106 protein-coding genes (1 of these 106 cut by a window edge) are annotated in these 115343 nt (G+C 35.7%); 71 read left to right on the top strand and 35 right to left on the bottom strand.

Translation table 11 applies throughout. The annotated features are described in order from the left end of the window. Positions 1-1618, top strand: the 3' portion of a protein-coding gene (locus tag AC1PU0_RS15360; protein WP_479998543.1) for a heavy metal translocating P-type ATPase. Its footprint begins 848 nt before the window's first position; only the last 1618 of its 2466 coding nucleotides appear in the window; its start codon lies off the left edge, out of view; it ends in the stop codon at positions 1616-1618. Positions 1619-1717: 99 nt separating this feature from the next. Here AC1PU0_RS15360 and AC1PU0_RS15355 read toward each other — a convergent pair whose 3' ends face one another. The 3 genes from AC1PU0_RS15355 to AC1PU0_RS15345 all read right to left on the bottom strand — a co-directional run bounded on the left by AC1PU0_RS15355 (position 1718) and on the right by AC1PU0_RS15345 (position 3880). Further along, the gene (locus AC1PU0_RS15355; protein ID WP_479998542.1) at positions 1718-2389 is read right to left on the bottom strand and encodes an NAD(P)H-dependent oxidoreductase; all 672 of its coding nucleotides are present in this window, start codon (positions 2387-2389) and stop codon (positions 1718-1720) included. Between the two features lie 107 nt (positions 2390-2496). Next, positions 2497-2850: a winged helix-turn-helix transcriptional regulator gene (locus AC1PU0_RS15350; protein WP_069654962.1), complete on the bottom strand. Its 354-nt coding sequence runs from the start codon at positions 2848-2850 to the stop codon at positions 2497-2499. A 46-nt stretch (positions 2851-2896) separates the two neighbouring features. Then, positions 2897-3880, bottom strand: a complete 984-nt coding sequence (locus tag AC1PU0_RS15345) for a serine hydrolase domain-containing protein (protein ID WP_206850049.1) — start codon at positions 3878-3880, stop codon at positions 2897-2899. A 438-nt stretch (positions 3881-4318) separates the two neighbouring features. On the opposite strand from AC1PU0_RS15345, the gene AC1PU0_RS15340 reads away from it, so the two are divergent. After that, complete coding sequence (locus tag AC1PU0_RS15340) at positions 4319-5227, top strand: AEC family transporter (protein ID WP_083241824.1); 909 nt, start codon at positions 4319-4321, stop codon at positions 5225-5227. A 58-nt stretch (positions 5228-5285) separates the two neighbouring features. On the opposite strand, the gene AC1PU0_RS15335 is transcribed toward AC1PU0_RS15340, so the two are convergent. After that, on the bottom strand, positions 5286-6803 hold the full coding sequence (locus AC1PU0_RS15335) for a UDP-N-acetylmuramoyl-L-alanyl-D-glutamate--L-lysine ligase (protein ID WP_206850047.1): 1518 nt from the start codon (positions 6801-6803) through the stop codon (positions 5286-5288). 463 nt (positions 6804-7266) lie between these two features. Between AC1PU0_RS15335 and AC1PU0_RS15330 the strand changes: the two genes are divergently transcribed. From AC1PU0_RS15330 to AC1PU0_RS15315, 4 genes are all read left to right on the top strand, one after another. After that, positions 7267-8916: a putative polysaccharide biosynthesis protein gene (locus AC1PU0_RS15330; RefSeq protein WP_069654965.1), complete on the top strand. Its 1650-nt coding sequence runs from the start codon at positions 7267-7269 to the stop codon at positions 8914-8916. A 130-nt stretch (positions 8917-9046) separates the two neighbouring features. Further along, positions 9047-9769: a pseudouridine synthase gene (locus AC1PU0_RS15325; RefSeq protein WP_206850045.1), complete on the top strand. Its 723-nt coding sequence runs from the start codon at positions 9047-9049 to the stop codon at positions 9767-9769. A gap of 124 nt (positions 9770-9893) precedes the next feature. After that, positions 9894-10781, top strand: a complete 888-nt coding sequence (locus tag AC1PU0_RS15320; protein WP_206850043.1) for an ABC transporter ATP-binding protein — start codon at positions 9894-9896, stop codon at positions 10779-10781. Then, positions 10778-11599 carry an ABC transporter permease subunit gene (locus AC1PU0_RS15315; RefSeq protein WP_206850041.1) on the top strand — a complete coding sequence of 274 codons (822 nt, stop codon included), beginning with the start codon at positions 10778-10780 and terminating at the stop codon, positions 11597-11599. Before AC1PU0_RS15320 ends, AC1PU0_RS15315 begins: the two co-directional genes overlap by 4 nt. A 170-nt stretch (positions 11600-11769) precedes the next feature. Here AC1PU0_RS15315 and AC1PU0_RS15310 read toward each other — a convergent pair whose 3' ends face one another. Continuing rightward, positions 11770-12612, bottom strand: coding sequence for an NAD(P)H-hydrate dehydratase (locus AC1PU0_RS15310; RefSeq protein WP_069654969.1), 843 nt, complete (start codon positions 12610-12612; stop codon positions 11770-11772). A gap of 150 nt (positions 12613-12762) precedes the next feature. On the opposite strand from AC1PU0_RS15310, the gene pepV reads away from it, so the two are divergent. The 8 genes from pepV (at position 12763) to AC1PU0_RS15270 (ending at position 24696) form a co-directional block, all read left to right on the top strand. Continuing rightward, positions 12763-14178 carry a dipeptidase PepV gene (gene pepV, locus AC1PU0_RS15305; RefSeq protein WP_206850040.1) on the top strand — a complete coding sequence of 472 codons (1416 nt, stop codon included), beginning with the start codon at positions 12763-12765 and terminating at the stop codon, positions 14176-14178. Between the two features lie 188 nt (positions 14179-14366). Then, positions 14367-15320, top strand: a complete 954-nt coding sequence (locus tag AC1PU0_RS15300; RefSeq protein WP_206850038.1) for an ABC transporter ATP-binding protein — start codon at positions 14367-14369, stop codon at positions 15318-15320. A 1-nt stretch (position 15321) separates the two neighbouring features. Next, the gene (locus AC1PU0_RS15295; protein ID WP_206850036.1) at positions 15322-16839 is read left to right on the top strand and encodes an ABC transporter permease/substrate-binding protein; all 1518 of its coding nucleotides are present in this window, start codon (positions 15322-15324) and stop codon (positions 16837-16839) included. A gap of 1768 nt (positions 16840-18607) precedes the next feature. Continuing rightward, positions 18608-20878 (top strand): AAA family ATPase, encoded by a 2271-nt coding sequence (locus AC1PU0_RS15290; protein WP_479998541.1) that lies wholly within the window; start codon positions 18608-18610, stop codon positions 20876-20878. Then, a complete protein-coding gene (locus tag AC1PU0_RS15285) occupies positions 20851-21093 on the top strand; it encodes a UvrD-helicase domain-containing protein (protein WP_479998540.1) in 243 nt (80 codons plus the stop codon). Before AC1PU0_RS15290 ends, AC1PU0_RS15285 begins: the two co-directional genes overlap by 28 nt. 71 nt (positions 21094-21164) lie before the next feature. Next, positions 21165-22820, top strand: coding sequence for a UvrD-helicase domain-containing protein (locus AC1PU0_RS15280; protein WP_479998539.1), 1656 nt, complete (start codon positions 21165-21167; stop codon positions 22818-22820). Positions 22821-22905: 85 nt separating this feature from the next. Continuing rightward, positions 22906-23745 carry a hypothetical protein gene (locus tag AC1PU0_RS15275; protein WP_206850028.1) on the top strand — a complete coding sequence of 280 codons (840 nt, stop codon included), beginning with the start codon at positions 22906-22908 and terminating at the stop codon, positions 23743-23745. Between the two features lie 114 nt (positions 23746-23859). Beyond that, a complete protein-coding gene (locus AC1PU0_RS15270) occupies positions 23860-24696 on the top strand; it encodes a hypothetical protein (RefSeq protein ID WP_479998538.1) in 837 nt (278 codons plus the stop codon). Between the two features lie 135 nt (positions 24697-24831). Here the strand turns inward: AC1PU0_RS15270 and AC1PU0_RS15265 are convergent, their stop codons facing one another. Beyond that, positions 24832-25815: a LacI family DNA-binding transcriptional regulator gene (locus tag AC1PU0_RS15265; protein ID WP_479998537.1), complete on the bottom strand. Its 984-nt coding sequence runs from the start codon at positions 25813-25815 to the stop codon at positions 24832-24834. Positions 25816-25828: 13 nt separating this feature from the next. Continuing rightward, complete coding sequence (locus tag AC1PU0_RS15260) at positions 25829-27310, bottom strand: sucrose-6-phosphate hydrolase (protein ID WP_479998536.1); 1482 nt, start codon at positions 27308-27310, stop codon at positions 25829-25831. Between the two features lie 248 nt (positions 27311-27558). On the opposite strand from AC1PU0_RS15260, the gene AC1PU0_RS15255 reads away from it, so the two are divergent. Together AC1PU0_RS15255 and AC1PU0_RS15250 are read left to right on the top strand one after the other, a co-directional pair. Then, entirely contained in the window at positions 27559-29520 is a 1962-nt protein-coding gene (locus tag AC1PU0_RS15255) for a sucrose-specific PTS transporter subunit IIBC (protein ID WP_479998535.1), read from the top strand. Then, positions 29510-31123, top strand: coding sequence for a glycoside hydrolase family 13 protein (locus tag AC1PU0_RS15250; RefSeq protein ID WP_479998534.1), 1614 nt, complete (start codon positions 29510-29512; stop codon positions 31121-31123). The genes AC1PU0_RS15255 and AC1PU0_RS15250 overlap by 11 nt, the downstream gene beginning before the upstream one ends. Before the next feature lie 135 nt (positions 31124-31258). Here AC1PU0_RS15250 and AC1PU0_RS15245 read toward each other — a convergent pair whose 3' ends face one another. Continuing rightward, positions 31259-33433, bottom strand: coding sequence for an alpha-galactosidase (locus AC1PU0_RS15245; protein ID WP_479998533.1), 2175 nt, complete (start codon positions 33431-33433; stop codon positions 31259-31261). 88 nt (positions 33434-33521) lie between these two features. On the opposite strand from AC1PU0_RS15245, the gene AC1PU0_RS15240 reads away from it, so the two are divergent. The 4 genes from AC1PU0_RS15240 (at position 33522) to AC1PU0_RS15225 (ending at position 38094) form a co-directional block, all read left to right on the top strand. Then, positions 33522-34337 carry a helix-turn-helix domain-containing protein gene (locus AC1PU0_RS15240; protein WP_479998532.1) on the top strand — a complete coding sequence of 272 codons (816 nt, stop codon included), beginning with the start codon at positions 33522-33524 and terminating at the stop codon, positions 34335-34337. Between the two features lie 144 nt (positions 34338-34481). Continuing rightward, positions 34482-34937, top strand: coding sequence for an arginine repressor (gene argR / locus AC1PU0_RS15235; RefSeq protein WP_069654982.1), 456 nt, complete (start codon positions 34482-34484; stop codon positions 34935-34937). A gap of 37 nt (positions 34938-34974) precedes the next feature. Next, positions 34975-36501 (top strand): phosphohexomutase domain-containing protein, encoded by a 1527-nt coding sequence (locus AC1PU0_RS15230; RefSeq protein WP_479998531.1) that lies wholly within the window; start codon positions 34975-34977, stop codon positions 36499-36501. 651 nt (positions 36502-37152) lie between these two features. Then, positions 37153-38094 (top strand): tyrosine-type recombinase/integrase, encoded by a 942-nt coding sequence (locus AC1PU0_RS15225; RefSeq protein ID WP_479998530.1) that lies wholly within the window; start codon positions 37153-37155, stop codon positions 38092-38094. A 161-nt stretch (positions 38095-38255) separates the two neighbouring features. Here the strand turns inward: AC1PU0_RS15225 and AC1PU0_RS15220 are convergent, their stop codons facing one another. Together AC1PU0_RS15220 and AC1PU0_RS15215 are read right to left on the bottom strand one after the other, a co-directional pair. After that, positions 38256-39116 carry an RluA family pseudouridine synthase gene (locus AC1PU0_RS15220; RefSeq protein ID WP_069654993.1) on the bottom strand — a complete coding sequence of 287 codons (861 nt, stop codon included), beginning with the start codon at positions 39114-39116 and terminating at the stop codon, positions 38256-38258. A 503-nt stretch (positions 39117-39619) separates the two neighbouring features. Beyond that, positions 39620-40576: an endo-beta-N-acetylglucosaminidase family protein gene (locus tag AC1PU0_RS15215; RefSeq protein WP_069654994.1), complete on the bottom strand. Its 957-nt coding sequence runs from the start codon at positions 40574-40576 to the stop codon at positions 39620-39622. A gap of 523 nt (positions 40577-41099) precedes the next feature. Between AC1PU0_RS15215 and AC1PU0_RS15210 the strand changes: the two genes are divergently transcribed. The 9 genes from AC1PU0_RS15210 to AC1PU0_RS15170 all read left to right on the top strand — a co-directional run bounded on the left by AC1PU0_RS15210 (position 41100) and on the right by AC1PU0_RS15170 (position 52045). Continuing rightward, positions 41100-43262: a PBP1A family penicillin-binding protein gene (locus AC1PU0_RS15210; RefSeq protein ID WP_069654995.1), complete on the top strand. Its 2163-nt coding sequence runs from the start codon at positions 41100-41102 to the stop codon at positions 43260-43262. Positions 43263-43330: 68 nt separating this feature from the next. Next, a complete protein-coding gene (locus AC1PU0_RS15205; protein ID WP_069654996.1) occupies positions 43331-43672 on the top strand; it encodes a YlbF/YmcA family competence regulator in 342 nt (113 codons plus the stop codon). Between the two features lie 206 nt (positions 43673-43878). Next, positions 43879-44484, top strand: coding sequence for a CDP-alcohol phosphatidyltransferase family protein (locus AC1PU0_RS15200; protein WP_069654997.1), 606 nt, complete (start codon positions 43879-43881; stop codon positions 44482-44484). Between the two features lie 21 nt (positions 44485-44505). Next, positions 44506-45372 carry a phosphatidylserine decarboxylase gene (locus AC1PU0_RS15195; protein WP_479998529.1) on the top strand — a complete coding sequence of 289 codons (867 nt, stop codon included), beginning with the start codon at positions 44506-44508 and terminating at the stop codon, positions 45370-45372. Continuing rightward, positions 45369-46499 carry a metallophosphoesterase gene (locus AC1PU0_RS15190; RefSeq protein WP_479998528.1) on the top strand — a complete coding sequence of 377 codons (1131 nt, stop codon included), beginning with the start codon at positions 45369-45371 and terminating at the stop codon, positions 46497-46499. The genes AC1PU0_RS15195 and AC1PU0_RS15190 overlap by 4 nt, the downstream gene beginning before the upstream one ends. Positions 46500-46670: 171 nt before the next feature. After that, positions 46671-47903, top strand: coding sequence for a metallophosphoesterase family protein (locus AC1PU0_RS15185; RefSeq protein WP_206850010.1), 1233 nt, complete (start codon positions 46671-46673; stop codon positions 47901-47903). Beyond that, entirely contained in the window at positions 47900-50596 is a 2697-nt protein-coding gene (locus tag AC1PU0_RS15180; protein WP_479998527.1) for an ATP-binding protein, read from the top strand. Before AC1PU0_RS15185 ends, AC1PU0_RS15180 begins: the two co-directional genes overlap by 4 nt. 2 nt (positions 50597-50598) lie before the next feature. Beyond that, a complete protein-coding gene (locus tag AC1PU0_RS15175) occupies positions 50599-51543 on the top strand; it encodes a 3'-5' exoribonuclease YhaM family protein (protein WP_069655002.1) in 945 nt (314 codons plus the stop codon). A 22-nt stretch (positions 51544-51565) separates the two neighbouring features. Next, complete coding sequence (locus tag AC1PU0_RS15170; RefSeq protein WP_479998526.1) at positions 51566-52045, top strand: ASCH domain-containing protein; 480 nt, start codon at positions 51566-51568, stop codon at positions 52043-52045. 23 nt (positions 52046-52068) lie between these two features. Here the strand turns inward: AC1PU0_RS15170 and AC1PU0_RS15165 are convergent, their stop codons facing one another. The 3 genes from AC1PU0_RS15165 to AC1PU0_RS15155 all read right to left on the bottom strand — a co-directional run bounded on the left by AC1PU0_RS15165 (position 52069) and on the right by AC1PU0_RS15155 (position 54167). Then, the gene (locus tag AC1PU0_RS15165; RefSeq protein WP_479998525.1) at positions 52069-53100 is read right to left on the bottom strand and encodes a peptidylprolyl isomerase; all 1032 of its coding nucleotides are present in this window, start codon (positions 53098-53100) and stop codon (positions 52069-52071) included. Positions 53101-53397: 297 nt separating this feature from the next. After that, positions 53398-53739: a YtxH domain-containing protein gene (locus AC1PU0_RS15160; RefSeq protein ID WP_111248165.1), complete on the bottom strand. Its 342-nt coding sequence runs from the start codon at positions 53737-53739 to the stop codon at positions 53398-53400. Beyond that, positions 53739-54167, bottom strand: coding sequence for an HIT family protein (locus AC1PU0_RS15155; RefSeq protein WP_111248166.1), 429 nt, complete (start codon positions 54165-54167; stop codon positions 53739-53741). The genes AC1PU0_RS15160 and AC1PU0_RS15155 overlap by 1 nt, the downstream gene beginning before the upstream one ends. A 135-nt stretch (positions 54168-54302) precedes the next feature. On the opposite strand from AC1PU0_RS15155, the gene AC1PU0_RS15150 reads away from it, so the two are divergent. The 5 genes from AC1PU0_RS15150 to trmB all read left to right on the top strand — a co-directional run bounded on the left by AC1PU0_RS15150 (position 54303) and on the right by trmB (position 58850). Further along, positions 54303-55040, top strand: a complete 738-nt coding sequence (locus AC1PU0_RS15150) for an ABC transporter ATP-binding protein (protein ID WP_479998524.1) — start codon at positions 54303-54305, stop codon at positions 55038-55040. A 1-nt stretch (position 55041) separates the two neighbouring features. Then, positions 55042-56259: an ABC transporter permease gene (locus AC1PU0_RS15145; RefSeq protein WP_206833866.1), complete on the top strand. Its 1218-nt coding sequence runs from the start codon at positions 55042-55044 to the stop codon at positions 56257-56259. 2 nt (positions 56260-56261) lie between these two features. Then, positions 56262-57137 (top strand): D-amino-acid transaminase, encoded by an 876-nt coding sequence (dat, locus tag AC1PU0_RS15140; RefSeq protein WP_479998523.1) that lies wholly within the window; start codon positions 56262-56264, stop codon positions 57135-57137. A gap of 98 nt (positions 57138-57235) precedes the next feature. Next, positions 57236-58015, top strand: coding sequence for a phosphotransferase family protein (locus AC1PU0_RS15135; RefSeq protein ID WP_206833864.1), 780 nt, complete (start codon positions 57236-57238; stop codon positions 58013-58015). 187 nt (positions 58016-58202) lie between these two features. Beyond that, entirely contained in the window at positions 58203-58850 is a 648-nt protein-coding gene (gene trmB, locus AC1PU0_RS15130) for a tRNA (guanosine(46)-N7)-methyltransferase TrmB (RefSeq protein ID WP_069655009.1), read from the top strand. 169 nt (positions 58851-59019) lie between these two features. On the opposite strand, the gene AC1PU0_RS15125 is transcribed toward trmB, so the two are convergent. Next, positions 59020-59361, bottom strand: a complete 342-nt coding sequence (locus AC1PU0_RS15125; RefSeq protein WP_069655010.1) for a PepSY domain-containing protein — start codon at positions 59359-59361, stop codon at positions 59020-59022. Positions 59362-59612: 251 nt separating this feature from the next. On the opposite strand from AC1PU0_RS15125, the gene pepA reads away from it, so the two are divergent. The 6 genes from pepA to AC1PU0_RS15095 all read left to right on the top strand — a co-directional run bounded on the left by pepA (position 59613) and on the right by AC1PU0_RS15095 (position 65122). Continuing rightward, positions 59613-60689 (top strand): glutamyl aminopeptidase, encoded by a 1077-nt coding sequence (gene pepA / locus AC1PU0_RS15120; RefSeq protein ID WP_430597707.1) that lies wholly within the window; start codon positions 59613-59615, stop codon positions 60687-60689. A gap of 10 nt (positions 60690-60699) precedes the next feature. After that, entirely contained in the window at positions 60700-61014 is a 315-nt protein-coding gene (locus AC1PU0_RS15115; RefSeq protein ID WP_206850002.1) for a thioredoxin family protein, read from the top strand. A gap of 62 nt (positions 61015-61076) precedes the next feature. After that, the gene (locus AC1PU0_RS15110) at positions 61077-61535 is read left to right on the top strand and encodes a universal stress protein (protein WP_111247939.1); all 459 of its coding nucleotides are present in this window, start codon (positions 61077-61079) and stop codon (positions 61533-61535) included. A gap of 194 nt (positions 61536-61729) precedes the next feature. Beyond that, the gene (gene ytpR, locus AC1PU0_RS15105; RefSeq protein ID WP_206850001.1) at positions 61730-62347 is read left to right on the top strand and encodes a YtpR family tRNA-binding protein; all 618 of its coding nucleotides are present in this window, start codon (positions 61730-61732) and stop codon (positions 62345-62347) included. Between the two features lie 236 nt (positions 62348-62583). Next, a complete protein-coding gene (locus AC1PU0_RS15100; RefSeq protein WP_479998522.1) occupies positions 62584-63705 on the top strand; it encodes a YncE family protein in 1122 nt (373 codons plus the stop codon). Between the two features lie 76 nt (positions 63706-63781). Next, a complete protein-coding gene (locus tag AC1PU0_RS15095) occupies positions 63782-65122 on the top strand; it encodes a dihydrolipoyl dehydrogenase family protein (RefSeq protein WP_206849998.1) in 1341 nt (446 codons plus the stop codon). 414 nt (positions 65123-65536) lie between these two features. Here the strand turns inward: AC1PU0_RS15095 and AC1PU0_RS15090 are convergent, their stop codons facing one another. Both AC1PU0_RS15090 and AC1PU0_RS15085 read right to left on the bottom strand, forming a co-directional pair. Continuing rightward, complete coding sequence (locus AC1PU0_RS15090) at positions 65537-65701, bottom strand: hypothetical protein (protein WP_479998521.1); 165 nt, start codon at positions 65699-65701, stop codon at positions 65537-65539. Positions 65702-65863: 162 nt separating this feature from the next. Further along, a complete protein-coding gene (locus AC1PU0_RS15085; protein ID WP_206849997.1) occupies positions 65864-66604 on the bottom strand; it encodes a tyrosine-protein phosphatase in 741 nt (246 codons plus the stop codon). A 588-nt stretch (positions 66605-67192) separates the two neighbouring features. Here AC1PU0_RS15085 and AC1PU0_RS15080 point away from each other — a divergent pair. From AC1PU0_RS15080 to AC1PU0_RS15070, 3 genes are all read left to right on the top strand, one after another. Then, positions 67193-69364: a Cna B-type domain-containing protein gene (locus AC1PU0_RS15080; protein WP_479998520.1), complete on the top strand. Its 2172-nt coding sequence runs from the start codon at positions 67193-67195 to the stop codon at positions 69362-69364. Continuing rightward, positions 69279-70055, top strand: a complete 777-nt coding sequence (locus AC1PU0_RS15075; protein ID WP_479998519.1) for a Cna B-type domain-containing protein — start codon at positions 69279-69281, stop codon at positions 70053-70055. The genes AC1PU0_RS15080 and AC1PU0_RS15075 overlap by 86 nt, the downstream gene beginning before the upstream one ends. Positions 70056-70187: 132 nt before the next feature. Next, complete coding sequence (locus AC1PU0_RS15070) at positions 70188-70640, top strand: universal stress protein (RefSeq protein ID WP_069640260.1); 453 nt, start codon at positions 70188-70190, stop codon at positions 70638-70640. Between the two features lie 198 nt (positions 70641-70838). Here the strand turns inward: AC1PU0_RS15070 and AC1PU0_RS15065 are convergent, their stop codons facing one another. Beyond that, positions 70839-71123, bottom strand: a complete 285-nt coding sequence (locus AC1PU0_RS15065) for a hypothetical protein (RefSeq protein ID WP_206849995.1) — start codon at positions 71121-71123, stop codon at positions 70839-70841. A gap of 153 nt (positions 71124-71276) precedes the next feature. Then, positions 71277-72593: a S1C family serine protease gene (locus tag AC1PU0_RS15060; protein ID WP_069655021.1), complete on the bottom strand. Its 1317-nt coding sequence runs from the start codon at positions 72591-72593 to the stop codon at positions 71277-71279. Positions 72594-73016: 423 nt separating this feature from the next. On the opposite strand from AC1PU0_RS15060, the gene rlmH reads away from it, so the two are divergent. From rlmH to AC1PU0_RS15020, 8 genes are all read left to right on the top strand, one after another. Continuing rightward, a complete protein-coding gene (rlmH, locus tag AC1PU0_RS15055) occupies positions 73017-73496 on the top strand; it encodes a 23S rRNA (pseudouridine(1915)-N(3))-methyltransferase RlmH (protein ID WP_069655105.1) in 480 nt (159 codons plus the stop codon). A 361-nt stretch (positions 73497-73857) separates the two neighbouring features. Further along, a complete protein-coding gene (locus AC1PU0_RS15050) occupies positions 73858-74109 on the top strand; it encodes a hypothetical protein (protein ID WP_479998518.1) in 252 nt (83 codons plus the stop codon). Positions 74110-74120: 11 nt separating this feature from the next. Next, positions 74121-74480: a hypothetical protein gene (locus AC1PU0_RS15045; protein ID WP_206849993.1), complete on the top strand. Its 360-nt coding sequence runs from the start codon at positions 74121-74123 to the stop codon at positions 74478-74480. Next, positions 74471-74929, top strand: coding sequence for a hypothetical protein (locus AC1PU0_RS15040; RefSeq protein ID WP_206849991.1), 459 nt, complete (start codon positions 74471-74473; stop codon positions 74927-74929). Before AC1PU0_RS15045 ends, AC1PU0_RS15040 begins: the two co-directional genes overlap by 10 nt. Next, positions 74872-75843, top strand: coding sequence for a hypothetical protein (locus AC1PU0_RS15035; RefSeq protein WP_206849989.1), 972 nt, complete (start codon positions 74872-74874; stop codon positions 75841-75843). Before AC1PU0_RS15040 ends, AC1PU0_RS15035 begins: the two co-directional genes overlap by 58 nt. 12 nt (positions 75844-75855) lie before the next feature. After that, the gene (locus AC1PU0_RS15030; RefSeq protein ID WP_206849987.1) at positions 75856-76248 is read left to right on the top strand and encodes a hypothetical protein; all 393 of its coding nucleotides are present in this window, start codon (positions 75856-75858) and stop codon (positions 76246-76248) included. 266 nt (positions 76249-76514) lie between these two features. Next, positions 76515-76706, top strand: coding sequence for a DUF960 family protein (locus AC1PU0_RS15025; protein WP_479998511.1), 192 nt, complete (start codon positions 76515-76517; stop codon positions 76704-76706). Positions 76707-76883: 177 nt separating this feature from the next. Beyond that, entirely contained in the window at positions 76884-77351 is a 468-nt protein-coding gene (locus tag AC1PU0_RS15020) for a JAB domain-containing protein (protein WP_479998517.1), read from the top strand. 2 nt (positions 77352-77353) lie between these two features. Here AC1PU0_RS15020 and AC1PU0_RS15015 read toward each other — a convergent pair whose 3' ends face one another. The 9 genes from AC1PU0_RS15015 to AC1PU0_RS14975 all read right to left on the bottom strand — a co-directional run bounded on the left by AC1PU0_RS15015 (position 77354) and on the right by AC1PU0_RS14975 (position 82570). Further along, positions 77354-77593, bottom strand: a complete 240-nt coding sequence (locus AC1PU0_RS15015) for an IS110 family transposase (protein ID WP_242596666.1) — start codon at positions 77591-77593, stop codon at positions 77354-77356. 26 nt (positions 77594-77619) lie between these two features. Then, positions 77620-77871 carry a hypothetical protein gene (locus AC1PU0_RS15010; protein WP_111248018.1) on the bottom strand — a complete coding sequence of 84 codons (252 nt, stop codon included), beginning with the start codon at positions 77869-77871 and terminating at the stop codon, positions 77620-77622. 273 nt (positions 77872-78144) lie between these two features. Next, positions 78145-78630, bottom strand: a complete 486-nt coding sequence (locus AC1PU0_RS15005) for a hypothetical protein (RefSeq protein ID WP_206850713.1) — start codon at positions 78628-78630, stop codon at positions 78145-78147. Between the two features lie 8 nt (positions 78631-78638). Then, positions 78639-79355, bottom strand: coding sequence for a hypothetical protein (locus AC1PU0_RS15000; RefSeq protein ID WP_479998516.1), 717 nt, complete (start codon positions 79353-79355; stop codon positions 78639-78641). A 451-nt stretch (positions 79356-79806) separates the two neighbouring features. Continuing rightward, positions 79807-80148, bottom strand: coding sequence for a hypothetical protein (locus tag AC1PU0_RS14995; protein ID WP_206850721.1), 342 nt, complete (start codon positions 80146-80148; stop codon positions 79807-79809). A gap of 15 nt (positions 80149-80163) precedes the next feature. Then, positions 80164-81951 carry a polymorphic toxin-type HINT domain-containing protein gene (locus AC1PU0_RS14990; protein WP_479998515.1) on the bottom strand — a complete coding sequence of 596 codons (1788 nt, stop codon included), beginning with the start codon at positions 81949-81951 and terminating at the stop codon, positions 80164-80166. Beyond that, complete coding sequence (locus tag AC1PU0_RS14985) at positions 81942-82142, bottom strand: hypothetical protein (protein WP_479998514.1); 201 nt, start codon at positions 82140-82142, stop codon at positions 81942-81944. The genes AC1PU0_RS14990 and AC1PU0_RS14985 overlap by 10 nt, the downstream gene beginning before the upstream one ends. Beyond that, a complete protein-coding gene (locus AC1PU0_RS14980) occupies positions 82129-82296 on the bottom strand; it encodes a hypothetical protein (protein WP_479998513.1) in 168 nt (55 codons plus the stop codon). The genes AC1PU0_RS14985 and AC1PU0_RS14980 overlap by 14 nt, the downstream gene beginning before the upstream one ends. Before the next feature lie 10 nt (positions 82297-82306). Next, a complete protein-coding gene (locus AC1PU0_RS14975) occupies positions 82307-82570 on the bottom strand; it encodes a hypothetical protein (protein WP_479998512.1) in 264 nt (87 codons plus the stop codon). A gap of 229 nt (positions 82571-82799) precedes the next feature. Here AC1PU0_RS14975 and AC1PU0_RS14970 point away from each other — a divergent pair, with 229 nt between their 5' ends. Next, positions 82800-82991, top strand: a complete 192-nt coding sequence (locus tag AC1PU0_RS14970) for a DUF960 family protein (RefSeq protein WP_479998511.1) — start codon at positions 82800-82802, stop codon at positions 82989-82991. Positions 82992-83168: 177 nt separating this feature from the next. Then, positions 83169-83639, top strand: a complete 471-nt coding sequence (locus AC1PU0_RS14965; protein WP_479998510.1) for a JAB domain-containing protein — start codon at positions 83169-83171, stop codon at positions 83637-83639. A 230-nt stretch (positions 83640-83869) separates the two neighbouring features. Here the strand turns inward: AC1PU0_RS14965 and AC1PU0_RS14960 are convergent, their stop codons facing one another. Continuing rightward, the gene (locus AC1PU0_RS14960) at positions 83870-84877 is read right to left on the bottom strand and encodes a LacI family DNA-binding transcriptional regulator (protein WP_206849257.1); all 1008 of its coding nucleotides are present in this window, start codon (positions 84875-84877) and stop codon (positions 83870-83872) included. Between the two features lie 211 nt (positions 84878-85088). Here AC1PU0_RS14960 and AC1PU0_RS14955 point away from each other — a divergent pair, with 211 nt between their 5' ends. The 5 genes from AC1PU0_RS14955 to AC1PU0_RS14935 all read left to right on the top strand — a co-directional run bounded on the left by AC1PU0_RS14955 (position 85089) and on the right by AC1PU0_RS14935 (position 89555). Beyond that, positions 85089-85736: a ribulose-phosphate 3-epimerase gene (locus AC1PU0_RS14955; protein WP_206849258.1), complete on the top strand. Its 648-nt coding sequence runs from the start codon at positions 85089-85091 to the stop codon at positions 85734-85736. Positions 85737-85776: 40 nt separating this feature from the next. Continuing rightward, positions 85777-86214, top strand: a complete 438-nt coding sequence (rpiB, locus tag AC1PU0_RS14950) for a ribose 5-phosphate isomerase B (RefSeq protein ID WP_069655031.1) — start codon at positions 85777-85779, stop codon at positions 86212-86214. Positions 86215-86342: 128 nt separating this feature from the next. Next, the gene (locus AC1PU0_RS14945) at positions 86343-87269 is read left to right on the top strand and encodes a sugar phosphate isomerase/epimerase family protein (RefSeq protein WP_206849259.1); all 927 of its coding nucleotides are present in this window, start codon (positions 86343-86345) and stop codon (positions 87267-87269) included. A 51-nt stretch (positions 87270-87320) separates the two neighbouring features. Then, a complete protein-coding gene (locus tag AC1PU0_RS14940) occupies positions 87321-88694 on the top strand; it encodes a PTS transporter subunit EIIC (RefSeq protein WP_206849260.1) in 1374 nt (457 codons plus the stop codon). 123 nt (positions 88695-88817) lie between these two features. After that, positions 88818-89555: a DeoR/GlpR family DNA-binding transcription regulator gene (locus tag AC1PU0_RS14935; protein WP_069655034.1), complete on the top strand. Its 738-nt coding sequence runs from the start codon at positions 88818-88820 to the stop codon at positions 89553-89555. Between the two features lie 90 nt (positions 89556-89645). Here AC1PU0_RS14935 and AC1PU0_RS14930 read toward each other — a convergent pair whose 3' ends face one another. The 3 genes from AC1PU0_RS14930 to AC1PU0_RS14920 form a co-directional block, all read right to left on the bottom strand. After that, a complete protein-coding gene (locus AC1PU0_RS14930) occupies positions 89646-90416 on the bottom strand; it encodes an ABC transporter permease (protein WP_206836718.1) in 771 nt (256 codons plus the stop codon). 85 nt (positions 90417-90501) lie between these two features. Continuing rightward, positions 90502-91434 (bottom strand): ABC transporter ATP-binding protein, encoded by a 933-nt coding sequence (locus AC1PU0_RS14925; RefSeq protein WP_069655036.1) that lies wholly within the window; start codon positions 91432-91434, stop codon positions 90502-90504. Next, the gene (locus AC1PU0_RS14920; RefSeq protein WP_111247566.1) at positions 91435-91761 is read right to left on the bottom strand and encodes an ArsR/SmtB family transcription factor; all 327 of its coding nucleotides are present in this window, start codon (positions 91759-91761) and stop codon (positions 91435-91437) included. A 173-nt stretch (positions 91762-91934) separates the two neighbouring features. On the opposite strand from AC1PU0_RS14920, the gene truA reads away from it, so the two are divergent. From truA to AC1PU0_RS14875, 9 genes are all read left to right on the top strand, one after another. Then, entirely contained in the window at positions 91935-92672 is a 738-nt protein-coding gene (truA, locus tag AC1PU0_RS14915; RefSeq protein ID WP_111247565.1) for a tRNA pseudouridine(38-40) synthase TruA, read from the top strand. 394 nt (positions 92673-93066) lie between these two features. Then, a complete protein-coding gene (locus AC1PU0_RS14910) occupies positions 93067-96066 on the top strand; it encodes a sulfatase-like hydrolase/transferase (RefSeq protein ID WP_111247564.1) in 3000 nt (999 codons plus the stop codon). Between the two features lie 609 nt (positions 96067-96675). Continuing rightward, positions 96676-97332: a DUF998 domain-containing protein gene (locus AC1PU0_RS14905; protein ID WP_206849261.1), complete on the top strand. Its 657-nt coding sequence runs from the start codon at positions 96676-96678 to the stop codon at positions 97330-97332. Positions 97333-97745: 413 nt separating this feature from the next. Then, positions 97746-98651, top strand: a complete 906-nt coding sequence (locus AC1PU0_RS14900; protein WP_111247562.1) for a phosphatase PAP2 family protein — start codon at positions 97746-97748, stop codon at positions 98649-98651. Positions 98652-98919: 268 nt separating this feature from the next. Next, a complete protein-coding gene (locus tag AC1PU0_RS14895; protein ID WP_206849262.1) occupies positions 98920-99840 on the top strand; it encodes a phosphatase PAP2 family protein in 921 nt (306 codons plus the stop codon). 262 nt (positions 99841-100102) lie between these two features. Continuing rightward, entirely contained in the window at positions 100103-101416 is a 1314-nt protein-coding gene (locus AC1PU0_RS14890) for an NCS2 family permease (RefSeq protein ID WP_069655042.1), read from the top strand. 144 nt (positions 101417-101560) lie between these two features. Further along, a complete protein-coding gene (locus AC1PU0_RS14885) occupies positions 101561-101929 on the top strand; it encodes a MarR family winged helix-turn-helix transcriptional regulator (RefSeq protein ID WP_069655043.1) in 369 nt (122 codons plus the stop codon). An 88-nt stretch (positions 101930-102017) separates the two neighbouring features. Further along, positions 102018-103121 (top strand): NADH-dependent flavin oxidoreductase, encoded by a 1104-nt coding sequence (locus AC1PU0_RS14880; protein ID WP_206849263.1) that lies wholly within the window; start codon positions 102018-102020, stop codon positions 103119-103121. A gap of 132 nt (positions 103122-103253) precedes the next feature. Beyond that, positions 103254-103709 (top strand): GNAT family N-acetyltransferase, encoded by a 456-nt coding sequence (locus AC1PU0_RS14875; RefSeq protein ID WP_206849265.1) that lies wholly within the window; start codon positions 103254-103256, stop codon positions 103707-103709. Between the two features lie 76 nt (positions 103710-103785). Here AC1PU0_RS14875 and AC1PU0_RS14870 read toward each other — a convergent pair whose 3' ends face one another. Both AC1PU0_RS14870 and AC1PU0_RS14865 read right to left on the bottom strand, forming a co-directional pair. Beyond that, positions 103786-104799, bottom strand: a complete 1014-nt coding sequence (locus AC1PU0_RS14870; protein WP_206849267.1) for a YdcF family protein — start codon at positions 104797-104799, stop codon at positions 103786-103788. Positions 104800-104916: 117 nt separating this feature from the next. Continuing rightward, complete coding sequence (locus AC1PU0_RS14865) at positions 104917-105513, bottom strand: lipoprotein BA_5634 family protein (RefSeq protein ID WP_206849269.1); 597 nt, start codon at positions 105511-105513, stop codon at positions 104917-104919. A gap of 209 nt (positions 105514-105722) precedes the next feature. Between AC1PU0_RS14865 and AC1PU0_RS14860 the strand changes: the two genes are divergently transcribed. Then, entirely contained in the window at positions 105723-106913 is a 1191-nt protein-coding gene (locus AC1PU0_RS14860; RefSeq protein WP_206849271.1) for an AbrB/MazE/SpoVT family DNA-binding domain-containing protein, read from the top strand. Positions 106914-107048: 135 nt separating this feature from the next. Here AC1PU0_RS14860 and AC1PU0_RS14855 read toward each other — a convergent pair whose 3' ends face one another. Both AC1PU0_RS14855 and AC1PU0_RS14850 read right to left on the bottom strand, forming a co-directional pair. After that, positions 107049-107912 (bottom strand): sce7725 family protein, encoded by an 864-nt coding sequence (locus tag AC1PU0_RS14855; protein ID WP_206849273.1) that lies wholly within the window; start codon positions 107910-107912, stop codon positions 107049-107051. After that, positions 107912-108583 (bottom strand): hypothetical protein, encoded by a 672-nt coding sequence (locus AC1PU0_RS14850; protein ID WP_069655050.1) that lies wholly within the window; start codon positions 108581-108583, stop codon positions 107912-107914. The genes AC1PU0_RS14855 and AC1PU0_RS14850 overlap by 1 nt, the downstream gene beginning before the upstream one ends. A 287-nt stretch (positions 108584-108870) precedes the next feature. Here AC1PU0_RS14850 and AC1PU0_RS14845 point away from each other — a divergent pair, with 287 nt between their 5' ends. The 3 genes from AC1PU0_RS14845 to AC1PU0_RS14835 all read left to right on the top strand — a co-directional run bounded on the left by AC1PU0_RS14845 (position 108871) and on the right by AC1PU0_RS14835 (position 115252). After that, positions 108871-113118 carry a bacterial Ig-like domain-containing protein gene (locus AC1PU0_RS14845; protein WP_206849274.1) on the top strand — a complete coding sequence of 1416 codons (4248 nt, stop codon included), beginning with the start codon at positions 108871-108873 and terminating at the stop codon, positions 113116-113118. 100 nt (positions 113119-113218) lie between these two features. Next, entirely contained in the window at positions 113219-113824 is a 606-nt protein-coding gene (locus tag AC1PU0_RS14840) for a bacterial Ig-like domain-containing protein (protein WP_206849277.1), read from the top strand. Continuing rightward, positions 113825-115252 carry a helix-turn-helix domain-containing protein gene (locus AC1PU0_RS14835; RefSeq protein WP_206849279.1) on the top strand — a complete coding sequence of 476 codons (1428 nt, stop codon included), beginning with the start codon at positions 113825-113827 and terminating at the stop codon, positions 115250-115252. It begins immediately after the preceding gene. Positions 115253-115343: the final 91 nt, after the last annotated feature.

Raw genomic sequence — 115343 nt, 5'->3', positions numbered from 1 at the left:
ATATTTTGAAGCTGTTTCAAAAGGAAAAACATCAGAAGCAATCAAAAAATTAATGGGCTTGGCACCAAAAAATGCTCGCGTTTTCCGTAATGGTCAAGAAATGGAAATTCCAGTAGACAGCGTTCAGTTAGATGATACGATCATTGTTCGTCCAGGAGAAAAAATTCCGGTAGACGGTGTGGTGATTGAAGGCTCATCAGCCATTGATGAATCAATGCTGACAGGCGAAAGTATGCCAGTTGAGAAAAAAGTCGGTGATAATGTTATCGGTGCAAGTATTAACAAGAATGGTAGCTTCCGTTTTAAAGCAACTAAAGTCGGCAAAGATACAGCATTGTCTCAAATCATCAAATTAGTAGAAGATGCGCAAGGCTCCAAAGCACCGATTGCCAAAATGGCGGATAAAATTTCTGGTGTCTTTGTACCGATCGTAATGGTTTTATCTATGTTAGCTGGCTTAGCTTGGTATTTCTTAGGACAAGAATCTTGGGTCTTTGCATTGACGATCACGATTTCTGTTTTAGTTATCGCTTGTCCATGTGCGTTAGGACTAGCAACACCGACAGCAATCATGGTTGGAACAGGAAAAGGCGCTGAAAATGGCGTACTGATCAAAAGTGGCGATGCTCTTGAAACAACGCATAAAATTCAAACAATCGTTTTCGATAAAACAGGAACCATCACTGAAGGGAAACCGAAAGTCACAGACATCATAACTACAAATGGCATGGAACAAGATGAGTTACTCCGTTTAGCGGCATCTGCTGAAAAAGGATCAGAACATCCGCTAGGTGAAGCAATCGTCAACGGGGCAGAGGAGAGCAACTTAGCTTTTGCTGCAACAGAAGAGTTTAATGCAATTCCAGGGCATGGGATCGAAGTGATGATCGAAGGTAGCCGTTTACTATTAGGAAATAAAAAATTGATGGATGACCGCAACATTTCTTTAGGAAATTTAAGCGTTACCTCCGATCAATTAGCAGAACAAGGAAAAACACCGATGTATATTGCAAAAGACGGTAGCATTGCAGGAATTATCGCAGTTGCAGATACAATCAAACCAAACAGTATCCCGGCAATCAAAAAACTACATCAAATGGGTATCGAAGTGGCGATGATTACAGGAGACAACAAACGAACAGCTCAAGCAATTGCGAAACAAGTCGGAATCAATCGTGTCTTAAGTGAAGTCTTACCAGAAGATAAAGCAAATGAAGTAATGAAACTTCAAAAAGAAGGTAGGAAAGTTGCCATGGTTGGTGATGGAATCAATGATGCACCAGCGTTAGCCCAAGCGGATATCGGAATCGCGATTGGGTCTGGGACAGATGTTGCAATGGAATCAGCTGATATCGTATTGATGCGCAGTGATTTGATGGATGTACCGACAGCGGTAGAGTTGAGTAAGGCGACAATTAAGAATATCAAAGAGAATCTATTCTGGGCATTCGCGTATAATACATTAGGCATTCCAGTAGCGATGGGTGTTTTGTACTTATTCGGTGGACCATTGTTGAATCCGATGATCGCAGGCGCTGCAATGAGTTTTAGTTCAGTTTCTGTATTGTTGAATGCATTGAGATTGAAAGGGTTTAAACCTTCAGTAGTGAAGAAGTAAGACTAAAAATCGACTACTACCTTAGTGATCAGTAAAAAGAGTACTGAATCTAAGAGGAATAGTCGATTTTTATTTATATAAACGTGTAAATAGGTCTTTTTAGACAACCGTTGTGAAAATGTCCTCTTTTGCTTGTCGTTTTTTTAGTGGTATTTTTCCACTGCGATAGCCTAATCCAAGCATATAAGAAACACCAAATTCGGAGCGATCTAATAGCCCTTTTTCACTTAAATAAGCTTCTAATTCAACTCGATCAAAGCCTTCAATTGGACAACTATCTATGTTCAACAACGCTGCAGTGGTCATCATATTGGCCAAAGGGATATAGGTTTGTTTCGATGCCCAGTCAAATAGTGAACGCTCACTATTTAAATCAAAATCTTTTGTCTGAAATTCCTTGAACATTCCAGTCTGTGGAGCATCGGCTGAAAACGGTAGACCAAACACGTCTTCTACCATGTGTTTGACATGTGCGCTTTCCGCTGTAACATTTTTACGTGCTAGCGCTATGATAAAATGACTGGCTCCGTTTAAACTGTTGATTGCGCCCCAAGCAAATTCTTTCAACTCTTCTTTTATCTGCGGGTTTTCAATTAGTAAAAATGCCCATGGTTCATACCCAAACGAACTAGGAGACAAACGAGCAGCTTCTAAAATTGTTTCCCAATCTTCTGTCGGGATTTTTTTAGCGGGGTCAAATCCTTTTGTAGCATGACGGTGTTCAAAAGCGGTTAAAATCTCTTGTCTTTTTTCTGGTGTATTTGTAGTCAATTGGTTTTCCTCCATTTACTTGAACGTTTATCGCATAAGCAATAAGTGACTTTAGTGTAAAGGAAGCATGCATCGTTGTAAATCGGGGAATTTTTTTATACCATCGTTTAATGTACTTGTGATTTTGACTGTTGCGTATTAAATGAATTGCCCCAATGATACAGTGCCTCAATAACAGGAGCTAAGGTTTGGCCATAATCCGTTATGGAATAACTCACAGCAATCGGTTTTTCCCGTAGTACGTTTCGTTGAATAAGGCCATCTATTTCTAACTCTTTTAACTGTAAGCTCAACATTCGTTTGGTAATGCCAGGGACAAAGCGTTGTAATTCACTGTAACGATAAGCACCTTCAAAAATCAAATGGTATAGTAGGACACATTTCCACTTGCCTGAAATGAATTGCAAGGTTGATTCTACAGAACAGCCATCTAAACAATTGTGAATTTTTCGTTGTTTCATGATCTCACGCCCTTTTATTCATATTATTAATGGAAGTACCTATTTTTTAAAGTAAAACGGCAGAAAGTTCTTTGTGCAATGCCCACACATCTTGTCCCAAATTACTCATAATTGTGATGGTTTTGTTCAAGGAGCGATCATACGAAGATATAAACGAAATACCTGGGTCTTGTCCCTGCATATAAGGGAAAGTCCGTTCATTCTTTTTTGCAATCCAAAAACCATAACCGTAATAATCAGAAGCTTGCATTGTTTGCATTAGATTGACTGCGTGGGTAGAAAGTATTTTTCCACTTAACAATGTCTGCCAAAAACGTTCAAGATCTTTTAAGGTAGTAAAACAACCACCAGCGCCAGTGCCTTTAACATCTATGCTATAAATATTGCTATAATATTCTTTTGATTCTTCATCATAGATGTACGCATTCGCGGTATTGGCAGGCAACCGATCTAAGGCAAAGTAACCTGTTGAAGTCATATCAGCAGGATCGAAAATCACTTGTTTCAAATAGGTATCAAAATTCTGACGAGTGAGTTCCTCGATGATCGTAGCTAAAAGAACATAGCCTGTATTATTATATTGAAATTTTTTCCCCGGTGTGTCGACCATTTTTTTATCAATAAAAAGTGGGAGAAGAGCGCTGTTTTTGCGTATTTTATAATTAGGATAATCTTCCCATAATTCAGCATAATCATTAAGTTCTTCTTCATCATAATAATCTCCAATCCCAGAAGTGTGATTGAGTAGTTGGTGCACAGTAACGCTAGGGTCGATATTCGGCATTTTTTTTGAGATAATTTGGTTGATAGGTTGATCGATCCCAATTTTCTTTTCTTCTATCAGTTTCATAATGGCAACTGCAACGAAAGTTTTACTGCCGGATGCTGTACCGAAAGCCGTATCAACAGTATTTTTTAGTTTGTTAGGAAGATCTCGGTACCCAAAAGCTTCGAATAGTAACGATTCATTATTTGATGTGACGTTAACAAAACCGCTGAAGTCTGATGGGATAGATTGTTTCAAGTTCATGAGTGAAGCTCCTTTATTTGCATATGTATTTGCCTAGTATATCGTTACGATTAGTTTATCATTAATTAGCTGATAGGTGGTTCATTTTTTTTACTTTCTATAAATATTTTGCATGAGGGAGAAAATGGATACTGAAGAAGACCTATCTAGTCTCAAAAAAATTGAGTAACATCCCTCTGAAATCATTTTTACCACCAGAATCAAAAATTTTTTGACTGTTCTCTTAGTGCTTCAAAACACAGGAAGGTGCGAGTTGATGCTAGTAGTATTAAGCTCCTGATACGACCTTAATACTAACACTATCTTGTACTTATGAAGGGAAAAAGACAGCTGCATAAATCAATTTACGTGGCTGTTTTTGTTGAACTCGGTAAGAAATCAATTTTTTTGCTATACTTTAGAGGAATACTAGAAATTGATAAGTGAGGTGCGAGTTGGTTGAAAGAAATTTTATTACAAGCAATTGGGTTTTGTTTTGTCATATTTTTGGGTTATTTGATGAAACGAATTGGTTTGTTAAGTAAAGTGGATGGTGGAATGTTATCTGTTATTATTGTAAATGTTACGTTGCCTGCAACAGTCATTGTTAGCTTAGCTAATGTAGTTGTTTCGGGCACCTTATTTTTCTTGTTGATAATGGGAATCCTTTTGAATATATTGGTGATTTTGATTGGTGGGAGAGTTAGTAAAAAGCGGCCTGTTTTAGAACAGAAATTTCAAATGTATTCAATGTCAGGATACAATATTGGCAACTTTAGTTTGCCTTTTATTCAAGGATTCTATCCGTTGGCTGTGCCATTTCTTTTGATGTTTGATATCGGAAATAGTGTGATGCTGACAGGCGGAAGTACGTTGTTGATCGATAAAATCGTGGGAGCTAAAGAAGAGACAACGCTTAAGCGAATTGTTTTGTCTTTATTTAAATCAGTGCCTTTTACGGTCTATATGGTCATGTTATTGCTGAGGATCATTCAAGTTGGATTGCCTGTGGAAGTGTTGGGCATAGTAGAAATGATCGCAAAAGCAAACGGTTTTTTATCGATGTTTATGATTGGGTTATATTTTGAACTAAAATTACCTAAAAAAGCCTTGCAATTAGTAAAAGAAGTTCTAGTTTGGCGTTATCTGTGTGGTGCAGTTTTTGCGTTATTATTTGCTTTCGTGGTGCCGTTATCTCCATTGTTGCGTATCGTGTTAGTCGTTCTAAGTGTTGCGCCGATGCCGACCTTTTCAGTAATCAATAGTGTTAAAGCTGGAATGTCAGAAGAAACAGTTGGATTTACCTCTTCCGCAAGTATTCTGATCAGTTTGGTATTGATGACGCTTGTAATGATGTTGATGGGCTGATAAAAATAAAAGAGGCGGAGAGGTGACTCGTAGAGTTCTATCTCCGCCTTTGTTGTTTTTAGTCAAGTATCAAACGTTCTGCGATATAAAAGTCACCCTCATAAGGCGTATCTTCCCCGCCGACTTTTTGATACAAGTCAGCACCCTTACCAGCTAGAACAACTGCATCGTCCGATCTGCATAAAGACAAGGCCTCTTTGATTGCCTCGCTACGGTCAAGAACTGTTTTGATTTCAATATCTGTTGTAATATGAGCTGCAATCTCAGCACAGATATCCGCCGGATTTTCATCCGCTGGATCATCAGTCGTTAAAATGGCAACATCAGCCAGCTCCGATAAAACAGTGCCAAAATCTTTTCGTCTAGAAATGGCTTTATTTCCCGTACTTCCAATCACGACAATTAAACGACCACTAGGATGTTCTTCTTTGACAAACGTTAAAAGATTTTTTAAACTGTCGTAATTGTGCGCATAATCCACATAGATTTTTGCCCCATTTTTATTTGTTAATAATTCCATTCGGCCAGGAACCGTGGTTTCCTTGATTCCTTGCTGACAATCATTTCGTGTAGCACCTACTAAAGCACTAGCGAGAACGGCACTTAATGCATTCCCTTTGTTGAAATCCCCACCTAGACGTAAGTGATACTCACCAGAAACAGCTAGTGTATCGTTGTTCGCTTCGATAGAAAAGGCAAGTGAATCATCTGGGTTCGTTTGGTAGAGATACTCTGTATTTACAGAGGCTTGATTACCGTAAACGATGTAAGGAACTTTATGAAGATCAGCTGTCTCTTTCAATAATTGAAAGTAATCAGATTCATGGTTTAAAACCATGGTTTTTGAATGTTTGATCAACTGGCGTTTGCAATAAAAATAATCATCGAATGTTGGGTGTTCAATCGGGCTAATATGGTCAGGTGTGATGTTTAAGAAAATTCCTACATCAAAAAATAAACCATACACTCGATTGGTTTTATAAGCTTGTGAAGATACTTCCATGATAAAGTGAGTCATGTTATTTTCAACTGCTTCGGCCATCATTCGATATAAATCAAGCGATTCAGGGGTAGTCAAATGTGATTTGAAAAATGTCTGACCATCTAAAGTAGAATTCATAGTAGACAACATTGCTGTTTTTTTATGTGTTGCCTGATCTAAAATGAATTTAGCAAAGTAAGCGGCAGTTGTTTTTCCTTTTGTACCAGTAAAACCGATTAGCTTTAATTTATTTTGCGGATAATCGTAAAAGGCCATGCTTAAGACAGCCATTGCTTTTTTGATATCTGTTACAATGATACCTAATGTTGCAGGGACATCATAAGGTTGTTCTGCTAAATAAACGCCGAGTCCCGAGTCGACAGCTTTTGCTAAATACTCGGATTTAAAATTTAGTCCTTTACAGAAAAAAAGTGTATCAGCATTTACTGTACGAGAATCATATGAAAAAGTGTCGAACATTTTATTATTCAACGAGGCAGGTAGAGTCAAAGACCAGCCTTCTGCTGAAATAAATTCTTTCAAAAGATGTTCTTTAAGTAAACAGTCACGAATTATTTCTAAAGAAATAGTCATTATTACGCCTCCAAGTGGTATCTACAATCTGAATATACGATTTTTGGGATAGAAAACTTTAGAAATTCATCATACAATTTAAACGTCAAAACTTCAAGATGCTTGCTAGTGGAGGCGAAAAAAAACTTGAGAAATCATTAATGAGATCGAGCTAATTCTAAGATTAAATTGCAATTTAAAATAACAAACACATAATAAAAATATTTTAATTAAATATGGCCTGTAATTATAGTTTTAAATTGATAATTGGTTGTTTCGGTCTTGGAATATACATAAAAAATAGATAGTTAAAAATAAAGTGTTTACTTACTTTTTTGGTTTTTTAGAAATGAAAAAGACTGTTTTTGGATGAAAAAGTTTAGGAAAATATAAATAAGTTAATTTATTCAAGAAAGTCGTTGCATATACTTGATTTAACAATTAAAATAAAGAAAGCATGTTCAAAGAAAGTTGGAGGAGTTAAATGATAAATCAACCAAATCCTGCTGATCAACCGATCTTGACCAACCAAGAAAAAATGGTTAAAGGATCGGCTTGGATGACAGCTAGTAATATAATTTCTCGTTTGTTGGGTGCGGTATATATTATCCCATGGTATGCATGGATGGGAGAACACGCCAATGAAGCAAATAGTTTATCTTCAATGGGGTATACCGTATACGCTCTCTTTTTATTAATATCTACAGCAGGAATACCTGCAGCTATCGCAAAACAGACGTCTTATTACAATTCACTGAATGAATATAAAATTAGTCGTCAGCTTTTTTATAAAGCACTACAATTGATGGCTATTTTAGGAGGCATTTTTGCGATCGTGATGTATTTGGCCTCGCCTATGTTGGCAAAATGGTCTGGTGGGGGAGAAGAATTGATCCCTACGATGCGATCGTTGAGTTTAGCTGTTTTGATTTTCCCGTGTATGAGTGTGGTACGAGGCTATTTCCAAGGAAATCAAGATATGATGCCATATGCGTTGTCACAAATCGTTGAACAAGTTGCGCGTGTTTTTTATATGCTGTTGACAGCGTTTATTATCATGAAGGTAATTGATGGTAATTATGTTGATGCAGTAACACAATCAACGTTAGCGGCATTTATAGGCATGTTGGCAAGTCTCATTGTCTTATTTTACTATTTTCAAAAACAAAAACCAATGTTTGATTATCTTGCAGAACATAGTGCCAATGTACATGAAGCGTCAACTCGTGATTTATTGACCGAGACATTAAAAGAGGCACTTCCGTTTATCATCGTAGGTTCTGGTGTGACCGTCTTTAAATTAGTCGATCAATTCACGTTTTCTAATTTTATGAATACATTTACAGCGTATTCCGGCAGTCAGTTGCGTACACTTTTTGCGATTTTTAATGCGAATCCAGACAAGTTGACAATGGTCGTAATTGCCTTAGCAACCTCTATCTCTGCTACAGGGTTACCGTTGATTACTGAAGCAATTACCTTAAAAAAATATAGAGATCTATCAAAACTGATCAGTAATAATTTACAGTTGTTTATGTTTGTGATGCTACCAGCGACTTTTGGTATGATCGTTTTGGCAAAACCTCTTTATACAATGTTTTATGCACCAGATGATCTTGGCGTATCGGTCTTGATTCAAGCCTGTTTTGCAGGTCTATTTATGGGACTTTACATGTTGTCATCCACAATGTTGATGGGGATGTACGAGAATAAAGCTGCCATCAAGTACTTTGGCTTAGGATTAGCATTGAAATTGATTGTTCAGTATCCAAGTATCCGATTGTTTGAAGTATATGGGCCGTTGATTGCTACAATGATCGGGTTTACATTATCTTGTGTCTTGATCATGAGAAAAATTAAAAAAGTCAGCCATTTTAATTTTAGTTTAACATTACGACGTGGGCTATTGATTTTCTTGATTACATTGATTATGATGATCGCAGCGATCTTGATGAGACAATTCCTGTATTTATTCCTAGATCCAACACGTAAGTTTCAATCTTTTGTGATCATCTTGATCGTAGCTGCTTTTGGTGGCGGAGTTTACGGTTATATCACGTTAAAACTACGTTTAGCAGACAAGTTATTAGGCGCAGGCGTCGGTAAAATTCGCCGTAGACTAAACATAAAATAGAACTAATCAAGTAGCGGGGCCGATTGCTCCGCTATTTGTTTTTAAAGGTGTGAAGAAACACAATAGCCGTTGAGAGGGATAAGATGAGACTGCATGAGCTCTTTTCGACAGTTAAATTTAGGAGGTTACCATGCGTTTAGACAAATTTCTAGCAGAAACAGGTGTTGGCAGTCGTAAAGAAGCCAAACAACTATTGAAGAAAAATTTAGTAACTGTCAATGATGAAATCGTCAAAGATGGTAAGACGCAAATCGATGAGAAACAAGATATCATTAAATTTGCTGGAGAAGAATTAACGTACCAAAAATACTATTATTATCTGCTGCATAAACCCCAAGGGGTAATTTCAGCAACAGAAGATAAATGGGATCAAACAGTGATCGATTTATTGAAAGACGAAGATTACCGTGAAGATATATTTCCTGTTGGTCGCTTAGATAAAGATACAGAGGGGCTGCTATTGTTAACCAATGATGGTCAGCTTGCACATCAATTATTATCACCAAAAAAACATGTAGATAAGGAATATTTTGCCATAATTCAAGGAATCGTGACGGAAGAAGATATTCGCCATTTTGCAGCAGGATTTGCTTTAACCGATAAGGAGCAAGTCAAACCAAGCGAGTTGATCATTGAATCAGTGGATGAAACAAATGAACAATCAAAGATTCGTCTGACGATCCAAGAAGGAAAATTTCATCAAGTAAAACGCATGTTTGAAGCAGTCGATAAAAAAGTTGTTTATTTGAAACGATTGCGTATGGGGAGTTTATGGTTAGATGAAGAGCTGATTTTAGGGGAATACCGTACGCTGACTGAAGAAGAGCTTGAAAAGTTGAAGCTGAATAGATAAAAGAATGTAATGGAGACTGCTGTTTTGTACTAAAGTACAGTTTTCATTACATTTTCTTTGACTCTTCAGCCGAGATAAAGCTATACTCCAATCGATAAGCGAGCCAATGAGGAGGAAACATAGAATGCAGGCCATTGAACTTAAAGGATTGACTAAATTATATAAAAAACAAGCAGCCATCGATCAACTAGATTTATCGGTAGAAAAGGGTGAAATCTATGGTTTTATCGGTCCGAGTGGTGCTGGAAAATCAACCACGATCAAAACCATGTTGAATTTTATTCACCCAAATCAAGGGACGGCTACCTTACTTGGTTTAGATAGTATTAAAGAGGCGAAGGAAATTCGTAAGCGAACAGGATATGTATCAAGTGATGTCCGTTTTTATCCAAATATGACAACGGGTGAGGTGCTTAAATATGTGGCTGATTTTCATCAGCTAAAGAATAGTAAAAAACAAATCGACTATTTTATAGAGTTATTTGATATTAATGCGAAGAAAAAAATGTCTGATCTGTCCTTGGGAAATAAAAAGAAAATCGCCATTACGGCAGGGATTTTGCCCAATCCCGAGTTGTTGATTTTAGATGAACCTACGAATGGATTGGATCCGTTGATGCAACATCGGTTGTTTGAAGAATTGGAAAAATACAATAAAAAAGGCATGACAATCTTTTTATCCAGTCACGATTTAAATGAGGTGCAACAACATGCGCGCCGAGCTGCGTTTATTCGACAAGGAAAGATCATCACCGTTCAAGATATTACAAAGGAAAAATCGCTAGGTAAAGTTATTACATTGGTGGGAGATCATATTCCCTTATCCTTATTTGAAAAGATGGGAGCAGCGATTTTAAAGCACCAAGGAAATGAAACACGGTTGTTGTATGAAGGCGATTTGCGGGAAGTCTTACCGCTGTTAGGGGATACATCGATTCAAGATTTCACGATTACAAATCCAGAACTAGAAGATCAGTTTATGGCGTTGTATGAAGGAGGAGAGGTAAAATGATTACGGCTAAAATTGAAAGCAAAGGACTTATCAAGGGACTAATTATTTGGACGATATTATTTGCGGTGATTATTTTTGGCTTTAGTGCTATTTATCCTCAAATGCATAGTTCTGCAATGGAAGATATCTTAGGCGCAAAATTAGACGGGCTCTCTCCTGCACTCTTGAAAACATTTAATATCAGTGTGAGTGGTCAAGCGAGCTTCTCAGTTGCTACGGGTTTCTTTGCTTATTATTTTCAATATATGTTTCTAGCTGCATCAATTTACGCTATGATGCTAGGCAGTCAAGCGCTGATTAAAGAAGAGACCGATGGAACGATTGAATTTTTATATGCACAACCAGTGACACGTAGAGAAATTGTAACAAACAAATTTCTAGCAAACCTACTTATTTTGGCTGTCTTTTGGTTGAGTTCATTTGGCGTTTCGATAGGCTCGACCGTGATGTACCGCCAAGAAACAGATTCAGTGCAAACAATTAGTAGAGAAATTAGTAAGATATTTATACAAGAAAGTTTGATTTTGTTGTTTTTTTTAACACTTGGCTTTTTTGTTTCAACAGGTTTAAAATCAAGTAAACAAAGTACAAGTATTTCGTTAGCAATTGTTTTTGGCCTTTTTTTAATTGGAGTATTTTCTGATTTAAACGACTCATTTAGTTGGGCAAAAATAATATCTCCCACACATATGGGGATTCCAAGTAACTTGCTAGATAAAGGATTATCTAGCGGCAATGTGGTGCTGTTGAGCCTCTTGATTATTTTGTTCTTAGGTGGAACGTATAGGGTATACCAACGGAAGGACCTGAAAGTCTAGTGAAAAAAATCCACGTCCATCAAAAAATAGGAGCGTATGCTACAGTCAGCATTAAAGCAATTCCTACACTTTGCTTCGAGCGCATTCAATTATAAGTGCTAAAGTACCAAAAGTTGAAGGCGTGGGAAATGAGCTGAATTTATTGTAAAACGTAGTGTTGGTTCTCGGAGTTAAACACTTCTTGTCAAACCTTCTGCTTTTTTCATGTAGTAAGGTAAGTGGTTGCTGATTTCAGTAGGTAATACGACGTAGTTTTCTTGTCCTAACTCTTCTCCAATCAAACTGTGTAGATAAACAGCAGCGCAAAGAGCAGTTTCTTTCGTTTCAAATTGAGCAAGAAAACCAGTAATCATACCGGCAAGCGTATCTCCCATGCCGCCAGTTGCCATAGCGGGCGTTCCTAACGGATTTCGATAGTGTGAAGAAGCGGTATAAATGTCGGTTCGGTGACTTTTTAAGACAATCGTTGCACCTAATTGCTTTTGTGCATCGCGATTGTTTGGAACCGTTTGGTCAACGATTTTAAGTTTGCTTAGTCGTTCCCATTCCATTTGATGAGGTGTGAATACAACCTGTTCAGGATAGTTTAAGGAATAATGATTTTGAGCAAATAACGTAATGGCAGATCCATCAAGCACAAGCCACTGCGATGATTTTTGCTGCAGTAGGACGTTTTCTAAAAGCTGTTGACTATGGGAATCAATACCTAAACCGGGTCCAACCAACAGAACATCGGCTGTATTTACTAAATTGTTGAACTCTTGACTGATCGTCCAATCCAGTACCATCGCCTCAGGTAAACGAGCATGGAGAGCTGTATGGTTTTTTTCAGCAGTTATAACGGAAGTTAAGCCACAACCGGATTTGACACAAGCCTCTGCACTCATAATAATTGCTCCGCCGTACAGGTCATTTCCACCAATAAGTACAGAACGTCCAAAAGTTCCTTTGTGAGAATGGGGAGGACGTGACTTGATTGCAGCACTCAAAACATCATGTGATAATTCTTTCATCTCAGTAGTCTCCTTCCATGATTTACTTCCAGTATAAATCTGTTTTGAATCAAGCGCAAAATATTGCGGAAAAAACTGTTCCTGCCTTTTTCTTTTAAGCCAGTTAGTGGTATGATGGGGAGGTAGAATAATGAATTGGAGTGACTAAAAATGACAATTGATTGGCAAAAAGAAGTAGACGTACGTAAAGATGCGCTATTAGAAGATTTACAAAATTTATTACGCATCAATAGCGAGCGTGATGATTCTAAAGTAACACCAGATGCACCATTTGGCCCAGGTCCTGTTGCTGGCTTAAAACATATGTTAGCGTATGGCGAACGTGATGGTTTCGTTGTGAAAAACGTGGATAACTACGCTGGTCATATCGAATACGGCGAAGGCAATGAAACATTAGGAATTTTCGGACACATGGACGTTGTACCTGCTGGTGATGGCTGGGATACTGATCCTTACGAGCCTGTCATCAAAGATGGTAAAATCTTCGCACGTGGTTCAAGTGATGATAAAGGCCCAAGTATGGCCGCTTATTATGCATTAAGAATTATCAAAGATTTAGGTGTACCATTATCTAAAAAAGTCCGTTTTGTCGTGGGTAGTGACGAAGAAAGCGGCTGGGGTGATATGGATTATTACTTCAAACACGAAGAAAAACCTGATTTTGGTTTCTCGCCAGATGCAGAATTCCCAATTATCAATGGTGAAAAAGGGAATGTATCATTATACGCTCGCTTTGGTGGATCAAGCGAAGGTGAATATGGGTTAGAAAGCTTTAATGCTGGATTACGTGAAAATATGGTTCCAGGTACAGCGACTGCCGTGATCACAGTTCCAACTGCTGAAGCTGCTGAAAAAATGCAAGGCGCATTCAGTGTTTTTGTAGAGGAAGAACCAATTTCTGGTGAGTTAGAAGCGAATGATACAACTGTTACGATCAAAGTTGTAGGGAAAGGTGCACACGGCGCTAGCCCTCAATCTGGGATCAATGCGGCAACATTCTTAGCAGTTTTCTTAAACAGCTATGCATTTGCTGGGTCAGCGAAAGAATTTATCCAAGTGGCCGCTACACTTGTTCATGAAGATTTCTATGGTGAAAAATTAGGCGTAGCCTTTGAAGATACTAAAATGGGTAAATTAACCATGAATGCTGGTTTATTTGTCTTCAAGAAAGATGCTGAAGAAGGCAACTTTATGAGCTTGAATTTCCGTTATCCTAAAGGAACAACAGCTGCTGAATTAGAGGCGGGTGTGAAATCTACAGCAGGTGCAATCGGTGCTGAAATCGTTCAAGGTGGACGTAACCAAGAACCGCATTACGTTCCAGCAGATGATCCATTGGTTGAAACGTTATTACAAGTCTATGAAGACCATACTGGTCAAAAAGGCCATGAACAAATCATTGGCGGCGGAACTTACGGACGTTTACTAAAACGTGGTGTGGCCTATGGCGCAATGTTCCCAGGCTATACAGACACAATGCACCAAGCCAACGAGTTTATGGCATTGGATGATTTATTCCGTGCGACAGCTATTTATGCGGATGCGATTTATCGTTTGGCGAAATAAAATTTGTGACTCTAATCTTAAAATTTTAACCCCCTGACAGACAGTTGTCAGGGGGTTTTTCTATACAATAGAAACAAGTCGTTAGAAACAAATAACATTTTCAAGTATACTTATAAACATACTTAAATATAAAGAAAGATTACCTGAAAATATAGAGCAAGTGCAGACAAGAAAAATGAGGTGAAAAAATGATTGATTTTCAAAATGTATCAAAGAAATACAATGATCAGTTAGTATTAGAAGACTTTGATGTCTCAATTGAAGACGGTGAGTTTTTTGTATTAGTCGGTCCAAGTGGTAGCGGGAAAACGACCACTTTAAAAATGATCAATCGATTGATTGAACCGACAGATGGGGATATTTATTTTAACGACAAACGATTAATCGACTACAATTTAAAAGAATTACGCTTGACGATTGGCTATGTTCTTCAACAAATTGCACTATTCCCTAATCTAACAGTTGCTGAAAACATTGAATTGATTCCAGAAATGAAACACTGGAACAAAGCTAAAAGACGGGAAAAGACAGAAGAGTTACTAAGAAAAGTCAGTTTACCGCCAGAAGAATATCTTTACCGAAAACCAGCAGAATTATCTGGTGGTGAACAGCAACGTATCGGAATTTTACGTGCGATTGCAGCAAAACCAGATGTCATTTTAATGGATGAGCCCTTCAGTGCCTTAGATCCGATTTCCAAAGGGCAATTACAATTATTAATCAAAGAGTTGCATAAAGAGTTAGCCAGCACAGTCGTTTTTGTAACGCATGATATGAATGAAGCACTCTTTTTAGGGGACCGCATCTGTGTGATGAAAGAAGGAAAAATTGTTCAAACAGATTCCCCGGAACAAATTAGAAGTAACCCAGCTAATGATTTTGTTGCACAATTCTTCCAACAAGATCACTCTAGTTTAGAAAATTATTGTGCTGCTGATTTACTGGAGTTAGGTTTTGTAGAAGATGGTCAAGTAGCGGGTGGGACACCTATCGAATTAGAAACGACAGTATCGGCTATAATTCGTTTACTTGTTGAGGGAGCAACCGTTGTCTTAGTGGATGAGAAGGGACCTATCGGTGAAATCACAGATCGAACGATTTTGCGTTTCTTAGAGACGAAGATAGAAAAAGGTGATCAATAATATGGGGAAATTGATAGAAACATTTGCGGCCCGTAAAGAAGACTTTATTCAAGCGGTTGTCGAACATATCCAACTCTCGTTACTGTCATTACTGATTGCGATTCTTATCGCGATTCCTTTAGCGATTTTATTGACGAATTATAAAAAAGTTGCTGAGTTTGTTCTGCAAATCACTGGAATTTTTCAAACGATTCCCTCACTAGCTTTATTAGGATTATTGATTCCAGTTATTGGGATTGGTAGTCCACCTGCAATTGTAGCGTTAGTGATTTATGCACTCTTTCCGATTTTACAAAATACGTATACAGGCTTGACCGAAATCGATCCTTCATTGGAGGAAGCAGCCGAAGCCTTTGGGATGAATAAACGGGAAAAACTAATCAAGTTTGAGTTGCAGTTAGCGTTACCGTATATCATTTCAGGTATTCGTACAGCGACTGTGATGATCATCGGAACAGCAACGCTTGCGGCTCTGATTGGTGCAGGTGGACTAGGAACGTTCATCTTACTAGGAATCGACCGAAACAACGTGTATCTAATCTTGATTGGGGCAATTTCTTCTGCTGTCTTAGCGGTCTTGTTTAACTTCGGGATCCATTTGTTGGAGAAAGCCACAGTCAAACGAATCGTAGCGGCATTTATGGTCTTACTTGCGTTGTTAGTGGGATCGTTTGTCTACACCCACCAAGAAACAGAACAAAAAGAAATCACTGTTGCAGGAAAATTAGGTGCAGAACCAGATATCTTAATTAACATGTACAAAGAATTAATTGAAGCAAATAGCGATATCCACGTAAACTTAAAATCAAACTTTGGGAAAACCAGTTTCCTATTTAACGCACTAAAATCTGGTGAAATCGACGTCTATCCTGAATTTACCGGAACCGTACTTGAAACATTTTTGAAAGACAATACGAACACGTCGAATGATCCAAGAGAAGTATACGAATATGCACGAGATCAAATCAAAAAACAAGAAAATATGGATTATTTAGAACCAATGCGTTATGAAAATACCTATGCTGTCGCAGTTAAACGATCATTCGCAGAAGAGAATGGGCTGAAAACAATCGAAGATTTGAAAAAAGTTGAAAGTCAGTTAAAAGCTGGTTTTACGTTAGAATTTATTGATCGTGAGGACGGCTATAAAGGGTTACAAAAACTGTATAACTTGAATTTCGATGTCAAGTCTATGGAGCCATCGTTACGTTACCAAGCAATCAATAATGGGGATGTCAATGTGGTGGACGCTTATTCGACCGATAGTGAATTGAAGCAGTATGATTTGGTGATTTTAAAAGATAATAAGCGACTATTTCCACCGTATCAAGGAGCGCCATTGCTGAAAGCTGAGACACTTAAGAAATATCCGGAATTAAAAGAATTATTGCAGCCTTTAGTAGGTAAGATCACGGAAGAAGAAATGAGTGAGATGAATTACCAAGTGAATGTGGAGCAAAAAGATCCGGCGACCGTTGCGCATGATTATTTGGCGGAGCATGGGATGTTGAAAAAATAATGGTTGATAGATGAAAAGGCACAACATAAGAGAGCTATATATCTCTTATGTTGTGCCTTTTATACTTTATAAGGTATAATAAAGGAGAAAGCAATTGCACTTAAGTGCGATTGCAAAAAAAGCCAGTGCTGATAACACTGACTCTTTAGTTGAGTTTTGACTAAAGCTTGATAGATTATTGCATTGCCACTATCTTACTTTAGCTGAGCAGATAGTGGTCTTTTTTTACCCAAAAATCAATGTGATAAAAAGTTTAATCCCTTCGACAATATAGTAAGCCACAAGCGTGACGACTATTTTCGAAGCGATATCTTTTAACAAATCTTTCAAGGACCGCTTTTCCTAAGCAATAAAGCAGGACAAAAGCGATAAAGACATATCTTTATGGCATCAACTCCTTTTTCAGAGCTTCAGCCTTTATTCAACTAGTTATAGTATAACAAAGATTTCATTGAGAGTGTATTAAATATTTTACAAAAATCAGTATGCTAAGTTGCTTTCCAGAGACTTTATAAGGTATAATTGTTGAGAAGGTAATCGATAATCATTACGATTATAAAAAAGTCAGTGCTGATACACTGACTCTTTAGTTGAGTTCTGACTAAAGCCCGATTGTTTAATGTTGCCACTATCTTACTTTAGTCGGGCAGATAGTGGTCTTTTTTTACTCAAAAATAGAAGTGATAAAGATTTTAATCACTTCAACAATATAGTAAGCTACAAGTGTAACGACTATTTTCGAAGCGATATCTTTTAACAAATTTTTCAAGGATCGCTTTTCCTATGCATTAAAGCAGGACAAAAGCGATAAAGACATATCTTTATGGCATCAACTCCTTTTTCAGAGCTTCAGCCGTTATTCAACTAGTTATAGTATATCAAAGATTGCATTGATAGTGTATTAAATATTTTACAAAATAGTAACGAGCAAACAGTCAGCCGTGGAGAATGTTCATCTGATCGAATGCTACAGATTCTGGTAGATAGCATTCTTTCTTACTATACGCATTATTGACTTAGGCAACTTGATTTATCAGTTTGTGCTGATTGTTTTTGGCTTCAAAATATCAAGTGTCCGCTTAACATTTTGGGGTGTCGGCTGTTTCCTCGTTACTATCGTGGCTACAATGATCTGTCTATAAAAAAGGCTTGCTCCGTCAAAAGTTAGCACAAAATTGGCAGATCATTATAGCAAAGTGAAGTGTGATGAAAGAAGTCAGATTTGCGGTAACTTCCTCAAAACGATTATTCAAATTTCAAAAAATCGTTGCTCCACCGTAAAATAGAACGAAAAAAAACGGTTCCGGACACCTGCCGAAACCGCGCTAAGTACAATTAAGAAGCATTGACCTGTTTTTATCGATAAACTCAGAACATCAGAAAAAACACTAGTAATTTCATGAAATATTGAGTAAAATAAAAACAGTCAATGAAAATTGACTAAGGGCAACTTGTACATTCAGGTGAACTCTGATTGTATAAGGCTCTGTGGAAGGACGACCAATCTTTCTGCAGAGTGCCTTTTTATTTTGTCTAGCTAAACGAAGTTCGTTTGGCTAGATTTTTTTTCGTTCTATCTCATTCCATTTTAATTTAAGTGGGGTGGAGAGTCAATGGGGGAATGTAAGTTTGTGTGAAAAAAATTATTTATGGTAATTTATTGGAATTTAATTGATAATAATGATGTACTTTTTGGTATGATAATTAAAAAGTGGGTTATGTTAGTTTTACTATATCTAACAAATTTTAATGGATGGGAGACAGTAACATGGAAATTTCAGAAATAAGAATAAAAAATTATCGTCGTTTTTTAGATTCAAAAATTGATTTTCGAGAAAATAAGTTAGTTATTTTAGCAGGGGCAAATAATAGTGGAAAAACATCCTTAATACAATTACTTCATGTAATATTCAATAATAAAAAAAGTATATGTGAAAAAGATATCTCTATTCAAACTCGTCAAAAGTTATTTGATGAATTGATAAAAATGTTAGTAGAAAAAAAGCTTTCTGATGAAGAGTTTTTGAAAGCTGTCCTATTATTTATGAAAAATATTTCAGCGGAAGAATATGCTATAGATGTTAAAATATTAGTTTCTTATAAAGAAGGCGAATCAATAGCATTATTTTCTAACTATCTAATGGATTTAGATGAAAATAGAAAAGAATTCTATTTTGAATTTCGGAGCGAATTTTTATTTGAACGTTTCGAAAAAATTTTTCATTTACAACATGAATACTTTTATTCAATGTATGTGAAAATGCAGAATCTATCGCTGAATATAAGTAGTCAAATAGATGAAAGCGAGTGTAATGAATTAAAAACGGAGTTAGCTAAAATAGGGCATCAATTTGAAAATGAATTATTTAAGTTATATGGATTATCATTGAGTAACAAGTACTACTACACGAATGTTGATTTTAATATTTTAAATCATATAGAGTATAAAGAATTTTCGAAGTTATTTATTTTTGATTTCATATCTGCTGATCGAGAGTTAGATGATGAATCTATAAAGACAAAAAAAATTACAAATACCATTATCGAAAGCACAGATCCTTTAAGTGAAGATTCTGCATGGAAAAGTAATTTTGACAAGTTATTTAAAACTGTAAAAAGCGGGTTGCAGGATTCTCAGGTTGAAGAAATTTTACAAAATAGTACATCTTCAGCACTTGAAAAAATTCGAAATAATATGGATTCAGTTGGTGAAACGCAAGTTGATGCTATTGAGGCATTGATGAATTTTGATGATAAAATTCTTTTAAAACTAGTTAAAGATAGCGTAGCGATAAATTATGTGTATCAGAAAGATGGAAGTAAAATTTATCTAAGTGAAGAAACTCAAGGTCTAGGAATGAGTAATCTTATTTTTATAAGTCTAGAATTGCTAAAATATCAAAAGAAGATAAAAAAAGTTACAGTAAATTTCTTTGTCATAGAAGAACCTGAAGCTCATATGCATGTTCAAATGCAAAGAGTACTTATAGATTTTCTAGAAGATTTATTTCAAAATGATAATAAAATACAAGGCTTGATAAGTACACACTCAAATGAAATTGTTAAAAATTGTAATTTGAAAAGTTTAAAAGTCATTCGACCTTCGAATCCATTTGAAAATAAAATATGTGATCTAAAAATATTTTTAGATCAGCATGCTTCAGAAAAAACTTTTTATGAAACATTTTTTAGGTTGAATTTTTCCAATCTAATTTTTTGTGATAAAGCTATTATTTATGAAGGTGATACTGAACGAATGTTTATTGAAGCGTTAATTTCTAGAAATGATGAGTTTGATTCGTTGTCCAAAAAATACATTTCATATTGCCAATGTGGTGGTGCATATGCTCATAAATACTATGAATTAATGAGTGAATTGGAAATTACAGCGTGTGTGTTTACAGATATAGATTATACAAAAGAACAAAATAACGTTATAAATGTAATGGATGACAAAAGTACTAATTCAACACTTAATACGTTTTGTCCAAAAAAAGAAAATCAAAAAATATTGGTTAAAGATATCTATAATTGGCAAGAAGATAGAAATAAAAAGAGTTGTTTTGACATTTTTACTCAAAGCATATCTGATGGCTATGCACGAACTTTAGAAGAAGCAATTTTGTATAGATATATATGTGAGGAAAAGGTAAATATTTTGAAGAAATTAAGTGATGAAAAGAAAAACCTAGAAATACCAGAAGATTTTACAGTTTTTACCAACCTACCTTTATATTTTTGGAAAAAATTAAAAGAATATAGTAGTTTAGAAATTAAGATACCATCTATAAGTAGAGAAAAAAAGCAGCTAGAAAATGAATATAGAAATGATCCCAAAAAATTCGATATAGAACTCGAAAATTTAAAAATGATGAAAGATGAGATGGTTCTCAGATCAATAAGGGATATTGTAGCTTCAATCTCAAATAATAAGTCTGATTTTATGTATTCGATTATGGAACATAACAATGAATTTAAAGTTTTACCAAACTATATTAAGGATGGATTATTATGGTTAGAACAAACTTGTATTTCATAAATGCACCTGCTGGTAGTGGAAAAACTTATTTTATTAAGGATAAGATTAATCAATTACTAGATAACAATTTTCAATCTCAAATACTTTGTATTACTTATACAGAAAGAGCGGCGAATGAATTGAAGGCAAGAATCATTTCAGATGCTGTAGACATAAGTACAATTCATAGTTTTGTAAACACTTTTTTATCTCCTTTTTTTCTTTGCCAGAAGTAATTGATTTTTTCGTAGAAGTATATCATGATGAAATCCTCGACCGACTAGTTTCCAATGATGGAGAGTATGCAATGAAATATAAAGAGATAGTAGGACTTGATGACTCTAGCGTTGTGACGATTGATGATATTAAGGAACGATTAAATAGAGTCTATTATAACGAACGAGAAAGAAATTCTATTTTGTATGGGGGGATTTCTCATGATAGCTTATTGTCTTTTGCTTTTAAATTATTGGATAGGTACCCTATAATCAAACTAAAACTAAAAGAAATGTACCAATATATTTTCATTGATGAAGTTCAAGATACAAGTTCTGATATTTTAAATTTTTTTTATGAGGCAGTATTAGACAGTTCCACAGAATTAAATGTTTTTGGCGATAAGATGCAGGAAATTTATGATAACTATGATGGAAGTTTTGAAAAGCAATTTTCTGAATTTGATAAAAATCTATCTAAAAAGTTTATTACCAATTATCGTTCTAGCAAAGAAATTCTTGATGTATTAGAGAATGTGTATCTTTCTGATTTAAAGATCGAGCAACAATCAAAAAAAGGGAAATCTAATAAAAAACCACAAATATTGATTTGTGATTCAATAAACAAATTTTTGGAGAATAATCTTCATAAGTATAATGATTTTCTACAATTGAGAACTTTGAATAGACATAGATTTGAAAATAATGATCCTAAAAAAGATTTAAGTATTTTATATAGCAAGTATAGAGAAATCTATCCCAGTCATTTAAAAATTAAAGTTATGGATGTACTTCTACCAAGAGATGAAATGAATAATCCAGATTTATTACTAGGTTTCATATTTAAATTATACGATGTCTTAGAAGATTTCCAATGTGGGCGATATGGTTTGGTAATACAAGAGATTAAGAAGGCTAAGTTTTCTACTGACAACAGTATAGCTAATATTTTTAATTTAGAAAAATTATCTATTGAATATCATAAGGATAAAGCTCTATACGCTAGTATTTTTCAACAAATTTATTCTGAATTTATGAGTGATAATAAAGATCTTCATTCTCTATTTGAGTTTTTGATTGAAAATAGAGTTATTACAAAGAGCTTTTATAATGAAATCGTTAAGACGGAGTATGATGATGGTTTTAAATACACTGGTATTTTATCTATTCCACTTAGTAAATTTTTCTTATTAGCTAAATTAAGATACAATCAAAATATTTCTACACAACATGGCGTTAAAGGAGAAGGTCACGACAAAGTCATGTTTATTTCTGAAAATAGCTCAAATCCAGGGATTCATATGTATAAATTCTTTAAGATATTTTCAGAACTGAAAAGTTTTGGTCTAGATGAATTTCAAAAATATTATTATGATTTTAAGTTTGATGTAGAAAAAATTGAAAAAGAAGCGAACAAGAAAATTAGAACATTTGATGTTGCAGATAGAGATATGTTTGAAACAGAGTTTGAAATAATATACTTAAAATATAAAGACAATCCTTATTTTGAGTATATAAATCGTTGTGGAGTAGACTTTAAAGGTAAATTAGCTATGAAGAAGGTTAAGAAAATGTTTAATGTGAATGCTGTTCGTTCAACATTACAAGCGTATAAGTTGTTTTATGTGGGATGTTCACGAGCTAAAGAAGAACTTATTGTAGTAGTTGAAGAGAAAGAAATCAGTGGTTTTAAAGGGGAATTTATTGAAAAAATGATGAGTTGTGGTTTTGACATAGCCAATGAGTAAAAAATATCTAAGATAGGTGTGCTAAGCTTTTTGTAGTTGTGGAAAAGCTTAGTTTTATTATAAATAAAGCAGGAGCAAAGTAAAGATGAAACCAGATATTATTGAGATAGTAAAAGTTCTATTTTCTTTAGGTTTAATAAGTAGTTTAAGCAAGTTTATTATTGACAGAATTTTGTCCACCAAAGTAGAAATAGAACTAGAAACAAATTACGGACGAGCTTTTAGAGAAATTTTTAATTTTATAGTATTTTTACTTATACTTAGTCTTTATGTTTTTTTGTTTGTGGGAATATTTTATAGTCCTAAAAATCAAAATTACGATGTACTGACAGCAGGCCATATGAGTGTTACGCCTGAAGATGTGGACAAATGGTTAAATCAAGAAAAAAACAATAATTTATTTATAAGTTTATTACTGTTAGGCATCTTTTTAGTATTTATAGCTTACATATATAGTGTGGCGAGATCATTCTGGTATAATAATTACAAAAGAAAAGTATATTTGGAATATTCTATGCAAAGTGAATTACTAAAGTTATTTGTAGTAAAAAGACTTAGTAAAGATAGGGTGCTTTTAGCAAATGAAGAACAGACTTTGTATCAAATAAAAAGTCTTTCATCACTTGAAGATATGTACTTTAAAACTGAAAGTTTTATTGAGCGGAGAAAAAGAAGATATAAATCGTATTATGAAACTGTTGAAAATAGAGTTAAATGGAATAAAATGGATACCCCTACAAAAATAATTATGATAGTACTATCCATTTTATTGGGAGTAATAATTTTAGTTGGAACACTGGTTCAAGAAAATAAATTTATATTTTTGGTTATACTCATTATTATCTTTTCAGTAGTGTTTTTTTATGTAAGGAATCAGTATAAAAAAGGAAAATTACTAATAATGGATGATAAATGTCTAAAATAGAGTTATTCAATCAAATTTTGATAAAAGTCTTTTTGATATAACATCTAATAACTTGAGGAATTAAAAACTATTTTTATCTTCATAAGATTAGGTATATATGGATGGTGATAAAAAATGAAAAAATTAACAATAATAGCACTTCTTTGCTCTAGCATTCTTTTAACTGGTTGCAACAATACGTCTTCTAAAAATGCAGAAGTCAAAGAGCAGCCAACAGAAAAAAACAATTCAAAATCAACACCTAAAACCAAAGAAGAAACATCATCAGAAGTCAAAAAAGCAAACTACTACTCTTATCTCGACGAAGTGGATCGCACCAACATACAATCATCAACAGTAGAATCCTTTCTAATGTACGATAATACCAACCCAAAAAGTCTTCAAGAAAATACAATCACTATTTTCTTAGCCCGTGTAATCTCTATAGATAAAGCGGATGTAGATGCCAATCTTTCTGAAACTGACAGCAACAGCATTTTACCTGACACTTATGGAAAGCTAGAAGTATTGAAAAATATTGAAGGAACAACAGATAAAGAAGTATCATTTATTAGATCAGGTGGTATTATCAAAGAAAAAGATCGATTTAAAAACGCTGAAAAAGAAGAAGTAGATAAACACAATCGTTTGAGAGCTGAATCGGGCCGGCCCCCTATTACTCAGAGTGAGGATTGGGTGGAAGTGAGAGAAGATGGCGATATTGAACTTCAAGCAGGTGAGGGATACTTGTTCTTTGCTACGTATAGTGAGGAAAGAGGAGCATACATTCTAGAAGGCTATCAGTATGGTGCTTTGCTACTAGAAGATGACGAACAACCAATTTCAAGAACACGTTCTGTCCCAAATGAAATTGGAAAAACATGGAAAATAAAAAATGCTTCTTCAGGTGAAGAGCAAGATCTTGGCGATTATTTAAAAAATGAGCTAGGAATCGAAATGCAAGAAAACTAACATATAATAAAAGTTATTTTAATTACAAAAATACACAAAGAGCATCAAGTCTGTTAAAAGAAAAACAGACTTGATGCTCTTTTATTTTTTACAGTCCCATCAAAACAGATAGGTGGCTCCCTTGAACCCAAACCATCAAGTTGTCTGCCCCTGAATTAATTTTACAGGCAACAGATAATTTTTCTCCAATTTTTTTTCAGGGTTTTGTATCCTCTGCAATAAAAGATCAACTAAAATATCCGCATAATCAGCCATTGGTTGAGCAATCGTCGATAATTGGGGAAAATAGTTCTGAACGAATTTTGTCCCATCATAGCCAATGATCTTCAGCTGATTAGGAACATTTATCTTTAATTGCTGACATTGATTATAGGCAAGAATAGCCGTTAGATCATCTGTACAAAATAAACTGTCAATGTCCTCCGTCTCCAAAATATGCTTGATCTCTAAGTTTTTTAGTGTTGTTGATCGAGCTGTCGTTTGAATATGAAAAATTTTAGGTTCTAATTCATGTTCTTCTAAAAAGTTTAAATACCCGTTTAATCGAAAATTTGTTGGGGAGTCCGATTCTTGTGAACCTGTCAGGATCGCAATTTTCCTTGCTCCTCTAACGTATAAGGTCTCAGTCGCTAAATACCCGCCTTGGAAATTGTCACTGCCGATAATGGGAATAGTATTCCCTAAAAATCGGTCAAAAGAAACAATCGGAAGTTCAACATCTTCATATTCAGTAATCCCTAAGTTGTGGGCACCAGCAATAATACCATCAACTTTATTTGCTGCAAGCATATTTATATAATGACGTTCTTTTTCCTTATTATTGGCACTATCACACAAAATGACGCGATACCCCAAATCAAAGAGTTTTTGTTCGATTCTTTCCACTAACTCCCCAAAAAACGGATTCGCAACAGTTGGGAAAATAAGCCCGATTAATTGTGTGTTTTTACCTTGTAATGAACGAGCTAAAGAGTTTGGTTGATAATTAAGCTCTTTCATCGCACGATTTACCTTATCAATTGTTTTTTTGCTTAATGAGCCGTAATTATTAATAACACGGGAAACAGTCGTAGGAGAGACACCAGCTTTTTTTGCTACATCTGTTAGTTTGACGACCATACAATTCCATCCTTTATTGGTTAGTTTTCCGCAGTTGCCAAAATTGTCCTTGATAGTCTCCGTCACACGTTAAATGAAATCCTGCGTGTCCTTTTTCTGGGAATACTCGCATGGTTGCTACTTTTTCGCCATCGTTGATGAAAAGTTCAACAACGGAAGAATCAACAAAGATTTGTAATTTCAATGGTTTTTGTTCGATAGAAAATGATCGTACAACGCCATAATCTTCTCCAAAAAGAACACCAGCATGACTGCGGTCTATTGTCATTTTACCACGTTGGGAATCAAAATGAATCGTTAATCCTTGATTCTGTTCTTTATCTGCATATAAGGTAAGGGTTCCAGTGGCTAGAGAATTAAATGATAGGGCTAATTCATAATGATTTGTTGCTGTTTCATGATAAGAATCCTTGCTGTTATCAAAAAGTATTCCTTCGTCTAGACGTAGTTGTTTCATCTCTTCAACAGGACGTTGGTACAATTTTTTATCCTTTACAATCAATTCCTTCACGATGCTTAAACAATGCGCCCATTCTTCTTGGTCAGTGGGATATTCAATTTCCGGCAATCCAATCCAGCTGATTGATAATAAGCGCTCGTCGGGGGCTTTAAATGCTTGTGTAGCGTAAACGTCAAAGCCTTCATCTAAATTTTTCAAGCTAGAAGGATTTGTTAAACAATTTGATTCAGACTGATATGAGTCACCAATGACATACATATTTGGATAGATATTTTGATAATTGCAAACATCAGAATCTAACCCTTGTGGACAAAAAATAAGCAGAGCGAATTCATCTGTTAAAAGTAAATTGGGGCATTCGATCATAAAACCCATGTCTCGATCAGTAAACCCTAATTCACCGATACATTGCCAAGAAAGTAAGTCAGAACTTTGATAGGTTAGAATTTTACCTTTTTCTGTTTCATCTTGCGCTCCGATCGTCATTAGATAGCCAGACTTATAACGAAAAACTTGAGGATCTCTGAATTCAGAGGTATAACTAGCTGGAGGTGCAGCAATAAGCGGCTGTTCGATTTTTTTTATGCTACCTGATTGATCCATCCAAGCACCTAATTGATAAGAATGGCGAATCCAATCATCATCACGAACATTACCTGTATAAGCAAGAAATAACTGATCAGAAATCGGCAGAGCAGTTCCAGAATAAACGCCATGGCTGTCGTATAAGCTGTCTGGGAATACTTTTGTTCCTTCTTCGTTCCAATCAACCAAATTATCAGAGGTCATGTGATACCAAGATTTTATACCGTGAACGGGACCCATCGGATAAGATTGATAGAAAACATGCCACTGATCATTGAAAAATGAAAAACCATTTGGATCATTTAGTAAACCTGTAGCAGGTTGAATATGATAGCCTAAACGCCAGGTTGACGCATCTATTTTTTGTTTTAGTGAGGCAAGGTGTTCTGTCCCCCATTCTTCATAAGGCTGATAACGTTTTTCTCTAGACCAAACTTTTTTTTCGGACATATATATTCTCCTCGTAAGCGTATTCTCACATATAGTGTAACTATTTAGCATTTGAATGTCAAACGTATAACAAAATATTTATTTATGTATAGAGGTATATTTTTAAGTATCATTTACAATTGATATACGTTTGACAATTATTTAAAATAGTGGCATACTTTGTATGTGAAAAAGCGATTACATTTTTTGGAAACAAGATAGTTTCTTCTATTTCAGTAGCGCTTAAATGACAATTAGGGGGAAAGAAGATGGATTACAAAAAAGTAGCAAAGGAAATCAATGACGCACTTGGCGAAGATAATATTCAGGCTGCCGCACATTGTGCAACTCGTCTAAGGCTTGTTCTAAAGGATTCGAGTAAAGTAGATCAGAAAGCTTTAGATGGTAATGAGGCGGTGAAAGGAACGTTTGAAGCCAATGACCAATTCCAAATTATCATAGGTGCTGGCGATGTAAATAATGTATATGACGAACTCATAAAAATCACCAATGTTAAAGAAGTATCTACAGCTGACCTGAAAGCAGTCGCATCGAATGGCAAAAAAAATAATCCTATTATGGCATTTATTAAGGTATTATCTGATATTTTTGTTCCAATTGTCCCGGCACTAGTCGCAGGCGGATTATTAATGGCTTTAAACAATGTATTGACTGCTCAGGATTTATTTGGTCCTCAATCAGTCGTGGAACTATTTCCGAATGTAAAAGACTTTGCGAGTATCATCAATCTATTAGCGTCAGCACCGTTTGCTTTCCTACCGATCTTGGTTGGTTTTTCTGCTACTAAGCGCTTTGGTGGAAATCCTTATCTGGGTGCTGCAATGGCAATGGCGATGGTTATGCCTGATTTAGTCAATGGCTATGGTGTGGCAAATGCAATCGCAGATGGAAGTATGCCCTATTGGCATATTTTTGGAATGGATGTTGCACAAGCCGGCTATCAAGGTTCTGTACTGCCTGTATTAGCGGTTTCGTGGATTTTAGCGACGTTAGAAAAATTTTTCCACAAACGTATTCCCAATGCATTTGATTTTACATTTACACCAATGTTGGCCATCGTTATTACTGGTTTTTTAACATTTATTGTTGTGGGCCCAATGATGAGAATTGTATCAGATGGTCTGACGAATGGGCTTGTTTGGTTGTATGATACAACAGGAGCAGTCGGTTTAGGAGTATTCGGTCTATTCTACTCACCGATCGTCATCACTGGATTACATCAAAGTTTTCCAGCCATTGAAACGACTCTGTTAGCAGAAGTAGCACGAACTGGCGGATCATTTATTTTCCCAGTCGCTTCTATGGCCAATGTGGGTCAAGGGGGAGCAACGCTTGCCATCATGTTGTTAACGAAAAATAAAAAACAAAAAAGCTTGGCAACGTCAGCAAGTATTTCTGCCATGCTAGGCATTACTGAACCAGCGATTTTCGGGGTCAATTTAAAACTTAAATTCCCATTTATTTGTGGGATGATTGCCTCTGGTGTAGCTTGTTTATTCATTGGTGCTTTCCATGTACTTTCAGTAGCGATGGGACCAGCAAGCGTGATCGGATTTATTTCAATTGCACCAAAATCAATTTCATATTTCATGATCGGCATCGTTATCAGTATCTGTGTAGGATTCGTGACAACATATGTATACGGAAAACGTCATACGGAGGTTTTTGTAGGCGATGATGAAACAGCTGGAGAAGTTGCCGTCGAAATCAATGAAGATCCAGAAGCAAGTGTAACGGCTGTCCAAGATGAAGTATTGGCATCGCCTGTAAGTGGTACACCTATTTCCTTGAAAAAAGTAAATGATCCTGTATTTGCACAAGAAATGATGGGAAAAGGGATTGCTGTGATTCCGGAAAAAGGCATTATTTACGCACCTGCTGATGGAGAATTAACCGTTGTTTATGATTCAAAGCACGCCTATGGACTTAGAACAATGAATGGTGCAGAGGTGCTGATCCATATCGGAATCGACACCGTCGGATTAAAAGGCGAAGGGTTTGAAACAAATAGAAAATACGGTGAATTAGTAAAAAAAGGGGATATTTTAGGTACCGTGGATTTAGAGAAGATTAAACAGGCTGGTTTAGATAGCACTGTAATGATGATTATTACAAATACAGATGACTACGCTGCTGTAGAAGCGATTGAGCTATCAAAAGTGGATGGAGGCCAAGATCTATTGGCGGTAAGTGCGCATTATGAAAACTAATTGGTGGAAAAAAGCCACGATCTATCAAATCTATCCACGCAGTTTTCAAGATACAAATGCTGATGGTATCGGGGATTTAAAAGGAATCATCCAGCGTTTGGATTATCTGTCTTTTTTAGGGATAGAGGCAATTTGGCTGAGTCCTGTTTCCCAATCGCCTAATGAAGATAATGGCTATGATATTAGTGATTATGAGGCAATTGGCTCAGAGTATGGCACCATGGAAGATATGGATAATCTAATCGCTGAAGCGCAGAAAAGAAACATCAAGATTATTATGGATTTGGTCGTAAACCATACGTCATCAGAGCATCCGTGGTTCCAGTCAGCACTTCAAAATCCTATGGGTGAGTATCATGATTTTTATATTTGGAGAAAAGGAAATGAACGTAAACGACCGAATGAACTTCAATCCAATTTTGGTGGTTCTGCTTGGACCTTTGTCCCAGAACTCGGGGAATATTATTTTCATTTACATGCAAAAGAACAGCCTGATTTGAATTGGGAAAATCCTCTGATGCGTCAAGAAATTTATCGTATGATGAATTATTGGATTGAAAAAGGAGTTGGCGGTTTTCGTTTAGACGTCATCGATTTGATAGGGAAAGAACCAGATCAGTTGATCACTAAAAACGGACCGAAGCTACATGAACTATTACAAGAAATGAATCGTAATACGTTTGGAGACTATGACTTAGTTACAGTAGGTGAAACATGGGGCGCAACGCCAGAAATCGCTCAGCTCTATTCGGATGAGAGCAGAGAAGAATTATCAATGGTTTTTCAATTTGAACATATCAATTTAGATAAGCAGACAGGTAAAAGAAAATGGGATATCAAAAAATTAGATCCTAAAGAATTGCATCAAGTGTTTTCTAAATGGCAAACGGAGTTAGCGGGGAAAGGGTGGAACTCGCTGTTCTGGAATAATCATGATTTACCTCGGATTATCTCTCGTTGGGGGAATGATCAGAAGCATCGGGTGATTAGTGGGAAAATGTTGGCTATCTATCTTTACTTCCTCCAAGGAACACCTTACATTTATCAGGGAGAAGAAATTGGCATGATCAACTATCCAATTAAAACGATTGATGAAGTTGATGATATAGAAAGTCGCAGAATGTATGATGAACGTATCAATTCGGGTTATACAGAAGAAGAAATTATAACATCGATCAACGCAAAAGGACGGGATAACGCACGTCATCCGATGCAGTGGGATGCTTCTGAACAAGCAGGTTTCACAAAAGGGACGCCTTGGCTTCCAGTGGGAAATTCAACTGAAATCAATGTTGAAGCTGCGCTAAATGATCCAAACTCTTTATTTTATACGTATCAAAAACTGATTCAGCTTCGTAAAGAAATGCCGATTATTATAGAAGGAACATTTGAAAATATTCCAACGGATGATGCAACAGTTTTAGCCTATATTCGCGAGTATCAAGGTGAGAGGGTACTTGTTGTCGTCAATTTCTCTGATCAACCAGCACATTTTGTATTAGGAAAAACACGGATAATAAAAGAAATGATCATCCATAATTATAAAAAAGAGATTACAGATGAGTTACTGGCTTATGAAGCCTATGCAGTCTATTTAAAGTAAGTAAAAGAGAAAAGTATACAGCCCAGAAAAATAGGTCAACCTCTACAAAGGATAGAAAAACGATTTTTGTAGAGAGTCCCTGATTTTTCTGGGCTGTTTTGATTCTGAAAATGAGTATAGAGATTTGTTAGCTAATTAATCAAGAACCGTCCAATGTTTATAGAAGCATTGGAAATCGCCTTTTATTCTTGGAACCAGTATTCCGGCATGATTTAATTCACTACCGCTGTATATGTTTCCTGTTTCCGTGTCTGTATAGTGTGCAGATTCGTCTAAATAGTTTGTTTTTAAGTATTGAACAGGTTGAGCGGGCTGGGCAAGACCATTGGAATAAACAAGTAAAGCCTCTGTTTCATTTTTAAATAACCATGCAGTAGCATATGTTGAATCAATTTCTTTGATTCGGTAGAATTGTCCAAATTGCAATAATCTTCGATGTTTTTTATAAAAGCTAATTTGGTCTTTTATTTCTGCTAGTGCTTGTGGAGACTGCTTTTCTATTGCCAGTTCGTAACCAAAATTTCCACTCATTGCAATTAGAAAGCGGCTTTCTAATGGTGTATTTCGGCCTACTTGATGGTTTGGAGTATCTGAAACATGCGCGCCCATCATGATAGGTGGATAAAGATAGCTGTATCCGTACTGGATTTTTGTTCGACATAATGCATCGGTATTGTCACTTGCCCAGGTTTGAGGCATATAAGCGACCATTCCAGGATCGAACCGTCCACCGCCGCTCGAGCAATTTTCAAATAATACATGTGGAAATTGTTTTGTTACTTCGGATAAAATATGATACAGCCCTAAAATATACCGATGACTGACTTCTTTTTGTTGATCATCTGGTAAAATAAAGCTGCCAACTTCAGTTAAGTGTCGATTCATATCCCATTTTATATAATCAATTTTATTCGAAGAAAGATAATTGCTTAATACCTGTATAAGGTACTCTTGGACTTGTGGTAAGCTTAAATTTAAGACAAGCTGTGCCTTTCCTTGGGTTTGAGGATACGCAGGTACTTGTAAACTCCATTCAGGATGTGCTTCGAATAAGCGACTTTTCACAGAAATCATTTCTGGTTCAAACCACAAACCAAATTTCATCTTCTGTTGATGTAGAATATCTGCAAAATGTTCAATCCCATTGGGCAGTTTAGTTTTATTGACAACCCAATCCCCTAAGGAAGAGGTATCATCTTCACGTTGCCCAAACCATCCATCATCTAAAACAAACAACTCAATCCCTAAAGCGCGTGCTTGTTTTGCTTGGCTAATTAGGTCCTCTTCTGTAAAATCAAAATAATTTCCTTCCCATGAATTAAGCAAAATTGGTCGTTCCTGTTCTTGCCAATATTCAGGTATTAAATACGTTTGGTACAATTTATGAAATGTTTGAGAAAGGGCGTTGAATCCTTGATTGCTAAAATTTAATACGACTTCAGGAGTTTGGAAACTAGACTCAGGCATCAATTTCCACTCAAACGTTTCGGGATTGATTCCTATCTGAATGCGTGTACTGCCATATTGTTCGACTTCGGCTTGGGCAACAAAATTTCCACTATAAATGAAATGAAATCCGTAAACCTGTCCTTGATCTTCATTTGTATAGCGATCGGCAAGTCCTAAAAACGGATGATGTTGCGGACTGCTCGTTCCTCTGGTGGAGCTTATTTTTTGGATTCCTGGATGAAGTGGTTGACGATGAATCGTCGCTTCATTCGTGTGTGAACCATTTAGTGTTAATAGATCGAAATCAGACCGTGGCAAGTCTAATAACATGGAGCCGGCATTTTCCAAATAAATAGGTTGTGATCCATTATTTCGATACTCAATACTGCGTGTAATGACTGGAAGATCATCATAAATGGTATAGCGAAGAACCATTTCAAGGGATTGGATTGGATCGATAAGATAGATTTCTACTGTTTGCTGCGTGTCCCCACGTAATGAAGGCAACCCTTTTAACGGATATTTGCCTTGTAAAATTTCAAAGCGATCATACACAAAATCTGTGATTCTAAAACCATCTAAATTTCGAAACTGGTAATTACTTACCCGATAATCTAAACTCCCTTGTGTACTTGTTTCAAGAGGTAAGGCGTTTAAGGAAAATGTTCGTTCTTCACTGATTGGGTTCGTAGCAAAACCTCGATCGATATACTGCAATTGGTTGACTTGATGGTAGTTGTTTAAATAGGGACCGAAATATCTATGGGTAAGATATTTTTCTTTTTCGATGCCAATGATATAGCTTATTTTATGATTGCTTAAATGGAAAATATTTTGTGAATCATCGAAATATATTGTCATATCAATCATTCCTTTTCGGTTGTTATGTATATAGTATCGAGTATAATAGAACGGAACAAGACGAAATAATTTTAAGGAGGGTAATAAATTGCGAAATTTTGTTCGGCAATTCCATTATACAGATGAGCAACATTTGCCGATCATTCGTGGAGTTGGTATAGGTGAGGGCAGTAGTACGTATCATTGGGATGCTCGTGTTCGAAAAGAACAGCTGATCGTTTTGCAGGTAACATTAACAGGGGAAGGGTTCATAGAAATGGGAGGAAGAAGAATTTCTCTAACAGAAAACAACGCCTTTTTTGCTAAAATACCTGGGAACTATCGCTATTTCGGTGAGGAATGGCAGTTTTTATTTATCGAATTTTCAGCTATAATGACGCAATGGCTCGATACATCCATTTCTATTATCGAATTATCAGCAGATTTGATTGAAAGACTTAGAAGGGTTGTCCTTGATCTAAAAGATCGTGAGTTGAGTGCAGTACAAAATGCTAAAATCGCATTTGCACTTTTTTTAGATATTAAAGAAACTATTCAAAACCAAATTCGACAAAAAACGGATGAGATTCAGGCGGTGAAAATATACATTGATACTCATTATTTTGAAGATATAAGTTTAGATTTCCTATCTGAAAGATACATGATGTCCAAGTATACATTAATTCGTCAGTTTGAAAAAGTCTACAAATCATCACCCATAAATTATTTAAAACAGGTACGGATTATTCAGTCTCTGTCGTTATTATGGGAAGAAGAAGCGATTGCCCAAGTTGCAAGAAAGGTTGGATTTTCAACGGGAAATTATTTTAGTAAAGTATTTAAAAAGGAGATGGGAATGTCGCCAAGTGAGTATAGAAGGCAAAAAGAAATTTATTATCCACGTGAATCAATAAATCAAAAGTGAATTCTGTAAGGAAGCGTCTTTTGGAAAAAAGTAGTGAAGGATTGTCATAATTTTTCTAAATAAAGTAATTTTTACCAAAAAGAAATGCAAATTCCCCAAACTTTCGCTATAATAAAGAAAATAACCAAAACAGGAAGTGGAAAGATGAAAAAAGCAGACCGACAACGGTTGATCAAACAACTGATCACAGAAAATGAAATAGAAACCCAAGATGACCTAATTGCACTGCTTGAACAATCTGGTGTCAAAGCAACCCAAGCTACTGTCTCAAGAGATGTACGTGAAATGAGCATCGTTAAAACTCACGGCTCAGATGGTCGAGTAAAGTATGCCCTATTCTCTCAACAACAAGCATCTAGTAGTGAGGAAAAACTAAAAGAATCTGTGAAAGATTCAGTGATTCGGATGGAACGGGTTCAATTTATGGTAATCGTCCACACAGATATGGGCGCAGCAGATGTTGTTACTAATTTTTTAGATGAAGTCAGTTATGAAGAAATTGCAGGAACGGTCGCAGGCGTTGATACGATTATTATTATTGCTCGTTCGGAAGATGACGCAGTAGCTGTTGTTGAACGTTTTCAAGCGATGATGGATTAAACCTAACCAATCAAAAAATGAAGGGAGAGTTGGTTACATGAATTTGAGAGCGTTACAAAACGGATCGGATATAAGAGGGATAGCGGTCAATCATGAGGACAAAAAAGCGAACCTAACACCAGTGCAAGTCGGGAAAATTGCAGTTGGAATGGTTCATTGGCTTCGTGATGAGAAAAATTTAGCTGAAAAACATCAATCGGGAAAATTGAAAATCGGTATCGGTCATGATAGCCGAATTTCAGCAGATAGTTTGAAACAAGCGTTGATAGACAGTTTTGTTCAACAAAACGTTGAAGTATTAGATTTTGGTTTAGCGACAACGCCAGCCATGTTTATGGCTACTCAATTTCCTCAATATGAGTGTGATGCGGCGATTATGATTACTGCAAGCCATTTGCCTTATTATTTTAACGGATTGAAGTTGTTCACTAAATCTGGCGGAGCAGAAAAAGCGGATATTGTCTATATTTTAGAACATGCGGACAACCCTCCCCTTGAAGTGAAAGGCTCAGTAACCAAAACCTCGATTTTAGAGGACTATTCTGTTGATTTAACAGATAAAATTCGTAAAGGGATGGATACGATAGAAGAAAAACCTCTCACTGGTTTTCATATTATAGTAGATGCTGGTAATGGCGCAGGTGGTTTTTTTGCAGAAAACGTTTTAGCTAAACTTGGAGCAGATGTCACAGGTTCGCAATTTTTAGAACCCGACGGCATGTTCCCTCATCATATTCCTAATCCAGATAATAAAGAAGCGATGGCAAGCATCCAACAGGCTGTTCTGAAAAATAAAGCAGATTTAGGTGTGATCTTTGACACAGATGTGGATCGCTCTGCTGTAGTAGATGCTTCTGGTGAAGTGATCAATCGAAATAATTTGATTGCGGTGCTAGCAACAATTGTTTTAACTGAATATCCAGGCAGTAGCATTGTAACGAACTCGCCAACCTCAAGTCATTTGAAAGAGTTTATCGAGTCAAAAGGGGGCTCACAAGTACGTTATATTTCTGGTTATCGCAATGTAATCAATAAAATGATTCAACTCAATGATGAGGGGATCACTACACCGTTAGCAATCGAAACAAGTGGACACGCTGCTTTCAAAGAAAACTATTCTTTAGATGATGGGGCGTATGTAATTGCTAAAATTCTGATGTTGTTACCTAAATTAAAAAAAGAAGGGGAAACACTTGGGGATTTGATCAGCTCATTAAAACAACCAGCTGAAACCCAAGAATTACGCTTTGAAATTCTAGCAAGAAATATTCGTGAGTATGGGGAACAAATAATACGAGAGTTGTGTGGTTTTGTCGAAAGGCAAAGAGGTATGACCATCGATCCAGAAAATCATGAGGGACTGCGAGTGACTGTTTCTGATGATTATGGTAGCGGATGGTTTTTATTACGGTTGAGTTTGCATGAACCATTACTAGTGTTACAAGTCGAAAATGATCAAGCTGGAATGAATCAAAAGGTTTTGGAGAAATTAGCGGACTATTTTGAAGCAATCCCGAATATAGATTTAGATAAATTAAATCAAATCTTAAGTTATAAAAAATAAATATAAAAGTTAAGATTTTTCAACAGAGTGAATTTTTTTACTCTGTTTTTTTATTCTCATAAATTATTTTTTTAATAAAAATTAAATGTATAATCTATCGGTCGATAAAAAACAAGTTATTTAAACCGCATATGCTGTTACTTTATGTTTAAAATAATTTATGCATCTAAGCACTATTTGCTGAAGGACATAAGTCTGTTTTTTTCACATAAGTGTTGATAAATAGGGCTTAAAACAAAAAATGTTTGATTAATTCTGAATATTAATTGTACAAGCTGTTTAAATAGCCTGTTTGATGTATCAAGTATTTAAACTCAAATGCCAAAAAAACTTTGCATATTTTTGTTATTTTATTTATAATACAAATAAAAAATAAAAGTCTTCTTGTTTTCAGTTAAAACAAGAAGCGCTTGAAAATAAATATTTAATATTTAACGTATGTATCTATTCTATTGTTTTGTAATTGAGAAATCAATAGTAGGGACGAGAAAATAATACTGTGAATTTTCTTTTTTTTGAGGAAATTTTAAAAAAATGAGAAAGAAGAAATACTTTACTTTTTAGCAACAAATTTAATGGATTTAAGAATAATCGGGTGGTTTTTACCGCCGTCAGATTCGCCGTCAATAAGTATAGAAAGGATTTGTTTTTTTGGCTAAAGGTGAGAATATTTACAAACGAAAAGATGGACGCTGGGAAGGGCGTTATCCTAAAGCAAGAAAAATAGATGGAAGCATCCATTATGGTTATGTTTATGCTCGTTCGTATCGAGTAGTGAAGGAACAATTACTCGATAAAAAGGCACAGAAACCATTTCACTATACTGGAGAGGTCAAAGAATTTCATGGAAGATTTGGTGAATGGGCAAATCTTTGGTTAACTGAGATTATGGCACCGAATATAAAAGAAAGTACCTATGCCAGTTATAGTAGTAAACTTCAAGTGCATGTTTTACCTAGCTTGGAAAATCGCGCTTTAAAGAAAATTACAGCTTTAGATATAGAAAAGCTAGTCAAACGGTTAGCACACTCGTTAGCAACTAGCTCTATTCGTATTGTATTTCGTATCGTAAAAAGTTGTTTTGAAGCGGCTAAAGAGCGTGACTACATATACATGAATCCTTGTGAGCGAATCATATTATCGAAAGTAAATAAACAAAAAGTTCAAGCGTTAACACGAGAACGACAAAGAGCAGTAGAGGCTGAAAGTAAAAAAACAGAACAAGGATTGCCGATCTTACTAGCTTTAGAAACAGGAATGCGTATAGGCGAAATTTGCACATTAAAATGGGAAGATATAGATTTTGACTCATCCGTGTTAAAAGTTCAGCGAACGAAGCAGCGCATTGCCTTACCCAACTTAGCAGGTCAGCGAACCAAAATTGTTGAAACAATTCCTAAAACGGTTAATGCTAGTCGTTCAATTCCACTATCTCAAAAGATAAAAGAAGCCCTATTACATTGGAAAAAGCAATCAAACTCAGAGTATGTGGTAACTGCCAACGAACATTCCGTTGAACCAAGAACAGTGAGTTATCGCTTTGAACGAATCAAACAAAAAATTGGTGAAGAACTAAGTTTTAAAATGGAATGATTGATGAAAAAGACATTATTGGTGTTGTTGAAGCAAGAGTGTTCCCGGTATATAAATGGAGGTCCTATTGAGTAACGTATAGGCAGTTGTTCCAATATAAAACGAAAAATAGAGTATACAGACATTTTTAGTTGACTGTCTACTCTATTTTTGACGTGTCCTTACCATAAACTATGTTCTGTAATCACTTTGATTTGCTCTTTGCTGAATGGGTGTATTAGATGTAGCTCATAAGCGTGTAGCATCAAACGTCCACTGGGTTTTGGATGATACAAAGGATCTCCAATGATAGGATACCCAATACTGGCTAAATGCACGCGTATTTGATGGGTTCTACCGGTTTCCAAAATGCAATAAAGAGTTGTTTGGTTTGTCTTTTTCGCATAAGAAGCAATGTCAACATGAGTAACCGCGATATCCCCACGTCGCTCATCCACCACTCGTTTTCGTCGATCATGCCGATCACGCCCAATTCTTTTTCGAATCGTTAAAGACTCGTTTAAATGACCTGAGACAATTGCTTGATAGCGTCGGTAGATTTGCTTGCTTTCTAATAACCGTCCTAAAATTGGCAATACAAAAGGATTTTTAGCAAATAAAATCGCCCCACTTGTTTCTTTATCCAACCGATGAACCACGTAAGGAGTTTGATTTTTAGGGGCTAAGTAAGCAGCTAAATGGTTCAGTAGCGTGTCCTGTTCATCCGGTTGATTAGGATGGGTTTTCATTCCAATCGGTTTATTCAAAATAATCAACTGTTCATCTTCAAAAAGTACATCAACGTTCGAATTATTGCCCAAAAGGATCTTAGGTGTGGGGTAGTCTTCTGGTTCGAACTGTAAAGTAATGACATCCCCACTTTTTACAGGGAAATGGAACAAAGCAGTTTCGCCATTGATCGAAACATTTTTTCGAGTACGTAAAAAATGACGTACTTTACGAGGGACTAGCCATTCTTGTTCGAGTAATTCTCGAACGGTTTGTTCTTTAAAATGCTGAGGTAACTGGATGGATAATTCCATTGGTGTCCCACCTTTTCAATAGTGTTCTCTCATAGTTTAACAAATGAAAGGATAAGTTCAAGTGGTTAGGTAGAATTAAAGCGGCTGATGATGAAGAAATCAATTTTTGAAAAGAATTAACAGAAAGGCGTCAGTTTTCCATGGTTACTTTTTTGAGTTATAACAACTTACAAATCAGGAAAATATGCTGTTCTTTTGGGATTTGTCTAACGTTGTGTAGTCTGGAAATAGTAATGATGCACAAGTAAGGAAACGTTGCTCACTGCGTTCGCCAAGTACTGTTTATTATCCGCTAGGGCAAAGCCAAGGGCAGTGACGAAAAAAATACCCGTCCTTTGGGGAAGGACGGGAAAAGGAGTTAAAAATGAAAAAGTGTTTTGTTAAGGTTGTTAGTTAGTATACATATATAATACAAATCAAATATGAATTTTTTGTGTATTAATTTACTCAAAACTGTAAAATTTTTCTAAAGAAGTGTTTAAGTTTCAAACAAAACACCCTAATTAGTGGGTATTCATCGTATTGATCAAACGTTTTGTCCAGCTGAAATCGGTTTTTGTGATTGTATCATCCCCAAATTGTTTACCATCACGATCAATCGCATAGACAAACATTCCGCCTTTTTGACCCTCTTTTGGATGCCATTTTGCATAAGAATACGCACGACTTGTTTCGTAAGGTTCTACCGTATCGTTCCATCTATTGTGGTCCTGTTCTTCTGGGAAGGAGATCCCTGGAAGAAATTGTTGTGGCGTCACAGAACTTTTATAAGTATTCCAGGTCTTATCTAAAGAACTAGCTGGGCGACCATAGGCTTGGATAAAAAGATAATCAACATAAGAAGCAACTTTTTGAAATAAAGAATGATTGTCTTTATTAGTGTCATAAATCAACAACTTTCCGGTATTAGCATTAGGACCTAAGTGTTGAGATAACGCTTTGAATGTCCCAGCAGCCATTGCTTCTTGTTTAGCTGTTAAACTAGACTCCATATCGATATCTAGTCCGTCCAGATTCCATGGCGTAAGATAGGTATCTATTAATTGTTGCGCATATCGATCATATTCTTCAGTGGTTGGTATTGCACCTGCATGAGGGACATTCCAAACTTCTCTAATATCGATCGTTCGAATAACGCGCGTTCCTCTAGCATGTAATGTCGGAACATAAGTATCTCTTAATGTATCCCAAAATTTCTGTTGATTGGTACCTGGGTTTACATAATGAAAAACAGAGACGATAGCTACGCCTTCAGGAATATCAGTCATCGCAGTGACATTTTGATCAGGTAACGTTGAATTTGCATCATGAGGCATCGTCACGTCTCGCCAGGTACGATAGTAAGCCATCATAACTGGCTCTTTTGGAGATGCTTGTACGGCGTTGGCTTGTGTAGATACTAAACTAAAGCTTAGTAGAAAGAAAACTGGAACAAGGAATGACGCTAACTTGTTAGACATAAAAAACGCTCCTCTTCATTTTTTGTAAAACGTTTACATTTCGGGAAAAGTGTAGCACAAAAAATTCTTTAAACACAAGTGCAAGGAGCTCTCAGCAACAATATAGGTAGAACTTTCATTTCGTTTGGTTTTAATTGAAAACTTTCTCAAGACAAAAAGAGACCCACTCTTTGGGGAAGAGTGGGAAAAAGGAGTTAAAAAATGAAAAAGTGTTTTGTTAGGGTTGTTTGTTGGTATACTTATATAATAAAGGCAAAATATGAATTTTTTATGATTAAACTTTTTATAAAGTAGCACTTTTTTACAACGAAAATAAGAATTTATACGTTAAATAGTTATTCTACTCCGTGAGTTCTATGATTTCTTGATGGATTCTTAACCTTTTCTACATAAAAAGAAAAGAAAAACGTGTTAAAATAGGCAAAACAAAATTTATGTGCATTATTCATGCTAAAGCCGTATGAATAAGAGTAGCTTTCTATGTTAAAATGGCTTAGAAACTTTTATATAAAGAGGGAGCACTATGGACGTTAAAACAATTATGGGAAAAATAAAATCTGGTTTCCAACGCTTTTGGACGTGGATCAAACCGTATCTTGTTCGTTTTCACTATTGGAGAAAGCGGATTTGGAAGAAATATCAAATTAATAAAATCATTTTACTTTTAGGTTTGGTAGCTGTTTTAGTAACTAGTATCTATCTATTCACTTTAGCAAAATCAGCGAATGTCGGTGCGTTGAAGGCCGGTCTAGAAGAGTCAACGGTTATTTATGATAAAAATGGAGAGCAGGCTGGAAAATTATTTGGTCAAAAAGGGACTTTTGTCACCATAGATCAGATTTCACCATTCGTTAAAGATGCCTTGATCTCAACTGAGGATCGAAACTTCGAAACACATCATGGGTATGATATCAAAGGACTTTTACGAGCAGTAGTTGGAAAGTTGAGTCTTGGTATGATAGGTGGCGGTGGTGGTGGTAGTACCATCACACAGCAACTAGCTAAAAATGCCTACCTGACGCAAGAGCAAACTATGACACGTAAAGCGAGAGAATTATTTTTAGCGATTGAAATCGAGAAAAAATACGATAAATCACAAATTTTAGAAATGTATCTCAATAATTCATATTTTGGTAATGGGGTTTGGGGAATTGAAGATGCCTCTCACAAATATTTTGGTGTTAGTGCCAGTGAATTGTCAGTCGGCGAAGCAGCCACTTTGGTCGGAATGTTGAAAGGCCCTGGAATCTACAATCCACTAGATTATATTGACAATGCAGTAAATCGTCGTAATACGGTTTTACAGTTGATGGTCGATAACGGGAAATTATCCCAAGGTGAAGCAGATGCGCAAGCAGGAGTCGAGATGGCTAGCTTATTGAATGACAATTATTCTGATCAAAATTCAGATTATAGATATCCGTATTACTTTGATGCAGTCATCGATGAAGCGGTCAATCAACATGGCTTAAAAGAAGAAGATTTATTGAATAAAGGCTATAAAATCTATACAGCATTAGACCAAAACTATCAAAAAGCGATGGAACAAACCTATGCGAATGACGCCTTATTCCCGCCAAATGCAGAAGATGGCGCAATGGTGCAAAGTGGTTCTGTTGCGCTAGATCCAAAGACAGGCGGAGTTCAAGGGGTTGTAGGTGGACGTGGCGAACATGTATACCGAGGATTTAACTTTGCGACTCAAACGAAACGGTCACCAGGGTCATCCTTGAAACCAATTTCAGTTTATACACCTGCATTAGAATCAGGAATGAAGCCCAATAGTATTTTAGAAGATAAACCACAAGAGTATTATCCTGCTGAAAACTACAGCCGCACAAACAGCGGTGAAGTGACGATGTACCAAGCGTTAGGTGAAAGTTTGAATCTCCCAGCCGTTTGGACGTTGCATAAAATTGGGTTGGACAAAGGCTTTGAAAAAACAGAAAAATTTGGTATTCCTTTAGCCCAAGAAGATAAGTATTATGGATTGGCTTTAGGGGGCTTGAAAACGGGTGTTTCTCCGTTAACGATGGCAAATGCTTATAGTCCATTTGCCAATGGCGGTGTTCAGTCAGAAGCGCATTTGATCAACAAAATCGTTGACTCTACGGGAGCGGTCATCGTTGATAATACGAATGCTAAAACGAAACAAGTTATCACAAAAGATACCGCAGACCAAATGACGAGTATGCTTTTAGGCGTATTCAGTTCAGGAACTGGGATGAATGCTGATCCAGCAGGCTATGTCATGGCTGGGAAAACTGGAACCACAGAAACGAACTTTGACACCGATAAAACGAATGACCAATGGGTTGTCGGATACACACCTGATGTGGTAGTTGCGACATGGTTAGGCTTTGAACAAACGAGTGAAAGTCATTACTTACAAGGTAGCAGTGCCACGCACGCTTCGACTGTTTTCAGTAACCAGACGCAAGGAATATTACCTTATACGACACAAACACCATTTACTGTAGCGGATGCTTATGCTACAGGAGGCGTCGTACAGCCAGCAGGTGAAGTACCAACTAATGATAATAGCGATGCCTGGAAAGACAGTGTCAAAGATATTGGCGGTCAAGTCAAAGAAGGTGCGAAAGATATCGGCGGTAAACTCAAAGAGGGCTGGGACAATGCGAAAAATGGTCTTAAAGACTTTTTGGGTGGTTTAACAGGAGAATAATCGGTTTGAAAACGAATCAAAGAATGGTACAATCAAAGAGAAGAATCTATAGAAACGAGGGAGATTGAATGAGTAATATTTATGATACAGCCAATCAAGTAGAACGCGAAATCCGCGAAATGGAAGAATTTAAAGCCTTAGAACAAGCGTATGCAGATGTAAAAGCAGATGAAGAAGCGTACAAATTATTTAAAGAATTCCAAACGTTCCAACAAGGACTACAAGAAAAACAAATGCGTGGTGAGGAATTTTCAGAAGAAGATGCTGAAAAAGCTCAAGCTTTGGCAACGGAAGTTCAAAAAGCAGAAGTCATCAATCAATTGATGCAAAAAGAACAAGCATTTAGCCTGATCGTGAATGATTTAAACCGTATTATCATGACACCGATTCGTGATTTATATAACGATTAAGTGCTAAATAGAGAAGGGGTTAAAGATAGTGGACACGGAATATCTTCCGCTATCTTTATCCTCTTTTTTTAGTGGATTACACTAAGGGGAGAGACTGCACTTATTTCTGGCACTAAAAACATATAAAATGTCAAAAAATCTCCCAAATTCGGTAACTTTAATGATATAGTAATACTAAACGAAAAAAGAATTGGGGAACAAATTGTATGATTGGTATTTATGATTACACAGTTATTCTAACTTATGGAAATGCCATTTTTTCTATAATCGGAATGTATTTAGCGTTAACGCAGCATATCGTTGAAGCAATTTTTTGTTTAGTCCTTTCTGGGATTTGTGATATGTTTGACGGATTCGTCGCAAATCTTAAAGAGCGTACAAAAAGCGAGATGTGCTACGGTATTCAAATCGATTCACTTGCTGATTTGATTAGTTTTGGGGTTTTCCCAACAGTTCTAGGTTATGCTTCAGGACTGACACAAGGAATTTATTTGCCATTATTTGCATTTTATATTTTAGCTGCTTTGATTCGATTAGCCCACTATAATGTAACGGAAATGGAAAGAAAGGAACAAGCCGACGGTTGTCGAGAATATTACGAAGGGCTGCCGGTAACAAGCAGTGCAGCATTGATTCCGTTGTTATTTTTTGCTGCGGGTCGTTTCCATATAGCAATCACACTTGTTTATCCAGCGGTGCTGTTGATTATCGGATTCTTATTTATTTCAAAGGTAAAAATCAAAAAAGTCGATCCTAGAAAATTAGCTTTCGGAGCCTTAGTTGGCGCTGTTGTTGCTTTTTTTGTTCGTTAAATTGTTCAAAGGGGAAAATAGATGGAGAAGCACTTTAAAACAAAGCCTATCACTGAAAATGATAGCTGGTCATTAAACTTTTTATATAAAAATCCGATTGGACGCTTTATTCTAAAAGGACTCATCCAACCACCGCTTACAAAAGTGGCTGGAGCTTATTTAAATAGCTCGCTTTCAAAAGCAATGATCAATCCGTTTATTCAGAAAAACGAGCTTCAAATGGACGAGTATGAACCGATGGTCTATCGTTCATTCAACCATTTTTTTATGCGTGAAATCAAACCTGAAGCACGTGTTTTGTCCCAAGAAAAGACAGTGTTGAGTGCGCCTTGTGATGGCAAGGTCACAGTCTATCCAATCAGTGCAGACCAAACATTCAAAATCAAACGATCAGAATATGCTCTGTCGGAGTTACTTGATAGCACAAGCCTTGCCCAAGAATGGCAAGGCGGCTGTGCTGTCATTTTTCGTTTAACACCAGATGATTATCATCATTATTATTATATTGATGAAGGAACTATTTTAGCGCAGCAGGAAATAGCGGGAGTGTTTCATACTGTACAGCCGATAGCAGTTCATAATGAACCGGTCTTTTCGAGAAATGCAAGAGAAGTTACGATTATCGAAACGAACCACTTTGGGAAAATCGCTCAAATCGAAGTCGGTGCTCTAATGGTTGGGAAGATCAAAAATCTGAAAAATTCCGGCGGTTGTCAGCGTTTTGAGAAAAAAGGCTGGTTTGAATTTGGTGGCTCAACAGTAATCTTGCTATTCCAAGAAAATCAAGTGACGATTGATCCGGACATTTGGTCAAATACCGAAAATAATCTCGAAACAATCGTGAAATTCGGACAAATCGTGGGTAAAAAAGCTGGAGGACAGGCATGAATAAATTAGTATTTTTACTTATCGGAGGATTATTCCTCTTGAGTAATTTTTACATCGGGAAACTATTTTTGTCCATACTTGAACAGTTTTCATTTTTTAAGTATTCATTTATTGTATGGGTCATCATTAGCGTATTTTCGATTGCATCGTTGCTGACAATGTTCTTATTTGATGCAGATGTGGGCGGTATTGTCGGGAAAATGGGTAGCTACTGGTTATCATTTTGGTTTTTATCGTTGGTTATTTTTGGTTTGACAGACTTGATCTTAAAAATTACTAGAAAAATCACTCTGCTTCATTCAAAGACCGAACTGATGGTTTGGGTAGGGGCGGCGTTACTGGTTTTTGTGCTATTTTGCTATGGCTCATGGCAGGCGCAGCAAATCAAGACGGTGAGTTATCAAGTGGTGATCAATGAACCAACCAATCAGCAACAGAAAAAAATCAATGCTGTGCTGATCAGTGATTTGCATTTAGGGTATGTCAACGACGTGAAGAAGTTGGGCAAAATCGTGAATAAAATCAATCAACTACATCCAGATATTGTGTTTATTTCAGGTGATTTATTTGATGGAAATTATAATGCATTACAAGATCCACAAGGGATGGAGAAAGAATTCAAACGTCTTTCGTCTACTTACGGAACCTATCTATGTTGGGGCAATCATGACGCTGGAGAAACGTTTGAGAAGATGAGAGCACTTGTTGAGGAGTCAAACATCACGTTACTTGAAGATGAAATGACCGTGGTAGGTGAAGAGATTTTAGTGGTCGGTAGAAAAGATAGTCGGCCGATTGGATCACAAGATGGTGGTAGAAAAAACATGCAAGAACAATTCAAAAAAGTAGGCAACAAACTTCCAAAAATCATCTTAGATCATCAACCTTCAACGATTGAAGAGTATGAGCAGGCGAATGAATTGATTCTTTCAGGACATACACATCAAGGGCAAATTTTTCCATTTAATTTAGTTACAAAAGCGTACTTCACTGTGGATTATGGCTATTATCGTAAAAATAAAAATAGCCCCCAAGTCATCGTGTCTTCTGGTGTTGGGACATGGGGCCCGCCGATGCGAATCGGAACGCAAAGCGAAATTGTTCAAATCGAGATTTTAACAAACTAAGATAGAGCGAATAGAGGCTGGAACGAAACTCATAGAGTTGGATTTCAGTCCCTTTCTTTTTTATCTCTTCAAAAAAATAAAAAACGAACAAATTTTCGTATATTTTTACTGACCGCTTCTTAATAAAATGATATGATTAAAGAAAACAATTAGGGCGAATAGGAGGATCTAATGAAAGTATTGCATACGGCAGATTTACATCTGGATCGGTCTTTTGAAGGCCTAAAAAATAGTCCAAAACAAATCGTTGAAAAACTACAACAAGCGAATCACGAAGTAATCACAGCGATTGTTGATATAGCACTAAAAAATCAGGTAGATGCAGTGATTTTTGCTGGGGACACCTTTCATCAAAGTCGAACTTCGATCCGAACACAAGCATACTTTATTGATGAAATGAAGCGGTTGGATCAAGCGAAAATTCCTGTGATCATGTCATTTGGAAATCATGATTATTTTGTAGCTGAGCGCTATTGGTTTGATTTTCCGAAAAATATGTTCCTTTTTCAGAAAGAGCAAGTCGAGACACATTATTTTATGACAAAGAATCAAGAAAAAGTAGCCGTCACAGGATTTAGTTATGAACATCCTTGGATCAATGAAGATAAACTAGCGACTTTTCCCACTAAGGATTCATCGGTAGACTTACATATCGGAATTTATCATGGTGATACAACGAATAATGGTCAGCAGAATTATGCACCATTTTCATTCAGTGAGATGAAAAATAAGGGGTATGATTATTGGGCATTAGGGCATATTCATCAGCCGCAGGTAGTGAGTGCAGCCCCTTTGATCGTCTATCCAGGAACACCGCAAGGACACACGAAAAAAGAACGAACAGTTCAAGGTGTCGCTATCGTATCAATAGAAGCTGGGCATGCGACGGTTCGATTTGAATCGGTAGCTCGAGTCAGTTGGCAAGTGGAAAAGTATTCATTGCGACATGCAGGAAGCTTACAAGAGGCATTGGTTATTCTTCAGGATCTTCTGTTAAAGAATGAACTGAACCAAGGACAGCTGGTTTTAAAAGAGATCCAATTAGCAGATACACAGCATTTAGGTGAAGAATTTCGTCTCTCTTATGAAAATGGAGAATTACTTCAATATCTACAAGCAACGCTAGTACAGCAAACAAATCAGGCAATATATTTATTTCGAGTAGAGGTATTGAACAACAATCTGGATAAAAAGGTTGTGATCACTGCAACACCAGAGTTGTTGAATCAACTAGAAAAAATCTATTTGCAACCAGATATATTCTCAAATACGTTACAGGAACTGACGCAAAATCCGCTATTTTCTTCAGTTGTACAGATTAATGAAGAGTGGCGTGAGCGCAGTCTTGAACATGCCGATCAAAAGATCAAGGAAGATTTTGTCATTCAGGAGGATCAGCCATGAAACTCATTGCAATAGAACTTGTTGGATTTGGTAAATGGCAACAACATAAAATTGAGTTTCTACCAAAAAATCAATTATTATTTGGTGCAAATGAAGCTGGAAAATCAACGATTTATCAATTTATTCAAGCAATGCTTTTTGGTTTTCCGGCCAAAGGAAAACGAAAAAAAGATTATCAACCGAAAAATGGTGCAGCCTATGGAGGGCGTTTATGGTTTGCTCATCCAGTTTATGGAGAAGTGCAAGTAGAACGTTTCAAAGGGCAAAATAAAGGACAAGCTAAAGTGTATTTTAATGATCAAATAGGAGACGAGGCACTGCTGGAAAAGATGATTCATCCACTAACGAAAGAGCTATTTCAGTCAGTCTTTACTTTCCAACAGGAACAACTTAGCCAATTAGAAAAATTAAATGAAGAAGAACTGCAAACCTCGTTGCTTTCTTTAGGTCTGTCTGGAAGTCAGCAACTATTATTGAGCAGAGAAGATTATTTTAAGAGTGCTCAAACGATTTATAAAGGCAAAGGCAGTCAACCACCATTAAATCAAAAACTGCATGCTTACCAAAAACTACAACAGCGTATCAATGACAAAGAACAGCAAGAGAGACCTTTTCAACAATTGAATGTAGAACTATCAGATACGGAGCATCAGATTGCGACACAACGTCAAGCGGCTCAAGAAATTAAGAATCAGCTAGCGCTGGTTGAAAAACAAGTAATGAATTTACCTTTATACGAAGAGCTGCAATCGATCGAGCAAGCCAAAACAACTGTTCTATTAAAACCAGAAGAGCAAGAGGAACTGCTTGCCATCTACCAGCAGCATCGCTTTTTGAGTGAAGAACTAACTCGTTTGAATCAAGAGATTGCTGCGCAAAGTGAGACAGAGGATCATAATGAGGACTATCAGTTTTATTTAAAAGAAGAAGAACAGATTCAGCAATTACTGAATCAACGATATGATATTGATAAATTACTTTCTGAAATCAGTTGGATGACCCAATCCTTACAGCAAAATCAGCAAGAAATGTTTCCTTTAGAAAGACAATGGGGTTGGAATTCAGAGACACCTCCGCAACTATCTTTTGAAGAGCAAGTGGTCAAGGAGATGAGAGAGGAAATCGTTGCCCGAGCAGTCAAATTACAGACCACTCAGACTGATTTACAGTTGTTGGAAGAAGAAATCACGACACGTGAGGACAATTTAAGCACGTTTGAAACAATCAATAAAGAAATGTTTCGGAAAAATCATCGTCAACCTAAAAAGGCAGTTAATTTTGTTTTTTGCGGATTTGCAGGAATTATTGTATTGCTGAGTTTCTTTTTACCCGTACCAATTCGGTATGGCGCATTCTTTTTAAGTGCAGGACTTTTGATTGCAGGGGTATTACCGCTCTTTCATCAACCCAAAGATAACTATGAAAATGAAAAACGGCAATGGCAAGAAAAGTTATCACAATTGGATTATTTAAATGATCAATTAGTAAAAATAAAATCGGAAATCAAAAAAATTCGTGAAGAAGAAACAGAAATGGCACGATTTATTGCTCAAAAAGTGAAGGAAAACAATTTAGGGCGTATGGATCAAGTCGAGTTTTGGGTGACTCATCGTACCGATATTACCCGTTATTTGATTTTGCGCAATACAAATCAAGAGCTTGAACATCAATTGAAAGAGGATCAAAAACGTGTAACAGTATTAGCAGAACAAACTGAACGCTATACAGCACGCCTACCGATCGCTGGAACATCATTGGCGGAAAGAATCCGTGTAATCAGTAACTTTGCGGATAAAATGGAGAAAGTGCGTTTTGCCCAAGAATATCAGGCAGATGCTTATTCACGTCAGACGATTCGCGAAGTCAAAGAAAAACAGCAGCAAGTGATCGACCAAGCTAGACCCATGTTACAACGGTTCCAGATAGGATCAATCAACGAGATTCCAGAAATGGTTCAAAGCTACCAAAAAGCTACAGCTAATCACAAACGAAAACAAGAACTACAAACAATGCTAGTAGGCTTATACCCTGATTCGAGTGAGCCAAAACAATTCCCATCCTCACAAAGAGAATTGGCACAAAGCCTTGATGAGATAGAAGCGTGTATCCAACAATTGCAAGAAAAAGAACAAAAAATTCTTTATCAGCGGCAACAAATGTTGTCTGATGGCACGCTAGATGAGCTTTATCAGGAACAGACCGAGCTGAAAACAGAAATCGAAGAACTTGCTTTAGATTGGTCAGCTTATCAATTGTCTGGTCAGTTATTAATGGATCTGTTAAACGAGTTATCAGAAAAACAACTACCGAATTTATTAAAAAAAGCGACGGATTATTTTAAACTCTTGACCCGAAATGCATATCGAGGAATTCAATTGCATGAAGAGCAATTGATCGTGATTCGTGAAGATCAGCAACGGTTTATGTTGCACGAACTATCTACAGGTACTAGAGATCAAGTTATTATGGCTGTTCGTTTTGCGTTTCTTTCTTTACAAGAGCAGCGTAATTTATGCCCGATTATTATAGATGATGGCTGGTTGCATTACGATAGTCAAAGAAAAGAACAACTAGCACAACTATTTGCCGTTTTTTCGGAACATCAGCAAGTGATTTGTTTTTCTTCTGACCAAGAAATGGTAAGCTATTATAAAGAGTTAAAACAACCGATTATTGAACTAGAAGGAGCATAAGTATGAAAAAAATCCGTGAACTGTCTGTAGATGAGATGTTTGAATTATTTCTGTTGATCAAAAATGCTGATGTACGCGTAGCAAAAAATGGCAAAAAATTTATTGCCTTTACTTTTCAAGATACGTCAGGTACGATCGATGGGAAATATTGGGATGCTTCAGAAGAAGAAATCAGCCGTTTTACAGCGGGAAACGTTATTCTTTTAAATGGGAAAAGAGAAGTATATCAGGGGAATCCCCAAGTAAAAATCATTCATATGCGTGTTGCGCGACCAGATGAGCCTTGTCAGCCAACCCTATATATGGAAAGAGCACCATTGAAACGAGAAGATATGGTTGAAGAAATCAATCAAACGGTATTTGAAATCACCAATGCACATTGGCAACGAATCGTTCGCTATTTATTAACGCAGTACCAAAAAGAATTTTTTGATTATCCAGCAGCGAAACGGAATCATCATGCTTTTGCAAATGGCTTAGCATACCACACAGTTTCTATGCTTCGTTTAGGGAAAGCAATCTGTAAAGAATACAATGAATTAAATGCAGCACTACTTTATTCGGGTATTATTTTACACGATTTGGGAAAAGTCAAAGAATTGTCTGGAGCTATGACCACTGAATATACCCTTTCAGGAAATCTGATCGGTCATTTAGTTCTTGTAGATGAAGAAATTACGAAAGCTTGTATTGCGTTGAAAATCGATGAGAATGATGAAGATGTGATTGTGTTACGTCATATGGTTTTAGCACATCATGGTTTATTGGAATACGGGTCACCTGTTCGCCCACGAATCATGGAAGCGGAAGTATTGCATCAAATCGACAATATTGATGCATCAATCCAAATGATGTTAGGCTCAGTCCGTCAAACAGAACCAGGACAATATACTGATCGTATCTTTGGGTTAGACAATCGTAGTTTTTATGTGCCGAAAGATATTTAAGTAAATGAGGCGGGAGATAAGAATGAATCAATCCGTGGTAGCGTTATGGACACAATTTAAAAATCAATATGGAATCACGCATGATGAGTATCAAGCTTGGGCTTTTGGCAATTCTTCGAAGATGGCCGATGAACTGTTAGCTCATGTTCTCAGAAAAGAAAAGACTGGTACGTCGTCTTTACATCTTTTGTATGAACAAGGTTTTGAAGAGGAGAGGTTACCAGAAGTTGGGGATTATAGTGTGCTGTTGGATGGCAATGACCAAGCACAAGCAATTATTTGCACAAGAGTAGTCGATATTCTACCTTATTCTCAAATCTCCGAAGTGCATGGCTATCTAGAAGGCGAGGGGGATCGGACATTACAGTATTGGCGCAATGTCCACCAACCGTTTTTTGAACAGGAGTTACAGGTGAATGGGCTACCTTTCTCTGAAGATATGTTGATTGTTTATGAACTTTTTGAATTGGTTTTTCAAAATAGTGCACAAAAAAAGAGATGACTATCATCTCTTTTTTGTTGTGCTTATTTAGAAGATTCTTCTGTTTTGCTTGATGAATCTTTAGATTTTTCAGAGTCGCTTGATTTAGATTCTTTTTCTTTAGAAGAAGATTCTTTTTCTTCTTTCTTAGAAGAATCGCTTGATTTAGCTGAATCTTTTGTTTCAACTAAGCCGGCTAAAACATCTTTAAAGGCATCGTCTTTGATTTTAACGTTTGCTTCAGTTAAAACTTCTGATGTCACTTTTTGAGTAAATTCTTGATCGTTTTGTTTTGCTGTTTCAGCAATTTCTTTCAACTCTTTTTTGTAAGGAGTCATGTCATTGCCTTTTTCTTTGTTTTTAATCATTTTTACAATAGTGAATGTTGATTGGTAACCAGTTGCATCAGTTGCTTGGATTGGTTCAGAAACTTCACCGTCTTTTAATTTGAAAGCAGCTGTTTTAACTGGTTCAGAAATTGTTTCTGTTTGAGAATCAAATTTCACTTTGCCGCCGTCTTTTTTAGTGGCTTCATCAGTTGATTTTTCTTTAGCGATTTTAGCGAAGTCGCCACCATCATCTAATTGTTTTTTGATTTCTTTTGCTTCGTCCTCAGTAGCAACTTGGATAATTTGTGCTTCAACTTCTGGGTGGAAAGTTTCCCAAGCAGCTTTTAAATCAGCATCAGTAATTTTGATGTGTGCTTTGATCCCAGCTTGATAAGCTAAGCTTTGTTTGATTTGTTCTTTATAGCTTTTCTCTGTAAGACCTGCTTGTTTTAATTGATCCGCAAAGTTTCCGCCTTGGGCTTCAATATTTTTTTTAGTTTCGTCAAATTTAGCTTGAACCTCTTTGTCTGAAACATCTTTGCCGTATTTTTGATCAAATACTTTGAAAATGATCATTTGTTGAACTGTTTGTTGGCTTTGTTGACTTGATTTGGTTTGGTTGTAGAAATCATCAACAGTGATTGTGCCACCTTTCATTGTTGCGATGTCTTGTGAACCACCTGTACAAGCAGCTAAGGCGAAAATACTGAACATACCTGCTGCAGCTAAGATTAATTTTTTCTTCATTCTTGTAAGCACTCCTAAGTTTGTTTTATTTTTTATTATGTAGAAATAATTTCTCACGGTTATAACTATAACACACTATGTTTCATAAAAGAAATACGTAAGCAATAGTTTCGAAAAAATTTCGAATTTAGGACACAATTTCATCTATAAAAACGGGGGGTTTTAAAAAATTAAGTCTAAATTTCGAGTTTTACTGGGGAATAAAGCCGAAGAAAGGAAGGAAAGTAAAAAAAGGGTGTGTAACCAACGTATAGTTCACGTAGGTCACACACCTTAAAGACTTCCTCTCAAAAGTGATTAATCTTGTGACGTTGCCTCAGGTAATTCCTCTTGGATTTTTTCAACTTGTTCTTGGATTTGGTCTAAACGTGGCTCTGCTTGGAACATGAAATTTTCAACGTCTTGGTTGACACCATCGATGAATGGCTCGATATACATATCAGCAGCGGCTTGGAATGCCTGCGCTGATTCTTTGAATTGATCTAATTTTTCAGTAAAATCCTCTTTTAAATCAGACCAATCTTCTAGTTCATCGACAAATTTTTGACGAGTAGCCTTACCACTTCTTGGGGCAAAAAGTAACCCGCTAGCAGCACCAACGACGGCTCCGAATAACATTCCTTTAGAAAATTTTCCCATTATTGTTCCACCTGCTTCATGATTTTTTCAGCTATTTCCTGCATTTCTTCAGAAGAATAGGTTTCCTGATTATTGCCAAAATGAATAGAGAAGTCATCTGTTTTCCCATAACGAGGTATTAAATGGATATGAGAGTGAAAAACAGATTGATAGGCTAATTCTTTATTATTGTTGATAATGTTTAATCCTTGCATTTCTGGAAATGCTTTTTCCAAAGCTCTCGCTACTTTAGGAACACGAGCAAAAACGTCGCCTGCAAGGGCTGGATCATACTCAAAAATGTCAGTTACGTGTTCTTTAGGAACAAGTAAAGTATGGCCTTTGGTCACTTGAGTAATGTCTAAAAAGGCGTAAACCTTGTCGTCTTCATAAACTTTATAACTTGGAATTTCCTGATCAATAATCTTGCAAAAAATACAATCTGTCATGGTTTCCCTTCTTTCTTTTTGTTGTTTCTTTTACTTTACCATACCTTGAAATTTATTTGGGAGGAAAAGTTCATGAATCCTTCAAAAAGTTCGTGGTATAATAGAATCATGATAAAATAAGTTGGAGGAAATAAAATGAGTTTAATGATCGAACATTTAACAGGAGGCTATGGCCATATTCCTGTATTAAAAGATATTAATTTTGAAGTGAAATCAGGCGAAATGGTAGGTTTGATCGGTCTAAACGGTGCTGGCAAGAGTACGACGATCAAAAACGTGATTGGTTTATTAACACCCCAAAAAGGAAAAATTTCCATCGATGGCGAGACGTTGAAGCAACAACCGGAAAGTTATCGAAAAAAAATTGGGTATATTCCTGAAACGCCTTCTTTATATGAAGAATTAACCTTGCGAGAACATATTGAAATTACTGCAATGGCGTATGATATCCCGATTGAAGAAGCTTTTAAACGGGCAGATACATTATTAAAAACCTTCCGTTTAGAAAATAAACTAGACTGGTTTCCCGCTAATTTTTCAAAAGGGATGAAACAAAAAGTCATGGTTTTATGTGCTTTTTTGATCAAACCGAGTTTATATATCATTGATGAACCATTTTTAGGCCTAGATCCTTTAGCGATTCATGCGTTGTTAGAATTGATGGATGAAATGCGCAATCAAGGAGCAGCCATCTTGATGTCAACGCATATTTTGGCTACTGCTGAGCGCTATTGCGATCGTTTCGTTGTCTTACATGACGGTGAAGTTCGAGCAGTAGGCTCAATGGAAGAGTTACGTGAAGAGTTTAGTTTACCTGGTTCTTCATTAGATGATATTTATATTGCACTGACAAAAGAAGAAAAGGTGGGTTAATATGTCTGGATTTTTTGGCATTCGTTTAGCACGCCATTTGAAAAAAATGATGAAATATATGCGTTATGTGTTTAATGACCATTTTATATTGGTTTGTGTTTTTCTATTAGGTGGATTGGGTTTTTATTATTCTCAAGTATTAAAAACATTACCGGCAAATTTTGTTTGGGGCAGACCGATCATCTTAATTTTTTGGCTAGCGTTGTTGCAAATCGGCCGCATTGCTACATTAGCAGAAGAGGCGGATAAAGTTTTTATTTTACCGAAAGAGCCCGAAATGAATCGTTATTTGAATCGTGCTATTCGTTATTCTTTCTGGATACCATTAGTCGCGTTATTCTTGCTGGGCGGTATGTCAATGCCGTTAGTCGTAGTTTCGACAGGGTGGGCTTTTTCAACATTTTTCTACTTTATTGTGATGTTAGGGATTTTGAAGGCCAGTCATTTGCGGTTACAAAAATATGAGCTGTACCAAATTTCTTCAAGAGAATATTATTTGTGGTTTCTCCTATGGTTCATCACAAGTTTAGTCGCAATTGTTCTTAGTTTATATGTGGTACCTATTGCAGGACCACTTATCGCATTAGTACAGGTTGTCTTTTTCTATATATTATTGAATAAAAAAGAACAAACTGTATCGTTAGATTGGGAACGAATGATTCAAAAAGAAAAAAATCGGATGCATCGAATTTATCAATTTATCCACTTATTTACAGATGTACCAGAAATTTCCAGCAGTGTAAAACGTCGGAAATTCCTAGATCCGTTATTGGGAAAAATCAAGAAAACAAGCCAAAATACCTATTTATATCTTTATGCCCGTAGTTTTTTAAGAGGCTCTGAGTATAGCGGATTATTTATTCGTTTGGTATTGGTTGCTGGAGTGATTCTATTTTTCTTGAAAGAATTTTGGATTTCGATGGGAGTATCTGTTTTATTTGTTTATCTGATTGGCTTTCAGTTGATTCCAATCTATACGCAGTTTGATTATATGGTGATGACCCACCTTTATCCCGTGCCAGACGGTCAAAAGAAGCAGGCTGTGAGTAAACTTGTAACAGTGTTATTACTTGTAGCAGCTCTTTTGTTCAGTGTCTTTGTTTTAATTGCGTTACCTGATCTTAAAGAGGGGCTAATGGTGGTAGTTGCGTTGATTGTTGAAGTTTTGTTATTTGCTAAATTTTATGTTCCTTATCGGTTGAAGAAAATGGAGGGCTAACCATGCATATTTTATGGAATGATCAAATTGTTGAACGAGAAGCAGTAAAAATCGATATTGAAGATCGCGGCTATCAATATGGAGACGGTCTGTATGAGGTGGTGCGCGTGTATAATGGTCATCTATATATGGTAGAAGAACACCTGGATCGTTTATGGCACGGTGCTGAAAAAATTGGAATGCACTTGCCTTTTACAAAAGAAGAGTTGACCGCTAATTTAAAAAAATTAGTCGAACTTGAAGGGTTCAAAGAAGGAAAGCTTTATTTTCAAGTAACGAGAGGCATCGATTCACCAAGGAATCATGCGCTGCCAGATCCTGAAAAAGTCAAAGGAGTTTTAACGGCCAATTATAGACCGTATGAACGTCCAGTGGAAAAAATGGAAGAAGGAATCACCGTTGCTGTAGTTCCGGATACACGGTGGTTACATTGCGATATCAAATCATTAAGTTTATTGGGGAATGTTTTATCCTTAGATGAGGCTCGCCGTCAAGGGTTTGATGATGCAGTGCTTGTACGTGATAACAAAGTGACGGAAGCATCAGCTGCCAATTTCTGGGTAGTGAAGGATGGTACAGTTTATACACATCCAGACGGTCAATTGATTTTACCTGGCATCACTAAAATGAAAATTATCGAGTTGGCAAGAGAAATGGGCATTAGAGTGAAAGAAGAAGCAGTTTCAGAAGAAGAATTGTTTACGGCAGATGAATGTTTTGTATCTGGATCGCTAACCGAAATTGTGCCTGTTATAAAAGTAAATGATCATATCGTAGGAACAGGAAAACCAGGAGAAATCACTAAACGATTGCTCAATGCCTATATTGCCAGTGTCGATACAGTATGCGGAACGTCAAAAAACAAAGGTGAACGTTAAAAGAACAAGAGAGATGCTTGACGTTAAACGCTGTGGAAGATAAAATGATACTTACTGTAATTAATTATTAGAAGTTGTTAGGATAGGAGATAATTTCCATGGCATTTCAGTTGGATAAGGAATGGCGCTTGCAGCCAATAAAAGGCGCAACTGGCCAAACTTTCATGGGTATACGTGCGACTGAAAGAGTATTTATTAAACGAAATACTTCTCCTCTTTTGGCTGCATTGTCTAAAGAAGGAATTGCCCCTAAGCTAGTTTGGACGAAACGAACAGTGACAGGCGATATTTTAACAGCACAAGAGTGGCTAGACGGTCAGGTACTCAAAGCCCAAGAAATCGGTGGAAGAAATGACGTTGTGGATGTCCTTTATCATTTGCACCATTCACATATGCTGAAAAGCATGCTAGGAAAAATCGGCGGTCAAATCCAAACACCTGCGATGATGCTTCAATCATATGGCGAGAGATTGCCTCAAGAACTTCAAAACAATTCGTATCTTGCTAGAGTCTATCGCTACCTACAAGAAAATATACCAAATTATTCTATTCATAATTATATGGTTGTTCATGGTGACGTTAATCACCGTAATTGGATTGTATCGAATAATTATTTATATTTAGTTGACTGGGACTCAGTAATGATTGCAGATCCAGCTTTAGATTTGGGCATGCTATTAGGTCATTATGTTCCAAGAAGTAGCTGGAATAAATGGCTGCTAGCATATGGTATGCGACCAAGTGAAGAAGCATTGACACGAATCAAGTGGTACGCGTTATTCAATTTTCTACAAGAAACTCTCCGACACTATCAATCAGGAGAAAAAAGAGAAATGAATGCTGAAATCTTGAAGCTGAAACAAGCTTTTGGGTATTAACAGAAGGTTGAGATAGACGTCCAATAACTCCAGCATGTGTCATGTTTAGAAGTTAATGAGATTGAAATGAAGTGTAGTCGTTGCTTCTGTTTTCAACGTTTACTTAAATAATTAGAGGGCAGCACAAGACGATGATTGTTTTGTTCTACCCTCTTAAAATTTATTAGGGAGAAAGGAAATAAAGAATATGCGAATGAGAAAAAGACCTGGGGCAGCTGAACTTTTGGCTAGTCATCCTGAATTAGTAGTGGATGAACCAGAGAAATGGCAAGGACGTTGGACTGAACGTTTTGGGAATGATCACCCGATTCATATCGAAATTGGCTCCGGAAAGGGACAGTTTGTAGTTGGGATGGCAAAAGCAAATCCAGAAATCAATTATATTGGGATTGACATGCAACTAAGTGTTCTTTCAATTGCGTTAGAAAAAGCGTTGGAAGAAAAACTGCCGAATTTACAATTGCTTCATGTGAATGGAGAAGAGTTAACACAATACTTCGCAGAAAATGAAGTGGACCAAATTTATTTGAACTTTTCTGATCCTTGGCCAAAAACAAGACATGAAAAACGTCGTTTGACGTTTAAAACTTTTTTAGCGACAGATGAAAAGATTTTAAAACCGAACGGAGAAATTCATTTTAAAACGGATAATCGGGGCTTATTTGAATATTCATTAAGCAGCTTTTCGAAATATGGCATGATTCTTGAACAAGTTTGGCTAGATCTACATGCTAGTGAGTATGAAGGCAATGTCATGACTGAGTATGAAGAAAAGTTTTCTGCTAAAGGTCAGCCAATATATCGCGTTGAAGCGAGGTTTCAATCTGAAAACTAAGGATATTTTTATTGATTGGGTTGCCCATTTCGAGTTCCTTTTTTTAAAAATGAATTTGAGAAAAAATAACCTATAGAGCATAGAAGCAACAGACGGAAAAAAATAAAATAAGAGCAAACAAAAGCAGTTGAAACACTACACATAAAGATGTATCGTTTCAACCGCTTTTTTAATCTTTGATTCGTTTTACATCAATGACAGTACCGGTAAAGGCATCGGCAGTAAATTCATATTGCACCATAATCCCATCTTCCAACCGTGAAATGCCGCCATTGTAAGTTTTTGAATGGACAGCAAATTTTCTTAGAGGTTTTTTCTCAAATTCAATCCAAGAGCCTTCAATCGGTCCCTCTTTTAAAAATGCATCCTTAACATTTTCTAAAACTACATCAGCATCTACTGTCCTTTTCTTTTGATACCATAAAGTTGAAGCAATTCCGCTTAATAGGCCAAGACTCACGCCGATTGCCAAGCCGCCTTTAAAATAACTTAATTCATTTTCTTCATTCATGGGGAATAACCTCCGCGTATTTTCAAATGTTTGCCAAAAATCTTCAGCTTTGACTCTATTCTAACACATTGTATGGAAATATCGAAAAACAAAAAACGTGGGCAATTGAAAAAATTTGCGTTATAATGAATGTGAAATCATATGAAAGGAGTATCTGCCATTTTTGTTGAAAAATCATGTTATTTTGAACAAAATAGAACGGTTTATCCTGAAAAATGTAGCAAATAGGAAATCTGGTAGATAATACAACGATGGAAGAAAAAACATTTCAACGCATTAAAGAATTAACAGAGTTACAAGGAACCAGCGGATTTGAAGATGATATTCGTGCGTATATGAAAAAAAATATGGCACCATTAGTAGACGAGATTCAATATGATGGTTTAGGTGGGATTTTTGGTCTAAAAAGAACGAAAGAACAAGATGCACCACGTGTTATGGTAGCGGCTCACATGGACGAAGTTGGTTTTATGTTGACACAAATCAAAGAAAATGGATTATTCCAAGTAGTGCCTTTGGGTGGTTGGAATCCATATGTGGTATCAGCGCAGCGCTTTACGTTAAAAACAAGTAAAGGTAATTATCCCTGTATCTCTTCTTCCGTTCCGCCACATTTATTACGTGGGACGAGCGGTCAAAAACAATTAGAAGTAACGGATATTTTATTTGATGCCGGGTTTGAATCAAAAGAAGAAGCGGAAAGCTTTGGCGTTCGTCCAGGGGATTCAATTGTTCCGCAAACGGAAACGATCAAAACGGCTAACGGCAAAAACATTATTAGTAAATCCTGGGACAACCGTTATGGCTGTACCTTAGTCTTAGAAGCCTTAGAAGCGTTGCAAAATGAACAATTAGGCCATACGTTGATTGCTGGCGCAAATGTGCAAGAAGAAGTTGGACTACGTGGCTCTAAACCTTCTGTGCATAAATTCAATCCAGATTTATTCTTTGCAGTAGATTGTTCAGCAGCCGATGATATCCAAACGAAAAAAGGAACCTATGGACATCTGGGTGAAGGAACGTTGCTACGTATTTATGATCCAGGTATGATCACGTTACCTCGCGTACGCGAGTATCTATTAGATACCGCAGCAACCCACAACATTCCATATCAATATTTTGTTTCTAAAGGTGGAACCGATGCAGGTGCCGCACATACAACAAATAATGGTGTACCAAGTACAGTGATCGGTGTTTGCGGACGATATATCCATACACATCAAACCATGTTTAATATCAAAGACTTTGAAGCAGCCCGTGAAATGCTGATTCAAGTCTTAAAAGGGTTAGATAAAACAACCGTTAATACAATCATTTACGGAAAGTAGAGGAGAACTTATGATTATTCCGACATCTTATGAAGAGCTAGCAGGATACGTTTCAGAAGGAAAAAGTGTTTTCTTTTTCACTGCAGACTGGTGTGGTGACTGTCGTTTTATTAAACCAGTAATGCCTGAAATCGAAGCAGCATTTCCAGTGTTTCGTTTTATTGAAGTGGATCGAGACAAGTTCATGGATCTTGCTTCAGAGTGGACTATATTTGGCATTCCGAGTTTTGTGGTGACCGATCAAGGGAAAGAGTTAGGTCGATTGGTAAATAAAGACCGCAAAACAAAAGAAGAAATCACAACCTTTTTAAAAAGCATCAGTTGAGAGAATAATCGACAGTAGCGAGCCGATTCAAGAGAAAATAAAACAATCGGGAGATGAGGACTGTGTTAACACAAACCTATAAAACTATTTTAGTGGGTGTAGACGGTAGCGATCAAGGGAAATTAGCGTATCAACAAGCAATTGAAGTTGCTAAAAGAAATAATGGTCGTGTGATTATAGCGCATGTGATTGAAAATAAAGTCTATACGATGATGGGGTATTCTTCTTTAAATGATAGTTTGTTAGATCAAGAAACAGATAATGCGAAGGAACTACTAGATGACTGCAAAGCATACGCAAAAAGTGTTGATTTTACTCAAGTGGAAACAGTCATAAATTACGGATCAGCTAAAGAAGTGATGTGCCAAGATTTACCAGAAAAATATGATGTTGATTTGATCATGGTTGGCCAATCAGGATTGAATGCAGTAGAGCGTTTGATGATGGGGAGTGTCAGCAGTTATATCATACGTCAAGCTCCATGTGATGTTTTGATTGTCCATCCTGAGGCAAAAAAGTAACAAAATAGAACATGTAAAATAGGTGAAGCAAGGCGTAACCGTTTTGTTTCACTTATTTTTCTGGAGCAAACAATAAAATATCTAAGGAATTTCATGCAGGGATGCCAATTTTTTGTTAAGATGAGACAAGCAATAGAAATATAGTATCGTTAAAAAGCAGTATAATAGAAAAAAGATAAAATGGAGTGAAAAAAATGATTTTTGCGTATAATAAAGAACACGTCGGTGATGTCTTGATGGTCATCGCTGCAGATGATAAAGGGCAAGAAAACGCTGTGGAACGTAAAGGGAACGTGGCACGAGTATGTGTAGCTGAAGGGAATCAAGTTGTGGCTTGGAATATTTTTGAGGCATCAACGATTGTAGGGAATATTGAAGGCAATGGTCAAGTAGAATTGACCGAAGAACAATTAAAAAAAGTAAATGAAGAACTTGCGAACGTTGGTTTTTCCGAAACGTTAGTCAAAGAAAATAATCCGAAGATGGTCATCGGTTTCGTTAAATCATGTAAAAAACATCCTGATTCGGATCATTTATCTATCACTCAAACAGAAGTAGATAACGGCGAAGTACTACAAATCGTTTGTGGAGCGCCAAATATCAAAGCTGGACAAAAAGTCGTTGTTGCAAAACCTGGTGCTATGATGCCAGATGGTCTGATGATTTGGCCAGGAGTTTTACGTGGTGTAGAAAGTTTTGGCATGATTTGTTCAGCAGGGGAATTACGCTTACCTGATGCGCCAGCGAAAAAAGGAATTTTAGAATTGCCTTTTGATGCAGTAATTGGCGAAGCCTTTCCTGTTGGGAAATAAATGTACCTAAATCTATTTATTAGTTGTTAGGGACTGGAAGAAAACACTTGGTGTTTTCTTCCAGTCCCTATTCATTTATTCTAATTACGCTAAATCTATCTATTAATTGAGAATAGGTTGTTATAAAAACGACTCTTTTTAAAAAGTGATGCCCTTAGATTTGCAACTTATCATTTTTTTAAATAGAATTAAAGAAATAGAAGAAGTATAAAGCATTTGGAAATGGAGGAGATTTTATGCAGACTCGATTTAAGGGGATGATACTTTTTCTTTCATTCATGACGATTTTTTCTGGTTGTTCGAAACTCAATAATAAACACGATTCGGCATTATCAACAGACATAGAGAAACAGCAAGAAGCTATGACGAATGTAACACCTGCCATTTATAAAACATACGAGCAACAGGCTGAAGCAATGATCGGATATTCAGAATTGTATAATTTAGCTGTCGAATCCCAAGAAGGAAAAAGGGAAAATGGCATGTATGTGATACCGGGGTTACTTAGTACAACAACACTTGAAAATAATCAGATCAAAACAATCGTTGAATGCGATTCTATGACACCACAAGGAGTCACGATGGCAGGCGATTACTTACTTATTTCTTCTTATTGTCATGAACATAAACATAATTCAGTCTTTTATGTGCTTGATAAGAATACACATCAGTATATAAAAACAGTGGTTCTTGAAGGCTATCCCCATGTTGGAGGGATTACATATGATCCGATTGCAAAAAATGTCTGGGTTTGCGCTCGCCATAAAGATCGAGCAGAAATTGTTGCGATTCCAATGGACAGTATAGAAAACTATGAATTAAAAAATACGCTTCAACCAATCAAGTACACACAACAAGTAGAACTACCACAAGTAAAAAGAGCGTCAGTCATTACGTATTCAAATAAAAATATATATGTCGGCTATTTTGATAGTCAAACAGATGGCAAGTTAGAACAGTACCCTTTGGATGAAAGAGGGAAAATGACAGGGCAATTGTCTTCGGAGCAAGTAATCCACACAACTATGGATATAGATAAAAGCAAAACAAATGAAACAATCGTTAAAGAGTTACAAGGGATTACGTTTGTTGAAGATAAACTAGTTGTTACTCAATCTTATGGTGCGTTCAAAAACTCTAAATTACTACTATTTAATTATGATACAAACAAAAAAAGTTTTTTAGATAATGATATAGAGAAAGTGGTTGATATGCCGGCTCATGCAGAACAAGTGTCAGCAAGTGAAGGACAAATATATGCGATTTTTGAGTCTCCTGCTAAACCTTATCGAGAAAACGAAAAAGTATGGGTTGATCGAGTTTTAAGGATCGATACCAAAAAATTGCTTCAAGAATAATAAAATCACTAAAAAGAATATTTAGTAAAGAGCGAAACATTCTAAGCTAAAATTAACTAGATGGGAAAGTGAGTGTATGACAAAATCGTATGATGTGATTGTTATTGGAAGTGGATTAAGTGGTTTGACGATTGCTTACGGACTAAATAAAAAAGGGTTGAGTGTTGCTATTGTCGAAGCTAACAAGTTTGGTGGAGCGGTTGCAAATTACGGTAGTACTCGAAAAAAAGAGTTGGTTGCTTTTGCAGAGCTAAAACTTACTGCACAGCAACTAGCCAAAACAGGTGCGGTAAATGAACTAACGCCCAACTGGCAGTCAGCTATGGCCTATATAGATTCACTCGAGAACACTGAATCACTAGAGCATGAAACAGCATTGCGAAAGGCTGGAATCGATACAATTTATGGAGAAGCAATATTTGTGGATGAGCATCATATTGAAGTAGCTGGCTCTCAATATGAAGGGGAAAAATTTGTGATAGCAACAGGTGCAAAAAGTAGAACATTACAAATTGAAGGTAGCGACTATTTAAAAGACAGTACTGATTTTTTGACGCAAAAAGAATTGCCGAAGAAAGTAATTTTTATCGGGGCTGGGATTATTGCGTTCGCCTTTATAACCATTGCTGAAGCTTTTGATACAGAAGTGACTGTCATCCAGCATGATGAGCGAGCCTTAGCTTCCTTTGACCAAGAACTTGTTTATAAACTGATTGAGTTGAATAAAAGTCGTGGAATAAACTATCATTTTGATGAACAGCTTATTGCAGTAAAAAAAAATCAAGACAATTATAGTGCCATAACGGCTAAAGGTATCGAGTATCAAGCAGATGCTATTTATTGTGTTGCTGGTAGAATACCAAATATATCTGATTTAGGAATTGAAAGGATCGGGATTGAATCAGATCAACACGGTATTGTCGTCGATGAGTATCTAACAACCAACATATCAACTATATATGCATGTGGAGATTGTAGTAACACTCCTGTACCAAAACTAGCTACATATGCAGTTTGGGAGGCAGACTATTTAGTCGAACATTTGACCGGAGATGGGCTGAAAAACATAGACTATCCATTATCTGTGATGTCCACCTTTAGTCAACCTAAATTAGCCCAAGTAGGCATCTCAATTTCCCACGCCAAAGAACATCAAGAGCTATATAGCGTTGAAACAATTGATATGACTGATTGGCTAGAATATAAAAAAAATAATGACGCTATTGCGTTAGTAAAAGTTATATATCAGAAAAGTGATAATAGAATAGTTGGTGCAACTAGCTTAAGTAATCAAGCGGATTTGTTTATTAATTATTTTACGATGGCATTGCATGCGGGATGGACTAAAGCAGAGCTGAAAAAAATTATTTTTGCTTACCCATCATTAGCGAACGATGTGTTAAGAGCGTATCATTAAATAATATAGAAAAATCGATGCGAGTGAAGGAAATTCAATCTTTGAGTTTCCTTCCCCCTGTTAGTGAGGAGAATAGCACGATGAATACTCGCTATATCAGTCTTGACAATAGTTGGCATTCATAGAAAAACTTCTTAAAAGGAATTGTTTTGTTATGATTACGACGGAAAAATTTAAAATCATACCATTGTTATTTTTTTCTGTTTTTTTCCATATAATCAATCGTTGTAGGGATTATTTTTTGAACATATAACCAGATAATCAAAAAAAATATACTAGGAAATACTAAATTTACTACTGTATGAAGAGTAGCGTTTGTAATGAAAATATTTATAATCCCAGTTATGTAGCAACTGCAATAAAAGGTAAGTGCAATATTTTTAAATTTTAAAATTTTTAATTTAGTAGATTCACTTATTTTTTTTTATACTTTAGTTCATAGTTATCAGTGTTTATCAACAATGTAATCATCGTACCAAAGACACCTATTTTAGCTGTTTTATCTGCTAATAATAAGATATATGCAAGAACAAAAATAATTGGAATATATGAGATGATATCTTTTAATTCTTCCTTCACTTTATAACCATCCGTTCGCTAGCAGATCTTTTTTATGGGGAGTACATTAATTAAAACGAGGATGAGACATTTTCCTATGACTTAAGCAACTCGAATAAGTGGTGGAAACAGAAACAACTATCTCAACCTCGTTTTATGAGATAGATTATGTTCAACAACTAGCTAAACAATAAATTTTTTTCTGAATTGATCTACATAATTAGTATCTAGTTTTAATCCCTTAAGTAAATAATTGTCAAAAGAACCAAAATGCTCTTCTAAAACTTTTTTTGCGTGACATAAATACGTTTTATCAACATTTAAAGCAAGTTCCAAAGCGTTTAGTTGTTGTTCAGTAAGTTTGCTTTTCAGTGAGTCAATGATTTGTTTATTTGCTGATTTTCTAGATTCATTTGTTTTTAGATAATCGTCCATGATGCTTTGATCAGAGGCACCAGCTATTTTTAAAATAAGAGCAGCTGCAAATCCAGTGCGATCCTTCCCGGCAAAACAATGAAATAAAATAGGTTGATTGTCTTCTAAAATTTCCGTAAGAAACTTACTATAACCAGACAGTGCAGAATTACTGATTACAAGTTCCTCATAGGTTTCAAACATCGCTTTTTCGACATCACTTTGGTCAATATCTAACATTCCTTGTAAAGAAGCGATGCTAGATGAATCCTCAGATGCTAATATATCAATATTCTCTATTGTAATGTTGTTCATATCCATATCTGGCTGCTCTGAAATTTCTGTTTTGTTTCTAAAATCATAGACCTTTTTGATTCTACAATCGTCCTCTAAAAATAGAATATCTTTTTTCTCTAATCCAACTAACTGACCACTTCGATAGAAATATCCTTCTTTTAAAGTTCCTGTAGGTACGGTAATGCCACCTATATCTCTTAAATTTGTTATCATAGTAAACACCTTTCTACATAATTTGTATATGTAATAATACTCTCGATATTTGTGGATGTAAAATAAATAGACAGATGAAATAGTTAATAGCAGAGACTCTTTATAAAAAATTAATATTTTATTTTTATAGAAGTAAGATGAGTGTTAATTTTCATTTTTTTAAAATATATTTAAAAAAACAAATGTTGATGGTGATGAAACTCCTTTGGTATCAGTCGTTTTTATGATGAAAACAGTTATTTTGAAATTAAATTAAAAATATTATAAAATTAAATATTAATATTGAATAGTTAGTTAATCAGATGATACTCTAAAAATCTAGGAAAGAGAAAACTTCATTTCATGATGTGATAATTAAATAACGAGTGTCCAGTTTTTATAATTTTTAAAGATAATGTATAATCTGAAATTTTTGATGCGAAATAAGATTTTCAATAACGTTTTAATAGTGAGTAGATTTTAATAAAAGAACATGAATAGTCTAGTGAAATATAAAAATGTTTAATTTAAAAATTACTTTGGAAATGTTATTGAAAATCAGATGCTATTCCATTTATATGTAATTATAAAAAGAAAGAAGATGAAAAGATGAAGAAATACATATATTTATTGTTGATTTTCTTTAGTTTTATTTGTTTGCCTAAAGTTGCCAAGGCGGAGGCGACTATTTTGCCGCCAGAACCAATTAAAAATGTTCGTTTAGATACGAATTTAAAAGGTAATCCTGATGTTAAGCTAGTTAATTTGAATTTATTGAATTCTAGATTATATACGATTGTCGATAATGATAAAAATTTATATTTTTGTTTGGACGAAAGTAAATACTATCCATCAGGTCAAGATTATAAAGTAGATATGAACGAAAAAATATCTGGCTCAGTACTATGGTTGATGCAAACTTTCTACGAAAATCAAGATACACAGAATTCTGTACCAAATGTTGAAGGATATCGTGATGCAAACGAGTTAACTAGATATGCTGCAATACAAGTTGTTATTTGGAAATTAACTGGAGGAAAATTTGATAATAAGTTAATTGAATCAAATCCTTTAATAAAAGATCTATACACAGAAGCGCAAACAAAGACCAATGATGATACCTCGTATCAAGAAGTAATCAACAAAATAAATAACGTTGAAATCAACGCAAAAGAGATTATTCCAAACGGTGACGATGGGACAAATTATAATTACTTATTGCAATTTGAAGACAATATCGATCAAGAAACAGAAAAATTACTTCAAGTAAAAGATGAAGAGATAAATATAGGGGTACAACTGTATAAAAATTCCAAAATAACTGATATTACGAAAGATGCTACAATCAATAAAGACTACAATAAGCGAACAATCTCTATAGATATACCGAAAGACCTAATTGATAAAGATAAAGCCGATGATGCGGTCATTTATTTTAATATAGATACACTGCTCACGACTAGACATCCCTACTATTTGGTATTTATTTCAAGTGGAGTTCAACCACTCGGTGGATACCAACCAATTGAAAGGACATTAACTACCAGAACCAGTATTGATTTAGATTTATCCGAAACATCTTTTTCAGTGTTGAAAAATTGGGATGATTCAAATAATCAAGATGGCATACGTCCATTGAATTTACCTGTACAATTATATCAGAGCGATAAACCATACACGCATACAAGTAACGAAAGCCTGACACAAGGCAATGAAACTAAATTTGGTGAGGTACAAGAGCTAAATGAAGAAAATGGCTGGGAGTATATCTGGGGGAACTTACCAATAAAAGATAATAATGGAAATCCTCTATATTATACGGCTAGAGAAGAACTTGATTCAAAATATGATTTGAGTATAAATTCGACTGATGAAGGAAAAGCTATCCTTTTAACCAATACGTATAAACCTGAAACAGTTGACCTAAAAGGAGTCAAATCATGGGAAGATGGAAATAATCAAGATGGGATACGCCCCTCATCTATTGTGGTCAATTTATTAGCAGATGGAGAAATAATTCAAACAAAGAATGTTACAGAAAATGAAGGATGGGCATATGAATTTTCTGATTTACCTAAATATAAAGAGGGAAAAGAGATTGACTATACAGTGACAGAAAATTCCGTTCCTAATTATACAGCAATTAGTGATGGGATGAATATTACAAATACCCATATCCCAGAGGTAACAGAAATCAGTGGAACAAAAACATGGGATGACAAGAATGACCAAGACGGTAAACGTCCAACAACGATAACAGTAAACCTGTTAGCAAACGGAGCACCAGTTGACTCAAAAGAAGTAACGGAAAAAGATAACTGGACGTACCATTTTGATAACTTACCTAAATATAAAGATGGGCAAGAGATCGTTTATACTGTAACAGAAAATGATGTGCCAGAGTATTCAACAAGTATAGAAGGAACAACTATTACGAATCATTATACACCAGGCAAAACCAGTGTAACAGTAACGAAATCGTGGAATGATGGAAACAATCAAGATGGCATACGTCCAAACAGTATCAAGGTCCAATTATATGCGGATGGTGAAAAATCAGGAGAAGAAGTTGCCTTAAATGAAGCCAACAACTGGACAACGACTTGGACTGATTTGGCAGAGAAAAAAAATGGACAACCGATTGTCTACACTGTAAAAGAAGTAGGAAGTATCGAAGGATACAATAAAACAGTCAATGCCGAAAATGTCGGCAACATTATTATTACAAATACGCATATACCCAGAGGTAACAGAGATCAGTGGAACAAAAATATGGGATGATAAAAACGATCAAGACGGTAAACGTCCAACAACGATAACAGTAAACCTGTTAGCAAACGGAGCACCAGTTGACTCAAAAGAAGTAACGGAAAAAGATAACTGGACATACCATTTTGCTAACTTACCTAAATATAAAGATGGGCAAGAGATCGTTTATACTGTAACAGAAAATGATGTGCCAGAGTATTCAACAAGTATAGAAGGAACAACTATTACGAATCATTATACACCAGGCAAAACCAGTGTAACAGTAACGAAATCGTGGAATGATGGAAACAATCAAGATGGCATACGTCCAAACAGTATCAAGGTCCAATTATATGCGGATGGTGAAAAGTCAGGAGAAGAAGTTACCTTAAATGAAGGCAATAACTGGACAACGACTTGGACTGATTTGGCAGAGAAAAACAAGGGACAACCAATCGTCTACACTGTAAAAGAAGTAGGAAATATTAAGGGATACGACGTAACAATCAACGCCGAAAATGTCGGCAACATTATTATTACAAATACGCATATACCCAAAAATGGAGTAAAGGGTAGTGATCCTGAAACGCCAAGTAAAAATAGCCTTAATAAAGATTATCCAGCAACGGGAGAAAAAAATAGTTGGATTTTCTATGCAATAGGAATACTATTGATAGTAATTGTGGGGTATGTAGGCTTAAAAAAGGTAAAATACCATAAGTGAAATGATTAGAAAAAAATACGGATCGCAAAAATTAATCCTTAAATAAGAGATAATAAAAGCAATATAAAGTTGTATTAAAGGTATAAATTTCAAATGAATGGTATACTTAAGAAAAAATTTGAGGTGAATTTTATGTATAAAAAAATAGTAACAGTAGTTGATGTATTTGGAGAACCAAATGGAGTATTAGCTGAAGTCATTACTATGTCGCAAAGAGAAAATTCTGAACTTCATTTATTAATTAACAAACCTGAAATAGAAGCGCTTGAACAACTGAATTATCTACCATATGATAGTGGAATGTATATGCCTTATGAATATGATATGATTAAAGAGAATGACGAAAATTATCAAAAAGATGTGGATAAGGTTATTTCGAAAGTCAAAGCCGAAGGCGTAGACAAATTGGTGACTACAATTTATAGTGGCAGTACAAAATCTTTTATCAATAAATATATCGAAAAAAATAGTATGGATTTAATCGTCCTAGGTAGCTATGATGAATTATTGTCTAAAAGAGAACTAGAATCTGTCGCAAAACATGTTATAAAGAATACGACTAGTAATCTACTTATTTTGAGATGATCCCGATTTATGTTAAATTTGAACGTGAATAAAATAGCTTGAAGCGTAGAGGAAAAAACCTTCTACGCTTTTTTAGAGCTATCATAGCTGTACTGATGAGGAGTTTTATCTGTAATTAGTTTCATAAAAAAAGATGTCGGTGATTATTCAGCGACATCAGAACGTGTAGATTCGATATATAGACTTTACTTGTATTTGCTAGTCGCCGTTATATTCAGCAAAACTAGGCCCATTTGAACGAACTTTATTTTGTTCTCCTTCTTCTAAAGAGGTAAACAAAGTACTATCATTTAAAAAGGTATTCCAATCTGTATCCATCATGGCATTTAGATCTTCAATAGAACGATGTCCTAAAACCTCAGTGTTCAAACCGTCACCTGTAATGAAATGTCCATTTTCATCATGCTTCGCGTTTTTTACTGTATCTAAATCGTATTTTTTACCAAATAATTTATCCCATTCTTCACGTAATTTGTGAGCCATAGTGCATCCCTCTTTCAATATTTTTACTGTATCTTTATTCTACAATATTCTTTGAGTTATTCCTCCTATAAAGCTTTATGATTAAAGCAAAAAACTAGGCTGTACTTTTTCATGTCATTGAAAAGAATACAGCCTAGTTTTATTTAACTGAGATTATGGATTTTGAGAATTGTCTGAGTTAGATGAGTTTTGTTTAAGTGCGGATTGATCAATAGTTAAATCAACATCTACACTTTGTTCTTTTCCATCACGATAGAAGGTAACTTTCATCTTGTCGCCGACTTTTTTCTTATAAAGTGCGCTTTGTAAGTCAGTGACAGAATCAATATCTTTGTCATCGATTTTAGTGATAACATCGTATCTTTCAATTCCTGCTTTATCAGCTGGAGTAGCTGTTTGAACGGTACGAACAAGTACGCCCATTTGAACTGACTCAGGAAGTTTTAAGATTTCTTTTCGTTGTTGTGTTGAAACATTTGTTAATTCTTCCATTGAAATACCTAGAGCTGGACGAGTGACTTTACCTTCTTTTTCCAATTGGTTGATGATATTTACTACATCATTACTTGGAATCGCAAAGCCCATTCCTTCAACACTTACTTGGCTTTCAGATTGAACGATTTTAACAGAGTTGATTCCGATTACTTGTCCTTCAATATTCACTAAGGGACCGCCAGAGTTACCTGGGTTGATTGCGGCATCGGTTTGGATTGCATTGATATTGATTGCTTGCCCGTTATTTTCATTTTGGATATTTCTGTTTAATGAAGAAATGATCCCTTGTGTCACCGAGTTAGCATAAGCGGAACCTAATGGAGAACCGATAGCTAATGCTGGTTCACCGATTTTTAGTTTATCTGAGTTACCAAATTCAGCAATTGAATCAACTTTATCAGAAGAAATTTTAATTACCGCAAGGTCAGTATAAGAATCGGTACCGACTAACTCACCTTGAACTTTTGTACCATCATGTAAAACCACTTCTAAGCCTTTTGCTTGGTCTACTACGTGATTATTGGTCACAACATAAGCTGTTTTACCATCTTTCTTATAAATCACGCCACTCCCTTCACTGGCCGCTTGTAAATCACTGCCGTCGGAATTTGAACTGTCCTCTTGACTACCATCGTTTCCACCAAAAATACTACCAAACCCTCCATCAGAAGTATTTTGACTAGGGCTTTGCAAGTTGATGACTGAAACCACAGAGTCTTTCACTTTATCGACGGCTTTAGTCACATCGCTTGTTACGTCTAAATTAACATTAGTGACCTTCGTGTCTCCTTTATTATCTTTCACTGTGTTTGTAGTGGTAGATGAGTTAGAAGATGGACTTTGACCAGTGATCACATACGCACCACCGAAAGCCAGTGCTCCTCCGAGTAACCCACCAACTAAACCAATCCCAAATTTTTTGAATAAGCCATTTTGCTTTTTATCTGAATTAGGTGTAACATCTTTTTTTTGCATACAAGCAACCTCCTATTTAATTATCATTATTTGTTCTATTTAGTATAGTCTTTCAAGACACCTTTAGTCTACCCAAGAGCTTTGAATTTTTTATGAACAAGTTGGGGAGAAAAACAGATACAAACAATGAAAAAATGATTTTAAGAAATACTTATACACAATAAAATGTGAAAAACGGTTGAAAAATAGAGGAAAACCTCTGTTAAAAAGTTATCCACAAAATGTGGATAATGTGGATAAACAAATGGGAATATGTGTTTGTATCTCAAAATACTATGAAATGAAGGATATTTGGACCTGTAACTGTGGATAAGTCTGTGCATATGTGTATAACTTTGTGGGAAAGTATGTGGAAGAGTAAAAACATTCATGATAAAATTGTTAACAAGTAGAAAAATGGAAACAGGAAGAGATGTGAAACGAGTGAAAATAAAAATTATTACTGTAGGAAAATTAAAAGAAAAATACCTAGTCCAAGGAATCAATGAATATTTAAAACGTCTGCAAAGTTATGCAAAAGTCGAAATGATTGAAGTAGCCGATGAAAAAGCACCAGAAAATTTAAGCGAGGCGGAGATGCTTCAGGTGAAAAGAAAAGAAGGCGAACGGATTTTAACTAAAATAGGGGATCAGGATCATGTTTTTGTTTTAGCTATAGATGGGAAGCAGTTTAGTAGTGAAGCATTTTCAAAAGAGATTGAGCAATTAGGGATTCATGGAAAGAGTCAATTGGCTTTTGTAATCGGTGGCTCGTTGGGATTAAGTGATGAGGTAATGAAAAGAAGTCAGCAACAGATGTCGTTTGGAAAATTGACTTACCCACATCAGTTGATGCGTTTGGTTTTGGTAGAACAGATTTATCGTGGGTTTCGGATAATGCGAGGGGAACCGTATCATAAGTAGGGATATTTTTGGTCTATTTGAATTGTTTAAAAGAAGCATTTACTATTCTTTTTCTTGATAGAGTATAGGGGGATTAGTGATAAAACAAGCAGATACTTAATTATAGAATGAAGGGATTCATCTAAACCTTATTCTAACAAAACAAAGTTTACTTATATTGATACTTTACTTTATTTCTTGTGATTCAATCAATAAGTCATGCTAAAACAGCGTTTATTTTGAGGCTTTTTTGTTAAACCAAAAAATTTTAAACTAAATTAGTCATTATTTATTAACTTTTTTACTAAATAGTCTATATTTTTATACTATATTCCGTTAAACTGTACTTATTGAAAAAATAGTAAAAGAGGTCGATTCTTTTATGAGTCATATAGCTTCAGATATAGGAGCTGCTACAGGTGCGGTATCTGGTATTAAATCCGTATCTGTCAACAAAGGTACACAAGTGACACTAGGAAAAAGTAACGTTTCTAGTATGAAACAAGGAACGGAAATAAATAATCAATTATTGTCAGATTTAGCTCAATTAATTGATTGCGTGAAAGAACAAAGTCAGAAATTCCCCAAAATTGCGGAAATTATGGCGATTGAAGATAGCAAAATCAAATTTTAAGGAGCCAATTCATGGAGAATAAAAATGATGCTGAACGAGCCAAGTATGGACGTTTCATTATAGAAAAAGAAACAAGTATGGATGAATTGAAACAAGATCAGAAGAAGATCGAAATGAATCTACAAGACTTACAAGAGGAGTTACGACGAGGTTATCATACGCTAGCTATGTTAAATGAAGATGTTGTTCGTGATGGAAATAGTGAAGGGATTCGTATTCAACGAAGAAATGAAGAACAAGAACGTTTTTTTGTCCGTCAATTGCGAGAAACTGAAGACAATTTAACTAATAGTTATGCCGAGCAGCGAAAAATACTCGATAAAGAAACCGAAGAATTGTATAAAAAGAGGGGTGAAATTCCTTGGGATTGATTTATTCTAGCTCAGATTCTTCACAACTAATCTCTGCATTACAGAAAAACATCCAAAGTGGCAAGGAAGCTTCCGAACAATTAAAATCTGGAAGTCAACAGGTGATAGCTGCGGTAGATGGTAAAACATTGTCTGGAGCAGCTTACACGGCTGGTAAAGGATTATTTAGTGATTTAATTGTACCCACCATTAGCAAAGTAACTTCTGCAATAGATAGCATTGAAAGTGAGTTACAGACCTACAGTTCCGCCGATGCATCGGCAGCATTAGCTAGAACATTGTCTCGAAATAATCCTGTAGCAAAGGTTTTGGATGCTTTATTAAACGTTCAATCCAATTTGGCTCGCATGTCGAATGATTATGAAGACGATATACGGGAGCTCGAAAAAAATTGGAAAAGCTGCACACCTTTTCTTCTCAAACAAACGGCTTGTTCAGTAATAGTTTGAATGACATGAAAGTGGCAATGCAAAATTGTTTAATTTTAGAGAATACAGTAGTGAATAGTGACGGATCGTACTCTTTGCCAGAAGGAGTCGATAAAAGTTGGTTTAATCAATTGAAAAAAGCAAGTGATTTAAATGGGATCACAGGAGATAAGCAACCCGATGTAGGGAATCGGGAATATAAATTAATTGATTTAGGGTATGGAAAAATATGGCTTTGGGTAGAAAAAGGGAAAACGACAGCCACGTCAGAAGATATTACGGTAAGTTTGGCGTATAATGAATGGTTGAGTCGAATGATTGCAAAACATGGTCTAGGATTTGTTCAAGGGGATCGTGGAAAAGGAATGGACGAGTTATTCTATGAACAAAATGCGACGTTGATAAAAGAACTTTCAACAGGGATCGATAGTGTGACAGGGAAAAAATTAACAACAGCTGAAAAATTAGGGAAAGCATCGTTATTGGCAAATGGGTTAATCACAATGGGCGTGATGGTTAAAGGGGTCGTGAAGATATCTACTCCCAAAAATAACCTACCTAATAAGAATACAGTTATTCAAGGAAGTAAGAACGGAAAAAATTATACTCTGGATAAAAGTAAGAGTAATGGAAATAAATCATACAAAAAGCCCCCAAAATTAGATTATACAAAAAACAATTTTTCTAATATCCCTAAAATGAGTAAATCTGATATATTAAATTCAATACCCAAAGATTGGTCATATACAGAAAATAATGGTTTTGTTCATGTGAGAGATAGCAATGGACAAGTACGTATGAAAATTGATCCACCAGACAAAGTTACCAAATATGACCATGTACATTTGTTTGATAAAGATGGAAATGTAATTAATAAGAACGGACAAATTGTAGGTAGAAAAAGTTCGGAAGCGCATATACCATATAAGAAATAGGAGAAGATAATTATGAATGATATTAAAGATATTCAGAGTAAAATAGATGAGATGGAGTATTGGGATGCAAGAGTTTTAGATTTTCAATGTCAATATTTCGGTGATAATGTTGAAATAATTCTTGAAGATGATGATGAGCATGTTTACAAACTAACTCTTCAACAATGTTCTGAGGTAACATACAGTAATCACTATACAACAGAATCAGATATTGCAGTTCAAAATATGAATGTCAAGCAGTTAGGATACTTCGCCCAAGATATAACTGTAACCAATTCTGATCAAGCAGATTTATACAAAATTAGTTTAGATTTACCAATGCTATTTTGCACAGTTACTTGTAAAAATATAATCATTGATAGGATTAAAAAAAATTCAATATCCTTTTTCTGGGAGAATAACTAGTGGAATATTAAATAGCTATTCGATCGTTAAGTAAGTATAATCCCAATTATCTAAGTAGCATATCAGTTTTTCGAAAGATAAAGATGATTGTAGGTGTTTGTTCTTCCATCATAATTACAAAAAACACTGACTGGGACAGATTCACTTACTAATACAATGAAGCTGAACTAGCGTATTCATCTCAAAAACAACTATATATTATATCTATGAAGATCAATCATCTTAAATGGTGGTTGGTTTATTTTGTGTTTTAAGGAGGGAATAAAATGTTTGATAACAAAGAAAATCGTTACATCACGAAGGGAGTGAATGAACAAGTACCAAAAGAAATACAACTCTATTGCTGGCAATTAATCGACAAAAAAAGAAGTGAAGCTGAAACAGAATTAGACTACTTACAAATCTTTGAGTTCAATCCAGATAACCAACGCCAAGCAATTGAAGTGATTCATCGATAAGAACAACCATTTTTCATTGATTATCATACCTACACCATAAAGGAAAAAATAGCTGATTTCCAAATTAAAAAAATATGGGTGATCGATGATGGGAGCCACCAAACCATGTTATTGCCAGAGGACTATTGATGATTATTTTACTAAGAACTAAATCAAACAATCAGTAAGGAGAAAAATATGAAAACAAACCAACCGAGAAAACGTGTAGCTATCGTCAGTCTTGAACTGGTAAAAGAAGCCTCCACTTTTTACGCCGCTAGAACCTGTATTCGCCCTCAAGCTGTCTATGAGTTATTCGCCCTGTTTATTGAAACAAAAGACCGAGAACATTTGGTGGTCGCTGGTTTAAACGTAAAAAATGAACCAATAGCTATTCAAGTTGTTCATATAGGAACCATCAATCAGTCATTAGCTTTTCCTAGAGATATCTTAAAGATGGCGCTGTTGTCAAATAGTATGTCTATTTGTGTCGGGCACAATCATCCTTCAGGTAGTGTGACCGCTTCATTAGCGGATATCGAATTTACTACGAAGTTAGAAAAAGCCTATCGATTACTTCAAATCAATTTACAAGACCATCTGATAATTGGCAGTGGTGGAAAATATTTGTCTATGAAAGCAGAAGGGGATATAACCGAAGAATAGTATTACAAAAAATATTTATAATTTGGATAGGCAGTCTGTATCTGTTCATGAAATTGTTGCATTAGTTTTGTACTTGCTTTTACCAGTGCATTTCTTCGATTGACTAAATGGCGCATTGTCCAGTAATAATCTTGTGGATTTGCGTCTGGTAATAAGTGAGAGCGTCTCATAAGTACCGCACTAATACATTGAGCATCCCATGTATCGTTCTTTCTTGTACTGGCATAACTCATGCGTTCCATGTATGAAAGAGAAGGATTAACCTCTTTCACAGGGTACTCTCTATTCTTTGCATAGTTTGACTAAAATCTTGGTAAAACAGCATAAAGACTCGTGAACACGCATAGTATTTTCTAGCCATTTGTTGCTTATTGAAAGGTCTATTTTCATCCTCGAAGAACTTTTTCAGAACTGGTAATACTTCTTGCCATGATTGTAGTTGTTCCCAATTGTCATATAGACTATAAATATCTTGGTGGCTAATTTCTTTAATCGGTTGCTTGTTTTCTGTTTGAATCATTTATTTCACTCCTTCAATTTTGATACACGAAAAAACGGTATCAGTGATTGTTTCCTCACTAATACCGTTTCAATAGTTTCACATTTTTCTAGCTGAAATGACTGTACGCTTAATAAACATTCAAAAAGGCTAGAAAAATCCTTTGAATTTTTGTACAATAAATACAGCTAGCTTTCTGTTAGCTATTGGCAACTTGATTAGTGAGCTTGGACTTACTATTCAAGGCTCTATTTTCTCGATTCCCGTCGAGTAGTAGAGTGCCTTTTTTATTTATTAATCCTTTAAATATGATTTAACTATACTTTTTGATGCTGGAATTAAATCATCTTCAATATCAACATGCTTACCATTAATACCAGTGTATAAGCATTCATCACAAAATTTAATAATTTGACTTGTTTTACTAGCTGTTATGGTTAAACGCAAGTTACTATCATGACAACTGGGGCATTCCTCATCTGTCATATATGCACTTAAATCCCAAATAAGCGAAGCAACTTGATTAGATAGTTCTTCTTCATTTAAACCTTTGTTAATTTGATTCATATAGAATGGTATTGCAATCTCAAAATTGTCATCCGAGTGTCCTAAAATTAAATTTTTTGAATCCAATTTTTTAATTCCATCTAAATATTCTAAAGAAGTATATTTTAAAAAGATTGAATCATATTTATTAACATAGCTTATCAATTCATCAAAAAAAGTATCTAGATTATTAATAGAAAAATTGTTATAAATTCTTAAAATTTCTTCTTCCATATATCCTCCTATGGTTTTGGTATAGGATAAGTTGTAATTATATTACCTGCTTTATCCGTTATAATTTTTATCCATGTAGTAGGTTCTCCACCTAAGCTAGGTTTAACTGTTCCAACATTTCTTCCTACATCTACTATCCTTTCAAATCCCCCAGACTCTATTTGTTTCACAGGTGTATTTATAACAGGTTTTGACTGTAGAATATTCTTCAAATCTGTTTCAGGAATAGTAAACTGTCCAGCATTTTTTGATGGGTTAAAATGCCTATCTCTAACATGTTTCATTCCAGAATTTTTTGATGGACTAAATCTCGTTGGATTTTCTGCTACATTAATTCTTGACTGAACAACTCCCACATTCGGTTTCGGAACATCAGACCCACTGGCTTTCTTGTTAGTATTTCTAGGTTTAACATTTTGCGTTTTCCCTACATTAACTACGCCTTTGACCATCACACCGATTGTAATCATGCTATTCGCTAACAAGGAAGCTTTTCCAAGCATTTCCGATTGAGTTAATTTCTTCCCTGTCACACTATCAATCCCCGTAGCTAATTCTTTTATCAGGGTCGCATTTTGCTCATAGAATAATTCATCTACACCTTTTTGACGATCGCCTTGAATGAAACTTAAGCCATATTTATCAATCATTCGGCTAAGCCATTTATTATAGGCAAGAGTTACATCAATATCTGCGACTGTAGCGGAAGTCTTTCCTTTTTTCACCCACAGCCACATTTTACCATACCCTAAATCAATTAATCTGTATTCTCGATCTCTTACATCCTTTTTTTGTCCTCATTTAGATTTTTCTCAATTGTTCCCATACATCATAAAGTGCATAAATATCTTGGTGACTAATTTCTTTAATTGGTTGCTTGTTTTCTGTTTGACTCATTTTCTTCACTCCTTTAATTTTTGATACACGAAAAAACGGTATCAGTGGTTGTTTCCTCACTAATACCGTCCACAATAACTTTTCATTGTCTAACTGAATTATTCTACTTCAAATAAACCTTAAAAAAGACTAGAAAAGTCCTCTGAATTTTCGTACAATAAATACAGCTTTCTTTTTGTTAGCTATTGGCAACTTGATTAGTGAGTTCGAGCTTACTAGTCAAGGCTTTACTATCCGACGCCAATCAGATAGTAAAGTGCCTTTTTTATTTTTATGTCGCTAGAAATCTGATGGTTCAGTATATTCAATATGATTTTCTGATAAGCCTTCTGGAAACTGTTCTTCTGGATATTCTCTTTCTAAAAGCTCATTAAAATTCTTTATTGTTTCACTCAACGCTTCCTGCTGAGTTTTACCAAAACCAACAGCAGATTCTGGATAATTATCATCAGACCTCAATTTTATATTAATATCTGTATAACCAGAGAAAACACCTGAATTATCTTCATAAATTTTCACTTTCATTTTACCATATGGAAGAATTCCTACCATCCATATATTATATTCACCAACACATCGCTCGATTTTTGAAACATTTTTCAAAGATAAATTTTTCCACATAACTTTATTCTCCTTTTATTGTTTTCCAAATGATATTATTTTTCCTGTCGGCTTATGAATATCAATGTATTTTCCATTTTTGTAATATCTTACTACATTAGGTGTAGGATAATCTATTTTTTTTGTTCTTGCGCCTTTTAGTTTACGACTAAAATCTTCCGCTTTATTCAAATATTGCTCAAGAGAGCTAGCTTTAACTTCAGCTCCATGCTTCTCGAAATGCTTTGTCAAAGAGGCTTCCGAATCAGCAAAAGTCCCCTTATGCCATTTATTTAGAGCATCATCACATATGTTATGAACTAATATACTCAAATTAGAAACAAAATAAGTATGGGCATTCTCTACTTCAAAATTATATACCTTAACAGGTTTATTTAAGCTTATAATGTGAATGCCAGTGATTGACAAAGTGTTTCCAAAACGATCAATCAAATCATCATTATAGGTTAATTCTTTAGCCTTTATCCAGCCCTTACTTGGCAAATAAAACGGATGCTCTTCCGTTGTTTCAATCATTTCATTGTCAATCGTAATTCTAACAAGTTTGCTAGTTTCACTAACAAATATTTGAACAACTTTTTCATAAGTCTGAACATGAGAATTTTCATGGTTTGCCAAAACTTTTTCACCTATTTGAATAGATTCAATTGGTTTGTGCCCATGTTCTGTTAAAATAAGCGTTCCAGAAACAAAACACTTAGCCCCACTGGCTTTCTTATTAGTATTTCTAGGTTTAACATTTTGCGTTTTCCCTACATTAATTACACCTTTGACCATCACACCGATCGTAATCATGCTATTCGCTAACAAGGAAGCTTTTCCAAGCATTTCCGCTTGAGTTAGTTTCTTTCCTGTCACACTATCGATCCCCGTAGCTAATTCTTTTATCAGGGTCGCATTTTGCTCATAGAATAATTCATCCACACCTTTTTGACGATCGCCTTGAATGAAACTTAAGCCATATTTATCAATCATTCGGCTAAGCCATTTATTATAGGCAAGAGTTACATCAATATCTGCGGCTGTAGCGGAAGTCTTTCCTTTTTTCACCCACATCCACATTTTACCATACCCTAAATCAATTAATCTGTATTCTCGATCGCCTACATCTGGTTGTCTATCCTCATCGAGATCCTTTTCTTTCAATTGATTAAACCAGCTACTATCTACACCTGTAGGTAATTGATACGTCCCGTCACGATTAACAACTGTATTATTTAGTATCATGACACCTTGCATGGCAATCTTCATATCATTTAAGCTAGTGGCAAAAAGACTATTCGTTTGCGAAGAGAACTGATGTAGTTTTTCTAACTTTTTCTGTAATTCTCGGATATCCTCTTCAAACGTATTCGACATCCGATTCAAATTGTTTTGAACATCTAACAAGGCATCCAAGATTTTCGCAACAGGATTATTTCTCGACAACGCTCTAGCAACTGCTGCAGAAGCGTCAACAGACGCTTTCATTGCTTTTTTTGTCGCAATTTGTTGATTCAGCTTATCTTCGTCTAGCGTTCCTTCACTTGATATGTTCTGATCAGCGTTCGTATATGTTTGTAGCTCTTGCTCAATACGATCCATCGCGGATGTTACTTTACTAATAGTCGGTAAAACTAAGTCACTAAAGAGACCTTTTCCTGCGGTATAAGCAGCACCAGAGAGCGTTTTGCCATCTACTGCAGCAACCACTTTTTGACTGCCTGCTTTTAGTTGTTGAGAAGCCTCTTTCCCACTTTGGAGATTCTTTTTTAATGCACTGATTAATTGTGCTGAGTCCGAGCTAGAATAAATTAATCCCAAGGAATTTCACCTCTTTTTCTATAGAGCTCTTCGGTTTCATCATCGAGAACTTTTCTTTGTTTTGTATAGCTTTCAGAGAGTTCTTCCACAGCTTCGTTTAATTGACGTTTAAATAAGTGTTCTTGTTCTTCGTTTTTTCTTTGTAATTGAAGGCTTTCTGGATTTTCACGAAAATCTTCATCGTTTAACATGCTGAGTGTGCGATACCCTCTCTGTAAAATCATCTTGCAACTGTTGCAAACTATCTTCTATTTTTCGTTGGTCATTTTTTAAGTTATCAACGCTGTTTTCCTTCTCGATGATTAAACGATTATATGTTGCTCGTTCTTGTTCATTCTTATCCATGGTAAACCCCTTAAAACTTGATCTTACTATCTTCAATTGCCATAATTTCAGCTATCTTTGGAAATTTTTGACTCTGTTCTTTCACACAATCAATTAACTGCGATAAATCAAATAGTAATTGATTCGTCACTTCTGTTCCTTTTTTCATACTATTCATGTTACTTTTACCTAGAGAAACGCGAGTTCCTTTATTCACGGATACAGCGTTAATTCCTGTGGTTGCTCTAGTAGCAGCCCCAACGTCTGAAGCAATATTGACCATTCGTTCCCTCATTAATCTTACTTCCTGTTCAGATTAATTTTACCATACAAATAAGATGTTTAACATTCGATAAACAAACTTTTCTTTTCGTTAGTTCTATTACTCTTGTTTAGGTTATCTGCTTCCAATTCAGCTATCCCTTTAGTGTATTCAGCCCAAAAATAATTATATATTATATTCATGAAGATCAATCATCTTAAAGGGTGGTTGGTCTATTTTGGTGTTTTAAGGAGGGAATAAAATGTTTGATAACAAAGAAAATCGTTACATCACGAAGGGAGTGAATGAACAAGTACCAAAAGAAATACAACTCTATTGCTGGCAATTAATCGACAAAAAAAGAAGTGAAGCTGAAACAGAATTAGATTACTTACAAATCTTTGAGTTCAATCCAGATAACCAACGCCAAGCAATTGAAGTGATTCATCGATAAGAACAACCATTTTTCATTGATTATCATACCTACACCATAAAGGAAAAAATAGCTGATTTCCAAATTAAAAAAATATGGGTGATCGATGATGGGAGCCACCAAACCATGTTACTGCCAGAGGACTATTGATGATTATTTTACTAAGAACTAAATCAAACAATCAGTAAGGAGAAAAATATGAAAACAAACCAACCGAGAAAACGTGTAGCTATCGTCAGTCTTGAACTGGTAAAAGAAGCCTCCACTTTTTACGCCGCTAGAACCTGTATTCGCCCTCAAGCTGTCTATGAGTTATTCGCCCTGTTTATTGAAACAAAAGACCGAGAACATTTGGTGGTCGCTGGTTTAAACGTAAAAAATGAACCAATAGCTATTCAAGTTGTTCATATAGGAACCATCAATCAGTCATTAGCTTTTCCTAGAGATATCTTAAAGATGGCGCTGTTGTCAAATAGTATGTCTATTTGTGTCGGGCACAATCATCCTTCAGGTAGTGTGACCGCTTCATTAGCGGATATCGAATTTACTACGAAGTTAGAAAAAGCCTATCGATTACTTCAAATCAATTTACAAGACCATCTGATAATTGGCAGTGGTGGAAAATATTTGTCTATGAAAGCAGAAGGTTGTATAACCGAAAGTAAGTAATGAAGCCTTATGAGGGAAGCTCGTAAAGTTATTTTTATACCATAGAACGGAAGAAAAAAACTAGCTTCCAACTACAAGATGTTACAGTAATTGATAAGTCCAATTCAATTTTGGCTCAAGAGTGACATTCTTTTTTGAGTTTTTCTCTTACTAAAGTCACGTCAAATAAGCAATCCAGTAATTGTGAAATTAAATAGACACCAAATATACTTTGGAAAGAACCGTTTTAATTAAGATATACTAGATTCTCTTAAAACCAATGAAACCGGGACGATGATTTGTCTGCCTAATTCCCCTTTTTTATTAATCAACTCTAATAATGATTCTACGGCATAATTGGCTATTAAATCCGTATTTTGCTTGACCGATGAAAGGGACGGCGTCGTGTATTTTCCAAAAGCAGTGTCATCAAAGCCAATCAATTTAATTTTGTGTGGGACAGCAATCTGATTCTTCTTCAAACTTCGCATCAACTCTAAAGCAATGAGATCATTGATAGAAAAAATCCCATCTGTACTTGGATTCTTCTTGAGAAAAGCAAGCAAATTCTCTTCAAAATCAGACTGTTCAATATCAACAGCAAGCAGATGCTGTTTTTGATCGAATGGAATACTGTTTTTCTTCAAAGCATCTTTAAACCCTTTCAAGCGTTCTTTCGCACTTGTCGATTTTTGATTGTGCATCGCGATAACAGGGTGTTGACAGCCTTCGTGGATCAGTTCTTCTGTACTTTCAAATGCACCTTGATAATGATTGGACGAAATAAAAATAGTATCTTCTTTCTTTTTCGGCTCTCGATCGATACAAATATAAGGAATCTTTTTTTCAGCATTAGAAGAAGCAAATTCAAACGCCTCTGCACCAGAAATAACAATTAGCCCATCTACACCTTTGCCCTCTAAAATCCGCAAATAAGCAAGCTCTTTTTCTGAACTTCTGGATGTATTACAAATAATGGTGGAGTACCCCTTAGCAAATAAAATCTCTTCTAAACGCTGAACAACATCGGAAAAGAAATAGTTACTGATGTCCGGCACCAATATACCAATCGTAAATGATTTATTCATACGCAAATTTTTAGCGCTGTAATTCATTTTGTATCCTGTTTCTTCAATAACTTTTAGAACCTTTTTTCTAGTTTCTTCAGAAAATCGTCCATTATCGTTGATAACTCTTGAAACAGTGGCGACAGAAACACCTGCTATTTCAGCAATATCTTTAATCGAATAGTTTGTCATAAATGGTATCCTCTTGCGTAATCGTTCTCTTTTTTTCTTACATATTTACCCACATTTTCTCATAAAAAGACATTGAATACAAATTTTCACTGGAAATTTTAGTTGACAGGTCAAAATATTGGTGATATATTAACCATGAAAATAGGTAAACGATTACTCAATATTTTTTTGGCGATTGGGTAATCGTTATCTCAAATCAGGAGGGAACACGATGACCAAATTATTATGCTCGTCTATGATGTGCGCCAATTTTTCTAATCTCAAAAATGAGACCCAAGAACTTGATCAAGCAGGCATCGATATTTTTCATATGGATTTTATGGATGGCAGTTTTGTCCCCAATTTTGGAATGGGGTTGCAAGATTTTGAATTAGTTCGTTCCGTTACGGATAAACCTGTAGATGTCCATTTGATGATTCAAGAGCCAAGCAAGTATGTTGAAATGTTTGCAGATCTTGGCGCAGATATTATTTATATTCATCCAGAAGCAGACCAACAAGTGGCGCGAACACTTGAAACGATTCATCAAAAGGGAAAAAAAGCTGGGATTGCGATTAACCCAGGAACATCGGTTGAAATGATTCAAGGGCTATTACCGTTAGTAGAGTATGTGATGGTGATGACGGTTAATCCAGGGTTTGCTGGCCAAAAGTATTTAGCATATACAGATCCAAAAATAGAAAAGTTAGTCGCTTTATCAAAAGAATATGATTTTGAAGTGATGGTAGACGGCGCAATTTCACCAGAAAAAATTGAACGATTAAGTAAAGTTGGTGTAGCGGGTTTTGTGTTAGGAACCTCAGCGTTATTTGGCAAAACTGGAACCTATAGCGAAACATTGTCGAAATTGAGAGCCTAAAATTTCAAGGTCTAGGAATCAAAATAGGAGGAAGAATTTTATGAAACTAGCAATTGGGAATGACCACGTAGGGTTTGAACTAAAACCAATCATCGTAGACTATTTAAAAGAATTAGGACACGAGGTGCAAGATTTCGGCGCATACTCATCAGAGAGGACGGATTATCCACTGTATGGAAAAAAAGTGGCGGAAGAAGTTGCTTCCGGAAATGTGGATGCTGGAATTTTAATCTGTGGCACAGGTGTTGGAATTTCGATTGCTGCGAATAAAGTAAAGGGCATTCGTGCAGTTGTTTGTAGTGAACCATATTCAGCTAAGCTTTCAAAAGAGCATAACAATACGAACGTAGTAGCATTTGGTTCACGAGTGGTCGGCAGTGAGCTGGCTAAAATGATTGTAAAAGAATGGTTAGAAGCTACGTTTGAGGGTGGAAGGCATGGCAAACGAGTCGAGATGATGCAGCAAATGGAAAAATAAAAAGAGACAGATTTTCTCTAAATTTTGAATATAATTGATAAAATGTGGAATAAAGTGAAAATAAATGGTTGTAATTGAAAAAAAGAGATGCTATTATGGGGGAGTAGAAGAAAAAAGGAGGAATAAAAATGAAGTTAGCAACAAGAATCAACTCATTTTTACCGAAGTTCAATAATGATGTAGAAGAAGTGTTACAAGAGTTTGGCCGTTTAGGGTTAACCCACGTTGATTTTAATTATCCAGAACATGTAGAAAATAGTAAGGCTGGAAAGATGAAAGAGCTTTTACAGAAAAATAATTTACAAGCAAATGGCGTCGCATTACGCTTCAGAAGTGAGTTTATCAACGGTGAATTGGGAAATACGGATCAGACCATTTCGGACAATGCCATTCAGTTATGTAAAGAAGCTTGTGACTATTGTCGTGAAGTGGGGGGAGAAGTAGTCACAATCTGGTTAGGATTTGATGGGTTTGATTATTCATTCCAAATTGACTATGAAAAAGTTTGGAATCAAATCAAAGAGTGTATGATCCAAATCACAGATTATGCCCCAGACCTTAAAATCAGTATTGAATATAAGCCCTTCCAACCAAGAGCTTATGCCTTCTTAGATAGTTTTGGCGTTGCTTTATCGATGATCTACGAAGTTGGTCGTGATAACCTAGGAATTACGCTAGACTATTGTCACATGTTGATGAAGCATGAAAATCCAGCTTATGGTGCCAGTATTTTAGGGAGTCGTAAAAAATTATTTGGGGTTCATTTAAATGATGGTTATGGGCTAAACGATGATGGCTTAATGATTGGTACAAGTAGCTTGATTAAGACGATCGAATTTATCTACTATACGAAGTTACACAATTATGATTACGCTTTCTATTTTGATACATTCCCAATTATTGAAGACCCTGTAGAAGAATGTGAAAGAAATATCAACATGATCAAAAAAATTGATGCCATTATTGACCGACTAGGGATGGAATACATTGCAGATATCATTAAACAAAATAGTGCTGTTAAAGTAAGTGATTTAGTATTAGAAATCTTAGCTTAAGATTTCTAATACGTGATTCTAAGAATAAAAACAACCGGGGAGTGAATAAAAATGGATTTCAAATTAGCAGCAAAAGAAATATTAGAAAATATTGGCGGTCCAGATAATTTAGCGAATATGACCCATTGTGCTACACGCTTGAGATTAACGTTGAAAGATCCTTCAAAGGCAAATGACGAAGCTGTGAAAGAAATCGACGGTGTTGTCAATGTTGTCAATAAAGCAGGACAATACCAAATCTTGATTGGGACAGAAGTTCCCAAATTATATGATGAATTTGAAGCACTCGTCACAGGTGAAGATAGCAACGTTCAAGCGAATACTAGTGGAGAGAGTTCTGGTAATCTGATAAGTGCCATTTTTTCAGCTATTTCGGCAATTTTTGCTCCACTATTACCTGCATTGGCTGGTTCAGGAATTTTACGAGGCTTATTGATTTTAGCTGTCCAAACGGGGATTTTATCGGAAAATAGCGGAACGTACAGTATCTTAAATGTAGCGTCGATGAGTGTCTTTTATTTTTTGCCAGTTTTGTTAGCGTTTACTTCAGCTAGAAGATTTGGTGCCAGCCCTTATTTATCTGCTCTGATTGGTGCAGCATTATTAAATCCAGACTTTATTGCATTGATGGGAGATACTGGTAACGGTGCAACAACAAGCTTCTTGAAAATCCCCGTGGTTTTGATGAATTACAATTCAACGGTTGTGCCGATCATTCTTTCCATTTGGGCGTTTTCTTATCTATATAAGTTTTTAGATAAAAAAGTTCCAGAGACGCTAAAATTAGTGGTTGTACCGTTGATTTCCTTGGCGGTAATGATTCCATTAACTATTATCGTGATTGGTCCGATTGGTGTTTATAGTGGTGAAGCAGTGGCTCAAGTGGTGAATTGGTTGATTGAACGAAGTAGCATTTTGACAGGTATTTTGATTGGTGGTGGTTGGAGTGTGCTTGTTAGTTTAGGGATTCACTGGGCTGTTAATCCAATCATGATCAATAATGTTTCAACATATGGTTTTGACTATATTGTACCGTTTACCTTTGCTTGTAACTTTGCCGTTATTGGTACAACGATTGGCGTATATTTTAAAGCGAGAAACAAAAAATTGCGTAGTTTTGCCGTAACAGGTCTCGTAACGATTGCACTTTCAGCAATTATTGAACCAACACTCTTTGGTTTATTAGTAAAAAACAAAAAATTATTTTTAGCTCAAATTATTGGTGGTGCCGTGGGTGGTGCTTATTTAGGACTGATGAAAGTTGTAACTAATGCCTTTGTGTTTGGGAGTGTAACAACCTTTCCAGCTTTTGTGACAGATAATGCGTCAAACTTTATTCAGGCTATGATTGGATTAGCTATTTCACTAGTTACGTCAGCCGTGTTAGCCTATATGTTTACAGAGAAAGACGAACTGTTATCGTAACATCTAAAAATTACTTCTTTCAAATGCATTGATTTCGTTACTATTTATCCAGATTTATGGTATTTTAAGAATGGGTAATCTTCTTGCAAGCAATAGTAATGAAAAAAATGAAAGGAGTTTCTTATGATTCCATACATTCGACAAGAAAAAATTATTGAAATACTAGAGAGTAGAGAGTTGATCAGAATTGAGGAATTACAAAAGTTAATACCTGAAGTATCAATTTCAACTCTTAGACGTGATTTAAAAGAACTAGAAGGACTAAACAAAGTACAGACTTTATCAGGAGGTGCTGTCAAGATTTCTTCAAGTGTGTCAGAGTTACCGATGGCAACGAAAGCTAGTTTACAAATGAAAGAAAAACGCTATATAGCTGAACTAGCTGCTCGTGAAGTAGCTGCTGGAGAAACGGTTTATTTAGATTCAGGCTCAACCTGTACAACGCTTCTAAGAGAATTACTTAAAAAAAAGATTCGGATCATTACGACCAATACGGATGTACTTAGATTGACAGGAGAGTTTGAAGCGGAAGTCACGATTTTAGGTGGAACCTACGATCCTAAAATTTCTTCATTAAGTGGGCCGTTAGCTGAAGCAAATATCCAAAAATATGTTTTTGATAAGGCCTTTCTAGGCGCAAATGGTATCGATTTGAAATTTGGAGTAACAACACCTAATTTAGTAGAAGCAATCAAGAAGAAGACTGTAATTGATCATGCGAAAAAAGCATTTCTACTGTGTGATAGTTCTAAGTTTCATAAAACATCTGCGGTGAAATCTTTTGAATTAAATGAAGTCATTTTGATTACGGATAAAGCAGATTCTGATCTAGGTAAAGAAATGACAATTATTTCCAAATAAGGAATGTAAAATAAAGCACGTCTCTCTTTTTTTTAGAGACGTGCTTCATTATATTTCAATAAAATTCAAAAATACTCATAGATAGCATCGTTAACTTCTCAAACCACGCCCTCGATCAATCAAATACCAACAAACGGCATAAAGCACTGATATGAAAAGAATCAAGATAATCAGAGAAAATAGGATTGGTACATCGATCGTTCCAAGAAAACCGTATCTAAAACCTGAAATCATATACACGATTGGATTGATTTTTGAAATAGCCTGCCAGATCGGCGGCAACATTGAGATTGCATAAAATACCCCACCAAGATAGGTTAAAGGCTGTAAAACAAAAGTTGGCACAATCGATACGTCATCAAAAGATTGTGCGAAAATACCATTTAAGAGACCTGCCAATGAAAATAAAATAGCGGTCATCAGAAGGGTAATAATCACAATAGACCAAGAATAAACGTGAAGGGGGACAAAGAATAGAGAGATCATTGTGACGAGTGTACCGACTAGAATACTTCTGCCAAGTCCCCCGAAGACAAATCCCCAAATAATAATGTGCGTTGGAACTGGAGCAACTAGTAGTTCTTCAATATTTTTCTGAAACTTTTGTGAGAAAAATGAGGAAGAGACATTGGCATAAGAGCTTGTGATGACAGACATCATGATGAGTCCAGGGACGATGAATTCCATATAAGAAAATCCGCCCATCTCGCCAATCCGTCCGCCAATCAGGTTTCCGAAAATAACGAAATAAAGTGATGTAGTGATTACTGGTGGTACCAACGTTTGTACCCAAATTCGCAGATAGCGATTGGTTTCTTTTACTGCAAGACTTCTGAGAGCCGTGAAATATAACTTAAACATTTTTATTCTCCTTATTCGTATCAATGTAGTGATTTTTCAAAAAGAAAAACCAATCTGATTCTCCTAGCGTAACTATTCCCTTAGCTTAATAACTGGCATCCATCGGGTGTTTTTCGTCCGTGATTTTAAGGAATAGCTCCTCTAAACGGTTGGATTTATTACGCATGGAAAGTACCTGTATCCCTTGTGTAGTCAGCTGTTCAAACAATCCGTTCAATCCTTGATTACGTTCGACTTCTACCTCAAGGGTTTGCTCATCTTCAAAGATACTTTTGTACCCTATGATTTCAGGTTCCTTATCAAAAGGAGCCAGATCAAAGATAAAGGTTTCAAATTGTAATTTGGCTAGTAGTGTTCTCATACTAGTATTTTCAATCAACTGACCAGATTGGATGATTCCGATATTTCGACAAAGCATTTCAGCTTCTTCAAGGTAGTGGGTTGTTAGAATGATTGTAGTACCATTTTCGTTTAACTCTCTTAGAAAATCCCACATTTCCCGTCTTAATTCAATATCGACTCCTGCTGTAGGCTCATCTAAAATAAGTAAGCGAGGTTCATGCATCAAAGCGCGTGCAATCATTAATCTACGTTTCATACCACCTGAAAGCATTCTGGCACGGACGTTTCGTTTTTCCCATAAATCTGATTGCTTCAGATATTTTTCGCTACGTTTCAGTGCATCTTTTTTCGAGACGCCGTAGTAGCCCGCTTGGTTGATCACGATTTGTTCGACTGTTTCAAATGGATTAAAGTTAAACTCTTGTGGAACGAGCCCAATCTGTTGTTTGGCAAGAACTAAATCATTATCTAGATCATAACCAAAAACCTTTACCTTCCCAGATGTTTTGTTGACAAGCGAGGTGATAATACCGATTGTAGTTGATTTCCCAGCGCCATTTGGTCCTAAAAGTGCGTAAAAATCGCCTTCTTCTACAGTTAAGTCGATACCTTTGAGGGCCTCGACACCACTACCGTAGATTTTTTTTAGGTCGTTTATTTCTAGTGCATACGTCATTTAATCAATGTCTCCTTCTAACTCTTTTGTATTTTGGCAAAGACACTCTGAACTGCTGTCAGAAAGTAATTGCACCATAGAGCCCATAAACTCTTTTACAAAGTCTTCTCTTAAACTATAGTGATGCCATTGGCTTTGCTTGCTTACAGAAACAATCCCAGCACTTTCTAACACTTTCATATGATGAGAAAGTGTTGGCTGGGTAAAGTCAAAATGCTTCAATACGTCACAAGCGCACATACTACTATAAGATAGCAAATCGATGATTTTCATTCGTTTACGATCAGCCATAGCTTTGAGTATTAAAGAAATTTTTTCGTAATCCATATCGATTCCTCCTGAATATAGATAGATGTCTATGTTTAATATAGAGGAACACAAATGGAATGTCAAGGTGATTTATTGTTAAAACAAAGTGATGCTACTGAATCTGTTATAATAGAAAGGAATACCAGTAGGACGAAAGAAAAATTGCATTTTAAGAGGAGTAAACGAATACGATGAGAAATATTAAATTAACGATCGAATATGATGGGACTAGGTATCAGGGCTGGCAAAGACTAGGTGATTCGGATAAAACAATTCAAGGGAAAATCGAAAATATCTTAACACAAATGACGCGGACAAGAATTGAAATCATTGGTTCTGGTCGAACGGATGCTGGAACGCATGCAAGAGGGCAAATTGCGAATTTTAAAACAGATAGTAAAATGGTGCTGTCTGAGATGATTGACTTTCTAAATCGTTATTTGCCACAAGACATTGTTGTAAAAAAAGCAGAAGAAGTCCCCGAAAGATTTCATGCTCGATATAATGCCAAAGGTAAACAATATAGTTACTATATTTGGAACAATACAATTCCTTCTGCCTTTGAACGTAATTATAGTTTCCATTATTCTGAAGAACTTAATTTTGAATTAATGAATGAAGCCTGTCGTAAGTTAACTGGGACCCATGATTTTATTGGTTTTTCTTCTCTTAAAAAGACGAAAAAATCTACGACTCGGACAATCGATGAATTATCAATCCAAAAAGAAGGGAATCTGATTCATTTTACCTTTGTTGGGAATGGTTTCTTGCATAAAATGGTTAGAATTCTTATGGGCACGATCTTAGAAATCGGATCTGGCACAATGAAATTAGAGATTATTGATGAAGTATTTGAAAGTAAAATCAGGAGTGAAGCTGGAATGACGGTCCCAGCACAAGGCTTGTTTTTAGATGAGGTTTATTATTAAGTAAAGCAATGCTTGATTGTTAACGCAAATACTTAGAGAGATAGTATTCTGTGTTTAAAGTTGTCGTTAGCACCAGATTAAAATGACATGTGGGAAGTAAGTACAGCGATAAAAAATATTTTCACTATTTTATGAACAAAAAGCAGTGAAGAAAAGTCTGGTAATTATAACAAAAAGTATTGGGCGCGCAAGTTTTACCTGGGCGCCTAATACTTTTTAGTTGAACGATAAATCGACCATTTTCTTGTGAAAAACGAACTGAGAAAATCTTGAAAATCCGATTTTCTCAAGAAAATGCGGATATTTGTGATTTACTTGTGTATTTTTATGCTATACTAGCGAATGTACGAAATAAATTAGGAGTTAGATTTAATTAGTAAAGGGAGATTTTGTAGTGAAAGAAAAGTCATTAAGGCTAAATTATATTCCAATAATTGTAGCCTGTCTGTTCATGGTGATTCAAAGGGTGTTGCAATCTGCAACGGTTGTTCCAGAGTATGGTAGTTATGCAAGTCGGTTTTATATTTATCAGACGATAAATACAATTGTGATGGTCGGAGTAAATATTTTTCCGATCTATCTAGGATTCAATTCGAGTAAAATGAAGGACAAGAAAGTTTTAAAAAACATTAGTAGTTATTATTTGATGTACGTTGCTACGTCTTTATTAGTAAATATTTTTTTCTATGTTACTAAAAAGTCGTTGAACGTGAAAGACTATTGGTCGATTTTCTTTCCTATCAGCCAAAACCATTATAGTTATGCGGTTTCTTGTGTATTGGCTTTGTTATGTTTACCGAAGATCGTTCGTTGGTGGGATGACAATTCTGATCAGCAAATAAAAAGTGGGTTGCTGCTCACTTCATCAATGTTTGTATTGTTACCAACCTTGTTTAGTAAAGACATTTGGTCTGCTCAAGGTGGGAAAAATGTTGTATGGATCTTTTATTTGCTTTTTGTAGGATATGCCTTAAAAAGGTTAAACTTAGTTCAAAAAGTACGCTTGCCTATTCTGCATTTATTGTTTAGTGGAGTCTTGTTGATCAGTTCCATTTTTGCTATGACCAAGATTTCCATATTTATGCGCGGAGATGCATCAACAGCGCTTCGTTTTTGTGTGCCGTTTTCCGTTCTAGGGATGTACTATACCCTAAGTTTATTTGCTACTTTGCAAAGTAGGAAAAGACTTAAACTAAATGTACCCGTTTCAATAATTGCAACGACGTTAATAAGTACACAAGTCGCAATTAATTCGCCTGTAGCCACCTATTTCATCGGAACATTTTATAGAAAACCTTATGAAAAATCAGGTGCTCTATGGTTTAAAGCAATCATCCTCTCGTCAGTCCTATGGCTAGGTGCAGCCGTTTTGTGTACAATCATTAATTTCTTGTTTCAAAAAACACCCGTGTTTAAATGGTTGGAAAAATTAGTGAGGGTTGAATCAGTTGATGAAGTGAAGAATAAGGTATTAGCAGTGTCTAAATGGCTCTCTCAAAAACGCCGACTGGTTTTAACCGCTGCATTCTTTTATGGTTTTACGATCGTCCAGATGTTTTTGATTTCTGAATCTAGAATAAATGTAAGTGTAGCAGATACTGTTAATTCATATGCTTTTATTTTACTGAAGAGACAAGCCCCTATCGTGTTGAATGTTTTGATAATCATGATGTTTTTCCTGTTGTTATTTGTTCTTACGAATAAATTTTGGCACTCGTTTGTCCTGACATTGATGATTGATTTATTGATTACTATTTCCAATTATCTGAAGATGTCATTACGTGAAGAGCCTGTGTTACCAGCAGATCTAAAAATGTTGACTGGGATCAAAGAAATTCTTGATATGGTCAATCCATTTGTGATTCTTATCGGGGTGATTGTTGTCTTCGTATTAGCTGTGTCCAGTTATTTATTAGAACGAAGAGCACGACAGTTATACGATTTAAAACCAAATGGGAAAAAAAGAATCACTGTGATGATAGTTATACTCGTCTTTTTTTCAAGTCTATTTTTCGTCAACCATAAAAATTCACCATCTTATTTAATGTTTAACTTTTTTAGAGTGAATCGTTATTTTTATAATCAGAAATTAGGTGCTCAAATCAATGGACCTATCGTTCAGTTTTTGAATAATATCGATATTACGATTATGGATAAGCCAGCAGGGTATTCGGAAACAGCAATCCAAAATATTATGGAAAAGTACGATAAAGAAGCGAATGAGATTAATAGTAACCGGTTAGAATGGGCTGAGAATGAAACATTTATCTTCAACCTAAGTGAAAGTTTTAGTGATCCAAAGCGAGTGCCTAATCTGACGATAGAGAATGATCCGATACCGTATATTCGTCAAACAATGAAGAAAAATACGAGCGGCTGGATGTTGTCAAATGGATACGGCGGTGGAACAGCCAATATGGAATGGAGTTCATTAACAAGTTTGGACATTAGTAATCTTTCTCCAACCTTACCAACGCCATATACTCAATTGGTGGAAAAACAGCTGATTTCTCCTAATATAACGAATCTATTTGATGAGAGTATCGCTATCCATCCATATGCTGCGAGTCTTTACAATCGGAAAAATGTCTTCAATAAGTTTGGCTTTGATAAATTTTATTACGTAGATGGTCCGGATAAACTGACGTATGAAGACAAAATAGATGATCACATTTATATTTCTGATGCGTCAGCGTATAAAGAGACCTTGGAAAAAATCAATGATAATTTTGATAAAACTCAATTTATCCAATTATCTACGATGCAAAATCATATGCCATATAAAGAAAATTTCTACCATGAAAATAATTATTCGTTTAGCGGCACAGCTGTGGTGAAAAATCGACAACAAGAACTAAGCACTTTTATGCAAGGTATTCATTATACTGATGAAGCAGTGAAAGAGTTTATAAAAGAGTTGGATAAGATTGAGAAACCGATCACCTTTGTCTTTTATGGTGACCATCTACCTTCGATTTATAGTGGTAATAATATGAGCAAGTATGGCTTAGTTCAGCACGAGACAGATTATTTTATTTATAGTAATCGCTATAGTCGAGAACGAAGTAAAAAGGTAAATAAAAAAATTGTTTCCCCGTACAATTTTCCGGCGTTAGCATTACAACAAGCAAATGTTAAAATAACGCCATTTTATGCATTAATGACAAGAGTTACAAATGATATTTTAGCATCCACAACGGATCCTTCAGCTAGTATATCGAATAATTATAATGGACAAAAAATCTTTGTTACTAATAAAAATGAGTCAATAACAGAAGATAAATTAACAAAGAAACAAAAAGAACTATTGCAAGATTATCGCTTGCTCCAATATGATTTAACTGCTGGTGAAGAGTATGCATCTGAATGGGCAATTCAATCATGGACTGAATAAAAATTTCTTAACTAAATCTGATAAGCGCTGAGATAAAGGCTTAAATAACTATGAGTGATTTCAGAAAAAAGAAGCCCTAATAATAAGATGAGGTAATACTTGTCCTTTTATTGGGGCTTTTTTAGGTTATATTGACGATTATCCATCCTTCAATACTACAGGACTCAGACTCGTAATCGTTTTAGTCTCATCTCTAATAAATTGGTATCTTCAAAAGGAGCAGGATATTGAAATCAGGCGCTAAACGATAGTTGAAGTTTACCACGGTGAATCATTGGGTTTTTAAATACATCATATAAAACGATACAGTTCCTTTCTCCATAAAAGTATCACGCTTTTCAGCATTTCACGCATTTGGATACGCAGTGCTAGAATATCACTAGTTAACATAGTAGTTTCCTCCTAATAGATGGTTGATTTAATAAGTGGCTGCCTATTTTTTGTGTTCATATATACCATTTGTGAAAACGTTCGCTAATAGAGGGCTAAAAATGAAAGGCAAAAAAAACCATTTTTTTCGAACTAAAGAATAAATTTTATTAAATTACCTCACAATTGCGTATAATTAGAATGACTAAACAGATAGAAAAATAAACTAGGAGGATCACGATGAACGGGTTAAAAAAATATGGCAATTACTTTTTATTATTCGGTGCAATAAGCGATTTTTTAACGCCTTACATTCTGGGGATTTTTTACCCAAATATGAACCAAAAGACTATGGTAATTAGTGTGTTTGGTGATGTTGACAGCCCCGTCAGACAAGAATTTTTGATTTGGTCTGTAGTGTCTGGATTATTATTCGTTTTGGCAATTCCATCAGTGTACCAAACATTTAAGAGCACCTCGCGAGAATTAGCCAGTTTGCTGGCGTTAGCAATCGGTTTTTACGGAGTTGGAGATTGTATTTTTACTGGCTTATTCAGCATTGATACTGAGCAAGCAAATTGGAATTTATCTACTTGGATCCATAATATTGGCTCTGGTTTAGGGTATATTGGCTTCCTTCTTTTTCCACTTTTTTTATATTTACTGTATCAAAAAAGAGAGGAAAAAAGGGAAAGTGGTGTTTATTTGATGTTGTTTTTAGTTAGTATTGTTTTTGCAAGTATATATGGTTTGGCACGAATTCCTACAATCAATCAGTTGCCTGTATTGAATCAGATTGGCCTTTGTCAGAGAGTGAGTTTTCTGTTTAATTACTTGCCAATCATCATCTTTACACGAAATCAAATCAAAAAAAGGAAATGTAACACAAAGAATTAAATTGGAAAACCTTGGCCATTCACTTGATTCTATTTAGCTACCTTTAGAATAAAAGTGATGAATAGAATACGAATTACAAAGATCAAATACTGGGAGTCATGGAGGGAGGAGCTCTGTGATTCCTTTTTGATTACCAAAGAAAATCTCACACATAAAAATTGGACTAAATTATTTACAATTTGTATGGTAATTTATGTTGATGAGTGGTAAACTATGATTTGTGAATAAGTTAATAATAATCAATACTAAAAGTTAGTAGTGAGTTTTGATTCATACGCCTAGATTGCTAAAGATTGACGAGTTTTTAGGAAACGCTAACATTTAATTGGAAAGAGCCCCTCAATTAGATATAGCTATTTTTCAGTCGAAGCTAAATAAGCCCATTACACTTTTATAATTAGGAGGAATTAAAGATGTTGGAAAAAGTGTCAGATAGTAGAAGAATTGCAATTGTTATCGCCATATTTGTGGTTTTACTAGGGATTGGTAGCTTTGGCGACTTAGCTATCTCAAATGCAGTGATGAGTCAAAATTCATATATTGCAACGTTTTTACAAAATTATGCTTGTTTTCCTGTAGGTGTCGTGATCATGATGAGTGGGGAAATTATCATGCAGTATGCGGTTCGATCGAGTCAACCTACAATTGCAAAATTATTGATTGGTGTGGCAGGAACGGCTCTTTCTCTCTATGGAATATGGTATTATTTAAAATTTGCTATCCAATATACATTATCTTCAATTCAAAATTTAGAACACAATCGTCCAATCGGTCAAGCGAATAATGATGGAGGAATCAATCCCACACTTTCAACAGGAATCAATATCATTATTTGTTTCGTTGTTTTTGCTATAGCAACACTAATTGTTCAAAAATGGTTAAGTCATAAATCAGCGGAAGAATTTGATCGATTGATGCGTGTGGCTATTTTAGGGATTGCAGTGGCGTTTGTTTATCTAATGTGTGTAGAAGAAATCAAAATTTTATGGGGTCGTGTTCGTCCGTATGAGCTAAACGGTGTTCAAGATAATTTTACACCATGGTACAAAATGAATGGTCCGACTGGACACAAGTCATTTCCTTCAGGGCATTCTTGCGAAAGTATGTTTGCTATATTTTTCCCTTTATATGCTAGCAAAAAAAATACGAAATTACGTAAGAGATTATTGATTTTTGGTGTGACTTGGGGTGCTATTACTGCAATCAGCAGAGTATTGTTAGGTTGTCATTTCTTTAGTGATGCAACGATGGGAGCTTTCATTATTATTTTTCTTGTCTTTGTTGGAACAAGATGTGCAAAATTAAAGCTTGTAAATTAAAAAAAAGTTAAAAACTGAGGTTGGAACAGAAGTGTTTATTTCCCAAGGAGTTGCTTCTGCTCCCATCCCCAGTTTTTTTAGTTGTTGTGATCTATATAAATATAGGATAAAAGTATTTGCCATAAAACAATGAATGTAGCGGTGATTTTTTTATTTTAGCACTAATTTTCATCTAAAACTTTACTCAATCTTAACGAAATCTATACGAAGATCATACTAGAACGCAACAAATCTCTTTTACAATTTAGGTTAGAGAGGAGGTTCATAAATGAACTTTATAAAAGAAAAAAGAGAACTTGTTACACTTGTAAGTTTAGGGATTTTGTTGTTGATAGGTGGGATAGGTGATAAGCAAATCAGTCAAGGAATAATGAATCAAGGATCGTTGTTTGGGACTTTTTTCCAAAATTATGGATTGATTTTTCCAGGTATCATTCTGTTTATGGCAACTCAAATTTTTATCTATTATGCAAAAAAGAGTGATTTACCAGCCTTCGATAAAGGGAGTATCTATGTTATTGCTATTATTGCTGGTTTCTACCAAATTTGGCAAATGGTTAAAATTATGCTTTTTTATACCGTTAATTCACTGAATAATCACCAAGCGAATCAACCGATTGGGGCAGCTAACAATGATGGCGGTGGATCAATGAGTTATCCAAATTGGTTCTTTCCAGTACTCGTGATTCTTTCATTCGTTCTCTTTGTGGCAGGGTGTCAGCTCTGTAAACGATGGCTAAAAGGAAAAAATCAACAGGAGTTAAATCGATTGCTCTTGGTTGGCCTAGGAGCAATCGTTGCTGTATATACGGCTAACACGATAGTGGACGCAATGAAAAATCTTTGGGGCCGATTTCGACCGTACGAACTGCAAAGTAATTTGAATAATTTTACGAATTGGTGGAGTATTAATGGCGGAAATGGCCATAAGTCATTTCCATCAGGACATTCAGAGCAAGCTTGGTTAGCCTTATATCTACCTTTGTTCGTTGCTCCTTCTAATAAGAAGAAACGTTGGAATATTGTACTTTTGACAAGTCTATTTGGTTGTCTTGTGGCTTGGTCTAGGGTACGGATCGGAGCGCATTTTCTAAGTGATGTCGCTGTCGGTTCTGTGATTGCTATCTTCGTGGTATACGTGGTTGCTCGTCTGTTGAATCAGGGTTTAGATGGAGAGGATTTGTCATAATTATTTCGTTGTTTCAGGTTATTTCCGAAAGGCTTGCTTCTGCTCCCACCGTTTATTCGGATTTCTTGAGGTTGAGATATGACTCGTAGAGTTATGCCTTAGCCTTATTTTTTACGTATATTAGAATAGTATGGATTAAGGCAAGATTTTAGTCTTTGTATTTACTTATCTAGCTGTTTATTATATGATTGAACACGTTGTTTAAGTAATGCAGTGCATATTTATGAATTATTTAATATTCAGATTTTTAGGAGGATATCAGGTGAAAGAAAAAATTATTTCCTATTTTGAGATCGACAAGTTAAATACGACGGTCAAACGAGAATTTTTAGCTGGGTTTACGACATTTATTTCGATGGCGTATATTCTATTCGTTAATCCAACTGTGCTAGGTGCTTCTGGGATGGATGAAGGAGCCGTCTTTACTGCGACTGCTTTAGCAAGTGCATTAGGGTGTATTTTGATGGGAATCTTTGCGAAGTACCCAATTGCAACGGCGCCAGCGCTTGGGATCAATGCTTTTTTTGCTTATTCCGTTTGTGTGGGGATGGGTGTTCCTTGGGAAACCGCTTTGGCAGGTGTTTTTGTAGCATCATTGATTTTCATTTTGATCACTATATTTAAATTACGTGAGTTGATCATTGATGCAATACCAGCAGATCTAAAATATGCTATCTCTGGTGGGATTGGGTTATTTATTGCGTTTCTTGGATTGAGTGAAGGTGGCATCATAGTTTCAAATGAATCGACTTTAGTTGCGTTAGGTCCATTGAATGTTGGAACGACGTGGTTGACTATTTTTGGTTTAGCGATTACAGCAATTATGATGGTCCGTCGCGTTCCAGGGGGGATTTTTATCGGAATGACAGCAACGACTATTTTGGGTTTAGTAACAGGTTTGATTGAAGTGCCTACTAAAATTATTTCAGGTGCGCCTAGTCTTAAACCAACGTTTTTAGTTGCTTTAAAGCATGTGGGGGACATAAATTCGCTCCAATTATGGGTCGTGGTTTTAACATTTTTATTAGTGACATTTTTTGATACGGCGGGTACCTTAGTTGGTTTAGCGAATCAAGCCGGTTTTATGAAAGACAATAAAATGCCTCGGGTTGGAAAAGCGTTAGCGGCTGATTCAACAGCGATGTTAGCTGGTTCTCTCTTAGGAACTTCTCCTGTTGGAGCATATGTAGAATCTTCTGCAGGAATTGCAGTCGGTGGACGTTCTGGGCTGACTGCTGTAACAACAGGTCTGTTCTTCATCGTGGGACTATTTTTCTCGCCGTTGCTTTCAGTCGTGACTTCTCAAGTAACAGCGCCAGCGCTAATTGTTGTGGGTGTTTTAATGGCTCAATCACTTAGTCAAATCAAATGGAAAGAAATGGAGATTGCAATTCCTTCTTTCTTGATTCTTTTAGGAATGCCATTGACTTACAGTATTTCTGATGGAATTGCGCTAGGGTTTATTTTCTATCCAATTACAATGATTGCTGCAAAACGTGGGAAAGAAGTATCACCAATCATGTATGGATTATTCTTTGTGTTTGTAGGCTTTATGTGGATTTTAAACGCAGGTTAAAGTAAAATAAGGAACTAGGAAAAGTCATGCCCTTGAGGTTCATGGCTTTTTCTTAATTAGTAAGTTTCTTAAAACGTTGACTTTTCCACCAAAAGAAAGCAAAATGTAACTAGTTTAAGAGAATAATCTGCGAGGAATGATCAAATGGAAACACCTCTTATATCACAATGGTTGGATTATACAAAGAAGCAGTCCATTGTTGAAAAAAAATTAGAAGACATGTTGAAGAAAAATAATCAACTTACAACAAGTGAGTATTATGCTTTATATCAACTTAAACAAAATGGCCGTCATATGAGGTTAAATGATTTAGGAAATTATTTATGTCTGAGCCAAAGTGCACTGTCCCGTTTAATCAACAGGTTGGAAGACAGAACTCCTGCGGTTATTGCAAGAAAAAATTGTGCAGATGATAAACGTGGTGTCTATGTAGAGTTAACCAATGAAGGGGAAAATCTAGTAATATCTGTTGAGCAAGAAGTAGAGGCTATTTTAAAAAAGTATTTTATTTAAAAGACTAAAGAGTTGCTTTTTAGTCTTTTATTCTTTATTATGTATTTAGTTGCATGCGCATGCATGTTTATGGTCGGGAGGAATTTGAATGAATAACGTAGATACAGGATTCACATTTAAAAGAGGATTACACTTAAAAAATCGACTTGTTGTGGCACCAATGACCACTAAGATGTCTTTTTTTGATGGCGTTGTAACAAATGATGAAATTGAATATTATGGCTTGCGTTCAGGAGAAGTAGGAGCATTTATCACAGCAGCAGCAAATGTTCATGAAAATGGTAAAGGCTGGGACGGAGAATTAGGTGTCTATGAGGATCGCTTTATTCCAGGGCTAGCTAAATTGGCGGCAGCGATTAAAAAGAACCAGACGAAAGCCATTTTGCAAATTTTCCATGCTGGAAGAATGACAGATTCTAACATATTACATGGTAGTCAACCTGTTGCACCAAGTGCGGTTGCAGCTGAAAGACCTGATGCACAAACACCGAGAGAGTTAACAGAAACAGAAATTCTTGAAATAATAGAAAGTTTTAAACAAGCAACAGAAAGAGCGATAAAAGCAGGGTTTGATGGTGTAGAAATTCACGGAGCGAATACGTATTTGATTCAACAATTCTTCTCTCCACATTCTAACCGTCGGACGGATGAGTGGGGTGGGACACTCGAAAAACGCTTCAAGTTTATCAATGATTTGGTTGATGGCGTAACAGAAGTTGTCGATCGATCAGATGTGAAAGACTTTATCGTGGGCTATCGATTTTCACCTGAAGAATACGAAGAACCAGGTATTCGTTTACAGGATACATTGTTCTTAGTCGATCAATTAGCCAATAAACCCTTAGATTACGTGCATTTATCAATCGGTAATTATAGAAATCATTCAGTTAGTGAGGCATATCAAGAAAAACCAATCATAGCCTATATAAAAGAAACGATTAACGATCGTCTTCCACTGATTGGTGTAGGCGATATTCGGAATGGTGCAGATGCAAAAGAGGTTTTAGCAACTGCAGACTTGGCTGCCGTGGGACGAGCAATTTTGATCGATCCTCATTGGGCTCAAAAAGTACTAGATGATCAAGATCATCTAATCAGAACAGAACTGTCTCACTATGATCGAGATGAGTTACGAATTAGTAATGGTGTTTGGGGATTTTTAGAAGCCATGATGCCAGAACGACTTCAATAAAACTAGAGAAGGAAAGGTCAGATAAGATGGTACTCATTTATCTGATCTTTCTGGTTTTTTATTTGCTATAGGAATAGGTATAATTGAAGCAAGGTCTAATGCGGGAAAAAAATAAAAAAATGGAGGAACCAAATGACACTCAAAATAGAACAAGTAAAGACAACAAATCCTGATTTATTAAGTTTGATTCAGGAGCTGAATGACTTCTTCGATGAAGAATGGGGAAAAGAGGTGGCTCAACGCTACCAAAACCATCATAATTTAGCGGAGATGTCTTATGCAGTTGTCGCATATGATGATGGGAAAGCAGTTGGGTGTGGCTGCTGGAAGCTGTTAGATAAGCAAACACCAGAAATCAAAAGAATGTATGTAAAACAAACGTATCGTGAAAATGGAGCAGCTGGAAAAATCATCCAGGCATTGGAAAGGGATATGCTAGAAAAGGGCTACCAACAAGCAGTGTTGGAAACAGGCAAAGAAATGCTAGGGGCTATTCGTTTTTATGAAAGACATGGCTACCGAATCGTTTCAAATTATGGCGAGTTTGTTGAGGATGATTTATGTATTTGTATGAAAAAAACATTATAGAAGGTGAAAAAATAGCGACCTTTCAATAGGGTCGCTACTCTTTTCGGATATCTTTAGTTTTTAGATAGGCAATTGACTATCTAAAAACTAAGGATGCCAAACAGATTAAAATCATAGACAGTGTAAACCATTTATATTGCGTTAACAAGGCAATGTATTCACGAATAAGTGCAGTCGGGAGGAAATACATTGCAGTTGGGGCACCAACCCCTTCGGCTTTTAAATGCGCCTTTCTTGCATATAAAGCACCGCGTAACACATGATAATTATTTGTTGAGAATAAAATAGTTGGCTCTCGCTTTTCAACCATCCAATCTTCAAAAATAATTTTTTTTGAAAAGAACATATTTTCAAAAGTTGTCGTTGATTGATCTTCCACTAAAATTTGAGTTTCTGGTATGTTCTGTGACAATAAGTATTTTTTCATCGCAAAGGCTTCTGAGACAGGCTCGTCCGCTCCTTGTCCGCCGCTAACGATAATTTTAGCTTTTGGATTTTTATGATAGTACTCAATGGCTTTATCTAATCGGCTTTTTAGTAATGGAGGAACATATTCACTTGTGATACCTGAACCTAAAGTAATGATATAATCAACTTTTTTTTTGATAGGGATCATTTGGTACATCCAAGAATAAAATAAATAGCAAGTAAATAGAAAAGAAAAAAGTAAATCACTTAACAAGACAAAAATCAAAAATGAAAAGAATAACGCAGGGATTTTGCTAGATCCAACTGACCATAAATAGAAAAAAGCAGGAACTGTAATAAGTAGATTGATCCCCAATAATGCGGAAAGTTTAGCGGTGACACTGCGGCCTTCCTTTGTCTGCATCGTATGTGTATTAAAAATAAAAAAGACACACATACCCAAAAATAGTAGTGGAACTAACGCATAAACAATAATAAGAACCAGGGTAGAGCTGTTTGCGGAAATTTCGCTTACCTTTAACAATCCCATCATCAATAAAGTCAACGTAAGAAACAAGCCCCCAAACGCGAAAATCATCCCACCAAAAAAACTACGACGTTCTTTTAGTAAGATTAGGCTACCAATAATAACAAAAACACAAAATACAATAACGAATGGCATGATAGTTAACTCTCCTTCACCAAATAAATAGGAAGGGTGTGGGAAAAAAGTAAAAAGCACTTTTGTTTCACACCCTAAATGCGAATAAACGGTGGGAGTAGGAGCAAATGGTGACGTTTAGGCCCCACTCTCATTATATATTTGCGTCTGTTCGATTTTAGTATAATTGATTAGAGCTTTAGATGCATCTGTTTTGACTTTTAAAACGCCTAAATAAATGGGAGAACCAGTAAATTCATTGTATTGATTTTCTGGGAGAATTAACAAATTATTGACAGTTGCAGAGGACTCACCTAAAACAACATACTCATTAATAGTCGTTGGAAATGCTTTGTTTGCTTCGTCAGTAACCAAAGCGTTATGTTCTTTTGAATATAACGCTGTTTCGTTCGGAGCAATCGTTCTTATTGGTTCGAATTTGTAATTTTCTTTTGAACCTGTTACTTTTTTGAACGCATTAAACGCAATTAATTTTTGTGCATCAGTTGTATTTAAAGCAAGAGTTTTGGAGTTGTCGATCCATTTTCCTTCAACAACGACTGATTTCTCAATATCTTTTTTTTGTGCATGGATTGAATCATTTATTTTTGTTCCATCCTTGTCTATGAGAACAATCCCATATACGGGTTTATGTTTAAAATTATTGTAGGCAAAAACTCCTCCTACCGATAAAACAACTAAACTTATAACAGAAACAAATATTTTTTTTAACATAAAAATCTCCTTTTATAATTATTTAACATCAGTATATGAAAAAAACGAAAGATCAACCATCGATTATTACGTATAAAAACGAACAATAATGAAAGATAAAATAATATTTTAATAGGTGATTCGCCTAATAGGCTACCTAAAACTTGCTTTTATACTAAAGAAATCTATACTATTTATGAGATGTTAAGATTAGGTCAGGAGGAATAGTCATGGAAGAAAAACAATTTAGTGTTACACTGCCAGATAAGATAGTAGAAGAGTTTCACTTAGAAAATGAAGATGATGTAATAGTAAGTATCAAAGATCAAAAAATAGTGATCGAGCCTAAAAAGAAAATGGCAGGTAATCAGACCCTCTCTCTAAGATGGTTTTTGATTCCGACAATGGTGTTCAGTATTCTATTTTTAGGCTACTTATTTTATACTAACAACAGCCAAATGGCGTTAGTAGGTCCTTATTCAATTGCAAATTTTGTCCTTTCATTAGGTGTCTTAAGTGGTATTTTTAGTTTTTTACTCTTTTTTATTAAAGGGAAAAGAAATCAAGTTACAACACAGTCGAAGGATATTTATTGGCGGAATTTTCCTACAATCTTGCTTTCATTTGTTGTCATTTTAGTTTTTACATTATTAGTATTTTTTAAAGTAATTGGAATAGTGTTTATTGGTGCGACCTTTGATCGTTATACTGCAACCTTGTTATTTTTTGTGTTTGTCGGATTAGTCAATTATTTTATGATTTACTCAGCATTGTCGATCACACCGGCTAAACTGACTAATTTATTGATATTTGTGATTATTGGTGGCGTTTTGCTTGCCATGATCACAAACAAAGATTATCAATGGTGGCAATTCAACTTTAGCTTTTTAGGAACAATCGAAGCTAAAAGTCGTTGGCAATTTAATTTAACGTTGATGTTTTCTTCATTGTTGATGGTGGCATTGATCGATGGGTTATTTGTAGAATTACAAAAAGCGATGCCACATAGTAGACGATTAACGATTTTGCGAATTCTCTTAACCTTGACGGCACTGGATCTTGGGGCTGTCGGATTATTTCCGTATACTGAAACAGGTCCATTTCAAGGGATTCATAATCAAGTGGCGGGTTATTTAGTGTATTTGATTGTGATTTTGATTGTGGGGATCAAGTGGTTACTACCTAATGTAACGAAAGAATTCCTGTCGATTTCGTATATGATTGCAGTAACACTAGTCGTAGTTGTTATGTTATTTCAATGGACTAGTTATCTTTCACTTACGGCATTTGAGTTATTATCGTTCATGCTAGCATTTAGCTGGATCGTGTTACTGCTTCAAAATCTACAAAAAATGGCGCAAAACATCAATAATACTTTTCAGGAAAAAGTCAAACTGGAACCTGGAAACAAAAAGGAATAAGGATAGTAAATTAGAGGTTGGGAAAGAAGCGTTTAATCCCGATAAACAAGAAGGGATTGCTTCTGCTCCCACCGTTTATTCGCATCTGGGGTGTGAAACAAAAGTGATTTTACTTTTGATGTGCGCCCTATTTTCTTATTCAAAACGATCTATGTATCGAGACATCAATTCCATATGATGCATCACAGCAGCTTTCCTCATAACCCCCATACCAGGAAATTTGTCGTTTGAAACTGCTTCAAACAATAAGTCGATTCCTAACGTTACGTTCTCGCCACACAATTTACTTTTCCATGTACGGATCTCGTCCATGACCTCAAAAAATTTGTCTCTTTGCGAGGGTGTTTCTTCACTTGAAAGGAAATGATGGATTCGCAGCATACTATTTTCAAAATAAACAAGATGCAAACTCAAGATTTTTGATGGATATCGATGTTCGTAGTAGATTCGGCTGTCAATTGAAAAATCACTAAAACCGACAAATCCGTTTTGTTGAAAGATCAAATGCGTATCTGAAAAGAATTCATCAAGACATTCTTGATAAAAACTGGTTTTAGGGAGCCTTGTAAAGACATCTTGGGAGAGAATCTTATCGCCTTTGACTTTTTGCAGTAGACGAAATTCTTTTGGGATCAGGACTTTGGTATGATTCCCGAGCCAATCGCTTTGTAATGCAGGAGTTGAGTTTCTGATTACAAATAATTGAGGTTGTTCATTCAGCGTTTCAATAGGCTGTTCCACGATCATTGCCTTGTTCAATGGCAATGAGTTTAAATAAAGACTACCTTCTTTAGTCAGAAAATCACCAGATTGAGGGTTTTGAATCAGATAAAAAGGATGTTTTTCCCTATGAAATACCTCAACGAATTTCTTTAAGGTATTCGAATTTTTGACGGGTTCAATAATCGGCAGAATCTTTTTAGATAAGCAGTTTTTTTCTACCAATTCTGTCAAAGCGAGTAAGTCAAACTGCTTACCGCGAAAATAAGGGTAATACATTATTTCCCCTCCAATAGACGCTGTTCTAGTTCCAAATAGGCTTCGCGTGTGGCGTCTAATTCACTTTTTAAGGCTTCCACTGCTTGATCACAACTATCTTCAACAAAGCGATCATAAAAATTCACACCACCACCAAACAAATCATAATCTGGTTGTCTTTTTTTTAACTCTTTGTATAGCTGATCCGTCGAAAATACGCGTAAACCGCGAGAGGTTTTTTTCGCTTTGCCGACTTCGCGAGCTTGAGCTGTGATCAAACGAAAAAGCAATTCGTGCTCATTGACCAAAAGTGGTTGTCTTTGCGGTTTTTTCTCTATTGTAAAATAGCCAGGTAATCTTTGAGCTTCTTCAGAAAGATATTGATGATAAACCATGACCCCGATATGGCTGGGTATTTCTTCTTTTATTTTTTCAAAAAGAGCAGCGGGCAAGACAAAATAATTGTAGTTTCCAATAAAGGAAAGTTTTGCTTTTGAACGAAAATCTGCTTTACTGACCTTTAATTCATAACAGCGCCATTCGAATTGTTTCCCCACATTCAAGCGACAACTCAATGTATCAACAATCCCTTGGTCATCTGGCATCGTTACTTCTTCCACTACGATATCTCCATTTTCCCGACAATAATAATAGAGCACTTCTTCCATCTGGGTTGTTAATGATGTTTTCATAGTTAGCTCCTTTTTCTTTTCTTCTACTATAAAACGTATGTTCGTAAAAATAAAGTCTTTTTCTTATTCTTTAAAAAAATAATAATGAATGAGTTGAATCTAAAAAAATAAAATTCCAGAAAGGGTCTTTTTTTTTCAGAAAAGGAAAGGAATGTTTAGGAGTTTATACAATAAAATAGCGGGAAATGTTTTTGTTTTTCTTTAAAATATAAAAAAATAATCATAATAATGTTAAAAAAAGTATATTATATAGTTATATGGGAAAATTAAGAATAAGGAGATTGATTATGAAAAAAAGAAAATTACATATATTTATGCTTACGGTTTTATTGGCACAGAGTTTTGGGTCAACGGTGAATGCGTTTGCGGTAACAACAACTACAAACGGACAGTCCCAAGATACAGCTTCTGTTGACACACCAGCAGAGTTGAATTCTGACTCTATTTTAGAAAATAACATTTTGGAATCATCATCAGAAAACTCAAGTACAGTGATAACTGAAACTGATAAATCAGCAGAAACACCGCTACCAAATGAAGTGGAGGATACAACTTCAGCGGAGGACACAGAGCAAGCAAACACAATTGATACACAAATCCCAAAAACGAAAAATGCAGAAACAAACATAGCAATCGAAGACGAAATTTTAACCAACATGACACTGACCAATATGGATGGTGTCGAATACAACCAAAGTACGTTAAACAGAGTATTGAATAGCACTCCAGTGACAGCAAAATTGAATTTTGTGATTGCAGATAAAGATTATGCACCAGGTTCAGTTTACACGTTGACCTTACCCGATCACCTAGGCTATTCAGATATCAGTGGTGATGTAGCAAACGTTGGGGCACATTGGTCAGTTGATGCACAAAGCAAAACATTGACGATCACGTTTAATCAACGAATTACGGAGACACAATTTAATTTAGACTTGAAAAGTTATGTATTTACAGAGGAAGCCCCTTTAGTAACGATCAAAACGCCTGGTCAAACAACTAATCAGTATAACTTCGATTTGTATGAAGAGGTCGCACCGATCAAGTATGAAGAAACCACAAATAAATACGGAATCAACGGGAATATTTATTATAACTTAGATCGAACATTATCAGGCAATCAAACATTAGAATTAGTGATGTCAGAGTCTCCAGGAGCAAAATTTTATAATACCTCTAAAGAAGCAATCGGTGTTTTCTCATATGATGTAGATATCAATGGGAATGTGATCGCAGATTCAAAACAACTTTTAGAAAAAGAGAAGGACTACACTATTGATGAGGACAATGCATACCGAGGAGCAGTGACGATAAACAATATGGATCAACAAAAAGCGTACGCGTTATCTGTCGATCGTGCTTTAGCTTTAGAAAGTGTGTCCAATTATTCTTATAGTTTTTACAATCAATATCCTACAACGAAATTAGGATCTGTTAGTTTAAACCGTTCATCCGGACAATATAGTGGACTTGAATTTACTGCAAAAACAAGTAAAGATCAAAAATCTTTAAAAGAAGCCAATTTAGGTTCGCTACAAAGCGCTAGTTTCCAAGAAAAAGGAAATTATTATCTCTATCTGTACAATCTACCTACACAAACCAAAGTGGGCGAACAGATCATTTTGAAAAGCAAAAATGGACAACCGATTACAGATTATCAACTTTCTGCTTTTGATGCAGCTTACAAAAACGTTCAAATCACTGATTATTTTGATGTAAAAAAAGAAGAAAATCAATTGGTTTTGACTGCAACGAAAGACAGTGTATTGAGAATAATGGCGGAAAAGCTACGCATTCCTTTTGAACAAAAAGACATTGACATTGCGGTTAGTACACCTGTTGTGAATGGCGGAAAAGAAATCATGTTCGTCTCTGATCAATACCTTCAGCCGCTCTCTATTATTAACCCAAACAATGTCGAGACCGCTTGGGGAAATTATGATCAAAACGGAGCCTACATGAGCGATACAACGATAGCAATCGAAGGAAGCAATAAAAATCCTGTAAAGAACGCAACCATTAAAATCGAACATCCAAACTACTTACAATTAAGAGCACCCAAAGGGGAATACGCTACGTACAAATTAAATAAAGATTATACGATAACAGCGACTGATGGCGGTTCTATTATTAAGTTTACAACGCCAGTCACGACATCATTTAATCTTGATCTAGGCTTTAACTATGTACCAGATAGTCTAGAAAAAAGTAAAAGTATCCCTGTCGATACACTTGCAGTGACCTTAAGTGCGGATAACTATGAAGCTGTGGAAACAACCGTTAGAACCGGCAGAAAACTATATTCTGAACGAACATTACAAACGAGTGGTAATCAATTTTTAGTAAATGCAAGAAATGATTCGTTTGATTCTTTAATCGTATCAACTAAAATTCCTACAGGCGTAGATGTAGTTTTTGATATTTATGATGTGTCAAATGACCAAGTGGAATCAATTTACCCACAGTATTGGGATCGTGGTTATTATTTCGATAAACCTTTAGCGCCAACTAGCGCAGCGTATCCAAAAATTACATTCGATGAAGCGACAAACAGTTACAAATTCGATTTTGGTAAGACATCCAAACGCTACATTATTGAATACAAATACGCCAATGGCTGGATCGATGCGAAAACAATCAATGTGACCGGTAGTACTGCCGAGCCATTGTATAGCAATCAGATAATGTCAGGGACCGTTTCTATAAAAAATGAAGCGAAAGAAATCCTATCAGCTAGTCAAACAAGCCATGAATCATTGAAGAATGTCACCAAAAATGAAGTGAAAACAAAAAATATCAATAACGGAACACGCACAGTCAAAAATCCAACGTTTACTATTACGACTAAAGGAACAACGAACGCTGGCATCGATTTAAATTCGATTGCTATAACAAATGTCCCGCAAGATGCTTATACAGTTAAGCAAACAGCAACAGGTGCTCAAATTATTTTTGAAAAGTATACATTAACGCAAGATATTACGATTACCTACAATACAGTGTCTAAAAACGCTGGACAAATTTCTACAGAAACTACTATTAGTGCGGATAATTTAGAACAAATGACAGAAACGCGTAGAAATACAGCGACAACACCTATTGTTTTGAGATTCTCTGAAGGAGATGCAGAAGGTATCGTTTATTTGGCTAAAGCACAATTTCACACGTATAATGAAAAAGATCAAACAATAAATATTCCAAATGTTTCATTTGAATTGATCGACAATGTGACGAATAATAAAACAGAGTTTGAAACAAACGAAGCTGGCGAATATAAAGTTGATGCCATCATGTCTGGAGAATACACATTAAGAGCCAACAAAATACCAGAAGGGTATACGATCAATGAAGAATATACGGATGGTAAAACAATTAAATTGGCGAAAGATGAGAATACAATTGATATTCCTCTTAAAGAAGTCATTGATCAAACCAGTGTAAAAGCAAAAGATTCAACGATTTATGTAGGGGATACGTGGAAGCCAGAAAACAACTTTTTAGAAGCTACGGATCAAGAGGGCAACCCAGTTTCATTTGATCAAATCACGGTAACTGGAACTGTCGACAATACAAAAGTCGGTGAGTATGAAATTACGTATCATAATCAAGGAAAAGAAGCGAAAGCAACTGTTTCTGTTATCTTAGAGGAGACGTTAAAAGTTAAAGATTCAACGATTTCAGTTGGCACAAAGTGGACATCAGCAGATAATTTCGTCGAAGCAACAGACAAAACAGGAAAAGCGATTTCCCTAGATCAACTCACTGTAACAGGGTCTGTCGACACAAGTAAAGTAGGCGATAATAAAGTCACATATGAAAATCAAGGCAAAAAAGCTGTGGCAACCATCCATGTTGTCGCGACACAAGAAACACTTGCTGTTAAAGACTCTACGATCTATGTAGGAGATACTTGGGAAGCTGCTGATAATTTTGTCTCAGCAACTGACAAAAATGGTCATAATAGTCCGATTCAAGATATCAAGGTAACAGGAACGGTAGATACAACAAAAGCCGGTATCTATGAAGTTATTTATGGCACAGATACACTAAAAGAGACAGCTAAAATCACTGTAAAAGCGGACCAATCAACACTAGTTGTAAAAGATTCAACAATTTATGTTGGCGATGATTGGAAGAGTGCTGATAACTTTGTATCGGCAACGGATCGTGATGGCAGAGCAATTTCTTTTGAAGAAGTAGAAGTTACTGGAACAGTTGAGACTAAAGAAAAAGGCGAACATAACGTTGCTTATACGGTTCAAACGACGAAAATAAATGAGCCTAGTAAAAGCAGAAAAGTTGCACCAGCCAAAAAACAATTAACTGCTATAGCCAAAATTACAGTCCTTGAAAAAACGGCATCTAAACAAAATGCAACAACGAAGAATCAAACTCATATTGTGAAACCAGATAAACAAGGGAAGTACCCTAACACTGGTGAAAAAGTTAATGATTCTATTCGTTTGATTGGACTCTTAGCCGTATGGATCACGATAATTAGCGTGATCTGTCTAAGGAAAAGAAGAACAGATTAACTGAAGGACGCGAGGATTGGGGCTAGGACGGAAGCAGTGTAAACACTGTTTTTGTTCAGCCTTTTACTCCGTTGGCCCAAACGTTGGAGGTGCTGAGCTAATGAAGAAGAAACCTTTGATTGTAGGAACTGCGTTACTATTTTCATCCGCACTTTTTACCCAGTTTGAACCCTTTTATGGCGAAAAAGCAACAACACCTGGGAAATATAAAATGACTTACAAAATAGATGGAAAAGTCGAAACAGCTATAATTGAAGTGAAAGAGAATCAAACGGAAGTGTTATTGAAAGATATCGTCATCAAACAAAATGAACAGTGGTCTCCTTTAGACAATGTTGTTTCATTAAAAGACAGAGATGGCGAGCCACTTGAACTAAACCAAGTAACAATCAAACATAACGTCAATACACAAGAAACTGGCCTTTATTTTGTGAAATTTTCCTACAAAGATTACGATGCGACTGCTAAAGTAACGGTCAATCCTTCAATCCGTTCCGAACATAAAAAAAGAGAAAAGAAGCAGTATTCTCCGATGGAGGCACAAACAAAAATCATGTTGAATGATGAACTGTTGCAAAATGAACCGACTGAACCAAAGGGAGACCTAAATACACCCGGTGGAGCGGATCTACCAGATTCCACGAGTTTTGGAAATATGTTGAGTTTCATGTCAGGGACACTGTTGTATGGGACAAGGAGAGTATAAATGGATTTCTTGTTATTAGATGATCGAACGAATTTAAAGCTATCTATTATTCGAAAATTGGAGCAGCACTATTCATTTTCAGAACGTAAAGATAATTTATGTGAGCAATTGACTATTTCTCAATACCTTCTAGAAAGGAACATTATTGAAATAAATGAGGACTTGAAAAGGTTTCAGTTGATTGATGAAATGGAATTGATCGAGCAAAGTAATGAGATCATCTTATTTCAAGATTCTCAGATATCATCAAGCATTGTTGAGGAAAGCTATTTAAAACATTCACTAGAATTTACATTATTACAAACGATATTTTTTAACCAATTTACTTCGATCAAAAAATACGGAGAAAAACATGGAATGAGCCGTACTGTTGTCTATAAAATTGTTGATAGGATTCGAAAAGAGCTAGTGCAATATGATATAAAATTATCCAAAACATTCCAACTAGTTGGAGATGAAAGGACGATCCGTCACTATTTTGTGATGCTTTTTTATCGAATTTACAAGGATTCAGATGAGTTGTACAATCAATCAGATAACGTATTGGTAAGTGAGTTACTTGCATCTATTAAAGTGTATTGCAATGATGTTACGGTATTTTATCTGTTTAAACATTACTTATTTGTTATGTTAGAAAGAGTGAATAGAAAACACAACTATTTTTTGCCTAGTCCTACTTACTCAGCCACTTTTGACACAAAAAACGTGATATATCAAATAATAGATCAATGGACCAAGCAGACGTTAAGTGGAACCAACCGCGAAAAAGAAGTCGAAGTAAGAGGCATGGTTAGCCAGTTATCTATTTACAGAAGTGAATTTTGCGACCTTGAAAATCAGTCGGTTGAACAGTATAAGCAGCAATTAGAGCGACAAATTCGTCTATATCCACAGCTAACACTAACAAAACCAGAATGTTGGCTTAATATAACTAGGACGATTTATCAGCACCAATTTATTACCCCTTTGATTGATCTTACACTACGTGTGATAGACTTAGATTTTTTCCATGAGCGTTATCCAGTCATATTTGAAGTCTGCCATTCATTTATGTATCAACTAGATAAAGAAGCATTTAAACATAGTAAAAAATCTCTTTTTTTCAATTTATTACTTGTACTTTCTCAACAATACGATCAGGAAAATGAGAAACATCCGATAAATATCCATGTGAACTTCACCCAAGGCGAAACATATAATCAATTTATCAAAGAACAAATTCAAATTTTTGATTCTTTTAGCATAAATTTTCAACCAGTCTTACGTCCAGATACAGATTTAATCGTCTCTGATTATCATTCTAAAACAACTTTTTCAGCACGAACTCTAATCTGGCTAGCGCCCCCAAGAGCAAGCGATTGGCGTAATTTTGGTGAGGAGATTGTGTGGATCAATAGAGAGCGGCAGTTGAATAAAAAAAGAATCTAAGATCAATAATAAAGGCATGAGAACAAGCCTATTAAGCTTTTTCTCATGCCTTTTTTCTATATAAATGAAATCTAGAAGATTATTCGATCTA

The organism is Enterococcus sp. XAF26B05_ASV22, from assembly GCF_056727285.1.
The sequence above is the reverse complement of the archived record's forward strand: the minus strand, read 5'-3'. Positions and strand labels throughout refer to the sequence as shown.

Excerpts from the sequence above, each read along its gene's own strand:
- AC1PU0_RS15350 (WP_069654962.1), bottom strand. The coding sequence starts at position 2,850 with ATGAAACAACGAAAAATTCACAATTGTTTAGATGGCTGTTCTGTAGAA.
- AC1PU0_RS15345 (WP_206850049.1), bottom strand. The coding sequence starts at position 3,880 with ATGAACTTGAAACAATCTATCCCATCAGACTTCAGCGGTTTTGTTAAC.
- AC1PU0_RS15335 (WP_206850047.1), bottom strand. The coding sequence starts at position 6,803 with ATGACTATTTCTTTAGAAATAATTCGTGACTGTTTACTTAAAGAACAT.
- AC1PU0_RS15330 (WP_069654965.1), top strand. The coding sequence starts at position 7,267 with ATGATAAATCAACCAAATCCTGCTGATCAACCGATCTTGACCAACCAA.
- AC1PU0_RS15325 (WP_206850045.1), top strand. The coding sequence starts at position 9,047 with ATGCGTTTAGACAAATTTCTAGCAGAAACAGGTGTTGGCAGTCGTAAA.
- AC1PU0_RS15320 (WP_206850043.1), top strand. The coding sequence starts at position 9,894 with ATGCAGGCCATTGAACTTAAAGGATTGACTAAATTATATAAAAAACAA.
- AC1PU0_RS15315 (WP_206850041.1), top strand. The coding sequence starts at position 10,778 with ATGATTACGGCTAAAATTGAAAGCAAAGGACTTATCAAGGGACTAATT.
- AC1PU0_RS15310 (WP_069654969.1), bottom strand. The coding sequence starts at position 12,612 with ATGAAAGAATTATCACATGATGTTTTGAGTGCTGCAATCAAGTCACGT.
- pepV (WP_206850040.1), top strand. The coding sequence starts at position 12,763 with ATGACAATTGATTGGCAAAAAGAAGTAGACGTACGTAAAGATGCGCTA.
- AC1PU0_RS15300 (WP_206850038.1), top strand. The coding sequence starts at position 14,367 with ATGATTGATTTTCAAAATGTATCAAAGAAATACAATGATCAGTTAGTA.
- AC1PU0_RS15295 (WP_206850036.1), top strand. The coding sequence starts at position 15,322 with ATGGGGAAATTGATAGAAACATTTGCGGCCCGTAAAGAAGACTTTATT.
- AC1PU0_RS15290 (WP_479998541.1), top strand. The coding sequence starts at position 18,608 with ATGGAAATTTCAGAAATAAGAATAAAAAATTATCGTCGTTTTTTAGAT.
- AC1PU0_RS15285 (WP_479998540.1), top strand. The coding sequence starts at position 20,851 with ATGGTTAGAACAAACTTGTATTTCATAAATGCACCTGCTGGTAGTGGA.
- AC1PU0_RS15280 (WP_479998539.1), top strand. The coding sequence starts at position 21,165 with ATGAAATATAAAGAGATAGTAGGACTTGATGACTCTAGCGTTGTGACG.
- AC1PU0_RS15275 (WP_206850028.1), top strand. The coding sequence starts at position 22,906 with ATGAAACCAGATATTATTGAGATAGTAAAAGTTCTATTTTCTTTAGGT.
- AC1PU0_RS15270 (WP_479998538.1), top strand. The coding sequence starts at position 23,860 with ATGAAAAAATTAACAATAATAGCACTTCTTTGCTCTAGCATTCTTTTA.
- AC1PU0_RS15265 (WP_479998537.1), bottom strand. The coding sequence starts at position 25,815 with ATGGTCGTCAAACTAACAGATGTAGCAAAAAAAGCTGGTGTCTCTCCT.
- AC1PU0_RS15260 (WP_479998536.1), bottom strand. The coding sequence starts at position 27,310 with ATGTCCGAAAAAAAAGTTTGGTCTAGAGAAAAACGTTATCAGCCTTAT.
- AC1PU0_RS15255 (WP_479998535.1), top strand. The coding sequence starts at position 27,559 with ATGGATTACAAAAAAGTAGCAAAGGAAATCAATGACGCACTTGGCGAA.
- AC1PU0_RS15250 (WP_479998534.1), top strand. The coding sequence starts at position 29,510 with ATGAAAACTAATTGGTGGAAAAAAGCCACGATCTATCAAATCTATCCA.
- AC1PU0_RS15245 (WP_479998533.1), bottom strand. The coding sequence starts at position 33,433 with ATGACAATATATTTCGATGATTCACAAAATATTTTCCATTTAAGCAAT.
- argR (WP_069654982.1), top strand. The coding sequence starts at position 34,482 with ATGAAAAAAGCAGACCGACAACGGTTGATCAAACAACTGATCACAGAA.
- AC1PU0_RS15230 (WP_479998531.1), top strand. The coding sequence starts at position 34,975 with ATGAATTTGAGAGCGTTACAAAACGGATCGGATATAAGAGGGATAGCG.
- AC1PU0_RS15220 (WP_069654993.1), bottom strand. The coding sequence starts at position 39,116 with ATGGAATTATCCATCCAGTTACCTCAGCATTTTAAAGAACAAACCGTT.
- AC1PU0_RS15215 (WP_069654994.1), bottom strand. The coding sequence starts at position 40,576 with ATGTCTAACAAGTTAGCGTCATTCCTTGTTCCAGTTTTCTTTCTACTA.
- AC1PU0_RS15210 (WP_069654995.1), top strand. The coding sequence starts at position 41,100 with ATGGACGTTAAAACAATTATGGGAAAAATAAAATCTGGTTTCCAACGC.
- AC1PU0_RS15205 (WP_069654996.1), top strand. The coding sequence starts at position 43,331 with ATGAGTAATATTTATGATACAGCCAATCAAGTAGAACGCGAAATCCGC.
- AC1PU0_RS15200 (WP_069654997.1), top strand. The coding sequence starts at position 43,879 with ATGATTGGTATTTATGATTACACAGTTATTCTAACTTATGGAAATGCC.
- AC1PU0_RS15195 (WP_479998529.1), top strand. The coding sequence starts at position 44,506 with ATGGAGAAGCACTTTAAAACAAAGCCTATCACTGAAAATGATAGCTGG.
- AC1PU0_RS15190 (WP_479998528.1), top strand. The coding sequence starts at position 45,369 with ATGAATAAATTAGTATTTTTACTTATCGGAGGATTATTCCTCTTGAGT.
- AC1PU0_RS15185 (WP_206850010.1), top strand. The coding sequence starts at position 46,671 with ATGAAAGTATTGCATACGGCAGATTTACATCTGGATCGGTCTTTTGAA.
- AC1PU0_RS15180 (WP_479998527.1), top strand. The coding sequence starts at position 47,900 with ATGAAACTCATTGCAATAGAACTTGTTGGATTTGGTAAATGGCAACAA.
- AC1PU0_RS15175 (WP_069655002.1), top strand. The coding sequence starts at position 50,599 with ATGAAAAAAATCCGTGAACTGTCTGTAGATGAGATGTTTGAATTATTT.
- AC1PU0_RS15170 (WP_479998526.1), top strand. The coding sequence starts at position 51,566 with ATGAATCAATCCGTGGTAGCGTTATGGACACAATTTAAAAATCAATAT.
- AC1PU0_RS15165 (WP_479998525.1), bottom strand. The coding sequence starts at position 53,100 with ATGAAGAAAAAATTAATCTTAGCTGCAGCAGGTATGTTCAGTATTTTC.
- AC1PU0_RS15160 (WP_111248165.1), bottom strand. The coding sequence starts at position 53,739 with ATGGGAAAATTTTCTAAAGGAATGTTATTCGGAGCCGTCGTTGGTGCT.
- AC1PU0_RS15155 (WP_111248166.1), bottom strand. The coding sequence starts at position 54,167 with ATGACAGATTGTATTTTTTGCAAGATTATTGATCAGGAAATTCCAAGT.
- AC1PU0_RS15150 (WP_479998524.1), top strand. The coding sequence starts at position 54,303 with ATGAGTTTAATGATCGAACATTTAACAGGAGGCTATGGCCATATTCCT.
- AC1PU0_RS15145 (WP_206833866.1), top strand. The coding sequence starts at position 55,042 with ATGTCTGGATTTTTTGGCATTCGTTTAGCACGCCATTTGAAAAAAATG.
- dat (WP_479998523.1), top strand. The coding sequence starts at position 56,262 with ATGCATATTTTATGGAATGATCAAATTGTTGAACGAGAAGCAGTAAAA.
- AC1PU0_RS15135 (WP_206833864.1), top strand. The coding sequence starts at position 57,236 with ATGGCATTTCAGTTGGATAAGGAATGGCGCTTGCAGCCAATAAAAGGC.
- trmB (WP_069655009.1), top strand. The coding sequence starts at position 58,203 with ATGCGAATGAGAAAAAGACCTGGGGCAGCTGAACTTTTGGCTAGTCAT.
- AC1PU0_RS15125 (WP_069655010.1), bottom strand. The coding sequence starts at position 59,361 with ATGAATGAAGAAAATGAATTAAGTTATTTTAAAGGCGGCTTGGCAATC.
- pepA (WP_430597707.1), top strand. The coding sequence starts at position 59,613 with ATGGAAGAAAAAACATTTCAACGCATTAAAGAATTAACAGAGTTACAA.
- AC1PU0_RS15115 (WP_206850002.1), top strand. The coding sequence starts at position 60,700 with ATGATTATTCCGACATCTTATGAAGAGCTAGCAGGATACGTTTCAGAA.
- ytpR (WP_206850001.1), top strand. The coding sequence starts at position 61,730 with ATGATTTTTGCGTATAATAAAGAACACGTCGGTGATGTCTTGATGGTC.
- AC1PU0_RS15100 (WP_479998522.1), top strand. The coding sequence starts at position 62,584 with ATGCAGACTCGATTTAAGGGGATGATACTTTTTCTTTCATTCATGACG.
- AC1PU0_RS15095 (WP_206849998.1), top strand. The coding sequence starts at position 63,782 with ATGACAAAATCGTATGATGTGATTGTTATTGGAAGTGGATTAAGTGGT.
- AC1PU0_RS15085 (WP_206849997.1), bottom strand. The coding sequence starts at position 66,604 with ATGATAACAAATTTAAGAGATATAGGTGGCATTACCGTACCTACAGGA.
- AC1PU0_RS15080 (WP_479998520.1), top strand. The coding sequence starts at position 67,193 with ATGAAGAAATACATATATTTATTGTTGATTTTCTTTAGTTTTATTTGT.
- AC1PU0_RS15075 (WP_479998519.1), top strand. The coding sequence starts at position 69,279 with ATGCCGAAAATGTCGGCAACATTATTATTACAAATACGCATATACCCA.
- AC1PU0_RS15070 (WP_069640260.1), top strand. The coding sequence starts at position 70,188 with ATGTATAAAAAAATAGTAACAGTAGTTGATGTATTTGGAGAACCAAAT.
- AC1PU0_RS15065 (WP_206849995.1), bottom strand. The coding sequence starts at position 71,123 with ATGGCTCACAAATTACGTGAAGAATGGGATAAATTATTTGGTAAAAAA.
- AC1PU0_RS15060 (WP_069655021.1), bottom strand. The coding sequence starts at position 72,593 with ATGCAAAAAAAAGATGTTACACCTAATTCAGATAAAAAGCAAAATGGC.
- AC1PU0_RS15050 (WP_479998518.1), top strand. The coding sequence starts at position 73,858 with ATGAGTCATATAGCTTCAGATATAGGAGCTGCTACAGGTGCGGTATCT.
- AC1PU0_RS15045 (WP_206849993.1), top strand. The coding sequence starts at position 74,121 with ATGGAGAATAAAAATGATGCTGAACGAGCCAAGTATGGACGTTTCATT.
- AC1PU0_RS15030 (WP_206849987.1), top strand. The coding sequence starts at position 75,856 with ATGAATGATATTAAAGATATTCAGAGTAAAATAGATGAGATGGAGTAT.
- AC1PU0_RS15025 (WP_479998511.1), top strand. The coding sequence starts at position 76,515 with ATGTTTGATAACAAAGAAAATCGTTACATCACGAAGGGAGTGAATGAA.
- AC1PU0_RS15020 (WP_479998517.1), top strand. The coding sequence starts at position 76,884 with ATGAAAACAAACCAACCGAGAAAACGTGTAGCTATCGTCAGTCTTGAA.
- AC1PU0_RS15015 (WP_242596666.1), bottom strand. The coding sequence starts at position 77,593 with ATGGAACGCATGAGTTATGCCAGTACAAGAAAGAACGATACATGGGAT.
- AC1PU0_RS15010 (WP_111248018.1), bottom strand. The coding sequence starts at position 77,871 with ATGATTCAAACAGAAAACAAGCAACCGATTAAAGAAATTAGCCACCAA.
- AC1PU0_RS15005 (WP_206850713.1), bottom strand. The coding sequence starts at position 78,630 with ATGGAAGAAGAAATTTTAAGAATTTATAACAATTTTTCTATTAATAAT.
- AC1PU0_RS14995 (WP_206850721.1), bottom strand. The coding sequence starts at position 80,148 with ATGTGGAAAAATTTATCTTTGAAAAATGTTTCAAAAATCGAGCGATGT.
- AC1PU0_RS14985 (WP_479998514.1), bottom strand. The coding sequence starts at position 82,142 with ATGTTAAACGATGAAGATTTTCGTGAAAATCCAGAAAGCCTTCAATTA.
- AC1PU0_RS14980 (WP_479998513.1), bottom strand. The coding sequence starts at position 82,296 with ATGGATAAGAATGAACAAGAACGAGCAACATATAATCGTTTAATCATC.
- AC1PU0_RS14975 (WP_479998512.1), bottom strand. The coding sequence starts at position 82,570 with ATGAGGGAACGAATGGTCAATATTGCTTCAGACGTTGGGGCTGCTACT.
- AC1PU0_RS14970 (WP_479998511.1), top strand. The coding sequence starts at position 82,800 with ATGTTTGATAACAAAGAAAATCGTTACATCACGAAGGGAGTGAATGAA.
- AC1PU0_RS14965 (WP_479998510.1), top strand. The coding sequence starts at position 83,169 with ATGAAAACAAACCAACCGAGAAAACGTGTAGCTATCGTCAGTCTTGAA.
- AC1PU0_RS14960 (WP_206849257.1), bottom strand. The coding sequence starts at position 84,877 with ATGACAAACTATTCGATTAAAGATATTGCTGAAATAGCAGGTGTTTCT.
- AC1PU0_RS14955 (WP_206849258.1), top strand. The coding sequence starts at position 85,089 with ATGACCAAATTATTATGCTCGTCTATGATGTGCGCCAATTTTTCTAAT.
- rpiB (WP_069655031.1), top strand. The coding sequence starts at position 85,777 with ATGAAACTAGCAATTGGGAATGACCACGTAGGGTTTGAACTAAAACCA.
- AC1PU0_RS14945 (WP_206849259.1), top strand. The coding sequence starts at position 86,343 with ATGAAGTTAGCAACAAGAATCAACTCATTTTTACCGAAGTTCAATAAT.
- AC1PU0_RS14940 (WP_206849260.1), top strand. The coding sequence starts at position 87,321 with ATGGATTTCAAATTAGCAGCAAAAGAAATATTAGAAAATATTGGCGGT.
- AC1PU0_RS14935 (WP_069655034.1), top strand. The coding sequence starts at position 88,818 with ATGATTCCATACATTCGACAAGAAAAAATTATTGAAATACTAGAGAGT.
- AC1PU0_RS14930 (WP_206836718.1), bottom strand. The coding sequence starts at position 90,416 with ATGTTTAAGTTATATTTCACGGCTCTCAGAAGTCTTGCAGTAAAAGAA.
- AC1PU0_RS14925 (WP_069655036.1), bottom strand. The coding sequence starts at position 91,434 with ATGACGTATGCACTAGAAATAAACGACCTAAAAAAAATCTACGGTAGT.
- AC1PU0_RS14920 (WP_111247566.1), bottom strand. The coding sequence starts at position 91,761 with ATGGATTACGAAAAAATTTCTTTAATACTCAAAGCTATGGCTGATCGT.
- truA (WP_111247565.1), top strand. The coding sequence starts at position 91,935 with ATGAGAAATATTAAATTAACGATCGAATATGATGGGACTAGGTATCAG.
- AC1PU0_RS14905 (WP_206849261.1), top strand. The coding sequence starts at position 96,676 with ATGAACGGGTTAAAAAAATATGGCAATTACTTTTTATTATTCGGTGCA.
- AC1PU0_RS14900 (WP_111247562.1), top strand. The coding sequence starts at position 97,746 with ATGTTGGAAAAAGTGTCAGATAGTAGAAGAATTGCAATTGTTATCGCC.
- AC1PU0_RS14895 (WP_206849262.1), top strand. The coding sequence starts at position 98,920 with ATGAACTTTATAAAAGAAAAAAGAGAACTTGTTACACTTGTAAGTTTA.
- AC1PU0_RS14885 (WP_069655043.1), top strand. The coding sequence starts at position 101,561 with ATGGAAACACCTCTTATATCACAATGGTTGGATTATACAAAGAAGCAG.
- AC1PU0_RS14880 (WP_206849263.1), top strand. The coding sequence starts at position 102,018 with ATGAATAACGTAGATACAGGATTCACATTTAAAAGAGGATTACACTTA.
- AC1PU0_RS14875 (WP_206849265.1), top strand. The coding sequence starts at position 103,254 with ATGACACTCAAAATAGAACAAGTAAAGACAACAAATCCTGATTTATTA.
- AC1PU0_RS14870 (WP_206849267.1), bottom strand. The coding sequence starts at position 104,799 with ATGCCATTCGTTATTGTATTTTGTGTTTTTGTTATTATTGGTAGCCTA.
- AC1PU0_RS14865 (WP_206849269.1), bottom strand. The coding sequence starts at position 105,513 with ATGTTAAAAAAAATATTTGTTTCTGTTATAAGTTTAGTTGTTTTATCG.
- AC1PU0_RS14860 (WP_206849271.1), top strand. The coding sequence starts at position 105,723 with ATGGAAGAAAAACAATTTAGTGTTACACTGCCAGATAAGATAGTAGAA.
- AC1PU0_RS14855 (WP_206849273.1), bottom strand. The coding sequence starts at position 107,912 with ATGTATTACCCTTATTTTCGCGGTAAGCAGTTTGACTTACTCGCTTTG.
- AC1PU0_RS14850 (WP_069655050.1), bottom strand. The coding sequence starts at position 108,583 with ATGAAAACATCATTAACAACCCAGATGGAAGAAGTGCTCTATTATTAT.
- AC1PU0_RS14845 (WP_206849274.1), top strand. The coding sequence starts at position 108,871 with ATGAAAAAAAGAAAATTACATATATTTATGCTTACGGTTTTATTGGCA.
- AC1PU0_RS14840 (WP_206849277.1), top strand. The coding sequence starts at position 113,219 with ATGAAGAAGAAACCTTTGATTGTAGGAACTGCGTTACTATTTTCATCC.
- AC1PU0_RS14835 (WP_206849279.1), top strand. The coding sequence starts at position 113,825 with ATGGATTTCTTGTTATTAGATGATCGAACGAATTTAAAGCTATCTATT.